Source organism: Desulfosporosinus sp. HMP52 (assembly GCF_000765145.1).
Taxonomy (GTDB): Bacteria; Bacillota; Desulfitobacteriia; order Desulfitobacteriales; family Desulfitobacteriaceae; genus Desulfosporosinus.
Genome location: NZ_JMGA01000029.1, coordinates 1 through 115,343, shown reverse-complemented (window position 1 = coordinate 115,343; position 115,343 = coordinate 1). Strand labels below are relative to the sequence as shown.

The 115,343-nt window shown below is 39.6% G+C and carries 95 protein-coding genes, 1 tRNA gene and 2 other annotated features (1 of these 98 running past the window's edge); of the genes, 72 read left to right on the top strand and 24 right to left on the bottom strand.

Annotated elements, in window-relative coordinates:
• The 5 genes in view from DP73_RS12590 to DP73_RS12570 are tightly spaced (at most 30 nt apart) and all read left to right on the top strand, a layout consistent with a single transcriptional unit that may run on beyond the window.
• On the top strand, window positions 1-22 hold the 3' portion of the coding sequence (locus DP73_RS12590) for an energy-coupling factor ABC transporter permease (protein ID WP_034599934.1). The gene continues 770 nt to the left of window position 1, outside the view; the window shows 22 of its 792 coding nt (coding positions 771-792); its start codon lies off the left edge, out of view; its stop codon occupies window positions 20-22.
• Entirely contained in the window at window positions 19-315 is a 297-nt protein-coding gene (locus tag DP73_RS12585; protein ID WP_034599933.1) for an energy-coupling factor ABC transporter substrate-binding protein, read from the top strand. Before DP73_RS12590 ends, DP73_RS12585 begins: the two co-directional genes overlap by 4 nt.
• Entirely contained in the window at window positions 312-1,082 is a 771-nt protein-coding gene (cbiQ, locus tag DP73_RS12580) for a cobalt ECF transporter T component CbiQ (protein ID WP_034599932.1), read from the top strand. The genes DP73_RS12585 and cbiQ overlap by 4 nt, the downstream gene beginning before the upstream one ends.
• Before the next feature lie 4 nt (window positions 1,083-1,086).
• Window positions 1,087-1,941, top strand: a complete 855-nt coding sequence (locus DP73_RS12575; RefSeq protein ID WP_034599931.1) for an ATP-binding cassette domain-containing protein — start codon at window positions 1,087-1,089, stop codon at window positions 1,939-1,941.
• A gap of 30 nt (window positions 1,942-1,971) precedes the next feature.
• A complete protein-coding gene (locus tag DP73_RS12570; protein ID WP_034599930.1) occupies window positions 1,972-2,703 on the top strand; it encodes a precorrin-6A/cobalt-precorrin-6A reductase in 732 nt (243 codons plus the stop codon).
• Between the two features lie 155 nt (window positions 2,704-2,858).
• Here DP73_RS12570 and DP73_RS12565 read toward each other — a convergent pair whose 3' ends face one another.
• Window positions 2,859-3,716 carry a DUF6544 family protein gene (locus tag DP73_RS12565; RefSeq protein ID WP_034599929.1) on the bottom strand — a complete coding sequence of 286 codons (858 nt, stop codon included), beginning with the start codon at window positions 3,714-3,716 and terminating at the stop codon, window positions 2,859-2,861.
• Between the two features lie 278 nt (window positions 3,717-3,994).
• Here DP73_RS12565 and DP73_RS12560 point away from each other — a divergent pair, with 278 nt between their 5' ends.
• Window positions 3,995-4,510 (top strand): nitroreductase family protein, encoded by a 516-nt coding sequence (locus DP73_RS12560; RefSeq protein ID WP_034599928.1) that lies wholly within the window; start codon window positions 3,995-3,997, stop codon window positions 4,508-4,510.
• A 361-nt stretch (window positions 4,511-4,871) separates the two neighbouring features.
• On the top strand, window positions 4,872-5,846 hold the full coding sequence (locus tag DP73_RS12555) for an MBL fold metallo-hydrolase (protein ID WP_034599927.1): 975 nt from the start codon (window positions 4,872-4,874) through the stop codon (window positions 5,844-5,846).
• Between the two features lie 89 nt (window positions 5,847-5,935).
• On the opposite strand, the gene DP73_RS12550 is transcribed toward DP73_RS12555, so the two are convergent.
• Complete coding sequence (locus tag DP73_RS12550; protein WP_034599924.1) at window positions 5,936-6,853, bottom strand: LysR family transcriptional regulator; 918 nt, start codon at window positions 6,851-6,853, stop codon at window positions 5,936-5,938.
• Window positions 6,854-7,093: 240 nt separating this feature from the next.
• On the opposite strand from DP73_RS12550, the gene DP73_RS12545 reads away from it, so the two are divergent.
• On the top strand, window positions 7,094-8,131 hold the full coding sequence (locus DP73_RS12545; protein ID WP_034599923.1) for a putative sulfate exporter family transporter: 1,038 nt from the start codon (window positions 7,094-7,096) through the stop codon (window positions 8,129-8,131).
• A 14-nt stretch (window positions 8,132-8,145) separates the two neighbouring features.
• On the opposite strand, the gene DP73_RS12540 is transcribed toward DP73_RS12545, so the two are convergent.
• Complete coding sequence (locus tag DP73_RS12540; RefSeq protein ID WP_034599921.1) at window positions 8,146-8,697, bottom strand: hypothetical protein; 552 nt, start codon at window positions 8,695-8,697, stop codon at window positions 8,146-8,148.
• A 440-nt stretch (window positions 8,698-9,137) separates the two neighbouring features.
• Between DP73_RS12540 and DP73_RS12535 the strand changes: the two genes are divergently transcribed.
• From DP73_RS12535 to DP73_RS12515, 5 genes are all read left to right on the top strand, one after another.
• A complete protein-coding gene (locus DP73_RS12535) occupies window positions 9,138-9,779 on the top strand; it encodes a TetR/AcrR family transcriptional regulator (protein WP_034599919.1) in 642 nt (213 codons plus the stop codon).
• A gap of 24 nt (window positions 9,780-9,803) precedes the next feature.
• Window positions 9,804-10,508: an ABC transporter ATP-binding protein gene (locus DP73_RS12530; RefSeq protein WP_034599917.1), complete on the top strand. Its 705-nt coding sequence runs from the start codon at window positions 9,804-9,806 to the stop codon at window positions 10,506-10,508.
• Window positions 10,502-12,880, top strand: a complete 2,379-nt coding sequence (locus DP73_RS12525; RefSeq protein WP_034599915.1) for an ABC transporter permease — start codon at window positions 10,502-10,504, stop codon at window positions 12,878-12,880. Before DP73_RS12530 ends, DP73_RS12525 begins: the two co-directional genes overlap by 7 nt.
• 75 nt (window positions 12,881-12,955) lie before the next feature.
• A complete protein-coding gene (locus tag DP73_RS12520; protein WP_034599912.1) occupies window positions 12,956-14,254 on the top strand; it encodes an HlyD family efflux transporter periplasmic adaptor subunit in 1,299 nt (432 codons plus the stop codon).
• Between the two features lie 262 nt (window positions 14,255-14,516).
• Window positions 14,517-14,853: a binding site (T-box leader), on the top strand.
• 39 nt (window positions 14,854-14,892) lie between these two features.
• Entirely contained in the window at window positions 14,893-16,425 is a 1,533-nt protein-coding gene (locus tag DP73_RS12515) for a 2-isopropylmalate synthase (protein ID WP_034599910.1), read from the top strand.
• Window positions 16,426-16,530: 105 nt separating this feature from the next.
• On the opposite strand, the gene DP73_RS12510 is transcribed toward DP73_RS12515, so the two are convergent.
• Both DP73_RS12510 and DP73_RS12505 read right to left on the bottom strand, forming a co-directional pair.
• A complete protein-coding gene (locus tag DP73_RS12510) occupies window positions 16,531-16,968 on the bottom strand; it encodes a polymer-forming cytoskeletal protein (protein WP_034599908.1) in 438 nt (145 codons plus the stop codon).
• 5 nt (window positions 16,969-16,973) lie between these two features.
• Window positions 16,974-17,882 (bottom strand): M23 family metallopeptidase, encoded by a 909-nt coding sequence (locus DP73_RS12505; RefSeq protein ID WP_034599906.1) that lies wholly within the window; start codon window positions 17,880-17,882, stop codon window positions 16,974-16,976.
• A gap of 443 nt (window positions 17,883-18,325) precedes the next feature.
• On the opposite strand from DP73_RS12505, the gene DP73_RS12500 reads away from it, so the two are divergent.
• The 6 genes from DP73_RS12500 (at window position 18,326) to DP73_RS12475 (ending at window position 25,693) form a co-directional block, all read left to right on the top strand.
• Window positions 18,326-19,306, top strand: a complete 981-nt coding sequence (locus DP73_RS12500; RefSeq protein WP_034599904.1) for a (Fe-S)-binding protein — start codon at window positions 18,326-18,328, stop codon at window positions 19,304-19,306.
• A complete protein-coding gene (locus tag DP73_RS12495) occupies window positions 19,303-20,514 on the top strand; it encodes a lactate utilization protein B (protein ID WP_034599901.1) in 1,212 nt (403 codons plus the stop codon). Before DP73_RS12500 ends, DP73_RS12495 begins: the two co-directional genes overlap by 4 nt.
• 378 nt (window positions 20,515-20,892) lie before the next feature.
• Complete coding sequence (locus DP73_RS12490; RefSeq protein ID WP_034599900.1) at window positions 20,893-22,011, top strand: BMP family ABC transporter substrate-binding protein; 1,119 nt, start codon at window positions 20,893-20,895, stop codon at window positions 22,009-22,011.
• Between the two features lie 139 nt (window positions 22,012-22,150).
• A complete protein-coding gene (locus DP73_RS12485) occupies window positions 22,151-23,698 on the top strand; it encodes an ABC transporter ATP-binding protein (protein ID WP_034599897.1) in 1,548 nt (515 codons plus the stop codon).
• Window positions 23,679-24,764 carry an ABC transporter permease gene (locus tag DP73_RS12480; protein ID WP_034599896.1) on the top strand — a complete coding sequence of 362 codons (1,086 nt, stop codon included), beginning with the start codon at window positions 23,679-23,681 and terminating at the stop codon, window positions 24,762-24,764. Before DP73_RS12485 ends, DP73_RS12480 begins: the two co-directional genes overlap by 20 nt.
• Window positions 24,761-25,693 (top strand): ABC transporter permease, encoded by a 933-nt coding sequence (locus DP73_RS12475; protein ID WP_034599894.1) that lies wholly within the window; start codon window positions 24,761-24,763, stop codon window positions 25,691-25,693. The genes DP73_RS12480 and DP73_RS12475 overlap by 4 nt, the downstream gene beginning before the upstream one ends.
• Before the next feature lie 107 nt (window positions 25,694-25,800).
• Here the strand turns inward: DP73_RS12475 and DP73_RS12470 are convergent, their stop codons facing one another.
• Entirely contained in the window at window positions 25,801-28,026 is a 2,226-nt protein-coding gene (locus DP73_RS12470) for an acetyl-CoA hydrolase/transferase C-terminal domain-containing protein (protein WP_034599893.1), read from the bottom strand.
• Between the two features lie 642 nt (window positions 28,027-28,668).
• Between DP73_RS12470 and DP73_RS12465 the strand changes: the two genes are divergently transcribed.
• The 9 genes from DP73_RS12465 (at window position 28,669) to DP73_RS12425 (ending at window position 40,575) form a co-directional block, all read left to right on the top strand.
• Window positions 28,669-29,787, top strand: coding sequence for an ABC transporter permease (locus DP73_RS12465; RefSeq protein WP_034599891.1), 1,119 nt, complete (start codon window positions 28,669-28,671; stop codon window positions 29,785-29,787).
• On the top strand, window positions 29,772-30,707 hold the full coding sequence (locus DP73_RS12460; protein ID WP_034599889.1) for an ABC transporter permease: 936 nt from the start codon (window positions 29,772-29,774) through the stop codon (window positions 30,705-30,707). Before DP73_RS12465 ends, DP73_RS12460 begins: the two co-directional genes overlap by 16 nt.
• Before the next feature lie 29 nt (window positions 30,708-30,736).
• Window positions 30,737-31,756 carry a BMP family protein gene (locus tag DP73_RS12455; RefSeq protein WP_034599887.1) on the top strand — a complete coding sequence of 340 codons (1,020 nt, stop codon included), beginning with the start codon at window positions 30,737-30,739 and terminating at the stop codon, window positions 31,754-31,756.
• A gap of 12 nt (window positions 31,757-31,768) precedes the next feature.
• On the top strand, window positions 31,769-33,277 hold the full coding sequence (locus DP73_RS12450) for an ABC transporter ATP-binding protein (RefSeq protein WP_034599885.1): 1,509 nt from the start codon (window positions 31,769-31,771) through the stop codon (window positions 33,275-33,277).
• A gap of 549 nt (window positions 33,278-33,826) precedes the next feature.
• On the top strand, window positions 33,827-34,774 hold the full coding sequence (locus DP73_RS12445) for an ABC transporter substrate-binding protein (protein WP_242865751.1): 948 nt from the start codon (window positions 33,827-33,829) through the stop codon (window positions 34,772-34,774).
• Window positions 34,771-36,903: an ATP-binding protein gene (locus tag DP73_RS12440; protein ID WP_034599881.1), complete on the top strand. Its 2,133-nt coding sequence runs from the start codon at window positions 34,771-34,773 to the stop codon at window positions 36,901-36,903. Before DP73_RS12445 ends, DP73_RS12440 begins: the two co-directional genes overlap by 4 nt.
• Before the next feature lie 3 nt (window positions 36,904-36,906).
• Complete coding sequence (locus DP73_RS12435) at window positions 36,907-38,337, top strand: sigma-54 dependent transcriptional regulator (protein WP_034599879.1); 1,431 nt, start codon at window positions 36,907-36,909, stop codon at window positions 38,335-38,337.
• A 488-nt stretch (window positions 38,338-38,825) separates the two neighbouring features.
• Window positions 38,826-39,938, top strand: coding sequence for a putative sulfate exporter family transporter (locus DP73_RS12430; protein ID WP_034599877.1), 1,113 nt, complete (start codon window positions 38,826-38,828; stop codon window positions 39,936-39,938).
• Window positions 39,939-40,116: 178 nt separating this feature from the next.
• Entirely contained in the window at window positions 40,117-40,575 is a 459-nt protein-coding gene (locus DP73_RS12425; RefSeq protein ID WP_034599875.1) for a universal stress protein, read from the top strand.
• A 109-nt stretch (window positions 40,576-40,684) separates the two neighbouring features.
• Here DP73_RS12425 and DP73_RS12420 read toward each other — a convergent pair whose 3' ends face one another.
• Window positions 40,685-42,919 (bottom strand): acetyl-CoA hydrolase/transferase C-terminal domain-containing protein, encoded by a 2,235-nt coding sequence (locus tag DP73_RS12420; RefSeq protein WP_034599874.1) that lies wholly within the window; start codon window positions 42,917-42,919, stop codon window positions 40,685-40,687.
• A 346-nt stretch (window positions 42,920-43,265) separates the two neighbouring features.
• Window positions 43,266-43,769, bottom strand: coding sequence for a hypothetical protein (locus tag DP73_RS12415; protein ID WP_034599872.1), 504 nt, complete (start codon window positions 43,767-43,769; stop codon window positions 43,266-43,268).
• 125 nt (window positions 43,770-43,894) lie between these two features.
• Between DP73_RS12415 and DP73_RS22630 the strand changes: the two genes are divergently transcribed.
• The 14 genes from DP73_RS22630 (at window position 43,895) to DP73_RS12345 (ending at window position 60,415) form a co-directional block, all read left to right on the top strand.
• Window positions 43,895-44,620 carry a peptidoglycan-binding protein gene (locus tag DP73_RS22630; RefSeq protein WP_242865750.1) on the top strand — a complete coding sequence of 242 codons (726 nt, stop codon included), beginning with the start codon at window positions 43,895-43,897 and terminating at the stop codon, window positions 44,618-44,620.
• Window positions 44,621-44,924: 304 nt separating this feature from the next.
• Entirely contained in the window at window positions 44,925-46,061 is a 1,137-nt protein-coding gene (locus tag DP73_RS22080; RefSeq protein WP_052090642.1) for a GGDEF domain-containing protein, read from the top strand.
• A 221-nt stretch (window positions 46,062-46,282) separates the two neighbouring features.
• Window positions 46,283-47,092 carry a methyl-accepting chemotaxis protein gene (locus tag DP73_RS24210; protein ID WP_034599867.1) on the top strand — a complete coding sequence of 270 codons (810 nt, stop codon included), beginning with the start codon at window positions 46,283-46,285 and terminating at the stop codon, window positions 47,090-47,092.
• A 359-nt stretch (window positions 47,093-47,451) separates the two neighbouring features.
• Entirely contained in the window at window positions 47,452-48,513 is a 1,062-nt protein-coding gene (locus DP73_RS12395; protein WP_034599865.1) for an HD-GYP domain-containing protein, read from the top strand.
• Between the two features lie 538 nt (window positions 48,514-49,051).
• The gene (locus tag DP73_RS12390; RefSeq protein ID WP_242865749.1) at window positions 49,052-49,690 is read left to right on the top strand and encodes a TetR/AcrR family transcriptional regulator; all 639 of its coding nucleotides are present in this window, start codon (window positions 49,052-49,054) and stop codon (window positions 49,688-49,690) included.
• Entirely contained in the window at window positions 49,668-50,030 is a 363-nt protein-coding gene (locus DP73_RS12385; protein WP_034599864.1) for a response regulator, read from the top strand. The genes DP73_RS12390 and DP73_RS12385 overlap by 23 nt, the downstream gene beginning before the upstream one ends.
• Before the next feature lie 31 nt (window positions 50,031-50,061).
• Complete coding sequence (locus tag DP73_RS12380; RefSeq protein ID WP_034599863.1) at window positions 50,062-52,134, top strand: chemotaxis protein CheA; 2,073 nt, start codon at window positions 50,062-50,064, stop codon at window positions 52,132-52,134.
• Window positions 52,135-52,167: 33 nt separating this feature from the next.
• Complete coding sequence (locus DP73_RS12375; RefSeq protein ID WP_034599862.1) at window positions 52,168-52,659, top strand: chemotaxis protein CheW; 492 nt, start codon at window positions 52,168-52,170, stop codon at window positions 52,657-52,659.
• Between the two features lie 21 nt (window positions 52,660-52,680).
• Window positions 52,681-54,417, top strand: a complete 1,737-nt coding sequence (locus DP73_RS12370) for a methyl-accepting chemotaxis protein (RefSeq protein WP_034599860.1) — start codon at window positions 52,681-52,683, stop codon at window positions 54,415-54,417.
• A gap of 79 nt (window positions 54,418-54,496) precedes the next feature.
• Window positions 54,497-55,315, top strand: coding sequence for a protein-glutamate O-methyltransferase CheR (locus DP73_RS12365; RefSeq protein WP_034599858.1), 819 nt, complete (start codon window positions 54,497-54,499; stop codon window positions 55,313-55,315).
• Window position 55,316: 1 nt separating this feature from the next.
• Window positions 55,317-56,339: a chemotaxis-specific protein-glutamate methyltransferase CheB gene (gene cheB / locus DP73_RS12360; protein ID WP_034599857.1), complete on the top strand. Its 1,023-nt coding sequence runs from the start codon at window positions 55,317-55,319 to the stop codon at window positions 56,337-56,339.
• A 174-nt stretch (window positions 56,340-56,513) separates the two neighbouring features.
• Window positions 56,514-59,606 (top strand): PAS domain S-box protein, encoded by a 3,093-nt coding sequence (locus DP73_RS12355; RefSeq protein ID WP_052090640.1) that lies wholly within the window; start codon window positions 56,514-56,516, stop codon window positions 59,604-59,606.
• Between the two features lie 24 nt (window positions 59,607-59,630).
• A complete protein-coding gene (locus tag DP73_RS12350; protein WP_034599854.1) occupies window positions 59,631-60,026 on the top strand; it encodes a response regulator in 396 nt (131 codons plus the stop codon).
• Window positions 60,027-60,106: 80 nt separating this feature from the next.
• Window positions 60,107-60,415: a chemotaxis protein CheX gene (locus DP73_RS12345; RefSeq protein WP_081963044.1), complete on the top strand. Its 309-nt coding sequence runs from the start codon at window positions 60,107-60,109 to the stop codon at window positions 60,413-60,415.
• Window positions 60,416-60,546: 131 nt separating this feature from the next.
• Here the strand turns inward: DP73_RS12345 and DP73_RS12340 are convergent, their stop codons facing one another.
• Complete coding sequence (locus DP73_RS12340) at window positions 60,547-61,404, bottom strand: pyridoxamine kinase (RefSeq protein WP_034599853.1); 858 nt, start codon at window positions 61,402-61,404, stop codon at window positions 60,547-60,549.
• Window positions 61,405-61,478: 74 nt separating this feature from the next.
• On the opposite strand from DP73_RS12340, the gene DP73_RS12335 reads away from it, so the two are divergent.
• Both DP73_RS12335 and DP73_RS12330 read left to right on the top strand, forming a co-directional pair.
• Window positions 61,479-62,906 carry a PLP-dependent aminotransferase family protein gene (locus tag DP73_RS12335; RefSeq protein ID WP_348982422.1) on the top strand — a complete coding sequence of 476 codons (1,428 nt, stop codon included), beginning with the start codon at window positions 61,479-61,481 and terminating at the stop codon, window positions 62,904-62,906.
• Between the two features lie 303 nt (window positions 62,907-63,209).
• A complete protein-coding gene (locus DP73_RS12330) occupies window positions 63,210-63,806 on the top strand; it encodes a DUF4352 domain-containing protein (RefSeq protein ID WP_034599850.1) in 597 nt (198 codons plus the stop codon).
• Window positions 63,807-64,087: 281 nt separating this feature from the next.
• Here the strand turns inward: DP73_RS12330 and DP73_RS12325 are convergent, their stop codons facing one another.
• Window positions 64,088-64,663 (bottom strand): flavodoxin family protein, encoded by a 576-nt coding sequence (locus tag DP73_RS12325; protein ID WP_034599848.1) that lies wholly within the window; start codon window positions 64,661-64,663, stop codon window positions 64,088-64,090.
• 159 nt (window positions 64,664-64,822) lie between these two features.
• Between DP73_RS12325 and DP73_RS12320 the strand changes: the two genes are divergently transcribed.
• The 3 genes from DP73_RS12320 to DP73_RS12310 all read left to right on the top strand — a co-directional run bounded on the left by DP73_RS12320 (window position 64,823) and on the right by DP73_RS12310 (window position 67,873).
• A complete protein-coding gene (locus tag DP73_RS12320) occupies window positions 64,823-65,170 on the top strand; it encodes a helix-turn-helix domain-containing protein (RefSeq protein WP_034599847.1) in 348 nt (115 codons plus the stop codon).
• Between the two features lie 114 nt (window positions 65,171-65,284).
• Window positions 65,285-66,589 carry a DUF4163 domain-containing protein gene (locus DP73_RS12315; protein WP_034599845.1) on the top strand — a complete coding sequence of 435 codons (1,305 nt, stop codon included), beginning with the start codon at window positions 65,285-65,287 and terminating at the stop codon, window positions 66,587-66,589.
• A 294-nt stretch (window positions 66,590-66,883) separates the two neighbouring features.
• Window positions 66,884-67,873, top strand: coding sequence for a diguanylate cyclase (locus tag DP73_RS12310; protein WP_034599843.1), 990 nt, complete (start codon window positions 66,884-66,886; stop codon window positions 67,871-67,873).
• 106 nt (window positions 67,874-67,979) lie between these two features.
• On the opposite strand, the gene DP73_RS12305 is transcribed toward DP73_RS12310, so the two are convergent.
• Window positions 67,980-69,716: an ABC transporter ATP-binding protein gene (locus DP73_RS12305; RefSeq protein ID WP_034599842.1), complete on the bottom strand. Its 1,737-nt coding sequence runs from the start codon at window positions 69,714-69,716 to the stop codon at window positions 67,980-67,982.
• A gap of 309 nt (window positions 69,717-70,025) precedes the next feature.
• Between DP73_RS12305 and DP73_RS12300 the strand changes: the two genes are divergently transcribed.
• The 5 genes from DP73_RS12300 (at window position 70,026) to DP73_RS12280 (ending at window position 76,804) form a co-directional block, all read left to right on the top strand.
• Entirely contained in the window at window positions 70,026-70,343 is a 318-nt protein-coding gene (locus DP73_RS12300) for a DUF2680 domain-containing protein (protein WP_034599840.1), read from the top strand.
• A 202-nt stretch (window positions 70,344-70,545) separates the two neighbouring features.
• Window positions 70,546-70,950 (top strand): rhodanese-like domain-containing protein, encoded by a 405-nt coding sequence (locus DP73_RS12295; RefSeq protein WP_348982419.1) that lies wholly within the window; start codon window positions 70,546-70,548, stop codon window positions 70,948-70,950.
• 355 nt (window positions 70,951-71,305) lie between these two features.
• On the top strand, window positions 71,306-72,298 hold the full coding sequence (locus DP73_RS12290; protein WP_052090636.1) for a sugar ABC transporter substrate-binding protein: 993 nt from the start codon (window positions 71,306-71,308) through the stop codon (window positions 72,296-72,298).
• 70 nt (window positions 72,299-72,368) lie between these two features.
• On the top strand, window positions 72,369-75,092 hold the full coding sequence (locus tag DP73_RS12285) for a hybrid sensor histidine kinase/response regulator (RefSeq protein ID WP_034599839.1): 2,724 nt from the start codon (window positions 72,369-72,371) through the stop codon (window positions 75,090-75,092).
• Between the two features lie 32 nt (window positions 75,093-75,124).
• Entirely contained in the window at window positions 75,125-76,804 is a 1,680-nt protein-coding gene (locus DP73_RS12280; RefSeq protein ID WP_034599836.1) for an EAL domain-containing protein, read from the top strand.
• Between the two features lie 5 nt (window positions 76,805-76,809).
• On the opposite strand, the gene DP73_RS12275 is transcribed toward DP73_RS12280, so the two are convergent.
• Both DP73_RS12275 and DP73_RS12270 read right to left on the bottom strand, forming a co-directional pair.
• Window positions 76,810-77,469, bottom strand: a complete 660-nt coding sequence (locus DP73_RS12275; RefSeq protein ID WP_034599834.1) for a response regulator transcription factor — start codon at window positions 77,467-77,469, stop codon at window positions 76,810-76,812.
• Between the two features lie 247 nt (window positions 77,470-77,716).
• Window positions 77,717-78,025: a hypothetical protein gene (locus DP73_RS12270; protein WP_014904338.1), complete on the bottom strand. Its 309-nt coding sequence runs from the start codon at window positions 78,023-78,025 to the stop codon at window positions 77,717-77,719.
• A 287-nt stretch (window positions 78,026-78,312) separates the two neighbouring features.
• Here DP73_RS12270 and DP73_RS12265 point away from each other — a divergent pair, with 287 nt between their 5' ends.
• The 6 genes from DP73_RS12265 to DP73_RS12240 all read left to right on the top strand — a co-directional run bounded on the left by DP73_RS12265 (window position 78,313) and on the right by DP73_RS12240 (window position 85,634).
• Entirely contained in the window at window positions 78,313-79,377 is a 1,065-nt protein-coding gene (locus DP73_RS12265) for a M42 family peptidase (RefSeq protein ID WP_034599833.1), read from the top strand.
• Window positions 79,368-80,420, top strand: coding sequence for a M42 family metallopeptidase (locus DP73_RS12260; protein ID WP_034599831.1), 1,053 nt, complete (start codon window positions 79,368-79,370; stop codon window positions 80,418-80,420). Before DP73_RS12265 ends, DP73_RS12260 begins: the two co-directional genes overlap by 10 nt.
• Entirely contained in the window at window positions 80,421-81,413 is a 993-nt protein-coding gene (locus tag DP73_RS12255) for a M42 family metallopeptidase (RefSeq protein WP_034599830.1), read from the top strand.
• A 276-nt stretch (window positions 81,414-81,689) separates the two neighbouring features.
• Window positions 81,690-82,985, top strand: a complete 1,296-nt coding sequence (locus DP73_RS12250; RefSeq protein WP_034599828.1) for a homocysteine S-methyltransferase family protein — start codon at window positions 81,690-81,692, stop codon at window positions 82,983-82,985.
• A gap of 251 nt (window positions 82,986-83,236) precedes the next feature.
• Window positions 83,237-84,400: a cache domain-containing protein gene (locus tag DP73_RS12245; RefSeq protein WP_034599827.1), complete on the top strand. Its 1,164-nt coding sequence runs from the start codon at window positions 83,237-83,239 to the stop codon at window positions 84,398-84,400.
• A 343-nt stretch (window positions 84,401-84,743) separates the two neighbouring features.
• On the top strand, window positions 84,744-85,634 hold the full coding sequence (locus DP73_RS12240; RefSeq protein WP_034599826.1) for a formate/nitrite transporter family protein: 891 nt from the start codon (window positions 84,744-84,746) through the stop codon (window positions 85,632-85,634).
• Window positions 85,635-85,778: 144 nt separating this feature from the next.
• On the opposite strand, the gene bshB2 is transcribed toward DP73_RS12240, so the two are convergent.
• Window positions 85,779-86,450, bottom strand: a complete 672-nt coding sequence (bshB2, locus tag DP73_RS12235; RefSeq protein WP_034599825.1) for a bacillithiol biosynthesis deacetylase BshB2 — start codon at window positions 86,448-86,450, stop codon at window positions 85,779-85,781.
• Between the two features lie 24 nt (window positions 86,451-86,474).
• Complete coding sequence (locus tag DP73_RS12230) at window positions 86,475-86,825, bottom strand: YojF family protein (protein WP_034599822.1); 351 nt, start codon at window positions 86,823-86,825, stop codon at window positions 86,475-86,477.
• Window positions 86,826-86,997: 172 nt separating this feature from the next.
• Window positions 86,998-87,281, top strand: a binding site (T-box leader).
• 103 nt (window positions 87,282-87,384) lie between these two features.
• Here DP73_RS12230 and DP73_RS12225 point away from each other — a divergent pair.
• From DP73_RS12225 to nifJ, 8 genes are all read left to right on the top strand, one after another.
• Window positions 87,385-88,584 carry an ABC transporter substrate-binding protein gene (locus tag DP73_RS12225; RefSeq protein ID WP_034599820.1) on the top strand — a complete coding sequence of 400 codons (1,200 nt, stop codon included), beginning with the start codon at window positions 87,385-87,387 and terminating at the stop codon, window positions 88,582-88,584.
• A gap of 15 nt (window positions 88,585-88,599) precedes the next feature.
• Complete coding sequence (locus DP73_RS12220) at window positions 88,600-89,475, top strand: branched-chain amino acid ABC transporter permease (RefSeq protein ID WP_034599819.1); 876 nt, start codon at window positions 88,600-88,602, stop codon at window positions 89,473-89,475.
• A 35-nt stretch (window positions 89,476-89,510) separates the two neighbouring features.
• A complete protein-coding gene (locus tag DP73_RS12215) occupies window positions 89,511-90,491 on the top strand; it encodes a branched-chain amino acid ABC transporter permease (RefSeq protein ID WP_034599817.1) in 981 nt (326 codons plus the stop codon).
• 24 nt (window positions 90,492-90,515) lie between these two features.
• Window positions 90,516-91,283: an ABC transporter ATP-binding protein gene (locus DP73_RS12210; protein WP_034599816.1), complete on the top strand. Its 768-nt coding sequence runs from the start codon at window positions 90,516-90,518 to the stop codon at window positions 91,281-91,283.
• A complete protein-coding gene (locus tag DP73_RS12205) occupies window positions 91,276-91,998 on the top strand; it encodes an ABC transporter ATP-binding protein (protein WP_034599813.1) in 723 nt (240 codons plus the stop codon). The genes DP73_RS12210 and DP73_RS12205 overlap by 8 nt, the downstream gene beginning before the upstream one ends.
• A 430-nt stretch (window positions 91,999-92,428) precedes the next feature.
• Window positions 92,429-95,719, top strand: a complete 3,291-nt coding sequence (locus DP73_RS12200) for a carboxyl transferase domain-containing protein (RefSeq protein WP_081963043.1) — start codon at window positions 92,429-92,431, stop codon at window positions 95,717-95,719.
• 197 nt (window positions 95,720-95,916) lie between these two features.
• Window positions 95,917-95,990: transfer RNA gene (locus DP73_RS12195), tRNA-Gly, on the top strand.
• 199 nt (window positions 95,991-96,189) lie between these two features.
• Entirely contained in the window at window positions 96,190-99,717 is a 3,528-nt protein-coding gene (nifJ, locus tag DP73_RS12190; protein WP_034599810.1) for a pyruvate:ferredoxin (flavodoxin) oxidoreductase, read from the top strand.
• A gap of 184 nt (window positions 99,718-99,901) precedes the next feature.
• On the opposite strand, the gene DP73_RS22625 is transcribed toward nifJ, so the two are convergent.
• The 4 genes from DP73_RS22625 to DP73_RS12175 form a co-directional block, all read right to left on the bottom strand.
• The gene (locus DP73_RS22625; protein WP_014904322.1) at window positions 99,902-100,075 is read right to left on the bottom strand and encodes a DUF3787 domain-containing protein; all 174 of its coding nucleotides are present in this window, start codon (window positions 100,073-100,075) and stop codon (window positions 99,902-99,904) included.
• 80 nt (window positions 100,076-100,155) lie between these two features.
• Entirely contained in the window at window positions 100,156-101,622 is a 1,467-nt protein-coding gene (locus tag DP73_RS12185) for a HAMP domain-containing sensor histidine kinase (protein ID WP_034599808.1), read from the bottom strand.
• Window positions 101,612-102,286 (bottom strand): response regulator transcription factor, encoded by a 675-nt coding sequence (locus DP73_RS12180; RefSeq protein WP_034599807.1) that lies wholly within the window; start codon window positions 102,284-102,286, stop codon window positions 101,612-101,614. Before DP73_RS12180 ends, DP73_RS12185 begins: the two co-directional genes overlap by 11 nt.
• Before the next feature lie 32 nt (window positions 102,287-102,318).
• Window positions 102,319-102,864 carry a hypothetical protein gene (locus DP73_RS12175; protein ID WP_034599806.1) on the bottom strand — a complete coding sequence of 182 codons (546 nt, stop codon included), beginning with the start codon at window positions 102,862-102,864 and terminating at the stop codon, window positions 102,319-102,321.
• Window positions 102,865-103,255: 391 nt separating this feature from the next.
• On the opposite strand from DP73_RS12175, the gene queC reads away from it, so the two are divergent.
• Both queC and lysA read left to right on the top strand, forming a co-directional pair.
• Window positions 103,256-103,915, top strand: a complete 660-nt coding sequence (gene queC / locus DP73_RS12170; RefSeq protein ID WP_205623387.1) for a 7-cyano-7-deazaguanine synthase QueC — start codon at window positions 103,256-103,258, stop codon at window positions 103,913-103,915.
• Between the two features lie 284 nt (window positions 103,916-104,199).
• The gene (gene lysA / locus DP73_RS12165; RefSeq protein ID WP_034599803.1) at window positions 104,200-105,459 is read left to right on the top strand and encodes a diaminopimelate decarboxylase; all 1,260 of its coding nucleotides are present in this window, start codon (window positions 104,200-104,202) and stop codon (window positions 105,457-105,459) included.
• 198 nt (window positions 105,460-105,657) lie between these two features.
• Here lysA and DP73_RS12160 read toward each other — a convergent pair whose 3' ends face one another.
• Window positions 105,658-106,059 carry a ferritin family protein gene (locus DP73_RS12160; protein WP_052090634.1) on the bottom strand — a complete coding sequence of 134 codons (402 nt, stop codon included), beginning with the start codon at window positions 106,057-106,059 and terminating at the stop codon, window positions 105,658-105,660.
• Between the two features lie 271 nt (window positions 106,060-106,330).
• Here DP73_RS12160 and DP73_RS12155 point away from each other — a divergent pair, with 271 nt between their 5' ends.
• Genes DP73_RS12155 through DP73_RS12145 form a run of 3 tightly spaced genes read left to right on the top strand, consistent with a single transcriptional unit; the run spans window position 106,331 to window position 111,677 of the window.
• On the top strand, window positions 106,331-110,110 hold the full coding sequence (locus DP73_RS12155; protein ID WP_034599801.1) for a response regulator: 3,780 nt from the start codon (window positions 106,331-106,333) through the stop codon (window positions 110,108-110,110).
• Window positions 110,103-111,179 (top strand): HD domain-containing phosphohydrolase, encoded by a 1,077-nt coding sequence (locus DP73_RS12150; protein ID WP_034599799.1) that lies wholly within the window; start codon window positions 110,103-110,105, stop codon window positions 111,177-111,179. The genes DP73_RS12155 and DP73_RS12150 overlap by 8 nt, the downstream gene beginning before the upstream one ends.
• A gap of 30 nt (window positions 111,180-111,209) precedes the next feature.
• Window positions 111,210-111,677 carry a hypothetical protein gene (locus tag DP73_RS12145; protein ID WP_034599797.1) on the top strand — a complete coding sequence of 156 codons (468 nt, stop codon included), beginning with the start codon at window positions 111,210-111,212 and terminating at the stop codon, window positions 111,675-111,677.
• Here DP73_RS12145 and DP73_RS12140 read toward each other — a convergent pair whose 3' ends face one another.
• Window positions 111,678-111,977 carry a hypothetical protein gene (locus tag DP73_RS12140; protein ID WP_034599794.1) on the bottom strand — a complete coding sequence of 100 codons (300 nt, stop codon included), beginning with the start codon at window positions 111,975-111,977 and terminating at the stop codon, window positions 111,678-111,680. It abuts the gene before it with no gap.
• A 256-nt stretch (window positions 111,978-112,233) separates the two neighbouring features.
• On the opposite strand from DP73_RS12140, the gene fabG reads away from it, so the two are divergent.
• The gene (gene fabG, locus DP73_RS12135; RefSeq protein ID WP_034599793.1) at window positions 112,234-112,977 is read left to right on the top strand and encodes a 3-oxoacyl-ACP reductase FabG; all 744 of its coding nucleotides are present in this window, start codon (window positions 112,234-112,236) and stop codon (window positions 112,975-112,977) included.
• 142 nt (window positions 112,978-113,119) lie between these two features.
• Here fabG and DP73_RS12130 read toward each other — a convergent pair whose 3' ends face one another.
• Genes DP73_RS12130 through DP73_RS12120 form a run of 3 tightly spaced genes read right to left on the bottom strand, consistent with a single transcriptional unit; the run spans window position 113,120 to window position 114,980 of the window.
• Complete coding sequence (locus tag DP73_RS12130) at window positions 113,120-113,920, bottom strand: membrane protein (protein WP_034599792.1); 801 nt, start codon at window positions 113,918-113,920, stop codon at window positions 113,120-113,122.
• On the bottom strand, window positions 113,914-114,612 hold the full coding sequence (locus DP73_RS12125; protein WP_034599791.1) for an ABC transporter ATP-binding protein: 699 nt from the start codon (window positions 114,610-114,612) through the stop codon (window positions 113,914-113,916). The genes DP73_RS12130 and DP73_RS12125 overlap by 7 nt, the downstream gene beginning before the upstream one ends.
• Window positions 114,609-114,980 carry a GntR family transcriptional regulator gene (locus DP73_RS12120; RefSeq protein ID WP_034599789.1) on the bottom strand — a complete coding sequence of 124 codons (372 nt, stop codon included), beginning with the start codon at window positions 114,978-114,980 and terminating at the stop codon, window positions 114,609-114,611. The genes DP73_RS12125 and DP73_RS12120 overlap by 4 nt, the downstream gene beginning before the upstream one ends.
• Window positions 114,981-115,343 lie beyond the last annotated feature (363 nt).

The window sequence follows — 115,343 nt, the reverse complement described above, 5'->3', positions numbered from 1 at the left end:
ACAGGAGGTAAAAGAGGCATGAAACTCTTCAGCAAGAACATGGTAATTCTTCTGTTTGTTGTGTTATTGGCAGTTCTTCCTTTATATATAGCGAGAGGTTCAGAATTTGGTGGAGCAGACGGTCTGGCTTCAGAAGCAATAATGGAACTTAATGCTGATTACACTCCTTGGTTTGAGTCCATATGGGAGCCGCCTAGCGGTGAGATAGAATCCTTATTGTTTGCCTTGCAGGCAGCTATAGGTAGTGGATTTGTCTTCTATTATCTAGGTTACTCCAAAGGTAAACAGATGGCTAATAAGAGGGATCAAGCGTGATAGCTATAGATTCATACGCTTATAACAATAAGCTGACAACTATTCATCCTTTAGAAAAATCTCTTTTTGCAATTCTTACGATGTCTATTTGTCTTATGTCTAAAACGATGATTACCCCTCTATTAGTATTGGCTTTAATGTCAGGAGGAATTATACTAAAAGCGGGCATCCCAGGTCGAATTTTAACTAAGCTTTTAGCAATTCCTCTTTCTTTTCTATTAATTAGCGTTTTGACTATTGCATTTTCCTTCGCTGCCGATCCCTCTGGATTCTGGTTTGCTCATACATTTAATAGCATAACTATTGGAATCCGTTATCCTGATTTGATCACGGCCATTAATCTCTTTCTCAGATCATTAGGAGCAGTGTCCTGTCTTTACTTTTTGGCACTAACGACTCCCCTTACCGAACTTATTACATTACTTCACAAAATGAAAGTACCCGTTATCATTACTGAATTGATGGTACTTATATATCGCTTTATCTTTGTATTTCTCGATACGGCAACTACCATTCGTCGTGCCCAACTTTGCCGGTCTGGATATGTATCCACTAAAAGCTCATTCCGCTCGATGAGCAGGTTGTTTTCCGCACTGTTAGGCAAAGTATTTGTAAAATCTCAAGACCTTTATAACGCTATGGCAGCTCGTTGTTACACTGGAGAGATTAAAGTCCTTACAAAGAAACATCCAGTAAACGTTAAAAACTATTTTCTCATAGCAGGGGTTGAAATTTCTTTAGTTTTATTGAATTTGCTTTGGAGGTAATTTGATGTCAGAGCTTATCCTTGAGGCGGTTGATTTAGAGTATTGTTATCCTGATGGTACAAGTGCCTTGCGCAAAGTAAATTTAGAAGTTCGAAAGGGCGAAAAATTGGCTATTCTTGGCTCCAATGGAGCTGGAAAATCCACTTTATTTATGCATTTTAACGGGATCTATACTCCAAGTGCGGGTGCTATTAAGTTTCAGGGACAGCCTATTTCTTATAAAAAGAAGGCTTTAATTGAATTGCGCAAGAAAGTTGGAATTGTCTTTCAAGACCCAGATAGTCAGTTGTTTTCGGCAAGTGTATTTCAGGACATCTCATTTGGCCCGCTTAATCTAGGACTCTCCGAAGAAGAAGTAATGGAAAGAGTTAGAAAGGCCATGTTAGATACAGAAACCACAGACCTTGAAGAGAAGCCGACCCACTTGTTAAGTTATGGGCAAAAAAAGCGGGTTTCCATCGCAGGAGTATTAGCAATGGAACCGGAAATAATTATTTTTGACGAACCAACTGCAGGAATGGATCCTCGCCATTCGCTAGAGTTTATGCAACTTCTGGACAAACTAAGTTCTGAAGGTAAAACCATTGTATTATCAACACATGATGTTGATTTAGCCTACAGTTGGTCAGATAGGTTAGCGATAATGTATCGAGGAGAAATCTTAGCTCATGGATATCCCGGGGATCTGTTAACTCGCCCGGAGATAGTAAAGCGTGCTGATCTAACAATTCCTTGGCTGATAGAGACACACAGTGAATTAGTCAAAAAGGGGTGGCTGCCTCCCTCTACCCCCTTACCCAAAACTAAGGAAGATTTGTTCCGGAATATCCCATTTAAGAAGGAGCAACAAAGCGCGTAAAGCTTTAAGTACAGCTTCATGGAGGTTACAATGATCTTACTTTTAGGAGAAACAGCTGCAGCCCGTGAGATTAGTGAATGTCTTAACAGCAGAAGGCTGGAGCTAATGAGGATGCAAATGTGGAGTGAAAAAACATGTTTGCATTTGCCATCTTTAATCATAGATGCAAGTCCCCCATCCAGTACTCTAAAGTTTGCGTCATTACGCAATTGGTGTGAACAGAGGGGGGTTCCTTATCTTCGCTTAGAAAGACCCGAGACAATTATTCCTGTTAGTCCTCTAATTTATTCCGTGGCTAATTGGGAAGAGGCGCTATTACAATTGGAGCAGCGAGTTAGTTCTTTGTATCAAGACAATGGTCGGCTTGTTACAATCTTTGTAACGACGGGAAGCCACCAATTAGAAAGTATAGTGAGAAGTTCATTTGCCCGATTTGCCCGAATAGTTGTCAGGGTTTTGCCGGAGGGACGGTTAGTTCAGAAATGTCAGGACATGGGCATACCTCCAAGAAATATTGTTGCAATGCAAGGGCAATTTTCTAAAGAGGTCAATAGAGTCTTTTTTAAATTTTATAACGCTGATATTATTCTGACTCGAGATAGTGGATCAGCGGGTGGTACGGATACGAAAATATCTGCAGCCTTAGAGCTGGGTTTGGAAATAGTTTTGATAAAGAGAAGCACTGCTAATTTGGGATTAACAGTATATAGTGTTCATGAGTTACTAGATTGGGTAGATGCTAATGTTATGAGAGCTACTTAACTTGATAATGCAGGGGCTATTCCACAACTCCAAAAGCATCATACAAACAAAGTGTCATCCTTCTACTTGTCAGTAAAGGAAGAACGCTTTGTTTGCTGTGACCCTTTAAACCAGGGAGACTTATTTAGGAGCCCCAAGGAGCCCTATTCTTTTGATTAAGGTTTGAAGGCTTTAACGTTATAATCGACTTTTTCTAGATTAAACTTAGCGTAACAATAATCACCTTCAGGTAAGTGCCAAATGCCTTCTCCATAGGTTGGGAGTTTAGATCCATTGACTTCTTTATAATCTTTGACAGGGGTGGACCATTGTGCTTTTTGATATGTCTGGCCAATAGTCATGTATCGGTCTTCTGTGACAAAGTTTTTCAACTCACCGTTAGGATTGAAGTAGAGGATTGCGGATACTTTACGTCCGTTATCATTAAAGATAGCTTTGGCTGTCAGGGAATCAATACTTTCCCATTGAATCCTAGGATCAATTAGAGTGGCTGGTGCCCATAAACACATATCATTTAATAAAGTAACTTGTTCACCTATGTCCATTTCCGGGCCTGAAGCATCAGCCACGGTAAATACACCTCCCAGTTTGATCAACATATTCCCTTTGCTTTGCTTATAGGAATCTAATCCTAAAATCGGTATTCTATACATTTTTGCTTTTATATAAAACATTCTTGTAAGGTCATCCATAAAGTTAAATTGTTCGGTATCAATTTTCAGCCAATCTTTTTTGGGGTCTATCTTCATTTGCCCTGTAAAGGAAATTCTGAAATTATAGACTTTTTCCTTACCGATTACACCAACATAGTTCAGGTATCTCTGAACAGATAAAGGTAAATGATTGACGTCATTTTCTGATACTAATGTAGTTTCAAATTCAATTCCATGACTTAAGCCTTCATCGACCTGTAATTTATAGGCTTTTTTTAGGTCTTGAGATTTATAAAGAAGGAGTGTAAGGATCAGAAGTGCTAAGAAAATGAGAACTATAACTAGGTTGTTCTTTTGCATGACTAATACACATACCTTTCTTTGAAGTCTAGGATTTTTGGTAAGGACCCATTTATCATTTGTTTTCTAGAGAGGGATACTTATTTCCTTTTGCAAAAAGGATCTTTGAGAATAATTTTATGGGTATTATAAGCAACAAGTGATCTTAACCCAAATAGGAATTTCTCTAACTTCAGAATTGGAAGACTTGAAAAATCGCTGAAAAAGTATAAGGTGTTATTATACTCAGAAAGACTATTCTTGGTTAATGGGTTTCAATTTGAATGGAGGGAGATATTATGTTAAATCTTCTTTATAGACGCCGAAGTATTCGTAAATACAAACCTAAGAAATTGGATTCTCAAACTATTCAAGTACTTATCAAAGCTGCGCTATTAAGTCCATCATCTCGTGGTTTTCAACCTTGGCAATTTATTGTTGTCGATGATTCTGATGTATTAACTCAGTTAGCGTCCAGCAAGAAAGGCGCTGGATTTCTGAAAGATGCAGCGTTAGGCATTGTGATCCTGGCTGACCCGGCAAAAAGTGATGTCTGGATAGAAGACACTTCAATTGCGGCAACAATTCTGCATCTTACAGCAGAATCATTAGGCTTGGGATCTTGCTGGATCCAAATAAGGGAACGACGGTTTTCGGAATCTGAAACCGCAGAACAGTATGTGCGCAGGATCTTAAGCATCCCAGAAAACCTTAAGGTCGCTTCGATAATTTCGATAGGATACCCTGATGAGACCAAAACCCCTTATGGGGATGAAGACTTGCAATTTGATAAAGTCCATTGGCATAACTATTAATAGAGGTTAGTCTTTTTATGCAAGGGAAAAAATTGACTTTTACCAGTGAGTGTTGGGATAGTTTTCTCTGGTTAGTCAAATGATTAAGACAATAAAGTAGTATTCGTTTGCTTAGAATAATGAAGAAGGGGTTAATTAAGCCCCTTCTTCTTATTCTATACCAAGGTTCACTAAAATGAGGTAGTTGAGTTTTCTGCCAAGATGTGCATCCAATTTCTGTTTATAGAATAAAGAGCAATATATTTGAATAATTCAGAATATTAATTAAAATGACCCGTACAAATGGAAGGGATTCGAAACAGTGTGAAGAATAAGTAGGTAGACTATTCTGTTTTAAGAAAGAGAAAAGAGAAAGAAAGTGATGTTCATGATTTTCGAAGCACTTGGAATTTATAAAGTGAAGTTGCCATTACCATTTCGCTTAAATCACGTTAACTGTTATGCTATTAAAGGAACTCAGGGGTGGTGGTTAATCGATGCCGGGCTTAAACGAGAAGCAACGATAGAAGGATGGACTCAGTTCTTTGAGGAACACGCTATTAAACCCTCTGATATTAAAGGGATTTATCTTACTCATTTTCATCCAGATCATTATGGATGTTCAGGATGGCTTCAGAACTATTCTGGTTCCCCGGTTTATATTGGTGAAATTGATGCAGAGCGGATCAAGCGCTATTGGAAAAGTGAGAACTATATCCTCGATGCCCTTAATGTCTTGTTTAGTGAGAATGGCATGCCTCATAATATACTTAAAGAGACGATAGGTTCTGTCAATAACCTAATTCGTTATACATCCCCTCATGCTGAATTGACAACCTTGAAGTCCGGGCAAGTTGTAACAATAGGAGATTTTGAGTACGAAGTTGTTTTAACTCCGGGGCATACGGATGGCCATATCTGCTTCTACAATGTAACTCACGGCCTGCTATTATCAGGGGATCATCTGCTGCCTGAAATATCATCGAATATTAGCTTATGGCCCCGCTCCGGAGCTGATCCGAATCCCTTAGATAACTTTTTAAAAGCTATTGACAGTATTAGGGCGTTAAATTGTAAAATAGCTTTACCATCACACGGCAAACCTTTCACCAATATTGAAGAGAGGATTAGGCAACTTGAGATCCATCATCAAGAACGGCTGGAAATAATAAAAAATTGCACCGGTAGTGGTTCTACTGCATATGAGGTATGCCTTCAAGTTTTTAGACAAGACCTTAGTTTTCATGAACTGCGTTTTGCAATGGCTGAAACTTTGGCTCATCTAGTATATTTAGCCGAAAAGGGTGAATTAGAGATTAAATTCCAAGATGGAGTCCAAGTTTTTCGAATGGTATAACCTCATAAGGTGTACTGGCACTAAAAGCAGCATCCTCCTTCCACTCTAATAGTGAAAGGAGGATGCTTGCGATTTCGGTTAAATTCCTTTTAGACCGATTGATTATGATCAATTAAAGACGAAATCAGGTCGTGGGAGAGAAGGTTTTCTGTAAAAATATTCATAGCCATAGACATCTCGCTGTTCTTTGGTCTAATTATAGAAAATGAACGAACTAATCGTTTGTCCTTAATCCGAATAGCTGTTAATTCTTTTGTTTTTAATTCTTTGTGTACAATCCAGCTTGAGACCAGGGCAATTCCTAAGCCAGCGATAACTGCTTGTTTTACAGCTTGACTGCTTCCAAAAATATGGGTCTTTTTAACATCGATTTTCCATTCTTTGATTAACTTGTCACTATAATCCCGTGTTCCGGAACCACTTTCTCTTAGAATCCAGACGCGATCTTGGAGATCCTCTGCAGTAACAACGGGGAGTCCAGCCAGGACATGTTGATTTGGCACAACTAAAATGATTTCGTCATCCATTAAAGCTTGGACGTCCAGATCAGCGTGATTAACTTCACCTTCTACTAATCCCAGGTCAAGATGATTGGAGCGGACGGCATTAGTGATTTCTACCGTATTAGCAATAGATGCCTCTATGTCAACATTTGGAAATTGAGCAACAAATTCAGTTAAGGCATAAGGCAAAATGTACTCTCCAATAGTATAGCTGGCCCCAACTTTAAGTGATCCGGTAACCGTGTTGGTTAACTGGTTGATTTCCAGCTTCGCTTTATCATAAAGCAATAAAATTTGCTTAGCTATACCGTAGAGAATCTCACCTGCTTGAGTGAGCTCTAGGTGTTTTGGAGATCGATTAATCAACTTGGAGCCAAGTTCATTTTCTAAATTCCTTATTTGTAAACTTACACTGGGCTGGGACAAATATAGTTCTTCAGCTGCACGGGAAAAATTCTTAAGTTCAGCCACGGTTACAAAGATTTTCAAAGGATCGGCAATCATTGTTTACACCCCTAGTCCAGTTAAATGATTAATTTGGCACTTAAAATTTACTTCAAGATACAGAATGCTCGTCATAATAATACAACAAATACCGACAAACTAAAATATAGTTTACTAATGATAAGCTAAAGGAACCTATATTGCCTCACCACCTGTTATGAATTTATAGTTTACTCATAGGCATTTGCTGTTGATGAGTCGAAAGGTTGATTCGTTGACAAAAATAGGGAGGCAATAAAAATGTGGTTTCAGGCTAAAGTGAACTTAGGTTTTCAGCAAAGTTTAATAATAGAACAGGAAAGGCGAAACCGTTTTGTAATGGGAATTATGTTTACCATGGTTTTTGCCGGTGCTGGAACCTTGCTAGGAAGCCTGCCGGTTATAGATCGAATTGGAGCAATGTTAAGCGCTATCTTGATGGCGGTAATATATCGTAATGTTGTTGGGTATCCGGAGAGTCTGCGAGAAGGAATACAGTTTTCCGCACGTTATCTGATGCGGTTTGCAATTATTCTTTATGGATTTAAGTTGAATATTGATTTGGTGATTCATAAGGGTGGAATTCTGCTTGTCTATGATGCTCTGACAATTATTATGGGGATTAGTGTTACCATGCTATTGGCAAAGTTATTTAAAGCAGACTTGAACCTCTCGTTGCTTTTAGGAATCGGGACGGGAGTTTGTGGTGCCGCGGCAATTGCCGCTGTCTCTCCAATTCTTAAGGCCAACGATGAAGATACTGCAATCGGAGCAGGAATCATTGCTTTGGTTGGAACAGTTTTTGCTTTATCTTATACATTTTTGATGCCCTTTTTGCCCATAAGTTCTGTCACATATGGTATCTGGAGTGGAGTTAGTTTGCATGAGATAGCTCATGTTGCAGCAGCGGCTATGCCTGCTGGTCCGGATGTTATGGCCATAAGTTTACTTGCTAAGCTAGGCAGAGTGTTTCTGCTGATTCCCTTAAGTTTTCTTCTCTCCATGTGGATGAAGCGTAAGGAGGGTGGAAAGAGTCAAAGTGCACCCTTTCCTTGGTTTTTAGTAGGATTTATCATTACAAGTTTGATAGGAACCTATCTTGAGATTCCTGAGAATGTATTAAAAGACATTTCCTCAGCATCATCGTTTCTTTTAGGAGCAGCTATGGTTGGTTTAGGGCTTAATGTTCACCTCTCAAGTTTAAGGACTCGTGCCATGAGACCTCTTTTGGCTATGATCATTGCCTCTATAGTAGTTTCCTCCGTATCCTTTTTTGCCTTAATGTGGCTGAGTGTATAGGTTTACAGGCTACATTAGGATGAACTAGAAAACGAAAAGTGTCTTTTTGCTCGTTTCTGAGGCTTATAAGAATAGAAACTAATTGCATTTTTAGTTTTAGGCATAAACCGGAGTTTGGAAATCAAGTATTGTTCATCTTCATGGTTTAAAGAGCGCCGACTAAGATTATGATTTTTGCCAAATAACTCTTCAAAGATCATTTCTTTACTAAGTGTCAAGCAACGTTTATAGATATAATATCGTTCGCCGTGTGAAAACTGAATATACAGGACATTAGGATTTTGATTATGAATACCAATAATAGTCGTTGTCTCAGACTTATTGATTTTTGACCAGCCATCATAGAGTTCTTGAATTTCCTCAACTGCTTCAGAAAAAGAGTTGGCGGAGATTGAGAACTCCGCTATTTGAGTTTGATTAATGTCAGGAATAGGGTTCGAAAAAAAGTTCTCCCGCTCATAAACTTTTAGCTTTATAACATTTAAAGAGGAATCCCCCAGCGGTACAATTATTAATCCGATGGAACCTAAGTCAATGATTCTATTGGATAACAGTATTTCTTCCAAGCCCTTAGCCCCCTTTCGTTGGATCGTATAATTAGTTATTACCACCTAAAGGTATCTTTAGCCTGAAATTTTAGTTTTAGATATATAATACTTATCAGTAATTTTTGTGGTTAGCACCTTTTTATTGAGAAGGATAGAACTGACATTATATGGATGTATTTTGTGAGTATTTATGGGAGAGGTTTTTTAGAAACCAAAATAGTTTGGGCCTTTTAGATAATTAAATATTGAAATAGAAAAAGAAGAAGGCATCTGATCTGCACCCCAATTGTTAGACATCGTTAACATGGAGGTGCAGTTTTTCTATTGGTCAAGAATGACTGGTAACTATTTATGACCATGCATCGATTTTCATTGACCACTTGGTCAATTTGGTGATATAATCCACTCAAATGTCTAAGCCTTAATAAGGATGTCTTGAAACTAAGGAGAGAATATTTTTGTACGAGAATTTTGAAAATCTTAATGAAGATAAAAAGAAGAAGATTTTAGATGCCTGTATTCTTGAATTTGCCGATAAAGGGTATGACAAAGCCTCTACCAATGCAATTACAAAAGAAGCTGGTATATCCAAAGGAATTTTGTTTCATTATTTTAAAAATAAGAAAGCTTTATTTTATTATGTCTTAGATTACTGTATGCAATCGATGACAGAAGAATTTATAAAATATCCCTTAACAGAGACCAAGGATATCTTCCAAAGGTTTAGTGAACTGGGTGTGATTAAGCTTAAGATAGCTCAGGAATACCCCTATATTGTAAAACTGTTTATGGAAGCACTTGCAAGTCCACCTGAGGAGATGCGTTCCGATATCGAAAAAAAGTATTTAAAAGCTTCTAAAGAATATATTCCAACGTTTTTTAAGGATATCGATTATTCCAAGTTCAGAGGTGGAGTAGAACCATCCAAGGCAATTGAAGTAATCACGCTTTTTATAGGTGCACTTGGGGAAAAGTATCTCAAGGACTATAAGGGTAAGGAACATGAGCTGTTCCAAGACTACGATAAAATTATGGCAGAGTATATGGGATACATGGAAATCTTAAAGTATGGAATGTATAGCTTAGATTCCACGAACTAAGCCATTTTCTAGGAGGTGAGAGAGATGGACATTCTTATGGAAGGAAAAAATCTCCGCAAAAATTATCGTACCGGTGAAGTGGAAATTGAGGTTTTAAAGGGGATTGACTTCCAGCTCTTCTCTGGAGAATTCATTGTAATCCTGGGGCAAAGCGGCTCTGGGAAGACAACCTTACTAAATATTATCGGTGGCATGACCCAGGCCTCAACTGGTGAGCTTTATTACAAGGAACAACCGCTGCATGAGATTGATGACCAACAGCTTACCCTGTATCGACGAAATGAGGTCGGATTTGTCTTTCAAAATTACAACTTAATGCCTAATCTCACAGTCTATGAAAATGTAAGACTAGCTGCAGAAATTGCCGAAAATCCACTCTCAGTACTGGATATTTTACGGGAAGTCGGTCTGGAAAACTGGAAAGATCACTTTCCTGCCCAACTTTCAGGAGGCCAGCAGCAGCGGGTAGCCATCGCACGAGCTATTGTCAAAAACCCAGAGCTTTTGCTCTGCGATGAGCCGACGGGTGCCTTAGATATTCAAACAGGTATTCAGGTTTTAAAAGCCTTACAGAAGTTGAACCTTGATTACCATAAGACGGTTATTATTATTACCCATAATGTAGAAATTGCCAAAATGGCCAATCGGGTTTTTTATTTAAAGGATGGATTACTCGATGATGTTAAAGTCATTGAAAAACCCCTTTGTCCTGAGGAGATAACATGGTAATGCTTAGAAGAAAAGCGATAAGAGATATTAAAGAAAACTTTGGAGTTTATCTTGCCTGCATTATAGTTATCGCCATAGGCTTACTCCTCTATACCTCCATGTCCATTGCCGTGGAAAGTATGGATAAGGCACAGCAGGAGTTTTATTCAGAAACCAACTTCGCCGACGGTTTTATCACTGTAACAGGGTATCCTGAAAATAAAGTAAACTCACTTACCTTGTTACCTGGTATTAATCAAGTCACAGGACGGATTGTCAAAGAAGTTCGTATTATAGACCAACAGAAAGACTCTAATAAGTATTTGAAGATGGTTACTCTCAATAAGAGCAATGCTGCTCAGATTAACCAGATTAAACTTATTGAGGGACGGCTTCCGAGGGAAAACCAACCTGAAATTCTCGTGGATCCCAAATTTTTAGAGGCTAATCATTTGTCCATAGGGGATTCAATTGATCTAAGTATCGATGGAAATCAGGTCTCCCTATATATTACAGGAACTGGGCAAAGTCCTGAGTTCATATACATTATGAGAAATGCCCAAGATCTTTATCCATCGGCTGAAGAATTTGGTATAGCCTATATTTCATTAGATACTCTTAAGGTGCTGGTAAAGGAAAAAGGGCAAGTTAATGATATAGTGTTTACTCTTGAAGAAGGAGTAAGCTTTGATTCTGTAAAGGATAATCTGAAAGCTGAGTTAAAGCCTTATGGTTTTCGAAGTATGGTCCCTCGGAAGGATCAGACAAGTCACTCCATTCTAACCAGCGAAATCAAACAAATCCGCACTACGACAAAAACCCTTCCTGTAGTGTTTTTAGGAGTCGCGGCTATCATTTTGTATACTATGCTGCGACGGCTTATTGAACAGCAACGAGTATCTATTGGGACTCTAAAGGCTTTTGGCTTTACTGATCTGGAGATTGTCATACACTATCTGTCCTATCCCATGGTTATAGGGACTACAGGTGGATTGCTGGGAGGATTATCTGGCATCGCTCTTTCATTTCCCTTAACCACAATGTACCGGGATTTTTTCGCTCTACCTGGTCTCAAAAGCGAGTTTTCATTTAAATACCTCTTTATCAGTCTGGCCCTGGCTTTAGTCTTTAGCATACTCAGTGGAATAAAAGGCAGTCTGGAGATCTTGCGTTTAGAACCAGCCCAAGCCATGAGACCACCAGCGCCAGGGACTGCGCGCAAAACCTTAATCGAGAAATTCAGTTGGTTTTGGCAGACCCTATCCTCTCAAGCCCAGATGGGTATTCGAGACGTGTTTCGTACACCAACCAGGAGTGTTTTTAATGTTGTAGGGATCGCTGTAGTCTATAGCTTAATGACAGTATCGTGGTCTATGCAGAATATGACCGACTTATTGACTGTGGTTCAGTTAGAACAAGTGCAAACCTATGATGTCAAATTACAGCTTAGCGAACCCTCCCCTACTGGGGCTACAAAATATGCCGTTGCCCATGACCCGGGGGTTTCCAGAGTTGAGCCAATCTTGGAAGTGCCTGCTACTTTGAGAAATGGTTGGTTAAAGAAAGAAGTCGCCCTGATGGGTCTAGCTGAAGGGTCGAGACTTTATAATATCCTGGACAAAAACGGACGGCGCTTGGAGGTTCCTGACCACGGAATATTACTTTCCGAACATTTGGCCAAATCCTTGAATGTCAGCGTGGGGGACATTATTTATGTGGAAAGCTCCTTAAGGAGAGAGACCATTAGTCAAAAGGGTGGGAATTTATTGGTCACTGGAGTCGTTCCACAGTATGTTGGGCTTAATGCCTTCATGAAGGATACGGAATTACAACACTTTCTCAGGCAAGGAGAAATCAGTACTGCAATGTTAATTAAAATGGATTCTGCCGAAGTAGGAGCCATGAAAAGCAAATATCAAAATGCCAGCAATGTATCCTCCATCGAATCTCGCAAGGATACAGGGGCAAAGATCGAAAAAATGATGGAGTCTTTTGGTTTTACTGTTTGGCTGTTGGCAATTCTCGGAGGAATTTGTGGATTTGCCCTCATCTATAATTCGAGCATAATCTCTCTCTCGGAACGGAAACGAGAATTAGCTTCCCTTCGCGTGCTGGGAATGACACCTAGAGAGGTGCTTAGGGTAATCACCTCAGAACAATGGACATTATATGTCTTTGGAATCCTGCTTGGTATACCCATGGCCTATGGCTTAAGCATGAGTATGGCTCAGTCTATGAGCAATGACATGTACTCTCTTCCGGCAGATCTTCCGCCCATGGCTTTGCTGGGTGCAGCTGCGGGAACTGCATTTTCTGTTTTAGTAGCTCAAAGCAGAGCTTACTACAAAATTAAATCACTTCCCTATGTAGAAATTCTGGCAACTCGAGACTAAAGTTCGAATTGAACCTGAATGAAAGATAAAGTATGCAAACAGTGTATCTGTGAGTTGAGAGTAGGAGGGGTAAAAGTGGTCATAGAAAAAGCTAAGTTTAATCGAACATCAAATAGGTTTAAATTACCTAAGTTTAAAAATTCCAGATTCTTAATGATTGGGGGACTTGCACTCCTGATTATTATTGCGGTCACCATCTCTAAAGCCATGCCTCTGCAAGTAGACGTAATTACTATGCAGCCCAATGATTTTAGCAAAGGTTTCACTGAGGAGGGGGAAGTTATGGCTGCAAAGGAGTGGCCAATCTTTAACTCGGTTGAAGGAAAACTGGAGTCCCTCAAGGTTGAAAATGGCGACAGCGTTATAAAAGGACAAGTACTATTGGAGATGAGTACTAGTGTTTTGAATTATCAACTGGAAGGATTGAAGGCCCAATTCCAGAGTCTCGAAGGGCAGCGCTTGGAGAAATATAAGAGCCCTGATCAAGCGCAAATCGCCCAACAAACCTTATTCATTCAGCTGGCGGAAAAGGATGTCCAGACTGAGGAAGAAAACTTAGGTCGCCAGAAGGCGCTCTTTGAGGCTGGTTCAATTGCTCGTGTTCAATACGAAGAAGCAGAGAGAGCTTTCGAAAAGGCAAAAAACCTCTTAGATCAGCAGAAATTAGGCTTACAACTGATATATGAGCAACATCAAACTTCTCAAGGGACAGAGCTATATTATAGTAATCAGAAGAAAGCTCTTCAAGCGCAAATTGACCAGTTAGAAGAGAAGATTAGTAAAGCCGTAGTGGTTGCTCAGCAAGACGGGTTTATCAAAGATCTTTCTCTAAAAGAAGGCAACGTTATTCCTCAAGGTCAGCAAATTATGACCGTGTTCACAAATGGGGGGTACAAATTGGAAAGCTATGTCCTGGCTAGTGACGCTCTTGATATTAAAGTGGGAAATCCGGTTCAAGTAATTCAAGAAACCAGTTCGGGTAATAAGTCCTTTGAGGGTACAGTTGATGAGGTGGCTATCTCAGCTGTGGAGAAAATTTCTCCACTCGGACTTAAAGAAAATCGGGTTAAAGTAACTATTCAGGTTGCTGAAAACTCACCGACTGTCGTTTTAGGAAGTAATGTGGATGTCATGTTCACCACCTTAGAAGTTCAAGATCAATTAATGATCCCTAAAACTTCCCTTTTTCCTTATCAAGAAGGAGATGCAGTTTGGATAATTCAGGAGGGTAAGGCAAAAATTCAGCCCGTGAAGAAAGGACTGGAAAATGACAGTCAAGTCACAATATTGGAAGGCTTAACTGAGGGGGATCAAGTTCTCCAGGATCCGAATTTAAAAGAACTGCAAGAAGGAAAGCGTCTTAAATTAGCATAAACCATGTATGACCGATAAAAACCTTTGTGTTAATCTAGAAAAGTATAGGTAATGATACTTACTATGAAGGGCACTAGAATAGCAACCGTTGATAATTATCCCTTGCTATTGTTTGTGAATATATAATATAGAATAATGTTGAATCGTCTTTGGAAAGAACTCTCTCTATCTATATATAAATCAGAGGGTTAAATCAAGGAAAGAAAAAGTCGGGAACACCCTTGACAATCTATAGAAGTAGTGTAAACTGTTATAAACTGTTAAAATGACGATGAGAGGAAATAGTATACTCCTAGTGCCGTTTTAAGAGAGTTGCCGGCTGGTGAAAGGCAACAATGGTATGGGTCTAGAACTCTTCCTTGAGTAGCCGACCGAAATGTTGAAAGTAGGCTCGGACGGAACTTCCACCGTTAAAAGGAAGGGGATATCAGAACCTCGATGTTCGATGTTCTATGCGCGTCGTTCGAAGTGTAAATTATTATTTGGATTCGAACCACGAACTACGAACCACGAACCACGATCAGCTCTCGTATCTGCAGAGAAGACGGCTATTTGCCGTCAACTTGAGTGGTACCGCGAACTAACCCTTCGTCTCAATTAGAGATGAAGGGTTTATTTATTTTTAAGGAGGAATTGTAATGCGTAAATTGTATGTGTTTGATACTACCCTCAGAGATGGGGAGCAATCCTTAGGAATTACTCTTAACGTTAGAGAAAAATTAGAAATAGGGCACCAGTTAGTAAAGCTGGGAGTAGATATTATCGAAGCGGGTTTTCCGGCGTCTTCGCCTGGCGACATGGAGTCAGTTCGTACAATGGCCCAAGAACTTAAAGGAGTAACCATCTGTGGGCTGACTAGGGCAGTAGAAGCGGACATTGACCTTTGCGCCCAAGCTCTGCGCAAAGCGGAATATCCCCGAATCCATACCGGCATAGGGGTATCTCCAGTTCACATGGAAAAGAAATTGAAACTTAACCCAGATCAAGTTGTAGAACAGGCTGTTGCAGCAGTGAAGTACGCCAAAAAATATGTGAGTGATGTTGAATTTTACGCAGAGGATGCCTTTCGAAGTGATCCTATGTTCTTAGCAAGAGTCATCGAAAATGTTATCTCGGCAGGAGCTACCGTCGTTAATATTCCCGATACCGTCGGTTATGCCAGCCCGTGGGAATATGGGGAGCTTATAGGTTATGTGATTAAAAACGTTAAGAATATTGACAAAGCCATCGTGAGTGTTCATTGCCATAATGACTTGGGTATGGCAACGGCCAACTCCTTAGCGGGAATAAAAGCAGGAGCCAGCCAAGTTGAAGGAACAATAAATGGTATTGGCGAGCGGGCAGGGAATACCTCTCTTGAAGAGGTTATTATGGCAATTTACACTCGGAGGGCTGCCTATGGAGTAGAGAGTAAAGTAAATACTCGTGAAATATCCGCCACCAGCAGACTGGTTTCCCGAATAACAGGAGTAACTATTCCTGACCATAAGGCGATTGTAGGAGCCAATGCTTTCAATCATGCCTCGGGTATTCATCAGGATGGGGTTCTTAAGGATCGAGAAACTTATGAGATAATTCAACCGGAAACTATTGGAGTCGCGCAGAATCTAATTAGCCTTACAGCTAGATCGGGGCGGCATGCTCTGCAGCATTGTTTAGAAGAACTGGGTTACCAGGTATCCGGGGCTCAGCTGGATGACGTTTATAAAAGATTTTTACAACTGGCAGACCTTAAGAAAGAAGTGTTTGACCAAGATTTGTTTGTTCTGATGGGAGATTCGGGAGGGGCTCTTAATAGTATTGTCTTGCAGAGTATGTCTATTGCCACTAATGGAATTGAGATGGCTACGGCAACAGTAAGCCTGGAAATTGAAGGGACTATAATGACTGATGCCGCCTGTGGAAATGGCCCGGTAAATGCATTGTTCAATACTATTGACAGGATCACAGGAAATACCGCAATTCTTGAAGACTACACCCTGAAATCCGTAACAAGAAGCAGCGAGGCACTGGGAGAGGCTACAGTTAAGCTGCGTCACGAGGATGGACGTCTTGTAGTTGGAAAGGGTTTTTCGACTGATATCATCGAGGCCAGCGCTAAAGCCTATATTAATGCTCTCGAAAAGAGAGAAATACGCCCCGATTCCAGAGGGAGCGAAGAGGAAGCTTAACAACCCATTGCATGGGGACTACCCCATTAATGAAATGGAGTCATTGACCGCAAAAGGCAGTCGAACCAGAAGTACTGGTCGACTGCCTTTGCATCATATGAAATCTTAAATCTCGGCAAGTGTTGAAACTCGTGTTGTTTCTTTGGCGGAGGAAGACTCTTTGCTGTTTTCATGACTGATTACCGGGGGTGTTGCTTCATCAAGTAGTTGACTCATTCCGGTAAACCGAGCCCCTTGGTCGACTTTAAATTGGCGGGTGCTGATATCTCCAAATAAGCGAGCAGTTGAATTTAACTCTAATAGATCTGTAGTCTTTATGTTTCCGTGTACTTCTCCGGCAATGCTTACTGTATTTGCTTCAATATCAGCTGTCAAGTAGGCGCTGGGGCCGATTACTAAATCACCGGTTGATTGAACAGTTCCCTCGATCTTCCCGTCAATTCTAGCATTCCCATTGATTTTAATTGATCCGATAATTTGGCACTCTGCAGCAATTAGCGTAGTATCGCCACTAGAATGAGAGGGAGAAAGTTTTTTAAACATATGCGTTAAGTCTCCTTTAATGATTCAGTAAAGGTTAATGGATCAACATTCTTTCCATTAACATAAGTACCATAATGAAGATGAGTTCCTGTACTTCGTCCGGAGTTGCCACTGTAAGCTATAATGTCACCCTTTTTTACTTTGTCACCTTCTTTCACCAGCAGCTTGGAGTTATGACCATAAAAGGTTCTGATGCCATGACCGTGATCGATATCTACTCTAAGACCGAAAATGGAATTTCTAGCGGAAAAAGTGACAATTCCGTCAGCTGTGGCTTTAATAGGAGTTCCGTAATTACAGGCAATGTCTATGCCGTTATGGAATTCTTTGGACAAACCACCAAAAGGATTGCAGCGGTATCCATGAGGAGAGGTAATTTCACCTTCTACAGGAAGAATACTTGGTGTATGATCAAATTTATCTTTTTGTACAACGGCTATCTCGTAATAACGCTGTAAGGTATTCAAATGGTTTGTCACAACCTGAGCGTATTGAGTGGGGGTGCCACTGGGGGGAGTAACGATAGCAAGTACTGAGGTTTCAGAGGAAATGCCACGGCTAAGGGATGTTGTTGGAGAGGGCGAATCTAGTTGAAGGATAGAAGATATTTTTTCTTCAAGGTCTGTTATTCGCCTAAGGTCTTCTGTGATTTGAGTGGACTGTGCGCTTAAATTATTGATTGTCTGGTCGCGCTCTTTGATGGTGGACTTGAGCTGAGTGATATGGTCAATTGTGGGCTGAAGATGATTTATATAATGACTTAGGTAAAGGTTCCGAGCAAATAGACCGACCACCACCACCCCTATAAGAAGCATAAAGGCACTCAAATACTGCTTACTCCGTTTTGTGATCTGGAATTGGCGAGTAGTGGAGTGATCCGGTGGGATAAATATTATGGTATATTTACCTTTCATCTCATTCCTCCAGAAAAATAGATTAATATGTCAATTGCTTATGTGTACAATAAACTTCATGACAGTATTTGTCAAGAAATCCAGAGAATTGTTTCTGGGTCTGGGTAACTTTTCTGGATAGTGAGATACGAGGGACTAATCTCCCTCATAAATAAGACATCAATCCATCTCAAATAATTATTTCTTTCTTGGAGCTCAATATTTGTAACTATTATCAAAATAATCTATCAGGTATACATAATACAATTTCACGTAGGGTTACTTTAATAGGAAATTTTTATTATAATAACAAGTATGCAGAGTTATGTTTACTTTGGCTTTGGATGGATAACGAAGGCGCGCTTAGAGAAAATCGATGCGCGCTTTCTGAATGGAGAAAAATGCTCAAATTCCAGAGAAAGAGTATTTGAACCATATTTTAATATGGGAGGACGTGTTAGGTTTTGGAAACAAAAATGCCAATGGTACTTGACGTAATAAGTGAAAATATTATTAAGCATGGTAGCCCCCTGGCTTTGAAGGGCTCGGAAGTCGCTTCTTGGGCCAAGGAATTGAACTTGCCGGTTAAAGGAGATTTGCTTTTTTATACAGGCGGAGAATACCAAATGCTCCCTTTTATTGACTCGTTGGTTAAAACAATCACGCATCTTGACCAGGGCAGTAAGGTTTTTTCAATGATGATGGGTGCCAGGAATATTTTAAATAAGACTGGAATCAGCCCGGAAAAGATGTACGCTTCTGTCCTGGCTAAGGACAAGGACAGATATAATTCTGTCTGTTTTAAAGCGGCAAAGGTACTCAAGGAATTAGGATATGAGTTTTGCTACTCAGGTAGTGAGGAGTTATACAGTGGAGCCTTGCTCTATGAATTAGGGTATTTAAAGGATATGAAAGACTATGCTAAGAGAGTTGTAGAGGTAATTAAGAAAAGTGGTGCGAAAACTATTGTTTGCCTATCTCCTCATGCGGCAGAAGTCTTTAAATTCGTTTATCCAAAACTGATCGAAGGTTTTGATTTTGAAATTCGTACTTATATTGATCTTGTTTGGGAACGACGAGACAAGCTAGCTAAGATTACATCCCCAGAGTCAGTCGTGATTCATGATTCCTGTCGTTTGGCCCGTGAATTAAACATCCACCAAGAATTAAGAGACATTCTGGAAAGTGTGGGTGCCGAGGTCAAAGAAGCTCAGATGAATCGCGAATGGACCTCTTGTTGCGGTGGGCCTATTAAAATTCTGTTTCCGGAGTTATCCCATGTTATCGGCGGACGCCGTGTCAATGAATTGAAGGACAGCGGTTCATCCCATATATTAACGTCTTGTCCCTATTGCCTGTCAGCCCTAGAAGGAGGACGAGCAAAAGGTGATTCCGCAGTAATTGAAGACTTGATTGAATTCCTATATAGGGGGGTTAAAGCATGACCGATTTTAGAAAGGACTTTGTCAAGTATGCCAAGTCCCTTAATGAAGCTAGTGAGGACAAAAACATCCGTACAGCGATATCCAGAGCTGTAAGTTCTTACCGAAATACAGTTTCAGAAACCTTGGAACGTTTTCCCCATACTCCCGCTTTAGCAGAGGAAGTACAAGAGATTAAAACCCGGTCCATGGCGAGCTTAGACACATTATTAGAACAAGCTATGGCTTCGGTGGAACGGAATAAAGGGAAAGCTTTTTATGCTAAAGATCATCAGGCAGCCCTCGAAATAGCCCTGGGTATTATTGGAAAGGGAAAAACTGTCGTCAAAGGAAAAAGCATGTTAGGAGAAGAACTTCACCTACGTGAATATTTAGAGGAAAATGGCAACGAAGTATGGGAGACTGACTTAGGAGAATTTATCCTCCAACTGCGTAAGGAACGTCCAATGCACATTCTTTCTCCTTCGATTCATGTTCCTCGTGAGCAGGTTGCTGAAGTTTTTACCAAGTTTTTTAAGAAGGAAGTTCCGCCTGACATCGCAGAAGAAGTAAAGGTTGTTAGAGAATTCCTGCGTGAAAAGTATTTTACTTCAGACGTTGGTATCAGCGGAGCTAATGTTGTGGCTGCTGACACCGGAGCGATGGTTATTATTGAAAACGAGGGAAATGTTCGTCTGGCGACTGGGGCCCCTCCGGTTCATATAGTCATGGTAGGTGTGGAGAAATTAGTACCAACATTTCAAGATGCAATGAAGGTAGCAGAAGTTACCTGGCGATATGCACAGTATGGAGTGCCGGGCTATGTCAATATTGTCAGCGGTCCCAGTAAAACCGGTGATATTGAAAAAGTTACCACATATGGAGCACATGGCCCGAAGGAGTTCTATGTTATCTTCGTAGATAACGGTCGTAAAGAAATGGCTCAGGAAGAGAAGTTTACTCAAGCTCTACATTGTCTGCGTTGTGGTGGATGTATGTATGAGTGTCCGGTATTCCAAGTGACTGCCGGTCATTTTGGTCACACCTATATGGGAGGCATCGGCACGGTCTGGACGGCTTTCGTATCTGGTGGAATGGAGAAAGCTGCCCCGCTGGTTTATTCCTGTTTGCGCTGTGGTAGATGTGTAGAGCGGTGTCCGATGAGTATCAATGTTCCGGCTATGATTGGCGAGCTTCGTGAGCGTATCGTTTACGGAACTTACGAAGACTAAATAGTTCTAAAAACAAGCATTTGTAGATTAATCTACAAGTGCTTGTTTTTCTATAAAGCAATAAGGAATTATAAACCTGAAGATATATTTTGCGATATTTTTAGATCATTTCATCAAAACGTTAGGTGGAGAAAAAATTACTCTTATTACTTAGTATTTTATTGAAGACAAAGTAAATCTTTCATCTATAAGAAATCATTGTATTTTTTATTTGGAGGTAATATAATAGAACTAGCACTGAGTATTTAGGCAACGAAGCTTTCTAGAGGTGATATCTCTGGGAAGCTTTTCTTGTAACGCAACGGGAGGTGAAACTCAAGAGATATAAAAGATATAAAGTCAATTATTTAGCAGAAAGAAAAAGGAGGAAACATTGAGATGAATTTCAAGAGAAGAAGTGCAATTTTTATCACCTTATTAGTATCATTACTCTTAGTCATTTCTGGCTGTGGGGCTAAGACTCCTACAGCTGCACCAGCACCAGCCGACGCAGGCAAAGAGAAAATCAAGGTAGCTTTTGTCTATGTTGGACCGGTAGGGGATGCTGGTTGGAGCTACGCTCACGACCAAGGCCGTAAATACTTAATTGAAAAAATGCCACAAGTAGAAACCACGATTATCGAATCAGTTCCTGAAGGTGCGGATTCAGAGCGTGTAATTACCCAACTGGCCGAAAAAGGTAACAAAATCATTTTTACAACCAGCTTCGGCTATATGGATCCGACAATTAATGTAGCAAAAAAATACCCTGATGTTACGTTTATGCACAATTCCGGTTATAAAACCGCTGATAACGTTGGAACCTATTTTGGTCGTATGTACCAGGCTCGTTATCTAACAGGAATAGTAGCTGGTAAAACCACTAAAACAAACACCATTGGTTATGTAGCTGCTATGCCGATCCCAGAAGTCATTCGCGGCATTAACGCCTTTACCCAAGGGGTTCGTTCAGTAAATCCTCAGGCTAAAGTCAAAGTTGTTTGGACGAATACCTGGTATGATCCTGCTGCGGAAAAAGATGCGGCTAAAAGTCTTTTGACTAATGGTGCGGATGTTATTGCTCAACACCAAGATACACCTGGACCTATGCAAGCTGCAGAGGAAGCAGGTAAATACGGAATTGGCTATAACATGGATATGTCCAAAATGGCACCTAAAGCAGTTTTGACCTCTGCAGTCTGGAACTGGGGTCCTTACTATGTAAAAACTGTCGAATCCGTTATTAATAAAACTTGGAAAAATGATCAATACTGGGGTGCTATGAGTGAAGGTCTTGTTGATATCGCTCCTTATGGCCCGATGGTAACTGATGATACCAAAAAACTTGTAGCAGATGCTAAAGATAAAATCATATCTGGCAAATGGGATGTCTTCTCAGGGCCGGTTAAGGATCAATCAGGCGCTGTCAAAGTTCCCGAGGGCCAAGTAATGTCTGACAAAGATATGCTTTCGTTTAACTGGTTTGTTGAAGGGGTAGACGGGACAATCCCCAAATAAAATCCGGTTGGCAAAATAGCTTCTTGTAACTTATGAGATTATAACTTCAAGGCACTGTGAGTGCCCTTGAAGTTATAATCTCTAAAAAGATTTCTTCTGAGTATTGCCGGAAATTGTTTGTGAATTGAGGGGGACTAACATGAACCAATCCCTAATCCAATTACGGGGAATCGTGAAAAAATTCCCAGGAGTACTTGCCAATGACAATGTTGACCTGGATATTAACCCTGGAGAAATTCATGCTATATTAGGAGAAAATGGATCGGGGAAAAGCACTTTAATGTCCGTCTTAGCCGGGTTATACAAGCCTGATGCCGGCAAAATTTTAGTTAACGGAGCTGAAGAGAAATTTCGCTCTCCTAGGGATGCCATAGCCTGTGGTATTGGTATGGTTCATCAGCATTTTAAACTAGTTGAGCCATTTACTGTGGCTGAAAATATTACCTTAGGTGAAAAAGAAAATTCCTTTTTTCTTTCCAATAAGGAACTTAAAACCAGAATTAACGAGCTTGGGAAAAAGTATGGGTTAGAGATCAACTTAAATGCTAAGGTATGGCAGCTTTCAGTTGGAGAAAAACAGCGAGTTGAAATCGTTCGCATGCTCTATCGGGGATCTAAAGTGTTGATACTTGATGAGCCAACTGCTGTTCTGACTCCTCAGGAAGCCAATGAGTTGTTCGGAAATTTGCGCAGGATGGCCAGCGCAGGTTGTGCAGTGGTGCTTATAACTCATAAGTTAAATGAAGTTGAGGCGATTGCAGATCGAGTTACAGTGTTGCGACAGGGAAAGTTTGCCGGCGTGTTAGAACGTGACCAGATTAACGCTAAAGAGATGGTTCGTTTGATGGTCGGTAGAGCTGTGGCCTCAAAGTATGATAGAGACTCTTCTCCCGTGGGTGGGGTCGTACTGGAACTGGATAAAGTGAATGCTTTAAATGACATGGGTCTCCCTTGCCTTCGTGAAATGAGTCTTTGTGTACGCGAAGGTGAAATCCTCGGCTTAGCCGGTGTATCAGGCAATGGACAACGGGAAATGGCGGAAGTCATTTCTGGCTTGCGTCGTGTGGAGAGTGGAAAAATCCTCTTAAACGACAGGAATATAAGCAATCTCTCCCCCCGAACAATCATTGACCTAGGGGTTGCTTATGTACCTGAAGATCGCTTAGGCATGGGATTAGTGCCGGATCTAAATGCCTTGGAGAACCTTATTCTAAAAAAATATCATCAGCCTCAGTTCTCTGGGCGGTGGTTATTGAAATCTCAAGCAGTAGTGCGTAACGCTGAAACCTTGGTAAATCAGTACCAAGTTAAGATTTCTAGCTTGCACCAGCCTGTAAAAGTACTGTCAGGTGGAAACCTGCAGAAACTTTTGCTGGCTCGAGAAATATCCAGTTCCCCTAAACTGATGGTAGTAATCTATCCGGCGAGAGGATTAGATATTGGTGCAACAGAATCGGTTCACAAACTATTATTAGAATTAAAGAAACGTAAGACAGCGATCCTACTTATATCAGAGGACCTGGACGAAATATTCAAATTAGCAGACCGGGTTGGGGTAGTATTTGACGGTAAGTTAACAGGAGATTTTCCCGTTGAACAAGCCGACTTGGAAGAGGTAGGGCTTTTGATGACAGGTTCCTGCTCCGCGAGAGAAAGGGTGAATGAGAATGAACCGGCTCACACTTAAACTAGAGAAACGCTTAACTCCATCGCCGGTAATGGTTTTTATCATCCCTTTAATATCCGTGCTGCTGGCTCTGTTATTAGGGGGGATCTTCTTAGTTTTAACCGGGGAAAAACCTCTGGACGTGTACTCTCTAATGTTTGTAGACAGTTTAGGATCGAAATATGGACTTACAGAAACAATGGTTAAGGCCATTCCTCTAATGTTGACCTCCTTAGGTGTTTCACTGGCTTTTAAAATGAAGTTATGGAACATTGGCGCCGAAGGACAGCTTTATATGGGTGCCATGGCTGCCTCTTGGCTGCCTTTGACTATACCCTCTCTTCCAGCCTACATCATGCTTCCGGGAATGCTAATTCTTGGCATGATTGCTGGTGGACTTTGGGCACTTTTAACGGCTATCCCGAGAGCTATATGGAAGGTTAATGAGATCATTACAACGTTAATGTTAAATTACGTAGCAATTCTTTGGGTGGATTATTTAGTATATGGTCCTTGGAAGGATCCCAATGGATCAAATTTCCCTATCTCTGCATCCTTTTCTGAAGCAGCCAGGTTGCCTGGTTTGGGTGATTCTCGTATCCACGCTGGTTTGTTTTTTGCTTTGGTCTTGGCAGTTCTCTTAGCTATTGTTTTTAAGTATTCTCGCTGGGGATATAGCATTAATGTTATTGGCTCAAGTGAACGGGCAGCCCGGTACGCAGGGATGAACATTAAACGTAACATATTACTGGTAATGTTTCTTAGCGGGGCAATTTCAGGGATAGCAGGTATGGCTGAGGTTAGTGGTATTATTGGCAAGCTTCAACATGGAATCAGTCCAGGATATGGCTATACAGCTATTATTGTGGCCTGGTTAAGTAAGCTTAACCCAGTAGCAATTCTAATAGTCTCAGTATTGTTTGGGGCGTTACAGGTAGGAGGATATGCAGTCCAAGTGGAAGGTATTCCAGCTGCCGTAGCTACAATGCTGCAAGGGGCGATACTCTTCTTTGTCCTTGGAGGCGAAATATTTACGAATTATCGGTTAAAACTGATTCGCCAGAAAGGAGAGGAATTAAGCAAGTGAGCATTCAAGAATTCTTGATCCCTTTATTGGCAGCTTCAGTGATTGCTGGTACGCCAATTCTCTATGCTGCACTGGGTGAACTTATTACTGAACGGGCTGGAATCATCAACCTTGGAGTTGAAGGCATTATGCTTGTCGGTGCAGTGTCAGGTTTTATGATGGCAGTAACCTCAGGTAATCCTTGGTATGGTTTGTTAGCATCCATGCTGGCCGGTGGAGCTTTAGCTTTAATTCATGCCTTCCTTACTATAACCCTTAGAGCTAATCAAGTCGTTAGCGGTTTAGCTTTAACAATTTTCGGGACTGGACTCAGCGGGTATTTGGGGAAGGAGTATATTGGTATTCCGGTACCTAAGCCCTTTGAGGTTATCCCTTTAGGTCCATTAGGGGATATACCTTTTATTGGGCCGATTTTATTCCAACATGATGCGTTAGTGTACATTAGTTATATTTTGGTTGTTGCAATCTGGTATTTTATGTTTCATACTCGACCGGGCTTAAATCTCAGAGCACTGGGAGAAAATCCTGCTGCTATGGACGCTCTGGGTTTAAATGTCTTTTATCTAAGATATATCTATGTTGTTGTTGGTGGTGCCTTAGGTGGAATCGGTGGTGCATACTTATCCCTGGCGTATGCCCCTAGTTGGCTGGAAAACATGACAGCGGGAAGAGGATGGATCGCAGTAGCTCTTGTAATATTTGCGTTATGGAATCCTTGGAGAGCTCTCATGGGTGCTTATCTGTTTGGCGGAATCGATGCCCTAGGGTTCCGGTTACAAGTCTTAGGTATTCAAATGTCACCTTTCTTTTTGAAAATGCTGCCCTATCTATTTACAGTCTTAATCCTAGTCTTTGTGGTTGCTCGCCAAAAAGGACGATTGACTGCTCCCGGAGCATTAGGTTTATCCTATGACCGAGAGGAACGGTAATCATACTATGCTAGATTAACAGAAGGTTCAACAACAGAAACACGCCTATGAGGATAGATTTGATAGCTTTCTCATAGACGTGTTTTTTGCTGTTGTTTGGATCTTGGCTATTTTGCTTCTACCCGGTTCGACATTGAAACGGGATGCTGTTCAGAAGATTGAAGTACATTAGCATTTCTTAGGGCAAAGACGACCATTTTTCTCATGAATCTTTCGCTGATGGAAACAGGGCGGGCTAGATTCATTCTATCAATGTAGGGTTGAGCTGAATTAGGAATGGGTTTAAGCAATTCCTTAAGGATTCCCTTAACCAATTTAAATATATTACCTTTTGCTAGTGCCTTCATGCCTTTCATCGCTCCCGCTAGCTTGATATCAAGGGCCGATAACTCCGTGCCAAATGGGAACTGAGGAAAGAGGCCTTGAGCTTGATAAGGTTTTAGCAAAGCTTGTATTTTTTGCGGAGTATTATTTCTGTATTCTGCAGGTATTTCATAATCATGGGGGAGTTTTCCCGCCTTCTTTGCTTTTTCAAGTAACTTGTTCTGAAATCTTGAATCAGCTATGTTAATCATTTCAGCAATAACTTCGCTTTCTGGCTTACTGCGAAGGTCAGCGATCCCATACTCTGTAACTACGATATCTCTCATATGTTTGGGTATTGAACAATGGCCATAATTAAAGACAATATTTGACTTAAGGTTTTTGCCAGATCCTTTTGTGCTTTTTATCATAATTATGACCCGCGCTTTTGGTAAGACGTGACCCATTGCTACAAAATTGTACTGCCCGCCAATTCCGCTAACAACTTGCCCATTTTCCAGTTGATCAGAGGCAATTGCTCCAAAAACACTAGCCACCATCCCAGTATTTATAAAGCGTGCATCTTTACGTTGTAGAGTACGAAGTTCTTCTCCCCCATAAAGCTGGTTGACTTTTTCAACAGCGGACATTGCAAAGAGCTGTCTTTCCTCTTCGCTCATGTTGTTGAGGTCTTTATAAAAGGCTTTAGGTCCTAAAAAGAAGGCTCCCATAATTACTGTGCCTTTGAGCAGTTTTTTGCCTAGTAGTTTTCGAATCTCTAATCGATTTTTTTCCTCATTCATATCTGCCGAATATTTGATGTTCTCATCAATAATTGTATAGTGATCATAGGTGAGGCCCTGTTTAAGGATTCCGAATTCTGTAAGAAACTCAAAGTCTTTGGCTTTAATTTTCTTATGAATTGCCTTGATTTCAATGAGTTGGTCTATAATGTCAAGAGGAATGGAATCGGGATCTAGTTTGCCCTCATTGATAAGTTTCATAAGGGGAATACTTTCGTAGACTTTACGTTTTAAAATCCTTTTTTTGTACATTTGCATAAAGGCATCAACAAACATCTCTGACGAGCCATAGAGGCCCTTTTCAAAGGTACCGATATCACCCCAGTCAGCTATTAACTTTTCATATCGTCTTTTTATACCAGCTTTCTCCAAGATTTCTTGGTAGATAGCATTATGTTCGTTACGCAAAATAAGTCCTGAAACAATTGCATCCCCGAGAGCACCAATTCCTACCTGGATAGTACCGCCATCTTTGATCAAAGGGCTGACATTAATCCCAATCATATGATCACTGAGGGCAACAGAATCCTTGGGAGGGCAGAAAAGCTCATAATCGAAATTTGGACCTTGAAGAATAATATCATAGGCATCTGCCTCAACAACTGCATCGCCATACATGAATGGCAGCTTTTTATTGGCTTCTCCAATGATCACTAATTTATGACCGTTGGCTCGCAGTTCCCTCATTTTACGAACAGTTTCAAGGCAAATGTCCGGGTTACAGGCCATAGAATACATAGTCTTACCATTAATTTCTCTGTAGGATATTAGTTCCCCGAAAACATTTGTGCCAAGAGCTAAAGCATCTCGAACCACGTGTGTATAATGAGAGGATAAATGACGTTGCTGTGCAACAGGATTATTTATGTAGCTGCCAGCCTTAGAGTAAAATTCGAATATTTCGACATTTTTTGGCAAGGTTCCAGCGCGAAAATCCTTCATATACTCAAACTCAGGGACTCCTGCAAAAACCTTGTCCATTATTGGTTGCATTAAGCGCTTTTCAAGTTCTGAACTGCCCTTAGGAATCTCAAGAGAAAGAGCAGTGATAATTTTGAGTTTTAACTCAGGGTCTTTTTTGGCACGCTTGTATAGTTCATTAATAAAGCGTACCGGCTTTCCTAAGGCTAGGGTCATAGAAAAGGTTATATCCTTGCCGACGTAGTTAATAACTTCATCGACACACTTTTCAACATCGTCATAGATCATTCCCGAGTTTTCTTTCATTGAATAGTTCACCTACCATTTCAACAAATTACAGAAAATGAGAGCAGCTCCAGACTATTGCTATTTCATTATGAACATTTTATAAATTAAGACTATTCAAAAACTGATTTCCCCTCCAATCTTAATTAGTCCATGAAGGTTAGAGCGTTCTTCCAAATTAATAACACCAAAAAAAGGAATTTACCTGAATGATAATTCATTCAGGTAAATTCTATCATATACAGCCCATAAATGTAATAACAATAATCTAAATTGTCCATAAATTTTATATATTTTAGATTACTTATAATATTGTATGATTTACCTTGATTGAATGGGTAAGGATAAATTTAGGCATAGTAAGAAATTATTGCAATTTTGTTAAGTAAATAATATAATTGGTAATCATTAGAATAAAAGCTCCATAGAGGTTTATCTCTATGAAGCTTTTTTTGGTTCTATCAGAATTCCTTATGTTATTGGGGTGTACCATAGTTGATGAGTATTTTAGTCCGAGTAGATGGTAAACTTCAATATTCATCTCTCTGACTAGTTCTTTGCAGGTGGAGGTGAATTTGTTCTCATTAGATGGTCATCGCTAAACGAAGGGTAGTAAATTTAAAAGAGCCTTACAATTTCCTGACAGGATGGAGTTGCATATCGTTGAGTTCAAAACACAATGGGGTCTTTAAACAAATTGTTGTCCTACTATTAGCCTTATTTGGAGCACTCTTAGTAGGTGCCTTATTTCTTATCTTAGCTAAGTCAGACCCTATAAAGGCCTATGGAGTAATGTTTTCAGGGCCGCTTGGTGATAAATTTGGGATAACTGAAACTTTAGTAAGGACAGTTCCGCTGCTATTAGTGGGATTAGGTATTGTGATTTCCTTTCGCAGTGGGATTATCAATATTGGAGCTGAGGGTCAAATTTTGGCAGGGGCCATTGGAGCAACGGCGGTCGGGACTTCTTTGTCTAATGTACCTGCAATGATTCTGCTCCCTGTAGTATTTGTGGCAGGCGGAGCGTGTGGTGCAATATGGGGTGGTATTGCCGGTTGGCTTAAAGCTCGTCTATCTGTCAATGAGATACTAAGTACTGTAATGCTTAACCAAATTGCGTTACAGTTATATCTGTTTCTTATAAGGGGGCCATTGATTGATCCAAAAGAGGTTTCCTACGGTACAGGTGTACCACAGACAGCATTAATTCCTGAGCAAATCTGGCTTAGCCGACTTGTACCGGGAACTAGAATTCATACTGGACTTATTTTCGCCCTAGTTTTGGCGGTGCTTGTATATGTTTTTTTGTGGAAAACAAGCCGTGGATATCGATTGCGTGCGGTTGGCGCTGGAGCTGAAGCTGCCAGGTATGCTGGCATAAAAGTAGAATGGTACTTAGTTTTGGCTATGGCCATGGCTGGAGGAATGGCAGGCCTTGCCGGAGTTGTAGAAGTAACAGGTGTACATCATCGTTCTCTAGAAGGTCTCTCTGCAGGGTATGGATTTAGCGGAATTGTTGCTGCACTTTTCGGTCGCCTGCACCCATTAGGTACTATCCCAGCTTCGATATTGTTTGGGGCTTTGCTTGTAGGCGCGGATATGATGCAAAGGGCTGTCAATATTCCTGCCGCTATGATTATGGTCATTCAAGGATTGGTTGTCTTGTTTGTTGTTTCGAGTGATTACTTCTTGAGAAACCCAGATTCTATCGTTAAATTTAAAGCTAAACTTTTGGGACAAAAGTGGATAGGGGAGGTGGGAAGTAAATGGAAGGATTCATGAGTATTGATATTTTTATAATTATACTAGCCACCGGAGTCCGCTTGGCAACCCCTTTTCTTTTAGCAGCCCTAGGTGAAATGTTTGTTCAACGGTCGGGAGTTTATAATCTCGGGGTGGAAGGTATTATGATGATGGGAGCTTTCGCAGGTTTTTTTGCGACGCTCCAACAAGGCAGTCCTCTACTCGGAATCATCGTAAGTTTAGCCATTGGCGCACTGATGGGATTAATAATGGCCTTTGTCAGCGTTACTTTTAAGGCTGAACAAGGAATAAGTGGAATTGGGTTGTATATGTTTGGCTGGGGGCTATCAGGTTTGCTTTTTCGTCTCTATGTAGGAGGGGTAACTTCCATTGATGGACTAAAGCCTATAGCAATCCCTATGTTGAGTGATATACCTCTGATTGGGCAAGTTCTCTTTAATCATAATGTCCTGGTGTATACCGCTTTTCTCCTCGTACCATTGTCTGGAATAGTACTCTATAAGACGAGTTGGGGCTTAAACATTCGTGCAGTAGGCAATAAACCGGAGGCTGCAGATACTTTAGGCGTGAGTGTCGTAAAAATCAGATATCAGTGTTTGATAGTTGGCGGTATGCTGGCTGCGCTGGCTGGAGCCTTCTTAACAATAGGTCAAGCTAATATGTATGCAGACAATATTACTGCAGGCAGAGGTTTTATAGCCATAGCTCTTGTATATTTTGGACGCTGGAGCCCTTGGGGTATTCTGCTTGGTTCTCTTTTGTTTAGTATGGCTGATTCTTTCCAAAGTATGGTTCAAGTTCTGGGAATCAATTTCCCCTACGAGCTGGCAGTTATTCTGCCTTATATGGTAACCATAATTGCCCTAGCAATCTCCTATGGACGCGTCTGGGCTCCTGCTGCACTTGGTAAGCCCTTCGAGCGCGGAACCAGAGGTTGATCATAATAAAATTGAAGGAGGAGAAACGATTGAAAAAGAAGGTATTGTCTCTTATTTTGGCTGCACTTACTATGTTAGCCTTTACAGGTTGTGCTGCCAAGCCAGCTGCTGAAACAGCTCCCCAAAAAACCGATGGAGAAAAAATCCGTATTGCTCTTGTACTACCGGCTACTGTTGATGATATGGCTTGGGGCCAATCTATGGTGGAGGGTTTAAAAGCTGTACAGAAAAGTATGGGTGAAGACAAAGTAGAAGTTGCAATCAGTGAAAAACTCGGTAATGCTGTGGATGCAGGGGCAGCTATCCGTCAGTATGCAACTCAGGGGTACGAAATTATTTTTGCTCATGGTTCTCAGTACCAAAGTGTTTTAAACGATATAGCTAAGGACTTCCCGAAAACAACCTTTGCTTATGGAACCGGTTTTGCGACTCAACCGAATATTTTTGCCTATGATCCCCAAGCGCAAGAAGGAGGCTACCTCTTAGGAATATTAGCAGCAAAAATGACTAAATCCGGAGTTGTAGGAATCGTTGGGCCAGTAGAGTCTGGAGATGCTGTTAAGTATAATTATGGTGTTCAGCAAGGAGTTGCTAAGGGCAAAGCTGATGTTCAAACCCGAATAGCCTATACAGGCTCGTTCAATGACATCGTGGGAGCCGGCAATCTCGCCAAGACTCAGATGAGTGCCGGTGCAGATATTATTACCGGGTCTTCACAGCAAGCTGTAGGAGCTGTCAGAGCTATTGGTGAAACAAAAGGAAACTATTGGCTTTCGACTGACATGGATCAAAGCAGTATTGCTCCTGACCACGTATTAGCTTCTCAAGTTTATCATTGGGAAAAGGTAGTGAACAAAATAATTGACCTGAGAAAGCAAGGTACACTGGGTGGACAACACTTGACACTGACCTTAGCTGATGGAACTATTGAGTTTAAGTATAACGAAAAATTAGCTGATAAAGTTCCAGCTGAAGTAAAAGCTGCTGTAGAAACGGCTAAACAAGAGATCATTAGCGGAAAACTAAAGGTGGAACTACCTAAGAAATAATGGGTGAATTGAATGGTTGAAAAGATTAAACAATTAGAGATGTCTGGAATCACTAAGCGTTTTCCTGGAGTTCTAAGTAACAATAGGGTCAATATCCAATTAGAAGCGGGTGAGGTACTGGCCATTCTTGGTGAAAACGGAGCAGGGAAAACCACTCTGATGAATATCCTCTACGGTCTTTATCAACCTGACGCTGGTGAGATTTTGCTTAACGGTAAACAAGTCAGGATTAATTCCCCAAGTGAGGCTATCGAGCTGGGGATCGGCATGGTGCATCAACATTTTATGTTGGTTCCCACTCTAACCGTATGTGAAAATGTAATTCTAGGGTTATCTAAAAAATTCTTTGTGGATTTAAAAACAGCTGCCAAAAGAATTAAAGAGATTACTGATACTTATGGTTTAGCAATTAATCCTGAAGCCTATGTCTGGCAGTTAAGTGTAGGGGAACAACAGCGTGTAGAGATTATTAAAGCACTTTACCGGGGAGCAAACCTGTTAATTCTTGATGAGCCCACTGCGGTACTTACACCCCAAGAATCCAATGAATTGATCCTTCTGCTAAAGAACATGGCTCAACAGGGAAACTCAATAATCTTGATAAGTCATAAACTTAATGAGGTTATGGCAATAAGTGACAGAGTTACTGTATTGAGAGATGGGGTAGTATGCGCAAATGTCAAAACTCAAGAAACCACTCAAGAAGAGTTAGCCAAGTTGATGGTAGGGAGAGAAATGGCTCCCTGTAGAAGAGAAGGTAACTATTCACCGGGCAAGATTGTCTTAGAGCTTCAGCAGGTTCATGCAAAAGGAGATAAGGGATCTGAGGCTTTGGCAGGAGTATCTCTTCAGATAAGAGAAAACGAAATATTGGGAATAGCCGGAGTCTCTGGAAATGGACAAAAAGAGCTTGCAGAAGTGATTGCAGGTTTAAGGAAACTTAGTTCAGGCAATATTTCTCTGAATGGTAAAGACAGCACTAATATGTCGCCAGCTGAAATCATAGAACAAGGTCTTGGCTATATCCCGGAGGATAGAATTCATGTTGGCACCATTCCGTCCTTTAGCATTTGGGAAAACCTTATTCTAAAGGATCATCACCGGTTGCCTTTTGCCAAGTATTCACTACTTCAAAACCGAAAAATTATGTCTCATAGTTCTTCTCAAGTGGAAAAATACGGCATAAAAACACCGGACTTAGAAACCCCTACAGCAAGACTATCTGGAGGTAATATCCAACGGGTAGTACTAGCTAGGGAAATAACCCGGAACCCAGTTGCCTTAGTAGCTGCTTATCCCACAAGAGGGTTGGATATTGGGGCAACTGAATACTTACACAGCAAACTCTTAGAGGCTCGAAGCAATGGTGTTGGAATCTTGTTGATTTCTGAGGATCTTGAGGAATTGACTAGTATTTGTGATAACATTGCAGTATTGTACGAAGGTAAAATTATGAAGGTGATGCCTGTTGAGGAAGCCGATGAGCGTACTATGGGTCTACTGATGGCTGGTATTGCCTAGGACTCTCAGTTCTACTAGGATTTTTTACGAAAGAAGCAGGTTGAAGTTAGCTCCCTTAGAGTGTTTATTGGGCCTCTAAGGGAGCTGCTTTCAATGCGGGAATGTATAGTGAGAAAAAAGAAGGAAGTTAGTCGTTTAAACTTTCCTTCTTTTTTCATTTTTAAAAAGGATAAGGTAAAACTTATGGGTAGGAATTTTCTTAATAGGAGAAACTTGAAACAGTCTCTTTGAAAATGGTTAGAATTTCAATAAAAGTCAATTATCCTAAGATCGCAAGATAAGTCATGCATTCTTAATCCACTATATCATGTGTATCTCTTTGTTTATAAGGAATAATTTCAAGAAATTTGTTAAGTTTCTTTGATTAATATTGAAATATTTAACATATAAGTCTGTGGTGCTATATTTTCCTACCTCTGGTACAATGAAGGAAGATTTAAACTATTAGGTTTAATCAAAGATAATATTTAAACTGAGATGAGGCCTTGGAATATGGGACGTGTTATTTATTTTATTTATATATTGTACTTGGTCGGAGCGGGTTTTTATATGAGTAAAGTATCAATTGCTGAAGAGAAAGTTGTTAGAATTGGTGTTCTATCTCAGAATGAGGATAGATTGGAGAAGTTTGAGGGGCTTAGGGACGAACTCAGTAACTTAAATTATCAAGAGGGAAAAGATGTTGTTTACGAGGTAATGACGGCACCAAATGACTACGCAGAAATGGATCAACTTGCTGAGAAATTAGTATCCCAGAAATTTGATGTACTAGTTGCTTCTGGAGAGGGAGAGACACGATCTCTGTCAAAAACGGTAGCTAAGCTTAACAATCCCCCGCCGATAATTTTCATGGGAGCACTTTCACCTATAGCAATTGGTTTAGTAGAAAGCGAGGTAATCCCGGGGACAAATGTTACTGGACTTAATAACTATCATTATGAGCTTATTGCTAAAAGGCTTGATCTGCTTAAACGGTTAATACCTCATGTTGAAGAGGTTGCGGTTCTAGGAGATAGGCGTACAAATTTATTTCAAGATTCTCAACAGGGCCTTGCCCAGACTGCTCGGGAGTTAAATATTAGTTATAAAATGTATGATATTTCAATAGAACAAGATATTCCTAGAATCGTTAACGAAATTAGCAAGACAAGCCAAGCTATCCTTATTATGCCGGGATTGTTTTTGGAAACCCATACAAAGGCGATAGCAAGTTATGGGTTAATAAAGGGCGTACCGGTATTTGGAGTTTACCCTAGTGATGCAGAAAAAGGGTGCATTGCTTCTTACGGGACGTCTTATTACAATCAAGGTGCTCAAACCGCACATATGGTACACAAAATCATAATGGGGTATTCTCCTAAGTCTATCCCTGTTGAAACAGCAGAAAAATTAAGTTTTACGGTTAACCTGGAAGTTGCGCAAAAATTAGGGATTTCTCTTGAAGAAGCATATATATATTTTGCGGATAAAGTTATCGGACAAGGAGGCTATCAGTGAAAGCGGGAAAGACGCCTTGGAATCAGCGTATTAAAACGAGAGTTTTAGTTTTTGGGATTTTAATGTCAATCATCCCCATGGTGTTTATTTCCTTGACTACGTTTAATACAGTAAGATACAAATTTAAAGATAGTATTAGAGAACAAAACATACAAAAGTCTATGGTCATAGCCACAAAGCTCCAAGTTTCAATTACAAATATTGTCGAGAGTTTAGCTAATCTTACCGATGTAAACTCCACTGTCCTGATTAAAGGAAAGGATAAAGAACAAGAGGGAATTCTAAATATTGTATTGCGTCAAGAACCCTATTTAGAAGACATTAAGATTTTAGATAAAAATTTAAATACCATAGTTCAAGTTTCTCGGAGGGAAGTTATAGTAGATGGTATTGTTTCAAACGTTGACTACGTAGGGCCGGAAACAATGCCTGAACATTACACTGTAAGTGATGTTTTCTTCTCTAAAGATCAACGACCGCAATTTTTTATCACATTAGGAATAAAGGATACGCAAACTCGTGAACACCTGGGATATCTTCAAGCTAAGGCTGACTTAAAACTAATGATTAATCAATATATAGATACTCGTATAGGGCATAAGGGATATGTCTTTTTTGTCGATGAAGAGGGTTCCTTAATTGGTCATACGGATTTTAGCAGGGTTCTGAGCCAAGAGGATATCAGGGAAAATCCTGCAGTCAATAGTTTTTTGACTGGCGAGAAGCCTCCTAGTGAGTACTCAGGAGATCAAGGAGAGAAAGTCATAGGATCGTTTGCCCGGGTGGATAAACCTAATTGGGGAGTCTTTATCGAGCAGCCTGTTAAAGAAGCATACGAGCCGATTTATGAACTTGCCAGGAATTTGGGGGGAGTTTTATTCCTAACCATTGCGGTGGTGACGATACTAAGTATTGTTTTTGGATTAAAGCTTGTACAGCCCATAGAAGACCTTGAGACCCAAGTCAAAAAGATTAAGGTAACGGGGGACCTACAAGCAGATATTTCCTATTCATCTCAAGATGAAATTGGTAGACTAGCCTACTCGTTTAAGCAACTTATGGCCATGTTAGATGAAAAGAATCAGAACATTAAAGCGGAGAAGGAACTTTTACGAACAGTCGTTGATGGCATTGGGGCAGGAATGGTTTTGTTAAATGTCCACAAACAAATTATATGGTGGAACCCAACCTTTGCTGAATGGTTCGGTGAGATTAATTATTTTAATCTTTCCTGTGAAGACATTGTTCAAAGTGAAGAAGACTTTGATTGTTCATTTCTCCAAAGTGGACGAGTAAACTCCTTCGTTCTTGACGGAGAACGGAAATATCTTAGGCAATTACACTATCAAATCCCAAGTGAGAATAGTGAAGGAGCAGTATACCTAGTTATACTAGAAGACGTCACACAACAGGTTGAAATGGAGTCCAGAGTTATTGAGACGGATAAAATGGCGTCACTAGGGCTTTTAGCATCAGGAATTGCTCACGAAATTAATAACCCATTAGCGATAGTATCAGCCTATAGTGAGGAACTGCTGGATTGCTTAAATGAAGAACCGAATAAAGTAGATATTGACGAAATCAAAGAGAGCTTAAGAATTACGTCAGAGCAAATTGTTCGCTGTAAGCAGATTACAGATGGACTCCTGCAATTTTCACGCAAGCGACAGCATTCCTTTAGCATGATGGATATTGGAGCCGTAAGTTCCCAGGTGATCAAACTTTTAGAATATAAAACAAAGCAAAAATTTATAACTCTTAAAAGGCAGCTGAACCCTGGCTTGTATATTGCAGGTAATGAAAATGAATGGCAACAAGTGGTCTTGAATATTTTATCAAATGCTCTGGACGCTTCACCAACTAATTCCCAAGTCGAAATAGAGAGTTGTCGCATTGATGACAGTATTCACTTTATTGTAAAAGACAATGGTCAGGGTATCCCTCAAAGTCAATTAAAAAATGTCTTTAATCCCTTTTTTACTACCAAACCGGTGGGTCAAGGGACGGGTCTGGGCTTGTTCGTTAGTTATGGAATTATACAGCGAATGAATGGACGTTTAATTATAGAAAGTACTGAAGGTAAAGGGACTACTGTAAGTATTACTTTGCCTGCTTATAAAGGTGGTTAAACATTGATATACAAACATCGAATACTGATCCTTGACGATGAAGCAGAGTTGCGCTCCGTCATTAGCAAACGATTAAGACGAAAAGGGTATGAGGTCTTCGAAGCAGGAACAATTCAAGGGGGCTTAGACCTTTGTAAGGAAAATCTTTTCGACGGGGTTCTTCTAGACTTAAAGCTGCCTGATGGCAATGGACTTGATTTTTTGGAACAAATCAAAGTCCAGCAGCCGGATGTGCAAATCATTATGCTAACCGGACATGGAACCATAGAATCTGCCATTGAGGCGATGAAGTTAGGTGCCTTTGATTATCTGACAAAACCTTGTAATTTAGCAGAACTGGAAATATCCCTTCAAAAAGCCGGTGACCAACGAAAATTGCTTGTTGAAAACAAAGGCCTGCGAGAAGTCCTCAATCGTCAAACCCCGGGGATAGAGATCATAGGAGAAAGCCCTTTAATAAAAGAACTTTTAGCGATTACGAGGAAAGTAGCCCAGAGTGATGAATCTGTTCTTATTAGGGGAGAAAGTGGGAGTGGCAAGGAACTTATCGCTCGTGCAGTTCATCTTTGGAGTAATCGTGCTGACCATGCTTTTATCCCAATAAACTGTGGTGCAATTCCCGAAACTCTCATTGAAAGTGAACTTTTTGGCCATGAAAAAGGTGCATTTACCGGAGCTGGAAGTAAAAAAATAGGTCTTGTCGAAATGGCTGATCAAGGAACTCTATTTTTAGATGAAATCGGAGAAATGCCATTATCTATCCAGGTTAAGCTTTTGCGCTTTTTGGAAACCGGGGAATTTAGGCGTGTGGGAGATAATCGACTGCGCCAAGTTGATGTGCGGATTGTTGCAGCCACTAACCGGGATTTGCAAAATGAAATGAATCAAGAAAGGTTTCGTCAGGATTTGTTTTATCGCTTAAACTCTATCTCTTTAGATGTACCTACTCTTCGCCAACGTAAGAGTGATATACTTCTTCTTGCGGATTATTTTCTAAAGACATCCACAGTAAGTCAGGGAGATGGTTTCGAAGCTGTTTATGTATTATCCGAGAAATCTAAAGAAATGCTGTTAGATTATGACTTCCCCGGTAATATTCGCGAACTCGCACATTTAATAAAACGCGGTCAGATTCTAGCCTCTGGTAGCGTTATTTATCCACAAGATATATGGCCGGAGAAATACAAAGGTACTCTTCAAGAAAGAGCCCCGAGTGAGCAGGAACAAGTATGTGAATCAGAATTTGTGCAATGTTTATCACATATTCAAAAACATAGTTACCCCAATCTTGAAGAGGTAGAAAGACTATATATTCTTTCTACCCTCAAGTTAGTAGAGGGTAATAGAGCGCAAGCAGCTAAGCTTCTTGGTATCAGTGTCAGAAATCTATACCGTAAAATCGAATCCTATGGTAACGACGACATTATGCAGTGACACATTGTCACGGTTTCTTCCGTGACAATGTGTCACCGTGACACTATGTCATGTTTAGGCGATAGGTAATGTTAGTAAATAATCTTTAGATGGCAATCCTATTGATAGGAATATGGAATATTTCTGCTTATAACAATGGCTTTTCGAGCCATTTTTTTCTTTTTAAACAATTTATCCATAGAAAGTACTTATTTATACAGACTGAAAAAGTCCTCTGAAATTGGCTTATTAATCCAAGGTTCAAGCTTTAAAGGGAATTCATACCGGAGGAACAGCCTACAACCTCTATTTCACCTAAGGAATATCCCTAAAAATAGGGATTTAACTATAGGATATTTTAATAAATCCTATGAGATATTGGTATAGGTATTGCAATAGAATCTGGTGACACTAAACAAACCAATTTAAATTGAAGGTAGGTGCTATAAAGTAAAGTTATTTAGACAAAATAAGAAAATAAGTGTCAATTTTTAAAGGAGGTATTTCTTGTGAACGAAAGCACAGCTAGTAAATGGGTTAAAGTTTTACCTGGACTTTTATTTATGTTTGTTATTGCTCTGCTAGCCATGGGGACAAAAACTTTAGGTGGTGAGTGGGCTGGTCTAGAAGGATGGATTAAAACTAACTCCAAATTTTTAGGGGATGTACTGAAAATCAACCACGTTATTATAGTTATTATCATTGGAATGGTGATTCGAAATACTATTGGAATTCCATCCTGGGCTCAGGCAGGGGTAAAAACATCCCGTATATTCATTAAAATGGGTGTTATTCTGCTTGGATCACTTTATAGTCTAGCCGAATTAGCTACGTTAGGTTCAACTTCGATCTTATTAATTGCGACATTCATGTTTTCAACAATTATTTTCACCATGTGGCTCGGTAAGAAATACAATATGCATCCCGGTTCTGCTGCTTGTCTGGCTGCCGGTGCGGGCGTATGTGGTGTATCCGCCATTGTCGCTGTTGCTCCGGCCGTTAAAGCCAGAGGGGAAGATATAGCCTACTCAATTGCCACAATTTTGTCATTTGGAATTGTTTGCCTATTCACTTTCCCAATCCTGGGACATTTAATGGGATTGACCCCTGAGCAGTTCGGAATGTGGGCCGGTACCGGTATCTTAAACTCTGGACAAGTATTAGCAGCGGCCCTTGCCTTTGACCCCGGTACCGCTGATGTGCCTTCTATTAGCTTAAAAGTAGGCGAAATCTATAACTTAACCCGTGTTGTGTTCTTGCCTTTAGTTGTACTGCTAATCACGATTCTTTATGCTCGTATGTCTGATGACAAAACCGTAGGTACAGCAGCTAGTGCAGGAAAGACCTTCTTTAGCAAATTTCCGTTGTTCGTGCTTGGTTTTATCGCCACAGTTACTTTAACTTCCTTTGGTGCTTTTGGTTCTACTCATCCTGTTTCCCCAGATCTAAAAGCATTTCGTGACATTTACAGCTGGTTCTTCTCCATCGGTCTTACCGGCTTAGGTTTGCAAATCTCCTTTGCTGAAATGAGAAAAGCAGGAGGAACTCCATTGGTTATCGGCTCTGTAGCAGGTTTCCTGAAAGCTGCACTTTCCCTAGTCGTTGTTCTATGGCTCTTTTAATGCTAGTTCCCTATTGAGGACTAATACTCTAAAGGAGGTAATGATATGTCAGAGAAAAAAGAAGAAAAACAATTATCGTTATTTAGTAATGATAAACACGAAGATTTAGTAGCTATTTTTGGTGCTGCCCTTGTAATGATCCTGGTTTTAATTCTTTAAGTGAGAAAGAAGGTTTCCGATGAACGGTCAAATTCTATTGATTACTGATGGCTCCCCTTCGGCGGACGCTGCTGGTCAAATGGCAACTGAAATGTCTCTAGCTTTGAAGCTACCTTTAAAGGCGGTCTTCATTTTAGATGAAGGATGGAACAACTTTTTGGGCGATGAATGGATCAATACGTCATCAACGAGGATGAGATTTTTTCATTGGTTTGAAGACGGAATTCATAAACACTCTGAAGAGGTGTTAGCTGAGGTTACAGAAAAGGTCAAAGAACATGGGGGCCAGGTTGAAACCGAGATAAAGATTGGTAAGACAGAAAAAGTCATTGTTGAACTGACCGCTGAACAGGAAACCGCCTTATTAGTTCTGCCTAATCCTCACGCAACCGCTCCGGCTGCTACGGCTGGCCTTAGATTCAACCTTAACTCTTTGTCCAAAAAGGTGAAATGTCCTATTTATATTGGTCCCCAATAATAGAAAAACTTCTGGTGCCTTTCAAAGATTTTTGTTTTTGAAGGCTGAATAGAATTATCACCCTCCCACTTAAAAATGGAAGGGTGATAATTTTTTTTATATGCGAAGATTAAAGTGCGTGATGATCTTTTACCTGATTTGAAGCTGAATTATGATGAAGTGTCAAGGTGTTAAAAACATTATTGTTCCTTAATGAAAAGATAACTAGTTTTCGCATGATTTTTTCTTTCATAGAAGAAGGTCTTTGAAGATTTAGTCTCTCGAGGTAGGGTCTGCTAGATGCAGGAATAGGCATAAAGAACTCTTTTATTAACCCTGTAGCCATCTTTATGCGGTCACCGTTGGCAAGTTTCTTCAAGCCTTTTAGGGCTCCTCCTAAAGCTATCTCAATCTCAGTCAAATCTGTCCCGAATGGGAATGGTTGAAATACTCCTTGGGACTGATATGGTTTGAGCAAAGCAGTGATCTTTTCGGGAGTATTATTTCTGAATTCCTGTGGGATTTCGTAATCCTTGGGGATTTTCCCGGCTTTTTTTGCTTGATCTAAGAGCTTGTTTTGAAATCTAGAATCAGCCACCTTAATTAACTCAGCAATAACTTCTTTTTCTGGTTTGCTTCGAACGTCAGCGATACCATACTCTGTGACAATAATATCTCTTAAATGCTTGGGAACTGAGCAATGGCCGTAGCTGAAAACAATATTGGACTTGAGACTCTTACCTGAACCCTTGGTGCTTTTAATCATCATAATAACTCTAGCATCGGGTAAGGCATGCCCCATTGCGACAAAATTGTATTGCCCTCCGATTCCGCTAATGACCCGGCCGTCTTCAAGTTGATCTGAAGCTATAGCCCCAAGAACAGATGACACCATGCCGGTATTGACAAATCGAGCATCTTTTCGCTGCAGGGCTCTTAATTCTTCCCCTCCATAAAGCTGATTTACCTTATCAACCCCAGACATTCCAAATAGTTTTCTTTCATCTTCACTCATGTCATTTAGGGCTTGGTAGAAGGCCTTTGGCCCAACAAAGAATGCACCAATTATAACTTGACCACCTAATAATTCTTTGCCTAATAGCTTTTTAATTTGATTCCGGCCTTTTTCGTCGTTCATATCTGCAGAGTACGGAGTACCTTGATCAAAAATAGTACCATTTTCATAACTTAGGCCTTGTTTTAAAATGCCAAACTGTGTAAGGAACTTAAAATCTTCTTCAGAGAGCTTAGAGTTAAGCGCTTTAAGCGTAATTAGTTGATCAATAATGTCAGGAGGTATGTGATCTGAAGCGAGCTTACCTTCATTGATCAACTTCATTATTGGTATGCTTTCATAAACTTTTCTTTTTAGAATTTTACTTTTATACATCTGCATAAATGCATCAACAAACATCTCAGATGAACCGTAAAGCCCTTTTTGGAAAACTCCTATACCTCCCCAGTTATCTATCAATTGCCTGTATCGTTGCTTAATTCCCGATTTTTGGAGGACGTCTTGGTATAATTCGTTATGTTCATTACGCATAATGAGTCCTGATACAATCGCGTCTCCAAGAGCCCCAATTCCAACTTGGATGGTTCCGCCATCTTTTATCAGGGTGCTTACATTGATACCAATCATATGATCAGAAAGAGCAACCGGATCTTTTGGCGGACAGAAGAGCTCGTAGTTAAATTGTGATCCTTGCAGAATTATGTCATATGAATCTGCTTCAACAACGGCATCTCCATACATAAAGGGCATGTTTATATTGGCTTCACCAATAATCGCAACTTTTTTGCCCTGGGCTTTTAAATATTTGAAGTCGTTTATAGCAGCAATACAAACATCTGTATTACAACTCATTGAGTACATATCTTTTCCATTAAATTCACGGTGACTAATTAACTGGGCGAAAACATTTGCACCCAAGGCTAAAGCGTCACGATTAGCATGGGTATAATTTGTTGCTAAATGATTTTGCTGAGCTACAGGGCTATTTAAATATCCTCCGGCTTTGCAGAAAAATTCAAATATCTCAACGTTTTTGGGCAGCTTTCCAGCTCTAAAATCCAGGATGAAATCGAATTCTGGTACACCGGCAAAAACTCTATCTGCTAAAGGACCTAAAAATCGCCTTTCTAAATCGGTATGTCCTTTAGGTTTTTCTAGCGTAAGTGCAGTAATGATTTTCAGATTGATCTCGGAGTTCTCCTTTGCCTGCCGATAGAGTTCATTTGTGAATATGACGGGTTTTCCTAGGGCCAGAGGTATACTAAAAATAACGTTTTTCCCAACATAATTAATTACCTCGGTAACACATTTTTTTACGTCATCATAAATTAATCCCTGTTTTTGATACATTATTGTCGCCTGCCATTTCATTTAAAAAATTGGGTTTAAGTAGCCCGAAAGTGAAATTTTCGACGAAAGATATATCTGCGAATAAAGTGGATATATTTATAAGGACTGAAAGAAGGGGAATGAATCCAAATTCATTTAATTGAATATTATCACAAGTTAGATAATAATGTATATAATAATTAATCAAAATAATATAATAAATTTCGAGTATTTAAACATATTGTGGAATTCGACTCTCACCATACCTAGACTCACCTTCACAAAAAAGTAAGCCTAGTATGTATAAGGTACAAGAAGCGAAAACTTTGCAAAAAAGCGACTGTAGACCAGTCGCTTAAAAAATTCCCTACCTTTTTCTAAATCCCATAAATGAGTCCTTAAACATCTCTTCGTTGGCCCCTAAAGTGTTAACATGGTGCATATATTTAAATACATATAGCAAAAGTACGTGTGAAAAAATTGCAAACATAAATGTTTCAGGGATACTCCATCCCGGTAGAGATATACGTCCAAGGGAAACTGCTGTAAGGTTCATAAAGGTTGCCCATAGCGCAAAAAAAATAACGATCCATATCTGATAGCTAGAAAATCTCCATAACAGATAACCGAAAATTGTAGTTACAGCAAACCAACTGATACTGAAGAAAACCGGGATATTATAGATCATAAAAATATCAGCTTCAAAGATCCAGCGTTTCAAAATATTTACTGCAAAGATTTGGACTATCCATGTGTACACAAATCCACCTAAAAAAGAAAACAACATTAGTTTCTTAATATAATAGGGCGGTATAAAAAATAGAACGAGTGACCAATAGGCAACTGCTTGTGTTAGCCAATATAGATCCATGAGTTGAGACACCTCCTGACAATATTATGCTTTAAAAGTAAATTTTTATGATTAATTTTTGGCCTGGAGGACAATTAACATCCCAAGCTAGTTATACATATGCTAGAAAAAAAGGAGGGCTAAACTTGCACAATAAAAACATAGGTGATGGACAATGGAAATGTCCTTTATTAAGAATGGGTTCGACAGGAGCCGATGTAAAAAGGTTACAGACTAAGCTATTGGAGGCGGGATTTTCGCCCGGAAAAATTGACGGTATTTTTGGCTCATTAACCAGATCAGCTGTACTAGCTTTTCAGAAGAGCAGAAATCTTGCTCAAGATGGAATTGTTGGTAAGATGACCTGGACTGCGCTAGGGGTAAATTGTAATTCGCCTACCCCACCGGTAAATCATTGTCCGACTCTTGCACAAGGAAGTACCGGACCGGCTGTTGTAGACCTTCAAAGCCGCCTAAAAGCAAGAGGGTTTTACGCAGGAAACATTGATGGAATCTTTGGCCCTATCACTCGTGCAGGCGTTATAGCCTTTCAACAAAGTGCTGGGCTAGCTCAGGATGGAATTGTCGGCAAAATGACTTGGACTGCACTTGGGGTGAATTGCGGTAGCCCTACACCGCCCCCACCGGTAAACCACTGTCCAACTCTCCAAGAGGGTAGTACCGGCCCGGCAGTTGTGAAACTTCAGGGATTGTTGAAATCGAAAGGGTATTATTCAGGAAATGTCGACGGAATCTTTGGCCCTATTACGAAAGGAGCAGTTCTATATTTTCAGGAGTGTATGGGCTTAGTTCAGGATGGAATTGTAGGTATTAAGACTTGGACTGCTTTAGGTGTTAACTGTTATTATTAAATAGACAAAGAAGTGCCCCCCATTCCCTTCGAGGAGTGGGGGGCATCCCTATGAGCTTCACTCTTTAATTCCCTTAGTAGTTAATCTTTCATCAGAGGAAGAAGTAAATACTTACAACAAGTTCAATCATATCTTCATAGTTAAAAGGGATGTTCAAATCATAAGATATAATAATATGCATAAGATGGAAATTTTGACCAGGTTGTAATGTAATTAACTTAATTGATTTTTTAGGTGTAATGTCAACAATGAAGCATCCTGCACGTTTGGTAATTCCATAAAGAGGGTTGAAAGAAGTGATTTGATGATGGATCCTCAGACACAGGCCATCTCTAAGTTAACAGGAATGTTCTTAGATAAAGATCTCGAAAGACGATTTGAAGATTCCTACTTAAATCGATCTAAAAACCAGCTTCGAAGAATTGCCCAAGGCATTGGAATGCTTTTTTTTATTTTTATATTCTATGATTTTTCTGCTAACAAATCTAATGAAACTCTGGTGATAATTTGCATATGCCGCTTTATATTTCTCTTCTTAGGAATTTTCTTTTATTATCGGCTAGATTTTTTTCTTAAATCTTCCACATTTTTTAAAATTACAGTTTATGAACTTATTTATATAAATCTTTTTTTCATAATTGTCTTTGTGTATGAAACATCCCATTTCTTAATCCAAGCATTTGCAATTAATGTAATTATTTTTGGGGTTTTCTTCCTAATACCGAACATTCTTCATTACAGGATTTTTATTGCGTTGTACACTTTAGCAGGATTCCTAGTTGTAACAATGAGTAAGTATACGCCGGCTTTTACTGAACTGATTGCTATTTACAGCTATTTATTAATTGCAATATTTATAAACACCATTTCAGTGTACAGTCTAGGAAAATATATGCGACTTGACTATGTTTACAAACAATACTTTAAAGAATTATCAACTAAGGATCCTTTAACAAATACATATAATCGCTTGAAATTTAATGAATCCTTAAGCAGTGAGATTGAACTTGCCAAAAGATATGGGAATACTTTTTCACTAATAATGTTCGACATAGATCATTTCAAAAATTTTAATGACAAAAAAGGGCATAGCTTTGGAGATAAGATTCTTGTAGAGGTCTCCAACTTAGTTAAAGAATCGATTAGAGGAGTAGACATCTTCGCTCGATGGGGGGGGGAGGAATTTGTCATATTGCTGCCGCATACTGTTAGCGATGAGGCCACTGCCCTTGCGGAAAGATTGAGAAGGGCTATTTATAAAGAGTCATTAAAAAAGGAAATTCCTCTAACTTGTAGCTTTGGTGTAACATCGTTTTATAATCATGACAATCATGATGTAATCATGGAAAGGGTTGATAGAGCATTATACAAGGCCAAGGGAAGTGGAAGAAATGTTGTTGTTACCGAATTGTACAGTCTTGAACGACAATGTTCTCAATGAGGATATAGGATAATGCTTGCGAAAATGGGATAGGGTATTCTTGAATAGATGTAGATATTTCTAGGGTAGCCAGGGTTTGCTTTATAAAATATGCTCAATATTTGAAGGCTTTTGAGCGTCTGTGTCGAATATAGCAAGTAAAGAATAATGTAAAAAACCCTAAAGGAATAATAAGGAAATTACAAGCGGGAAATTTTGCTCGTGCGGGGGTATTATAAAGAGTGAAAAAATTTGAGGCTTATCAGATTATTGCTTCGGAGATCCAGAAGTTTTTTAACGAAGATGTTGCAGTTACCCTTTTCGATACTGAAAAAATTGTTGCTTATTACCCGGGCAAGACAATTGACACAAAAGCTAAAATTGGCAACCCACCGACCCCAGGTTCTAATGTATTAGAGGCTCTTAATAGTGGACAACGAGTAGTAAGGCGCGTATCGAAAGAACTATTTGGTGTTCCCTTTGTCGGTATTGCTCTTCCAATCTTCGACGACTCAAAGCTCGCTGGTTGTCTGGCCATTGCTTGTTCCCTTGAACTTTATGATAGTCTCTTGGAAACAGGTCAGGAAATACTTGATGCAGTCGTAACAATTTCTTCTTCAGCCCAAAATCTTTCAAGTGCTACGGAAGAATTAGCAGCAACAATACGGAATATGAATGATGAGACTAAACAAGTTAATCTTGAGATGCAGAAAACCAATGAATTAACTCAGGAAATCAAGAAAATTTCTAAACAAAGCAATATCCTGGGAATTAATGCAGCCATCGAGGCTTCCCGAGCTGGGGAACATGGTAGGGGATTTGCAATAGTATCTGAGGAGGTCAGGAAACTCGCGACAGATACAGATTCTTCTACCCACGCAATTGAAAGTAACGTTAAGGAAGTGCAATCTTCTGTTGGGCTTTTAATTGAAGCTATAAAACAGCTTACCGAGGCCACTGAAAGCCACGCCAATGATGTAACGGAAATAGCTAATACTCTAGTGAGAATTGAAAGTATGGCTAAAAAACTTTTAGAATTGGGACGATCCTAAATCAGCTTTATATTATTCGAGTTGAGTTACTTGCATTTATCTCTTGTGTTTAGGGCTTTGGGCAAGAACTAACCATAACCCTCACTCTCACTATAAGTATCTTTTATGGTATTAATAGGAAATAATCAGGCATATCTTCTGTTTGAGGCTTTTCTGTTAGTTTTATCTTAATTGTATAATTTGACTTTTAACTGGTAACCTTTATGCAACGCTACTGATTATCTATTAAAGTATCGGTTTTTATGATCGATACTTTTTGATTTGGTAAGTAGGAGAGTTCTTGTCAAAACTCTTAATGCTCACTATGCAAATATTTAAACATGTCATTTGTGAAAGATAATGAAAGCTGGCGGTGAGCTATGAAAAGAATTAAGATTCTGGTTTCCCAGTGCAATCAGGGGACTGTTCTTGCTGAGGATGTAAAATCTTGTCAGGGTACTACATTGGTGTTTAAAGACTCTGTTTTGAATCAATATATATTAGATGTTCTAATCGCTTATGGCATTATGTATGTATGGATATATACTCTAGACGACTTAGATCAAAGAAATGGGAAAATAACTGAGAATGGAAATCTTACTGATCAAATTGAACCGATTAAGCAAAGTCATGCAGAAGCTGTTCTTGTTGTAAAACAGGTTCTTAAAGAACTTGCCGTGGGTAAAAAAATAAACTATACGAAAATTACTCAAATTTCAAAATCAGTTTACGGAAATATCAACAATCTAAATGTTATCAGGTGTTTAAATAGTATTAAAGATAAAGATGAGTATACCTATACGCATTGTGTTAATGTGGCATTTTATGCAATGCTCATTGCCAAATGGATGAACTTGCCTAAAGACGAGATAAAACAAGTTATTCAGGCAGGGGTGCTACACGATATTGGAAAAGTTCTTATTCCAAATGAGATCCTCAATAAACGGGGAAAGTTATTGGAAACAGAGTTTGAAATTATGAAAAACCATACTTTACTCGGGTACTTTAGCATTAAAGATTTGACTGAAATTAACTCCTCTATTAAAGACGCAGTACTTTCCCATCATGAGAGATCTGATGGTTCAGGTTATCCATACGGTTTACTCAGTAAGGAGATTCCTTTGTCGGCTAAAATTATTGCCATCGCAGACGTTTACGATGCAATGACTCAAGACAGGATCTATAAAAAAGGAGTAAATCCTTTTGAAGCTTTTGAGATGTTTCAGACCATTGGTATGAGTATATTTGACATTCAAGTCTTAAATGTTTTTTTGAAAAATATTTCTTCATATTTTACTGGACTGAAAGTAATTTTGGAAAACGGCGAAAAGGCGGAAATTGTTTATGTTCCACCCTATGAGATAACTAGACCGGTAATTTTAAAAGGCTCGACCTTTGTTGACATTACCAAACCTAATACTAAGATATTGACTTTCGAATAATGATGGGATTTTACATGATTGCGATTACTTAATAGTTCAATGAAGAATTTTATTTCAAAGACTAGCATCTATAAAAATGCTAGTCTTTTTTGTCAGCTTTTTAGATAAGCAATAGGGGCATAAGTACATTTTTCGACATATTAATTGTTATTCCTTGCTTTCTGAGAGGGAAAACCTGAGTGAGATTAATTCTAATATACAATTAATTAAAAAGAAGGGTTGAGGAACATACTTTTCAGAGACAATCCTCCCATTCCGATCATGATTCGGGCAGAAGATGGAGAAATAACAAAAGTAATTAGCTCTTAATACTAGGGGTAGTCTATGATGCCTTGCAACAGTAACGGTAATAAGGAGCCCTTTATAGTTATTTGGAACACTTGTGAATAATTAATGTTTCGGTTTTAAATATCAGTCATATTCTCTAAAAAATAAATATATTTTTATCAAAAAAGCTAGTATTGTGTATAAAAAAGGCGTATTATGTATTTAATAAATCATGGCGAGTAATCAGTTACTTACTGATGGGGGGTTGAGGGTGTCCATATTACTACATACAAAAGAAGGTTTAATTTTATCGACCATTGAGGTTATAAATGAACTGGGGTTGCAAGGACTAACGACGAGAGAAGTGGCAAAAAGGCAAGGAATCTCTGAGTCAACTATTTTTAAGCATTATAGATCAAAGAATGAACTAATTTTGGCAGTGCTTGAATATTTCTCACAGTACGATAACGCTATTCTTGAATCATTAGAACTTAAAGGGTTAAATCCAATAGAAGCCATTTTTTACTTTGTAGAAGCATATGCCACGTACTATGAAAACTACCCTGAAATAACGTCGATTATATTATCGATTGAAGGATTGGTACAAGAGGGTGAGCTAGGTAATGTGGCTAGGAACAAAATTAATAATCGATTCAATACTATTAAATCATTAATTGAGCATGCTAAGCTTCAGAAAGAAATTCCTGGAAATGTCGATACGGAAATATTAGCGGATTTTATTATCGGTCTCGAAAGAGTTGTTGTATTGAGATGGCGCCTTAATAATTACAACTTTGCCTTAAAAGAGCATACTTTAAATGCTTTAAAAATATTGCTAGACAGTTATCGACTTGAAATTAGAGATATAGGTAGAGGAGTTGAGTTAGATGAAGAAACTACTAATCGTTGATGATGCATCTTTTATGCGACTTTCCATTCGAAATATGCTTCAGAAATACGACATAGAAATAGTCGGAGAAGCAGAAAATGGATCTATAGGCCTCGCGATGTATAAAGAATTACGTCCCGATGTCGTAACCATGGATATTACAATGCCTGAAATGTCTGGAATTGAGGCGCTTAAAGCGATTAAGGCTTTTGACCCGCAAGCTAAGGTGATTATGGTCTCAGCCATGGGGCAGGAGGGCATGGTTAAGGAATCAATAATATGCGGAGCCAAAACATTTATTGTCAAACCATTCAAAGAGGAATTCCTCTACCAAACAATTTCTAAGGTGTTAGGGATATGACAAGAAATCCAAATAAAAGGGCGTGAATAACTTGTCAGATCAATATGTTAACGAACCTATGCTTGATTTATTTATCTTTGAGTCAACCCAACTTATTGAACAAATGGAACTTGTGATTATTTCTAATGAGAAGTCCAGTTCTTATTCCTCTGAGGCAATCAACGAAATCTTTAGGATCATGCATACCATCAAAGGCTCTTCAGCAATGATGCTCTATAATAATATTTCAATGTTGGCCCATTCTATGGAGGATTTATTTTTTGTTCTGCGTGAGGACAAGCCCCAAAACGTTAATTATTCAGAGCTGTCAGATTTAGTCCTTGAAGGTATTGATTTCATTAAACTAGAAATCGCCAAAATCAGGAATGGAGACGAAGCAGACGGAGATCCTTCGGAATTAATCGAAAGCCTGAAAGTCTTTTATTCCACAATCAAGGGTCAACATACAAACATCTCACATGGAGCAGATTCTCAAGAAAACAGGCCCATTGAGAATCCACAGTATTACATAAGTAAAGTGAAAACAAACACACCGACCTCCCAAAATATATTCGAGGCCACCCTTTTTTTTGAACCAGACTGTGGAATGGAAAACCTGCGAGCCTTTGGTGTTGTTAACGACCTACAAGAGCTTGTGGAAGAGTTATGTCATATCCCTGAAGATTTAGATCGGGAGGACAGCGCAAGTGTTATTTGTGAACAGGGTTTTACTCTTTTTCTAAAAACTCAGCACTCCTTTGATGAAATTCATAAAGCCCTAGTTCAAACATTCTCGTTAAAGAACCTTCAACTAACTCAAGTCGATAATAGTGACTTGTTTGAAAATCTTCAAAATGAAAGCCATTTAATGGGGGAAAGCTCTCTTAAAGTTCCCACTGTATTAGGTAAAAATACTTTTCCAACAGACCCCGGAGAAAATGAAAACCTTTTAGCAGCAACCCAGCAGAGCATTATAAGTGTGAGTGTGGCAAAGTTAGATCAGTTGATGGATTTAGTCGGAGAAATGGTAATTGCCGAGGCTATGGTAACGCAAAATCCTGATCTCAAAGGCTTGGAACTCAATAACTTTGAAAAGGCCGCGCGACAGCTAAGAAAAATCACGAGTGAATTACAAGACATTGTAATGTCAGTGCGCATGGTGCCCTTAGCCGGGACATTCCAAAAAATGAATCGTACAGTACGGGATATGTGCAAAAAGCTTGACAAGGAAGTTCGGCTCCAGTTAATAGGTCAAGAAACTGAGGTGGACAAAAATATTATTGAACATATCTCAGATCCATTGATGCATCTCATCCGAAATTCTATTGATCACGGCATCGAAATGCCTTCTGAGCGAGAAGCGAAAGGAAAGACCCGTTCAGGAACAATCATCTTGGAAGCAAAAAATGCCGGAGGAGATGTCTTAATCATTATTCGGGATGATGGTGAAGGTTTTAACAAGGATCGGATCTTAGCCAAAGCCCTTGAAAAGGGATTAATTCAAGAATCGGACGATCAAATCCCTGATAAGGAAATCTATAACTTAGTTTTTCTTCCCGGTTTTTCAACCAATGAAACAGTCACGGAGTTTTCTGGCCGTGGAGTTGGAATGGATGTTGTGGTGAAAAATATTGAAGCCGTTGGGGGAGCCATAACAGCAGATAGTGTCCCGGGAGAAGGAACTACTATAATACTGAAAATTCCTTTAACCTTAGCAATCATTGACGGCATGAATATCAAGGTGGGGGATTCGTGCTATACCATACCAACAACCGCGATTAAGGAATCCTTCCGGCCAAAACTGACAGACGTTATAGTCGATCCGGACAATAATGAAATGATGATGGTCAGAGGACAGTGTTTTCCCATCGTACGGTTACACCAAATTTACCATGTACAGACAGAGGTGACGCAGTTTACAGAGGGGATCATCATTATGGTAGAGCAAGACAATAAAACCCTTTGTATCTTTGCCGATGGGTTAGTCGGCCAGCAGCAAGTGGTCGTGAAAGCCCTTCCTGAATATATCCACAACAGGAAAAAAGTCAAGGGACTGGCTGGATGTACCTTATTGGGAGATGGCAGTATCAGTCTTATCTTGGACGTCGGAGGGCTTATGAATTAGATAATCAGCGTAGTTTAGGAAAGGGGAAATAAGATGGCGGATATTGTTGAACAAGAAGCATTGGACATGGTGGAAGATACTCAGAAAGGGAAGTTTCTTACCTTTTGTATGGGCAATGAATACTACGGGATCGAAATCAAATATGTCACTGAAATTATAGGGTTACAACCCATTACCGAAATTCCAGAGATGCCCGAATATATTAAGGGAATCATTAATTTGCGAGGTAAGATTATCCCTGTCATGGATGTGCGTCTGCGTTTCAAAAAGCCCTATAGAGCCTACAATGATAGAACTTGTATCGTAGTCATCGAGATCAGAGCGGTTTCTATCGGTCTTATTGTCGATAGTGTCTCGGAAGTGATAGCAATCTCAGATGAAGAGATCGTAACTCCCCCGAATGTGGCAAGGGAAGGGAACAGATACATTAAAGGGATTGGAAAAGTTGGGAGTGATGTAAAGCTCCTACTGGATTCAGACAGGCTTCTTAACGAAACAGAATTGGAAACGGTCAATGATTTATAAGAATTAGTGAGGTGTTGTAGAATGAAATGGTTTTATAATATGAAAATTGCTGCAAAATTAATATCCGGGTTTGTTTTTGTTGCGCTTATAGCGGCAGTTGTCGGAGTTGTAGGTATCGTAAATCTAAAGACTATCGAAAGGGCCGATACTGAGCTTTATGAGAACATGACGGTGCCAATCTCACAATTAGCGGAGATTTCGACTGAGTTCCAACGGGCTAGAGTCCATAGTCGTGATATTATCATATCAAATGATCCGGTACAGATGAAAAATTACGCTGACGAATTTGCAGCGAGAAAAGCAACCATTGATAAGGATTTAATATCCTTTGAGAAAACAATCTCTTCGGACAGCATGAGGGGCTTGTACGATGATCTGGTGAAAGATAATAATTCATATTTTCAAGAGATGAATAAGGTGGTGGAGCTTGCATTACAAGGGAGAAATGTAGAGGCTCAAGCCCTTATGGTTGCAAACAGCCCTGCTGCTATTGCCAATAAGGAACTCCAGAATGCCATAACAAGCATTATAGAGGCTAAACTACAGGATGCCAAGGCGAAATCCGATAGTAACACTCAGGCGGCCAATACTGCCACAGTCACTATGAGCGTTGTCATAGTCGCAGGGGTACTCATAGCTATTGGTTTAGGATTCTTCATAAGCTCAATCATCAGCAGACCCCTGAAAAAGTTGGTGGAAGTAGCCAACAGCCTTGCAGAAGGGGATCTTAATGTAAGCATCAATGTTACTACCAAAGATGAAGTCGGCATGTTAATGAATTCCTTAAGTAATCTGATTGTATCTTTGAATGAAGTTATGGGTGAAATAAATAATGCGTCATCTCAAGTTGCTTCCGGATCGAGACAGGTTTCTGCCTCCGCCCAGGCACTTTCCCAAGGGTCAACAGAACAAGCGAGCTCTATTGAACAACTGACGGCTTCCATGGAGGAGATTTCTACCCAGACAAGACTAAATGCTACAAATGCTTCCCAGGCTAATGAGTTAGCCTTATCTGCTCAAGAAGAAGCAGTTAAGGGTAATGAGCAAATGAAGGGTATGCTCAAAGCCATGGATGATATTAATGAATCCTCCGGAAATATTTCTAAGATCATCAAAGTTATTGACGAAATCGCCTTTCAAACGAACATACTTGCTCTTAATGCAGCTGTTGAGGCGGCAAGAGCAGGGCAGCATGGCAAAGGCTTTGCTGTTGTAGCGGAAGAAGTACGAAATTTGGCAGCTAGAAGCGCAAACGCAGCAAAAGAGACGACGGCCCTGATTGAAGGCTCCATCAAAAAGGTCGAAGGTGGAACTAAAATCGCTAAAGATACCGCAACAGCGCTCAATCAGATTGTGGAGGGAGTTACAAAAGCAGCAAACCTCGTTGGAGAAATTGCTACAGCATCGAATGAACAAGCTTTAGGAATCAATCAAGTCAACCAAGGGATTATGCAAGTATCCGATGTCGTACAAACGAATTCCGCTACATCTGAAGAAAGTGCCGCAGCTAGTGAGGAACTCTCAAGTCAAGCGGAGCTCTTAAGGGAACAGGTGAATAAGTTTAAACTCAAGAAAAATACCGGATCTTATAATAAAGGGTTTGATGATCTAAATCCTGAAGTTTTACGCATGCTCGAAGATATGAGTCAAAAGAAAAAAGGAAGCTATAGTGATATGAATCAAGGGTATGCTGAGGCGGCTGCAACGGGCAATAAATCAAGAATTTCTTTAAGTGATGGAGAGTTTGGAAAGTACTAGAAAATTATCGGGAGAGCCGCAAGGCTCTCCCCTAATCAAAAAAATATATAATTATAGAAGGGTTTAAGGGGGTGTAATAATGTTAACTATTTCAAATAGAGAGTTTAAGCAACTTGCAGATTATATTAAAGCTAATTATGGGATACATCTTAAGAACGAGAAACAAACCCTTCTAACCGGAAGACTAAGCAATGTTTTGTTAGAAAAAAACTTTGCCTCTTTTGAGGATTATTTTAAGTATATAGTAGCTGATAAATCAGGGGATGCATTGGTAACTCTTATAGATAAAGTAACAACTAATCACACCTTTTTTATGCGTGAAGTGGATCATTTTAATTTTTTCAAGGAAATGGTGCTACCCCAGTTAGCAAATAACTCAAAAACTAAGGATCTTAGGATCTGGAGTGCCGGTTGTTCGAGTGGAGAAGAGCCCTATACCTTAGCAATGATTATTGACCAATTTTTTGGCATGGAGAAAAAATGGTGGGACACAAAAATCTTGGCTACAGATATTTCCAGCAAAGTATTAGATATCGCCCTTACAGGGATTTATAGTAATGATCGAATAGCAACTGTTCCAACGTTTTGGAAACTTAATTATTTTAAAAAATTAGACCATGAAAAATCGGTCCTAATCGAAAAGATTAGGAATGAAGTGATATATCGAAAGTTTAATCTCATGGACAAAACCTTTCCCTTTAAAAAGAAATTTCAAGTGATCTTTTGTCGTAATGTAATGATTTACTTTGATAGTAAAACAAAAATGGAGTTAGTTAAGAAATTCTATGATGCAACTGAGCCAGGAGGGTATCTGTTCATTGGACACTCAGAATCACTGAATCGAAATGAGACAGAGTATAAATATATTATGCCTGCCGTCTATCGAAAGGAACTATAGTATGAGAAAAATCAAAGTACTTATTGTTGATGATTCTTTAATCTTTCGCGAAGTCTTGGCCAGGGGAATTTCTACTGACCCGGTAATTGAGGTAGTGGCAAAGGCCATTGATCCCTTCGATGCAAGAGATAAAATTTTGGAGTTTGAACCCGATGTGATGACTTGTGATATAGAAATGCCTAAAATGAATGGAATTGAATTTATCAAGCGGCTTTTGCCTCAATACCCATTACCTGTTGTCGTTGTAAGCTCTGTTAGTATGGTTGTTTTTGAAGCAATGAAAGCTGGGGCTGTGGATTTTGTAACTAAGCCAAATATCCAATCGGTACAAGATGTCGAAGGATTTATTAATGAACTGATTCAGAAGATAAAAATTGCTGCTAAAGCAAAAATAAAAATGCTTGGAAAGAGCAACACAAGGTTGGTTGAAGAGGGGGTTCCCGGAAAGGGGAAGCTCATAGCCATAGGAGCGTCGACAGGAGGAACGGAGGCGGTTTGCAATATCCTAAAAGTACTGCCTTCTCAATTACCCGGAATTGTTGTTGCTCAACATATTCCTCCGATCTTTTCTAAGCTATTTGCGGATAGACTTAATGCTTCGACTCGGTTTCAGGTTAAGGAAGCTCAGACGGGTGATTATGTGGACCCAGGATGTGTCCTAATTGCCCCTGGCGGACAACATATGAGAATTAAGAAGGCTGGGGCTCGTTATAAAGTTGAATGTTTTATGGGTGAAAAAGTTAATGGGCACAGTCCGTCGATTGATATCCTCTTTGAGTCAGTGGCAAAAGAAGTAGGGGAAGGTGCCATCGGGGTGATTTTAACGGGGATGGGTTATGATGGAGCAAAAGGGTTACTGGCCATGAGAAGAAAAGGATGCAAGACCTTGGGACAGGATGAGAAATCCTCAGTCGTATATGGAATGCCTAAGGTTGCATTTGAGATTGGAGCAGTAGAGCGGCAGGTTCCTCTTGAAACAATGGCTCAAGCACTCGTAAACCTATTGAGGAGACAAAATGGATAGAATAATTGGTTAGGGGAACCTCTAGCAACTCACAAAATATTAATAAAGACCTATGCTTTATCTACTCGCGTGGTGGTAAACTATTTAGTTTGAAATAACAATGAGTGAAGGAACAGGAGATATTAAATTTGTTACCATTCCGTTTAATTCTTAAGGTAGGTGCCGAATTTGAGGATGAACAGTATCAAGACTGAGTCTAACAACTTTGAAATCATTTTTAATAGTAGCCCTATCGGGATGTTTTTACTGAATCACGAATTGTTAATAGAGAAGATTAACGAGTCCGGATTAGAATATTTAGACGCTAATCGTAAGGAAGTTTCGGGTAAAGGGCTTGGTAACGAGATTCATTGTCAAGGGAGTACAGATAATGTTCGGGGATGTGGCTATGGGCGACAATGTCAGTCCTGCAGGTTACGATCGACCATAGAATTAGCTCTTAATAGCGGACAGCCTACCGCTCATCTAGAATACTCCCAAATATTAATTAATAGGGGTATGGAGAGAAAATATTGGTTTAAAGCAAGCATTACTCCTGTTATGATAGACAACAAACGAAAAGTGGTTGTAGCACTAGACAATATCACAGATAGCAAATTAGTAGAGAAGTCTGCTAAAAAGTATCAAATGATTTTACAAAAAGCACGCGACATTATCTTATTTATGAATACAGAAGGGAACATTTTAGAAGCTAATGACGCAGCAGTTCGTGCCTACGGTTATACAAGAGGGGAACTCCTAACGCTAAAAATTTTTGACTTACGTGGAGAGGTTGACTTAGCAGCAGAACAAATGGAATTGGTAGGAGAGGAAGGATTGTTATTCGAAGCTCGCCATATTCGTAAAGATGGCAGCAGCTTTCCCGTAGAAGTCAGTTCCTATGGTGCGTATTTAGATAATCAACGCGTATTGATAAGCATTATTCGGGATATCACTGAACGAAAACAATGGGAAAAATCCTTAATAGAAAGCGAAAACAAGTACCGTAGTCTGTTCGATGTAGCGCAAGATGGAATCTTTCTGCACGAAATCATAGAGGGAGATCCCCTTAGTTCGAGAATCCTTGACGTTAACCCGGTCGCCTGTCAGAGGCTTGGATATACTAAAGATGAGCTGCTAAATCGAGGCATCCTTGATTATAGTAAAGGAAATAAGCACTCCATACGTAATTCCATTCATAAAGTGCTTTCGGAAGGGAAATGTACTCTTGAAAACATTCATCTGACGAAAGATGGGAAGGAAATACCTGTTGAAATCTGTGTTCAATTCCTGGAGCTTGACGGAAAAAAGTGTATGCTATCCTTTGCTAGAGATATATCTGAACGTAAGAAAGCAGAAGCCGAACTCCTTAAAAGCCAAAAAACCCAAAAGCTTTTATATGAACGCTACCGGGCGTTAATTATGAATATGCCCGATAGCTTTGCCTACAATAAAGTAATCTTTGATGCTGACGGGATACCCCAAGATTATGAGATTCTAGAGGTTAACGAAGCTTACGAAAAAATATTTAAAGTGTCTCGAGAGGAAATCACTGGCAAGAAGTACTCGGAACTTTTCTCTGCTGAGGATCCAAGGATCTATAGAAAGAGAATGGATGAATACGGAGAAGTTGCATCATCGGGAATGGAACTTGAACTACCGATATACTATTCCAAGTGGAGTAAACGCTGGTTTTCTGTAAAACTCTATAGTCCTGAGCCGGGCTTTTTTGTTTCCTTGTTGACAGATATGACTGAGCGAATATATGTAGAAAATGAGCTCCACCAAGCTAAGGATAAAGCTGAAGCGGCTAATCAGGCAAAAAGTGAATTCCTGGCGAATATGAGTCATGAAATTCGTACTCCTATTAATGGAATGGTGGGGATGATTGATCTTACTTTATTATCCCCCATAAGCCACGAACAGAGAGAAAACTTAGAACTTGCAAAAGCTTGTGCGGATTCGCTGTTGAAGATTATTAATGATATCCTTGACTTTTCTAAGATTGAAGCTGGGAAGTTAGTTATCGAGGTAATTGGCTTTAACATTAGAGATTTATTGAATTCAACCCTCAAAACGCACTTGCCGTTAGCGAGGAAAAAGCAGTTGGACTTAACTTGCAACTGCTCTCCCGCTATACCTCAAATCTTGCAAGGGGACCCTGACAGATTAAAGCAGATTCTAAATAATCTTATAAACAATGCTTTAAAATTTACTAATAACGGTGGAGTTACTCTTTCAGCCCAGGAAGTGGCTATGACTGAGGAATGGGTTGAGGTTAAATTCTGTATTTCTGATTCGGGTATTGGCATATCGGAAGAAGAACAAGCTAAGCTATTTAAAAACTTTAGTCAAGTTGACAGCTCAATTACGAAAAAATACGGAGGAACGGGTTTGGGCTTGGTGATTTCCAAGCAGCTAATACAAATGATGGGCGGAGCAATAACAGTTGAAAGCCAAAAAGGAAAAGGGAGTAACTTCAGTTTCACTTTAAAATTCAGGCTCTCAGGAGAAGTAATTTATACATCTCAACCATTCTTCAACCCGATCCATACATTAAATCCCTTAAAAATTCTTATTGTGGAGGATGATAAGGTTAATTTGACCGTCTTAGAGCTAATGCTCAAACAAAAAGGACATGTTATCAGAGCCGTTACAAACGGATCTGAAGCCTTATCGTTACATGCCAAGAATCAGTTTGATGTGATTTTTATGGATATACAGATGCCGATAATGGATGGGATAGAAGCAACTGCCAAAATTAGAGAAAGGGAAGGCGAGGGCAGACATACTCCGATTATAGCCCTAACAGCTTTCGCACTAATGGGCGACCGTGAAAAATTTCTTTCTAAAGGCTTCGATGAGTATATTCCCAAACCTATTAAGATGGAGGAATTAGTCCAGGTTTTAGAAGAGGTGGTAAGTAGAAGAAGAGATTTAAATGATGGAAAGGGTGGTGATCCTAATCTCGAGGTTAGAATCAGTGAAACAGGGAAAATAGTAAATATTAAATCTGAGGAGCCAAAGGGGTTTGATAGGCTCACTGTTTTACATGATATTTCTGAGGGAATTAAAACACTTTGGCTTGCCTTAATGGATAAAGATTGTGATATGAAGGTCGTTGAAGGCATTGCCCATAAAATCAAAGATAATTGCAGCCTAATTGATGCGGATGAGCTGAAAGCCCTGGCATTTAAAATAGAATTAGCCTTAAGACGCGAAAATTTAGAACAAGCGATTAAATTAACTTATTTTTTCCAACGAGAATTTGAAATATTAGATGTTTAAATTTATTTAGGGAGGTATAGGGGTATGAAAATTTTAGTAGCCGAAGACGATTTGGCCAGTCGGAAATTTCTCTCGAAGTTTCTTTCTCAATATGGAGAAGTTGATAGGGTAGTCGATGGCATTGAAGCACTTGACGCTTATCTGATGAGCGTTAAGGAAGAAGAACCCTATGACTTAATTTGTCTGGATATAATGATGCCAAAAGTCGATGGAGTTAAGGTATTAAGAGCTATTCGAGATTATGAAAGTAAGCAAGGAGTTGCTACTAAGGAGCGGGTTAAGGTTATTATGACCACAGCTTTAGCAGAAACAAGCTATGTTAATCAGGCTTTTGAAATTGGGTGTGAGGCCTACGCGGCCAAGCCTATTGATACGAATAAAATGCTGGAGGTAATCAAGAAACTTGGGTTGATAGAGTGAATCATATAACATAGTCTTGTGGAAGTCAGCAAAATGTAAAGTTTTGCCTAAGCAGGGGTTTTACATAATGAAGACCGAGTATATTAATCCGTTTATCCTTCACTAAGGCAATTTGTTGTAAAATTGCATCGGCAATGATGGGCGTTTCATCTATAACTGAACTTGATGATATAGCTAAAAGCGCAATCGGTGAACTGTGTAATATGACCCTAGGTTATACTGCTACCCTGTTTTCCAAAGAGAATATAGTAGTGGATATAACCCCTCCAACTATTCTTACTGGGGACAATATTGAACTGAGCATACCTAACACTGTTGTAATGTGTATATCTTTGTTATTTGAGGATGGATCCCAAATAGAGATTAATGTATTGGTAGCTGAAGAGTAGGTTAAGTAAACGACACAAATTATAAATAATATTCGAATCCTAGCTTCCTCCCCGTTTGAGGTAAATATTGTTAAAGAATAAAACCCTTTAAGGCAATCCTTAAAGGGTTTTACATCAGTTGCATCATTCAATTATTCACTGAATAAACCTAATCTTTTGATAAGATCGGGTATAGCTCTTTCAAAACAGACTCCATATCTTTTCTCTAGTTCTGCTTTTTGAGTCAAACTAATACACATTTGAGTATAATCCACAGCTATTTGTGTTGCCTCTGCAAGAGTGAAATTATTCAATAGTGCGGATAATAAGGCACTGCCAAAAACATCCCCCGTACCATGAAAGTAACCTTCAATCTTGTCGTTAAAGGCATAACTAAAATTACCGGTTTCACTATCGTAGGACGCTGCTCCTAATTTGTCACCTTCGAAGGATACCCCCGATAATACAACCTTTTTTGCTCCCAAAGCTGCGAGTTTTTTTAAGGTGGTTTCAATATATTCCTGCGAATAGTTTTCTCCGATGTATTCCTCATCTAAAAGGAAAGCGGCTTCAGTCAAATTGGGGACAATGATATCTGCCTTTGCACATAATTTAGCCATGCCTTTAGCCATTTCCGGTGAATAAATTGAATATAAAACTCCATTGTCCGCCATAACAGGATCAACCATAACTAGTGTATTGTCTGTCCTAAAGGTATCGAAGAGGTCGGCTACTAAATCTATCTGCTCAAATGATCCTAAAAATCCACTGTATAAAGCATCAAACTGTATGTTCAATGATTGCCAATGATCTGAAATAGGTTTGATATCTTCCGTTAAATCTCTATAGGTAAACCCCTCAAACCCACCAGTGTGTGTGGATAGAATTGCTGTAGGCAATACAGAGGTATCAAAACCCGCAGCTGATAGTATGGGTAGTGCAACTGTAAGAGAACATCTTCCAACACAAGAAATATCATGAATTGCAGCGATTCTTTTTTGCTTATTCATAGAATTGATCCTCCTTGACAATTAATAAATTGATTATAGAATAATACTGTTACCTATAAAAGTGTCAGTTTTGAATATATGCATGGCTACAGTTTGGAGGTGCCATAATTATTACCTTACCGTTATGTACTAATAATTCACCTTTATACAAGCAGATCTACGATTGGTTAAAAACTGAAATTCAATGCAAGAAATATAAGCCCAACGACAAGATTCCTTCAAAGAGGAAACTATCAGAGCATCTTTGTGTAAGTATCAATACGATTGATTTAGCATATAGCCAATTAATGGATGAAGGGTATATTTTATCCGTCCCTAAGAAAGGTTATTATGTATCTAATATTGACGTATATCACAACATAAATATCGTTCAGCATGAGGGTACTCTGCTAACGGAACATATAAATGATTTGAAAATTGATTTTTCTCCCAGTGATATTGACCACAAAGCATTTCCATATAAGACATGGAGAAATCTTTTTAAAAGCTGCTTTAATGAATTTGATCATAGCATACTAAAAAGAACGACTGCTCAGGGAAATATGGGTTTGCGCCGAGAACTAGTTTCTTTTTTGCATAGTTCAAGAGGTGTAAACTGTGAGGAAAGACAGATTGTCATTGGCGCCGGAACAGAAAGTTCTTTGCGAACAATAAGTCTAATATTAGGTAATAAAACTCCCATCGCCTTAGAAAATCCAGTTTATCGAAAAGCTTATAGGACATTTGAACATATGGGGCATGAGATTTTACCGATACCAATTGATAATAAAGGAATTGAAATAGAGCACTTAAAGGATATTTCTAATGTAGCAGTTTATGTAACTCCCTCACATCAGTTCCCTCTCGGAGTAAGCATGCCAATAGGCAGGAGGATCGAGCTTTTAAACTTTGCCAATAAAGCAGATGGACGATATATTATCGAAGATGACTATGACAGTGAATTTAGATATATCAGAAAGCCTTTGCCTTCTTTGCAAAGTATAGACCAAAATGGCAAGGTCATATACGTCGGAACATTTTCAACCTCAATTGCACCTTCCATTAGAATGAGTTATATGATCTTACCGTTGATGCTTTTAAAAGTTTATAATAAACTATTCAGCGAGTTTGGTTCTGAAGTATCCATACTTGAACAGAAAATTATTGAAACGTTTATTGCAGAAGGCAGCTACGAAAGACATCTCAATAGAATGCGTAAACTGTATAAGGATAAAAGGGCTCATTTTATTAGAGAACTATCAATCTTTGGAGACCGGATTAAAGTTGTAGGTGAAAGCGCTGGGAATCATTTGCTCATTAATTTAATAACAGAAAATAGTGAAAGACAAATGTGTAGTGCTGCAATCGAAAATGGTGTTAAGGTTTATCCAATTTCAGATTATTTTATTGGCGAAGTAATAAGTAAGTATGAAAATACCTTCTTACTTGGTTTCGGTGCCTTGAGTAAAAATGAGATAGAGGAGGGTGTCAAACTACTATATAAGGCATGGGTGTTAAAGTAAGAGGTTTCACAAATGTGAAACCTCTTTTAAAGTCTTTTCCAAAATAGATCTATAAAAATTGTTTATCATAGAACAGCTCTATAGTTACAATTAAACTGAATAATAAATATTCATAGACAATATTATAATGATTCCTTAATTTAGTGGTAAAAATGAGCGCTAAGGCACTTTTGTCAATAAGTTTTTTTGATAAAGCTATATATTGGATCTATAGACAGTAGAGGGGAGGTGTGCTAATATTCACTTGAAGATATTCCTATCAATTTCCTGTTGACAAAATCATTATTGAGGAGGACGAAGAACATGGGGAAACTTGTAGTAGTTGGTAAGGCGGGAAAGCAGCGTAGGTATTGCTCCCAGGCTCAATATTGTTTACTCGTCCTTCTTGTCCCAATGGTAATTTTTCTACTAGGAGCAGGTGCCTTAACCACCCAAGCTCACACAAATTCTTCGCAATTTTTAACGTCGCAAGCTTCATTGTTGACCCTGCAAGAAGAATATAAGATAGGGGAGACTTTCAAGATAGGTAACCTGCAATATCGAATAAACAGTATACGGACATCAGACGGCAGTAGTGAGGTTAAGTCGCCTAGCTCAGGGAATGTTTTTCTTTTTATAAATCTAACCATTGAAAACCAAAGCCCTAGTGATGTTGAGGTTAGAAGTACAATTGGATTTAAACTGAAAGACTTAAATGGTAATAGTCATGAATCGAGTCTAGGGGCTTTTCTGGCAGCAAAAAGCCGTATTGATGGAACGATTAGATCAAAAGAAGCAGTAACTGGTGAACTGGGATATGAGGTGTCAGAAAAGGCTAAGATGTTCAATTTGATTGTTGTTCCTGATCCACTTAATTCTAAAGCAAAAAGTGCAAGCGTTAGGTTCTCGATAGATAAGTGAATTAAATAAAGGTTTAATATAAAATATTACAATCAAATCCCTTCCTAATCCACTAGGTACATTAGGAGGGTATTTTTGATTGCCTTATGGCACTGTTAAGGGAACAAGCAAATGAGCTGACTGAGGCAATAGCAAGGTTTAAGATTTAATAACTAAAAGATGCCAGAGCGGTCTTGTAATTCGCCCTGACATCTTCTTATAATCAGATCAAGAACCCTCATATTTAATAATGGCAAACGCAGATACTCTGTTAGTGTTTACCTGAAACGAGTTAACTAAAATTAGCGAACCTGTTTTAAGAGTTTGGCCATATTTTGGCCTAAGGTTTGAAAAGTTTGGATGCCTTCATTATCATTTTGGACATCGCCTGGATCTCGTGATAGAGTTAGATTCCAATAGTTTGAACTGCAAATGATCATCTCAGCAATGCCAAAGAAGAAATTGATAGCAGAGTAGGTAAAGGTTGCTCCAGCTCGACGTGCTGCGACAACAGATGTGCCTACTTTTCCTTTTAATAAGGCTCCACCGTTCGATTTCGAAACATAACCACAGCGATCAATAAGAGCTTTTACCTCGGTGCTCACATTGCTGAAGTAAGTTGGGGAACCAATAATAATACCATCGGCTTCTTCGATTTTCTGGATAAATGTATTCATATCGTCATCCTTGCGAGCACAACGATTATCTTTAGTTTCCCTACATTTACCGCAGGCTAAGCAACCAAATACCTTACGGCCTCCCAATTGGATCATTTCGGTTTCTATACCTTCTTTTTCCAGCTCGTCTAAGACTATTTGTATACTTTGTGAGGTATTTCCCTTAACCCTGGGACTTCCGTTAAATGCTATAACTTTCATTGAGAACACTCCTAACTCTTTGACATAAGTAATTGTATGATATTATAATAAACTATATAATACCCATTAACAAGTACGTACCTTTTTGTTATATAGTACCTAATTGGATACCTTAAAAATAATTTACTCAATAATACATTCGGTGAGGTGATTTTAATCATGATTAAGTTTAAAAATAATGAGTATCAGTGTTCAATGGAACTAACCTTGGCTCTTATTGGCGGTAAATGGAAGGCCTTGATACTTTGGCACTTGGGAGAGAAAACTTTAAGATACAGCGAAATAAGAAAAGTAATACCTAATGTTACGCCCAAAATGTTAACACAACAACTTCGGGAACTAGAAGACAGCGGATTGGTTAAGCGGTTAATTTATACTCAGATCCCTCCAAAAGTAGAATATTCTCTGACAAAAGCGGGTTTAAGTCTATTGCCAATACTAGATACTATGTGTAAATGGGGACAAAACTACGCAAATGAATATGAACACAATATGCAAGAATTATAGCTTGCTCAAGAAGAATCGTAGATCTATATTTTGCTCAAGTTGATAGCAGACTTGGGAAAGTGTGGAGTTATGGAAACATGAGCGGCTTAATAAGGTGAGTGAAGGAGTAGATTTATGGGGAAAACAAGAATTTTTCTATTAAAGTCCCTGATAGGCCTATTAATGTTAGGGTTAATGCTTACAGGTTGTGGTACCAAAGAGGCTAACAATCAACCTTCAAGTTCGGGAGATACGTCTCAACAGGATAGAGCAATAACAGCTTTGGTTATCGAGCGTAAGGTCCATACCCAGGCCTATCGAGATGATCAAGACGGTTCGGTGCTGCTTTATTTGAAAATTACTTATCCTGAGATTAGGAACCCGGAGAATAATCCTGGAATTTCAAAAATTAATGAGTACTATAGTAAACAATGTGATAGCATTTTAGGAAATGCCTTAGGGGACGGTTTAGAAATGGCTCGAGCTGACAAGGAAGTCGCCCTAAGTGGTGGATTCGAGTTCCGGCCTCATGCGTATGAACGAAGTACAGAAATTTATTATAATGGTAATGATATACTCTCAGTTGTAAATTTAGTGTATGAAAATACCGGTGGAGCTCATCCCAATTCAAGCTGGCTTTCAGAAACCTTTGATGTTAAAACCGGTGTGAGATTGACCCTTGCCGATATTCTTGGGGGCAGCAGTGAAGAAGCGCTTGAAAAGGTGTACCAAACAGTTCTGGCTAAGATCAAAGAAACCGAAGGAACCGATAATTTTGTCTATCAGGAAAACTATGCCGATAATGTTCGAAGAAGTTATTCGGAAGACGATTTTGTATTGACCAGCAACAGCTTGATGGTTTATTATCAGCCTTACGCTATAGCAGCCTATGCCGCAGGCATTCCTAAATTTGAGCTTCCATATAGCCAGATGAAAACACCGCCTTTAAACATACCTGCACTACCCAATAGCCAACTAGAACGCGATCTCTATAGCCAGATAGGATATTTATTGGAGCGTAATAAGGAAGCATTTTATGAAATCTTTGGCTTATCAATGCTACCGATGGATATTCCCGAAAAACGAGGGGATAATGAGGTCTTGTTTCCCGTAGTAGATAGGCGGTTTGTAAATTATGCTGATTTTGAACAATTTGTGAGAGGCACCTATATTCGGAGTGAAGCGGATTTGCTTTTAGGTAACGGGAAGTATCTAAATATAGAAGGCAAATTGTATGGAAATATAAGTAAGGACGCCAGCCTGGGTTATTATGTAAATTGGAATGACTATAGCTATGTTCTAGAAACAATTAACGAAACATCTGCCAAGCTTACAATTTTTACAACGGATGATTCTCCAGCAGGCAAAAAAAATAAGACTATTACCGTTGGCCTGCAGGAATTAAATGGTGTTTGGCTGTTGGAAAAAGTGGTTGAATAGAAAAATTATTAGGTTGCATACCTAAGATCCAAAATGTTAAATTTGTAACAGCAAGCAAACTAGTAAGAAAAACCTCAGCTCAGATTTAATTCTAAGTGAGGTTTTCTTGTTATTCGTATGGTAATTTGTAGATTTGATTAATCAAGCTATTAATTCAGATAAGAGTGATATTGATCTTTTAAAAACCAAGAACAATTGAAGATCCTTTTTCTGATAAAAATGCATAATTACTTGAAAAAATGCAGGAATTTAAGTTTTTGAGGTAGAAATAAACGCGGTAGGGGGATTGGTAAAATGGCCATAGTTATTGTAGACGATACTGTTTTTAGCTTAGAAGTGACAAAAGCATGGCTTAAGGCTGCGGGATATATGGATATTATTACTGTAAAGTCAGCAAGGGAGCTTTATCGGCTGATCGACGGCCATTCGGAATGGGGAATTGTGGAAGTTGATCTAATTCTAATGGATATTGTTATGCCAGAGATTAATGGAATTGAGGCTTGCCAGAGTGTCAAAAAGCGAGAATGGCTTGTTGACGTACCAGTAATCATGGTAACTTCGAGGACAGACAGAAATGATCTCCAACTGGCATTTTCTGCAGGAGCTATGGATTATATTAAGAAGCCTCTTGATAGTGTTGAATTGTTAGCACGAGTGCGTTCGGCGTTAAAGTTGAAACATGAGACAGCTCGGCGAAAAGCTCGAGAATTGGAGCTGCTTGAGGTTACTCATCAGCTACAAGCGGCTAACGAGAGGTTGCAAAATCTTTCTTTCTTTGATGGGCTGACTGGGATTGCTAATCGAAGGAATTTTGACCAGAGATTACTGCAAGAGAGAAAACGCTCCATGCGGGAGAATAATCCCCTTTCTCTAATTATGCTGGATATCGATTACTTTAAAGCCTTTAATGATACCTATGGTCATTTAAAAGGAGACGATTGTTTAATAACTGTAGCATCTTTGTTGGTAAAGACCTTAAGACGACCCGGTGATTTTCCCGCTCGGTATGGAGGGGAAGAGTTTGGCGTTGTTTTGCCGAACACAGATGATATTGGAGCAGCCGTTATAGCAGAAGAGTTGAGAGCCAGTATCGAAAGAGCGAACATTGAACATATCAGTTCCCCCTGTGCAGATCATGTTACGATAAGTCTGGGGGTTGTGACAAGATTCCAAGGGCATTTAGACAACCCAAATGATTTAATAATGACTGCGGATCGGGCACTTTACTGTTCTAAAAATCAAGGCCGCAATCGAGTAACAATAGATATCCTTAGGAATGATTAATTACAAGGGGGAGTAAGGAAAAAGGGCATCGCAATGCTCTTTTTTACATTTTAAGAATTTTTGGGATGTGCGAGCAACATAGTTCGAGCTTGGAGTAGAAGCTGAGTTATTCTAATCCTTCAAACTGCATATTGTAGTAACGCGCGTAGATACCTGCCTTTTCGATTAACTGCTTGTGACTTCCTCTTTCCTGAATACCTTCATCGGTAACGACCACGATCTCGTCTGAATTCTTTATCGTACTAAGCCTGTGAGCAATAACGATAGTCGTTCGATTTTTTGATAGTTTCTCTAGGGAGTTTTGAATGTATCGTTCACTTTCGTTGTCTAAAGCCGATGTAGCTTCATCTAGGATTAATATCGGGGGATTTTTCAAAAAGACTCTGGCAATTGAGAGCCGTTGTTTTTGCCCGCCGGAGAGCCTAACCCCTCGTTCCCCCACATAACTATCATACCCTTGCTCCAAAGACAAAATAAACTCATGAATATTAGCGTTTTGAGCAGCTTCAATAATTTCCATTTCGGTAGCACCAGCTTTGCCATAGGCAATATTGTCTTTGATTGAGCCGTCAAACATATAGACATCCTGTTGTACTATGCCGATGGCGTTTCGTAAGGAGTCTAAGGTGACATCTCGGATATCTTTTCCATCGATAGTAATTGATCCTGCAGTCACATCATAAAATCTGGGCAGAAGAGAACATAAAGTGGTTTTTCCTCCTCCGGATGGACCGACTAGGGCAATGGTTTTACCGGCCTTTATTCCTAAACTAACATTATCTAAAACGTTGGAATCATCGTTGTAGCGGAAGGAAACATTTTTATAAATAATATCTCCTTTAACATCTGTTAGAGGTTCAGCGGTATCCGAGTCCGAAATATCAGGTAGTGTTTCCATCACTTCGATGAAACGCTTAAAACCCGCGTATCCTTTTTGAAATGATTCCGTATAGTTTATCAAGACATCAATAGGGTTGATGAAAAGGTTGATATATAGAACATATATAGCTAGGTCAGAAACCTTTAATGAACCATCGGCAATAAATATTCCGCCGGAAACAATGATTACCACGTAGAGTAATCCTTCAAAAAATGAATTCCAGGCGTGAAAAGAGCCCATAAGTTTGTAGATTCTATTTTTGGATTCCAAAAACTCATGATTGTGTTTTTGGAATTTTTGCCTTTCTAGGTTTTCATTAGCAAAAGACTTAACCACCCTAACTCCAGCCAGGCTATCTTGAAGGCTGGAATTAACCGCTGCAATTTTGATTCGGCTATCTGAGAAGCTAGGTGCCATCTTGTAATTTTTATAAATAGTGAAAAACACCATAATTATGGTGACTAGTAAGAGAATCAAAGTCATTCTAACATTAATAAGGAGCAAGATACTAAAAGAACCAATAATTTTCAGAGCGGAGATAAAAACGTTCTCTGGCCCATGATGAGCCAACTCAGAGATATCAAATAAATCTACGACTAATTTGGACATCATTTCTCCGGTATTGTTTTTGTCATAATAGGAGAAAGATAAGCGCTGAAATTGACTAAATAGATCTTTTCTCATGTCGGTTTCCATTCTGGCGCCCATGATGTGGCCCCAGGAAATGATGAAATATTGGCAGAAATACTTAATGACGTACATTAACAAGAGGGATATGCCGACAAAACCAATAGCATTTAGAATGACGCCTTTGTCTTGGGTGAATAGGTTCTTGGCGAGATAATTAAGGATTTGAGGAAAGGCCAGGTCAATAATCGAAACAAGAAGGGCACAGAACATATCTGCATAAAATAAGTGCTTATAGGGCCTGTAATAAGTTATGAATTTTTTAAGGATAGACATTGTAATTCACTCTCTTTCAATCGCTAAGAGAAGAAAGCCCGAAGGCATTCAGGCTTTCTCCCTAAAAGGGAAGCGTGCTTAATTTAACAGTTGAAGTATCTTTCTATATACTCAGTACAAATAGTTCATCGTACCTGTATAATGCTAGATTATACAATCTTAGCATACCAGGTTGATTTATCAATAATAAATTGGTCACAAAATGAAAGATGGATAATGAAATTCTATGTTTTCCCACTATAATAATAGCGTTATTGGGCATTATAAGATTGTTTCCGGCAAAATAAAATGAATGGGGAGGTCTGGCAAATGAGAAAATTGGCTGCAAGCGTTTTGGCATTAGTTTTCATGGTTGTAAGTGCCGTTCCTGCCTTCGGGGCTGTTGATCAAGAGAAATTGAAAGAGATTAAAGCTCTGAATCAGCAAATGACCAACATTAAGGCTCAGATCATTGATAAAGAAGTAGAGGCCGGAATATTAGATCAGGCAAAAGCCGAGAAAATCAAGAAATCCATGCAAGAACGCCAAGCAAAGATTGAACAAGATATCGACAAAGGCGAATTCCATGGCTTTGGGCCCCAAAAAGGCTGCTGCCGTAAAAACTCAAATGCTCCAAAGACAGAGTAGGCTTGGAACTCATTCACAATTAACTGATGTCGGATAACACTTGGGGCGAACTCCATTTAAACATTTGGAGTTCGCCTCTTATTGTTTCATTTGACAAAAGAACCTATGGCGCATTAGAATTCCTTTAACAACCCGAGAGAGCATAAGGGATTCTAAACTCCGTTATGTCATAGCTAAGCAGTTCACTTTAGATGGAAAGGATATGATTATGGACCAAGCAATCGTTATTGGAAGTTTATCGGTAGGATTATTAATACTGGCAGTTTATATAAAAAACCGAGGAAATATCAGTCAACTAAGGATCGATCCTCAAGAAGCAAAACGAAGATTAGATAAGGAAAAGGGCATCGTTTTACTTGATGTTCGAAGTCAAGAAGAATATATCGATAGTCACATACCTAAGAGTATCTCGATTCCTTTATCTGTTTTAAGACAGGAAGTGAGTGAAAGATTACCAGACAAACAAACTACAATTTTTGCCTATTGCCGAAGTGGCAATAGGAGTAGAGCTGCTGTTAAGATCTTATTGAAACAGGGCTACACTAATGTTTTTGATCTGGGCGGGATAGTTCGTTGGCCTTTTAGGACGGTTTCCGGAAACAAGTAAAAAGAGAGAAATAAGTAAAAAGACAGATAGGGTGGACGATCCCCGTTATAGGAGAGGTACTAGCTGATTAGGATTTCTAATAAGCGAGAGCAATTGGTCGCGGCTGTGAAAAAATGAACTCTGTTATAAGGACTTGTTTAAAGGAGAAGGCGTTGAAATTCCTTCTCCTTTTTGGTTTCATTAGTATCGTGAAATGTTATTCATTTTGAAAAAGTAATAAGAATGTGCTTTAAGCATTGTAATTAATGCCAATTGACACTGACTTATAAGTAGCAAATTCGATATTATAACTGGGAAAGATTAATTTTATTACGGTCAATTATCATCTTATTTTATAAATCCAAGGAGTGTTTATATGAAGAGAGTTTTAATCTGTGTATTAATTCTTTTTACTCTTATATTTACCGGATGTAGCAAAGAGGTTCAAAATGAAAACCCGGATAATCCCGACAACGATTCGCAGCAAATCGTCAATATCGAGGATGATGAGGATATACCAGATATCGCCTTGGTTATGAAAACCCTAACAAATCCTTTCTTTATTGAGATGGAAAAGGGTGCGCGCTTAGCTCAAAACGAGTTAGGTGTTAATTTAATCGTTAAAACCGGAGCAAAAGAGACTTCAATCGAACAACAGATTGGTATCGTTGAAGAACTTATAAATTCGAAAGTGGATGCCATAGTAATTGCTCCCGGAAGTTCAACAGATTTGATTCCGGTTTTGCAAAAAGCTCAAAAAGCAAATATTGCGATTGTAAATATTGATAACAGGTTAGATCCTAACTTTTTAAGAAAAATGAATTTAACAGACATTCCCTTTATCAGCGTCAACAACGAAGACGGTGCTTATAAGTCCGCTAAATATATCGCTGACCAAATTAATAAACCAACCAAAGTCGCAATACTGGAAGGAATTCGCGGCGCTGATAATTCTGAACAACGTAAGAAAGGGGCTTTGAAAGCCTTTGCAGAAAATCCTAACATTCAAATCGTGGCCATGGAAAGCGCAAATTGGAAAATTGATGAAGCATTCTCTATTACTTCATCAATCTTTGCTAAATATCCAGATATAGGTGCTGTCTTTTGTGCCAATGATATGATGGCCTTAGGAGCAATACAATACCTAGAAAAATCAAATCGCAGCAATGTGCTGGTAGCAGGATTTGATGATTTAAGAGAAGCAGAAAAGGCAATTAGTAAAGGAAGTATGCAAGTTACAATTAATCAACAAGCAGATATTCAGGGGTATAGAGGGGTGAAATATGCCTATGAAATGATAAATGATAAGAAACAGCCCCTGGAAACGCTTATTGATGTTAAGTTAGTGACAAAAGCAACAATTGATTGAGGCTTAACCAGCCTACCTTGCTAACAGAGAATTACAATAGTATTAATGTCATCCCGAAAGGATAATTTGCATGTTCCATAAATCTCTAAGATTGAACATAACCCAAAAACTCTTAATATATCTATTATTAGCCTGTATAGTTCCTTTAGCCTTTTTAGGTTTGATGTCCTATAGTAAGTCAAAATCCATCCTTAAAGAGGAGATCGACAAGACATCAATAAACTTATTGGAAGAGAAGAAACGCTATCTAGAGGTCATCATGGAAGAAGTGGAGGGATTGATTGCCAATCTTTCCAGCATTGAAGATATCAAAGATGTATTGGCGAAGAATGGTGAAGGAATCACTGATTTCGAAAGACTGGCTACTCAAGCCAGAATTGGATATCTACTAAGCAGTTTTACAAATCTTAAAGGGCTTGTTTCAATTGACATATACTCATTGAGTGGAGAGCATTATCATGTCGGAGATACCTTAGATGTTCAAGATATTAACGCAGATTCCAAGAATAAAATACTTAATAAGGCATTATACTCAGAAAGTTCGATCCTATGGCAAGGAATTGAAGATAATCTGAACTTAAAATCTAATAATAAAAAGGTTATTCTGATTGGGAAAGTTCTAAAAAAGATTGACCCCAACACTTTTACTGAAAAGCCGATTGGCTTGCTTTTAATAAATTATGATATTGACGTTTTCTATAATCATTTTACTAGTACATATAAAGACACGGAATATATGATTATTGACAGAGAAAAAAGAATCGTCTATCATCCGGAGAAGTCATCAATTGGAAGTAAACTAGATAGCGAGTTTATATCAAATATTTATAAGAATTCCGGCAGTTTTGTTACGGAAATTAAAGGAGATAACAAACAAGTCATTTATAACACGACTAAGAATGGCTGGACGCTTCTGGCTTTAATATCAGAGAAGAGCATTTCTGAGAAAGTTAAGGATATTCGGAGATATAATATATTGTGCTTAGGGGTTTCATTCATTTTCATGTTCTTATTTGCTTTTGCCATTTCTAAATCATTTGTTGGGCCGATTAGAAAAATAACTAATTCCTTTAAAGAGTTAAAAAAAGGAAGGATAAACCTGGAAACCCGAATTCAGTCAATATCTAACGACGAGATTGGAGAATTATGTCGCTGGTTCAATGAATTTATGATAAGTCTAGAACAAGAAAGAAAAACAGAATTAGAGTTAATGCAGGCCAAGGAAGCTGCTGAAGCAGCAAATATCGCCAAAAGTCAATTTCTTGCCAACATGTCTCATGAAATCAGAACACCAATGAATGGAATTATCGGTTATATAGAACTGCTCTCAACAATGCCGCTAGAAAGAGAACAAGCAAGTTACTTAGCTGAAGTTAAAGCTTCAACTGATTCTCTTCTTTTGCTAATTAATGACATTTTGGATTATTCGAAGATTGATGCCAACAAGTTGTTGATTGATTGTATTCCTTTTAATCTTCATAGTCTTGTGGAAGAGAGCGTATCCCTATTTTCCCCCAAAGCAAATGGCAAGGGTATCGAGTTAGCCTTATTTATCACCGCCGGAGTACCGAGCAGTGTTCAAGGGGATCCCAGTAGATTAAGGCAAGTCTTAAATAATCTCATCGGGAATGCTGTCAAATTCACCGACCAGGGTGAAGTGACAGTAATAGTAACACAGATTAGAGAAAATGCCGAAAGAATCCAATTGCAGATTGAAATTCGCGATACTGGCATTGGCATGTCCGAAAAGACTAAGCAAAACCTATTCCAAGTTTTTACTCAAGCAGATGCTTCTACAACAAGAAAATATGAAGGAACAGGGCTGGGCCTGGCGATATCAAAAAAAATAATCGAACTAATCGGAGGCAGAATTGATGTAGTAAGTGCGCTAGGTAAGGGGAGTACCTTTATAATCGCCCTAGACTTAGAAAAAGCGCAGCTCGAAAACCATGAAGAAAAACCTAGGTTAGATGAGTTGAAAGATCTTTCCATCATGATCATTGATGATAATGATACTAACAGAATGATCTTTCGAGAATACTTGGGTGAAGTGGGATGTCGTGTAAAGAGTGCCAAAGATGGCTTTGAAGGAATAGAAATTCTAAGAAAATTGTCCTCAGAAAATTTACCCCGAATTATTTTGGTCGATTATATGATGCCAGGGATGAGCGGTTATGAATTTGGAAAAAAGGTGTTAAGGGACGAGAGGTATAGGAACACTAAGCTAATTCTGATTACTTCCGCAGCTCAGAAAGGAGATACTAAATTAGCTAAGTCGATAGGATTTGCCGGATGCCTTTTAAAACCTGTCCGCAAGAAGGAGTTAATTGAACTTATTGCTCAGATAGCACTCCTAAAAACCTCTGCTTTGCCAGAAGAGGTTGAAATAAATCCCTCAGTTATTCAAGAGACCCGTGGCGATGACCAACCTTCAATCTTGTTGGTTGAAGATATGTTAGCTAATCAAAGACTAGAGATGACAATCTTGAAAAAACTTGGTTACACTGTCGAACTGGCAACTAACGGGCAACAGGCTGTTGAGATTTGTAATACAAAAAAATATGATCTGATTCTGATGGACTGCCAAATGCCAATAATGGATGGCTATGAAGCAACAATCCAAATTAGAAAAAAAAGTGTCTTTAATAAAAACACAACCATCCTCGCTATGACGGCCTATACGATGGAAGGCGACAGAGAAAAATGTATTAACGCCGGGATGGATGATTATATCAGCAAACCAGTCTCAATGGGAGTTCTTAAAGAGAAGTGTGATGAATATCTGAACGAATAAATGTTATTAGATCTTTAGAGAGGAGGGATATTATGGACAGAAAAAATAGTATTTTAATTGTGGATGATAGTATCTCAGGACAGAAAGTATTGAACGCATTACTGGAGCGAGAGGATTACTATATAGAATTTGCCTCAAACGGCAAGGACGCTCTGAAAAAGGCCTTCGAGATAAAGCCGGATTTAGTGCTCCTTGATGTCATATTGCCAGATATGGATGGATTTGAAGTTTGTAAGAGAATCAGAAACAATCCCTATACATCCTTAATGCCTGTTATTATGGTTACTGCTTTAGAAGATCGAGAATCAAAACTAAAAGGTTTTCAATCAGGCGCAGACGAATTTCTATGTAAACCCCTAGATGCTTTGGAAGTAAAGGCCAGGGTAAGGACTGTCTTAAAACTTGATCGGTTTAGAAGACTGCTCTATGACCATAGCACGGGGTTGCCCAATGACATGCTTTTCATTGACTATATTGATAATATTATGATAAGCCAAGAACAAAGCATGGCCTCCCAATTTGCCATAGTTGCAGTAAAATTAAGCAATTCAATGTTCTTAAACAATTACCTCTCAAAAATAAATGATCGACAAATGCTTAAAGGACTAGTCGAAAAGTTCCAAAATGGGCGAGAAGACGTAAAAATAATATCCTATAATAAAGAAGGCAATTTCACAATCTTGCTTGATAGTGCAGGGCCTGAGGAGGCGGCTAGATTTGCAGATGATCTTGTCAAGGCATTTGCCAATCCAATTGAGTATTTGAATGGGGAGTTACTGCTTTCTTGCAAAATAGGGATTTCTCTATACCCTCAAAATGGTTCCACAGGAAATGAACTTGTTAATAATGCTCGACTAGCTAACGAAGAAAAGAACAAGGAAAAATTTTATATTCGATTTTATGACGAGCAACTTGAAAGAAACTATAAGAATCATGTTGAGATTGCTACAAATTTATTTAAGGCCATTGATAATCGTGAATTTGTTCTGCATTTTCAGCCTCAAGTAAGGGCTGATAATCATAAAATAGTTGGAATGGAAGCACTAATAAGATGGAATAGCAGAGATTATGGTTTTATGTTTCCGGATTTTTTTATTCACCGTGCTGAAGAAAACGGAACCATAATAAATTTAGGCAATTGGGTAATTAAAGACTCTATGAGGTATTTAGCTGATCTAACTCATAATGATAAAATATCAACAAGTGTTTCCGTCAATGTATCAGCACTACAGTTTAACGATCCAAGTTTAGAAGCTAGGATTTCTAACTTTGCTGGTTTATATGATTTAGCTCCTGAAACCATTAAAATAGAAATAACGGAAAGTGCCATAATGGCTAATCCCGATGAAGCCCAAAAGAAAATGTATGCCCTAAAAGAGAAAGGTTTCAAACTATCGATTGATGATTTTGGCACGGGACAAGCTACCTTAGCCTATTTGAAGGATTATCCAATTGACGAAATAAAGATTGACAAAGTATTTGTTCAAAACTGTCTAACTCAGAAAGTCGATTACGAGATTGTCAAACATATTATTGAACTAGCTCATACATTAGATCTCAAAACCGTGGCTGAAGGTGTAGAGGAAGAAAAACATGTGGAGTTACTTGCAAATCTGGGTTGTGATATTATGCAAGGGTATTACTTCAGCAAGCCCGTTAGCGAAAACGAGATGAGCAACCTACTGCTCACGCAACCCTTTGAAAAAAAATAGTACTACTATACTATATGATTTTTTATGGCAAAAACAGCAAGTTGGGTTCTATCTTTAAGTTGAAGCTTTGAGATAATGGTGGTTATGGTATTTTTTACGGTTCCCTCCGCTATGAAAAGGGAAGCGCCTATTTCTTTGTTGTCTTTCCCTTCAACAATCATACGGATGATTTCCACTTCTCTGTCAGATATAGGAACTTCAATATCGTTAATAATCACTTTATTGTTTTGTATTCGCACAGGTTCTTTAGGGTTTTTATTAAAAGTTGCCGGCTTAAAAACATCTCTATGCATTATCTGTAAACCATGGTAAGTGCTTTTAATAGCCAGCATTAATTCTTCCGTACCAACATTTTTTAGAATGTAGCCATTTGCTCCATTACTGATTGCTTCAGACACATCTTCCTCGTCATCAGAAGCAGTAACGATCAGAACCTTTACATGTGGGTAATCAGATTTAATTAATTTAGTTGCTTCCGTTCCATTGCAGACTGGCATAGAAATATCCATTAACACCACATCGGGATTGTACTTGCCGCACAATTCATAGGCTTCTCTTCCATTAGCGGCACAAGCAACAACATTCATTTCCCCGTGGTTTTCAATAATAGTTTTAAAGCTCTCCCGTAAGAGTTTTTGATCATCGGCAATTAATACCTTCAACATAATATAACCTCTTTTTTAATTGGAATATTGCGTACATTATATCATATAATTATAAAGCTTGAGGGATCTAGCCTTTGGCTTAAGATATGGTTTATCAACATACTTGATTCGGCTAACTAAGGCATAAAAAGGAATAAAAGAGTTAAAGGGCTGTCACTTGACAGCCCTTTAATTAAACCATTTTGCGACCAGTGATGTTAGAGTTGAATTGTTTTTGAGATAGCTAGAACTACCAAGATATTATTTATTACTTAGCAGAAACGGCTGAGTGAGATACTTTCTTTTTACTAGGATGGTTTGAAGTTGAGAAGCGACTGTTGCGAAAATAGATTAGAAGATCCGTAAAGACCATTAAAAAATTAAGAAGATATAAATATACGACTGCATCATACTGATTAAACACCTTATGCATAATCCCTGCAACATAGCCGATAAGTATTACAATTAAAAAAGATACACTTTTACCTGCCGTTGATCGAGAGGTATAGGATTTGTAAATGGAAAGGGGCCAAGCTGCACCAAAGCATATTAACATTATAATTTCAAAAATACTCAATTTAGCTTTACCTCGCTTCAATTGTATCTACTTTACTTATTGAGCTAATTATATAACTTTTCACACCGAAATAGATTGCTTTTATTAAAGTTCCAAAATTCGAAATAATAAAAAGTATTTACAGCGGACGATTACCAAGGGCAGTCGGAACATATTAATGCTTCTTACTGCCTTAGTTTATTGTTTTGAAATAGCTGTGTGGAGGTTATTCTGAATAGAAAACCAACGTAATATATAACATTACGTACCTAAGAAACCAGCTTGCAGAGAGAAGGTGAAAGGTTTTAATGAATCCGCAATTGAAGGATGCCAGAGATTTTCTTAGCCTCATATCAATAGCCTCGGGAGTTTCCGGTTATGAGTTTTCGATTGCCTCTTTGGTCAGAGAAGGATTTAAAGAATTTAGTGACGAGGTACTGGGTGATAAAATCGGTAATGTTTACGCTCTGAAAAGAGGGATTAAAGAATCTAATAAAAAAATTATGTTAGCTGCTCATATGGACGAGATAGGCCTGATTGTGAAAAAGATTGATTCCCGCGGTTTTCTTCAATTCACATCCATTGGCGGGATCGACCAACGCACTCTCTTGTCTCAAGAGGTACTGGTTCATGGGAATCGAGCTATTCCTGGTATTATAGCTTCTTTGTCGCCCCATCTATTTGATAAAATGGAATCAAGTCAGGCTGTCAAAATGGACGAAATGGTTATTGATGTTGGGATGCCTCTGGCCAAAATCCAGGAGGTTATCCAAGTGGGAGATATCATCACTATAAAACGCCAAACCTATCCGCTTCTGAATAACCTAATAGCTGGAAAATCCTTAGATGATAGAGCCGGAGTAGTGGCAATGAAGGTTTGTCTGGAAGAGCTGTCTAGGCTTAAGCACTCTCATGATGTAGTTGCAGTAGCAACCACGCAGGAAGAAGTGGGGGCGAGGGGAGCAATCACCAGTGCCTATGCCCTTAATCCGGATCTGGCAGTAATTATAGATGTTACTCATGCCTGTACTCCTGATCTAAAGGGCCAAGTTACAATTGATTTAGGAAAAGGTCCTGCTGTTGCCCTCGGGCCTAATATCCATCCTGGGATCTACGGTCATCTTGTGGACTCAGCTCATTTCCATCGTGTACCTATTCAAATTGAACCAATTCCGGGACATTCAGGAACGGATGCTTGGCCTATTCAAGTGACTCAGGCAGGGATTCCTACCGGGTTGATCTCTATCCCCTTGCGGTATATGCACACTTCAGTAGAAACCCTTAATATTCAGGATGTAATAAATTCTGGCAAACTGTTAGCCTATTCCATCGCCTCCTTACCAGATGATTTGGAGGGAATGTTATGTTATTAAAGAGCCTAAGCGAATTAAATGGTACTTCAGGGGCAGAAAATCTTGTCCGTAATTTCTTACGGCAAACAATAGAACCCTTTGTAGACATTATTAATACTGACAAAATGGGAAATCTGATTGGGATAAAAAATGACTCTCTTTCCGGCCCCAAAGTAATGCTGTCTGCCCATATGGACGAATTGGCTTTAATGATTATCGATATAACCGGAGAAGGATTTCTTAAATTTCGCCCTGTCGGCGGAATAGATGCCCAAATTCTGGTCTCAAAACCTGTACAAATCAACAACTCCTACATGGGAGTCATTGGAGCAAAGGCCATTCATCTCCAAAAACATACAGAAGGGCAAAATCCTTTATCCTGTGACCAACTATATATTGATATCGGAGCAAAATCCAAAGAAGATGCCTCAAGCAAAGTGAAACTTGGAGATTATGCCTATTTCACAACCGTATTTGAGCCCTTCGGAGACGGGCTTTATAAGGGTAAGGCCCTTGAAGGCCGAGTGGGATGTGCCATATTAGCAGAGTTGCTCCAAAACGATTATGATTTTCCCTTGATCGCAGGGTTTACTGTTCAAGAGAAGGTAGGCCTGCGAGGGGCTAAGGTTGCTGCTCATCACTTGGCTCCGGATTTTGCAATAGTACTGGAAGCAATTGTGGCGGACGATATGTCCGATTGTGCCGAAGAGGGTTGGATCACTGAGCTAGGTAAGGGTCCGGTTTGTTCATTCATGGATAGATCCACTCTCTATAGTTCGAAGCTCATCCAATGGGTGACGGGTGTAGCTCGACAGAACGGTATTCCGTTACAGTTTCCCCGCGGAAGTGGCAGCGGAAACGATGCCGGTTCTATACATATCAGCAAAGTTGGAATACCCACCATTAGTTTGAGTGTGCCGTGTCGCTATATCCATTCTTTTGCCTCAGTAATTTCAGAAAAGGATTATCAAGCTTGTTATGACCTTGTTAATGCTCTCCTAAAGGAATTACCAAATATCTTTGAAGGCAGCTCAATTAATTTTGCTAAGGAGGACAAATTTTAAATGGATATGGATTTCAGAATCCTGGAACAGTTAACCCAGATATTTGGCCCTTCCGGTTCAGAAGAGCAGGTTGCTGAATTCATATCTGCTCAGATACGTCCTTATTGTGACGAAGTTACTAATGACACTTTAGGAAATCTCATAGCTGTACGTCATGGTACTGGTAAAAAAATCATGGTTGCTGCTCATATGGATGAAATCGGCTTGATGATTACACATATTGATAAAGAGGGGTTCTTACGTTTTACCCCTCTCGGTGGAGTGCGTACCTCTAACCTAGTTGGACAAAGGGTTAAGTTTAATAGGGGGAGAATGGGGACTATCGGAGTAGAAAAAATAGCTAAACCAAGTGACTTCAAACTAGATAAACTCTTTATTGATATTGGTGCAGTTTCCCAGAATGAGGCCGAACAGATTGTCCGCCTAGGAGAAACGGCAGTGTTTGTAGGAGATTTCGTGGAAGTAGGGTCAAGAATCATGGCTAAAGCTCTTGATGACCGAATTGGTTGTTTTGTGGTTATCGAAGCACTTAAACGTTCTAAGTCTACTAATGAATTAGTATTTGCTTTCACTGCGCAAGAAGAACTCGGAACCAGAGGTGCCAAAACGGCAGCCTATGCTCTTGAACCTGACCTGGCAATAGCTGTCGATGTGACAGCTACCGGAGATACTCCTAAGGCCCACTCCATGTCAGTGAAATTAGGAAGTGGTGTGGGGATTAAAGTCTTCGATCGTTCTTTGATTACCCCTCCTCAAATAAAACGCTGGATGGCTGCGGTGGCAGCAGAAAGGAATATTCCCTTTCAGTGGGAGGTATTAGAGTACGGAGGGACGGATTCCGGAGCTATTCATTTGTCTAGAGGAGGAGTTCCTTCCGGTGTAATTTCAATCCCTACGAGATATGTTCACAGTCCCGCTGAAATGGTTGATTCCAGGGATGTTCAAGCTGCCGTGGATTTACTCGTGAGTTTACTTGAACATCCTCTAGAATGAGGTTGGAAGTGTCAATTTATTCATTGATTGATTGATTGTTTCCTTTCAATTCTTATAAATGAACACCTCCATAAATTGGTTGCTCAGCTTAGCCTGAGTACTTTTTTTGTTAATTAATGATCCTCAATTTAATAAACTAAGGCGAATTTGTTTTTTGCTAAAGGCAAGTATAATTAATAAGTTATTTTTGGGAATTTAAAGTAGAGAATTGCGTAAAAATAAGGTATAGTTTATTAATATTGCTTATTATTTGCATTTTAGTAGGAGGTTTAATTTATGAAGAGTTTTTTAACTTCGATCCAAGAAAGGGTTTTACTATATGATGGGTCTAAAGGTGTCATGCTTCAGAAGAGAGGATTGAAAGGCAATGAAGCGTCAGAATCATGGAATCTATCAAAACCTGATGAGATCAAAAACCTGTATAATCTTTATAAACAAGCAGGATCTGACGTAATCCAAACCAATACGTTTCCTGGTAATAGAGTTACCCTTGATAAGCACGGCATAGGGGATAAGACTTATCAAGTGAACTTTGAAGGGGTTAAATTGGCTAAAGAAGTGGCAGGAGACAACACTTACGTTGCTGCTTCAGTTGGACCAACGGGAATGATTATGGAACCTGCAGGGGAATTAAGTTTTGACAAAGCTTATGATATTTTTAAAGAGCAATTAAAGGCAATCGAGGATGCGGGTGCAGATGTTGTTAATTTTGAAACATTTACAGATTTAAATGAATTAAGAGCAGCTATATTGGCTGCTAAAGAAACAACAAGTCTGCCAATTATTGCTTCGGTAACCTTTAATGATAATAGTAGAACTCTATCGGGCAATTCAGCTGAGGTATGTGCAATAGTCTGTGAAGCATTAAAGGTGGAAGTAGTTGGAGCTAACTGTTCCGGCGGACCTGACAGTTTACTTGAACCTATCAAGAAAATGCATGGGGTCGTTTCCATTCCTCTTTCAGTTAAAGCGAATGCTGGTATGCCAGAATTAGTAGCAGGAGAGGCAGTCTATAAACAAAAACCAGAACAATTTAGTGCTTATACAAAAGAATATGTTGAGCATGGAGTAAGACTTATTGGTGGGTGTTGTGGAACCACCCCGGAATTTATCAGTGCCTTGAGGAAAGAGCTCAATGAGATTAAGGTTCAGGATTTAGAATTGCGTTCGAATTCGATGATTGCATCAGCTTTTAGTTACTTAGAACTTTCTAACAAGGAATTATCTATTGAAAAGCTTTTCATTAATGATGATATGAGAGACATGTTAAGAAAAGGCGATTTTTATAGTTTACTGCAAGCTTATAAAGCGGCAAAGATGGATTGCCTATTCATAGATTTTGGCGATATGAGTGAAACCTTTGACGTATGGGAATTTATTAGCACTATAAGCTACCTCGTTAAGAAGCCCCTCATTATCAAATGTGATTCTATTGAAATAGTTGACAAAATCCTAAGATATTATCCTGGAAGGGTCGGCGTAGTTTTATCGAATACTTCAAATCTATCTCGTGATCAATTTAAACACTATGGTGCTTTAATTCTTAATGACAAATTTGAACCGACTGTCTAGGAAAACTCCAGGCCTATATTAGCCATGCCCTTCCATGCTGTTAAAACGGCTTCGGGAGGGCTCTTTATTGCTGGTATTCACATTTATTACACAAAACTACACTTTAACCTCGGAAACCTCGACTTTTCGATAAAAAAGCAAGCCTTAATTAGGTAATTAAAGAAGGTATTTTAAAGTTATTTGCGAATTAATCTTAAATATCCATATAAGTCTAATAAGTAGCGAAGCACAAACGAAAGAGGTGAATTTGAGTGCGTTCACTCAAACATCAAATGCTCATATTGCTGCTGGGTTCATTGTTTTTACTGGCAGTTTGCTTTCTCACCGTTCTGGGGTGGTATATGAAAGATCGGGTTGTGGCAGCCACAATTATCAAAACCCAGACAGATTTGGCAACATGTGGAGAGATTATTGATAAGACCTATCCTGGTTCGTGGTCAGTGCAAGATGGAAACCTATATAAAGGGGCTACTAAGATCAACCTTAATAACGAATTAGTTGATCATTTGTCTCGTCTAACCGGGGATACAGTGACCTTTTTCTTGGGCGATACAAGGGTAGCAACTACAGTTCTTGGGTCAAACGATGAACGAGTAATAGGGACCAAGGTCTCAGCTAACGTAGCCCGGACGGTATTGGAGGATGGTCAAACTTTTATAGGAGAGGCCAATGTTGTCGGCCAGTGGCACCAATCAGGATATGCACCTTTACGAGCGGAAAATGGCAATATTATTGGGATCTTTTATGTGGGAATTTCCCATGCTTATGAGAAGGAAATAATCACCCGATCGCTAATCACAATGGCGATCCTAGGTTTAGGTTTAACAATCTTAATAGCACTTATAACCTGGTTTTTTATTCAGAAAGTTATCATTAACCCTTTACACAATATCACGCTGGGAACTCGAGATGTGGCAACTGGGCACATTACTGAGAAGGTTAAAGTTTCTAGAGTCAAGGAAATTGAAGAGTTGGAGGATGCCTTTAACCAAATGGTAGAACAGTTTCAAACGTCCATCGAGGAGATTAATAGCAGAGCTGATAGTAATGCGGAAGGGCCGCTAGCCGAAATTGATAATCCAGTAATTGATTCCTCTGAGGACATTGAGACAACCGATCTTTCGCTCTTAACGTCTAACACTAGTGAGCCGGAAGAAGTATCTAAATCTGACATAGCATGGTCTATCAAAGAGGAGGAGTTACCAAAAGGATTAAACGAAACAACTCTTGAGCAGATCATAGAATTTCTACAAGCTAACCGCCGCCCCCTTTCTTCAGAAGAGGTTGCTGAAGGAGTGAAGCTAACCAGGGTAACAGTACGTCGCTATCTCGAGTTCTTAGAAGACCGTGGCCTGTTAATATCCAAGCTTAAATATGGGATTGGCCGACCTGTCAAGTTATTCACACCTATATAAACATTCCATAAAGACTTTTAATCTCCATTTAATAAAAGCTAAGCAGCATGATTTCGGTTTTTAAACCGTGTCATGCTGCTTTTTTCTTCAATTAACAAAAATTTCGAAATATATTAATTATCCACAAAACATTTTATTAATGTTCAAATGGGTGACAGGTTGGGCTAAGAACGATAAAGTTTAACTACGGCATCATAACTGTTGATCTCCAATTTAATTGGTGGAGTAAGAAAGAGTAATTTAAATAATAAGGAGTGAGTATCTAGCTGGCTTTAAAGAAATAAGATTTCTTAAGCAAAAAACTATAACAAGTAGTCAGAAATTATAAGTAGGAGTGATAACTGTGGAGACAAAAAATTATTTGCCACCATCTGAAATAACTAATACTGCTATACAAATAGGAATCAAAAAGGTGGGTATGAAATATTCCAATCAATTCATATTGGCAATTTTAGCGGGTGCTTTCATTGCCTTTGCAGCCGAAGGCTCAAATATGGCGGCTTTTAATTTATTTGCCAAGCCGGAAACCTATGGCTTGGGAAAAGTTCTGGCAGGAGCAATATTTGGAACAGGGCTTATGATGGTTGTTTTGGCAGGCGGAGAATTGTTTACCGGGAACACCTTGATTTTAGGCGGAGTATTAGATGGAAAAGTAAAATTCAAGGATATGATAAAAAATTGGTTTTTCGTTTACTGCGGCAATTTCATTGGAGCAATACTTCTTGCTTATATGATGGTTCATTCTGGATTGTATAACAGTGGTGCTAATGTTTTAGGAGGAGTAACCATCAAAATTGCCGCCTATAAAGTAGGGTTGCCGTTTATGTCGGCATTCTATTTGGGGGTTATGTGTAATATGTTAGTCTGTCTGGCAGTCTGGATGGCCTATGGGGCGAAGGATATGGTCGGTAAAATACTGGCGATTTTCTTCCCGATATGGCTTTTTATCACATCCGGCTTTGAACATAGTATAGCGAACATGTATTATATTCCCGCTGGAATTTTAGCAAAAGCAAATCCGAGCTGGGTGACTGAGTCTCATTTGGGATCCCAAGCGCTAGCGAATTTAAACTGGGGAACCTTTGTAATAAATAACTTGGTTCCGGTTACACTGGGAAACATTGTAGGAGGATCCTTTTTTGTTGCTGGAGTTTATTGGTTCGTATATATAAAAAATGATGTTAAAGCAGAACCTGCTTTAATAAATCAGTCCAGATCTAATGCTGCTAAGTAAACCTGATAGACTGAAAAATCCGGCAGTCTTAATGTGAACTCATCTAGATGAGTTCGTATTAAAACCGCCGGATTTTTGAACATAAGTGTCTTAAGATGAAGTAGAAATACATTGTTATTGTCAATATATGAATGTCAAGAATACTTACGAAAAACGATAGATCCAGAAGGATTCGCGAGTGAGCATATGGTTGTATGAGTTCTTCGAAGACGGATTCTTAAACTGTCCATTAGAGAGGCGGGGAAGAATTACTTGTGATTGTGATCTGTGAGCTCGGATTGCGGCCAGCTTTATCTCAGCAACATCTGAAATGTCGTTAATTATATCTGGTTTTCCAAGCTGATCTTGACAGTCGCGTGCAAAAGCGTGGACATACACGGTAGGACGTTCTTGAGGGGAAAGTCGGGAAACAGCTCGGATGGTCACTTCACCAAGAGCATTGTGATCCGGATGGACAGCATAGCCGGGATAGTGGGTAAGAACCAAAGAGGGCTTGACTTCCAAAATGATTTGCTCAAGCCTGTCTGTCAATAATTCAGGGTCTTCAAACTCTATCGTTTTATCTCGCAATCCAAGTTGAATCAGGCGTTGAATACCAAGGGCCTGGCATGCTGTCTCCAGCTCCGCTTCCCGAACAATGGGCAATGATTCGCGGTTGGCGAAAAGTGGCCGACCCATGTTGCGTCCCATTTGTCCTAAAGTACCGCAGACATAAGTGACAGGTACTCTGGATTTTGTAAATTGAGCTATGGTTCCGCCACAGCCAAACGTTTCGTCGTCTGGGTGCGGGAAAACTACTAGAACATGTTCTTCCAAGAAATATTCCCTCCACACTATAAGTTACAATTCAAAAGGAGACAGGCTGAGTTCTAATGCCACTGCTAAGCGACCCTCTTGATCATGGCCGGCTAGTAAGAGCCGACCTTCCGGATCTATCTCGTAATCCGTTAAGCCTTCGGCGTAGACCCAGCCGATTTCCATTTTCAGACCTACGCGGTATGGGCCTGCCCCTGTGATAATTCCCCGCCCAAAGCGGATAAGACCATTGCGTATATACGCCCCCACGGTCATATTGCTCTCTTGTCTATGAACGGCATAAGCGCCATTGGTTGTCTCAAGGTGAAGGTAAACTTCACGGTTTAGAAAACGATCTAGTTCGGTTTGTACGATAGATTTATTAAGCGGATTCATGGACAATCCCTACCTTAAAAACAATAATTTGTAATTATTATATACTATTTTAAGGTTATTTTCACGGAAGCAGGCGCAAAAGGAGCTTAGCAACATTTCCTTAAATTTTTATTTTTACGTATTGACCTTAATAGAAAAAGCTGGTAAAATACCAACCATATAACCTATATTTTTATTTGTGATGACGGGGTAAAGTAAACGGAACGATCTTTTCAGGGAGGCGGCGTCATAGACTGAAAGCGCTGCTATGGTATCAACCGTTGAAGGTTCACCTCTGAGCTACCAAACTGAAACCTTAGGGAAAGTAGGCTTGGTCGGAGACTTCCACCGTTAAAAGGAAGAGGGTATAAGGAATAGATATTTTATGAATATTATTATTCCCGTACTTAAATGAGGAGGGGTCTTTTTATAGACTCAATCTGGGTGGTACCGCGAAATGCACTTTTCGTCCCTTTAGGGATGAGAAGTGTTTATTTTTTTTATTATTTTATTTTTTGGAGGTGAAAATCTCAGCAGTTATTTGTGAGGCTTAATAACAAAATCGTAAGGAGTGATTTGCATGAAAAACATGTCAAAGGGATTAAAGAGAAGGCTAGGACTTGCGCTTCTATTGGTAATCAGCTTACTAATCAGTGCCTGCAGCCCAACTAAGGAAGCAGACGTAAAGAGTACTACGGCATCGGCAAATGAACCCTATAAGATTGGGGCAGTATTGGATATCAGCGGTAATTCCTCATCCCTAGGAGTACCGGAACGTGACACCCTGCTAATGATGGTTGAGAAGCTCAACTCGGAGGGGGGGATTAACGGACATCCGGTGGATCTGACTATCATGGATAACAAAAGTGACGAAACCGAAAGCGTTCTAGCCGCTAAAACTCTGATTGAAAAAGGATCACTGGCAATACTGGGGGCTAGTTCCAGCGGGACGTCCATGGCCATGATCAAGACTGTGGAAAGTGAAAAAGTTCCTATGATTTCCCTAGCCGCTGCCAGCAGTATCGTTGAGCCAACCAGTGATAGGAAATGGGTGTTTAAAACAGCCCAAAGCGATATTGTCATGATTAATAAGATAATTAGTTATCTTAAGAAAAATGACTTGAACAAAATTGCCTTCTTGTATATGAACAATTCCTATGGGGATAACGGTAAGAAAGCGATCACTGCTGCAGTAAAAGATAGTGGAATTAGTATTGTTGCTGAAGAAAAATTTGATGCCAATGACAAAGACATGACTCCGCAGTTAAGCAAAGTAAAAGCAAGTGAGGCGCAAGTGGTAATCGTTTGGGCTATTCCGCCTTCGGCTTCAATTCTGACTAAAAATTTCAAAGATGTAGGTCTCACTATTCCCTTGATTCACAGTCATGGAGTAGGTAATCAAAAATTTATTGAACTTGCGCAAGGTGCTGCTGATGGAACTCTCCTGCCCATTGGCAAACTATCTGTGGCTCAACAAATCACAGACGCTGATCCTCAGAAAAAAGTTTTGGAAAGTTACATCGCAGATTATGTCAAGAAGTATAATAGCGAGCCGAATTCCTTTGGAGGCTATGCTTGGGACGCCTTTAATTTGCTGGTAAGCGCTCTGGAAAAAGCCGGGCCGGATCGTGAGGCCATTAGAGGAGAATTGGAAAAGACTCAGGGATTTGTCGGTATTTCAGGAGTATTTAATATGTCACCTGAGGATCACAATGGCCTGAAGGAAGATTCTGCAGTATTAGTGAAGGTCGATCAAGGAAAATGGAAGCTTATAGAATAACGGGGTGATTTATTGATGGGAGAACAACTATTACAACTTTTACTAACCGGACTGACCTTAGGCAGCATATACTCCATCATTGCTTTAACCCTGGTTACGACTTTTAATGTTACTGGCATATTAAACTTGGCCCAAGGGGAATTTGTTGTCATAGGTGCCCTGATAGCAGTCAGCCTGCAAGGAACAGGGATGCCAATGGCTGCAGTATTTCTGGTCTCGGTAATTTTAGTGGGTATCCTCGGTGGTTTGTTGGAGCGCCTGACAATTAACAAAGCAAGAGGAGCCAGCAGCCTAGGGATGTTAATTATAACCATTGGTCTCTCTATATCCTTACGCGGTCTGGCGTTGCTTATCTGGGGAACGGATACCTATTCTCTCCCCGCCTTCTCCCAAGGGGGATCAATAATGATTGGTGGAGCAGCTCTAAATCCTCAGAGTATCTGGATTTTTGCTCTTGTTGCAGTTACCTTAGCTGGATTATATGGCTTCTTTGAGCATACTTTTTGGGGTAAAGCTGTAAAAGCTTCCGTATATAACCAAACTGGCGCGAGGCTTCAGGGCATAAACTTAAATACTATCTCCCTGTTAGCTTTCGTATCCGCAGGAGGGTTAGGTGCGGCAGCTGGGGTGAGTATTGGGCCTATTACTATGGTCACCTATGATATGGGGTTTATGCTGGGAGTTAAAGGCTTCGTGGCTGCAGCAATTGGAGGCCTGAGTAATGTCGGTGGAGCAGTTATTGGGGGGATTCTCTTAGGGATTCTGGAGTCCTTTAGCTCCGGGCTCATTTCCTCCGGTTTAAAGGATGCTATATCCATCATCATCCTGCTGGGAGTTCTTCTCATTCGACCTGAGGGAATTATTGGAGCGATTAGAGAGCGAAAAATATAGTTATTAACCATTAGAAGGATTAGAGGTGAGAAACAATGCATTTAAAGAATCATAAGGGCTTAATTCTGTTGCTTTTCCTTCTTGTCATACCTCTGAAGATAGATAGCAATTACCTTTATAGCACATTAGTTGTTATTGCTATCTATTCAATCGTCGTGCAAGGTTTGGGGATTTTGATGGGATATGCAGGCCAGGTATCCTTTGGGCATGCGGCTTTCTTTGGCTTAGGTGGATATACAGCCGCCATTTTAACAACTCGCTTTAACTGGCCCACCCTCATAGCACTCCTGGCAGCAGCAATCTTGCCGGGTATTCTAGCAGCTATAATTGGTCGGCAGACCCTGAAGCTCCGAGAACTATATTTGGCTTTAGCCACACTTGGTTTTGGAATATTAGTTCATATTATTTTCAACGAGGGGGGAGAACTCACCGGTGGCCCTTCAGGAATGAGTGGGATTCCAAACCTTACTATAGGGACTATATCTTTCGACAATGATCAGAAATTCTATTTACTGGTCTGGTTCATGCTATTACTGATATTAATAGGAATCTATAATTTAGTTCATTCACGCACAGGAAGAGCCCTTTGCTCAATTCGAGAAAGTGAGTATGCAGCCGAAAATGCTGGGGTTGACTGTGCCAGGCTCAAGCTTCAGGCGTTCACCTTCAGCGCACTATTAGCCGGACTTGCCGGAGGATTATACGCATTCTATGTTAGCTTTATCAGTCCTTCCCCCTTCAGCTTTCATACCTCAGTGCAATTTGTGCTCATGGTGGTAATCGGAGGTCTGGGCACCTTTTGGGGACCCTTATTAGGAGCAGTTGTGGTGGTTTCCTTGAATGAACTGCTGAGAGAGATTGTACCTTTACTAATACCGGGAGCGGGCGGTGAATATCAAATCATCATCTACGGAATCATTCTCGTAGGTCTCATGATTTTCCAACCTAAAGGTTTAAGCAGTATTGGGCGATACTTCAGACTACCTCTGAAAAAGGAACTAAAGCCTGAAGGGTAAAAAGGAGAAAAGGAGGGCTAGCAAATGCTACTTGAACTAAGCGGGATATCAAAGCATTTTGGTGGGATTGTGGCAGTCAAGGATATAGGGTTTGGAGTAAAAGAAGGAAGTATCCTGGCTCTGATCGGTCCCAACGGGGCAGGAAAAACTACCCTCTTCAATATTATTACTGGGGCTCTTCCACCGGAGGCAGGTTCAGTAACCATCAATGGCCGGGAAATTGTCGGACTAAAACCCTTCGAGATTGCCTCGGCAGGCATCACCAGAACCTTTCAAAACCTGCAACTTTTCGGCAGCATGACGGTCTTGGAAAATGTTATGGCCGGGGCATATCTAAGAAGTAAAAAAGGATTTGTTCGCTCATTTTTATCCTTTCCTGGAACTTGTCGTGAAGAAAAAAAGATCCGGGAAGAATCTCTGATCTTACTTGAAGAAATTGGGCTGGCGGAAACCGCCGGACTGCCGGCTACTCAGTTACCCTTTGGTAAGCAAAGACTTTTAGAAATAGCCAGAGCTCTGGCCTCTAAGCCAGCCCTGGTACTCCTTGATGAACCTGCGGCAGGCTTGAATCCCTCGGAAACAGAGGCCCTGACAGACTATTTAAAAAAACTCAAAACAAAAGGTACAGCCATGATCCTGATAGAACATGATATGCAAACCGTGATGGAAGCCGCGGATAGGATTGTCGTTTTAAATTTTGGTCAAATGATCGCGGAAGGAACACCGGCAGAAATTCAGGCTCACCCTGAAGTGATTAAAGCATATCTCGGAGAGGATGAAAAGATTGCTTAGCATTAAAAACTTAGGTGTTTATCACGGCTATGTTCAGGCCATCAACAATCTCTCTTTAGAAGCCAAGGAGGGGGAATTGCTGGTTATCTTAGGAGCGAATGGGGCAGGCAAAAGTACCCTTCTTGGAACGATAGCAGGGCTGTACCGACCCTCAGCGGGAGAGATTATCTTGAAGAATAACTCCATTACCGGACAAAAACCGAATCAGGTAGTCAAGCAAGGAATTAGCCTTGTGCCGGAAAAAAGAGAAATATTTAGCTCCTTGAGTGTCCTGGATAATCTCATGTTGGGTGCTTTTCATCGTTATAGGAAAGACAAGAGCGAATTGATGAATGATGTGAAAGAAATCATGGAGCTTTTTCCAGCTTTAAAAGGGAGAGAGAGGGATCAGGCAGGCAGTTTAAGCGGTGGTTTGCAGCAAATGTTAGCTATTGGCAGAGGGTTAATGTCCCGTCCGACCCTCCTAATGCTTGATGAACCCTCCATCGGTCTAGCCCCATTAGTCGTTCGAGAGATAATGTCCATTCTGGTTCAATTAAAAAAGAAAGGGGTTACGATTATCCTCGTAGAACAGAATACTAAATCGGCCCTAAAAGTAGCGGACAGTGTCTTAGTAATGGAAAGAGGAGGGATAACCCATAGCGGTAATTCTTCAGATATCATTGCTGACTCCTTGATACAAGAGGCATACTTGGGGAAAGCGCATACTAATTAATTTCACTTTTATCAGAAAAAGCAATAGACAGGGCACTTAATATAGGTGTCCTGTCTATTGCTTTTTCTAAACTATGCGTTTTCTCAACACTAAACTGTATACTAAATGATCCAATCTCAAATAAACTGTTTACTTTATAGACTCACTGTACACTAAAAATCGCTTACTCTAGAGAGCTTGTGTTAATTTTCCTTTCGTAGAGAAAAGACTTTTGTAGATAGAGTTGGATTTATCGTGACGCGGGTTAAGGTTCGCCCATTTAAAATTCTGATACAAGGATTGATGGCATATCACTTGCAATATTAATAAATTCACTCTTTAAATACAAAGTAGACTTGAATTATACAAGTATTTTAAAATCAAACAATTTATGCAATACCACTAAGGGATCACATTGTTAATTTTGGTATCAAAGAAAGGCTGAATGAGAATGAAAAGAATACTCATTGCAAACAGAGGTGAGATTGCAATCAGAATCGCTCGAGCAGCGTCAGATCTTAATATTCCTACAGTAGCGGTGTATTCGGTTGATGACTCTAAATCACTACATATTCGCTCAGCGGATCAAGCCTGTGTTTTAAAAGGTACTGGGGCTGCTGCATACCTTAATCAAGAGCAAATCATCGCTATTGCCAGAGAGACAGGGTGTGATGCTATACATCCCGGGTATGGATTTTTGAGCGAAAACAGTGCCTTTGCAAGTGCATGTGAAAAAGCGGGGATGAAGTTTATTGGTCCACGTCCGGATGTATTGAAATTATTTGGTAATAAAGTTGAAGCCCGGTTATTGGCGGAAAGGTGTGGTATCCCTTTGCTTCCGGGTACTGTTGGGGCAACCAGCCTTGAGGAAGTCAAAGATTTTTTCTTGTCACTTGGGCGAGGTGCCGCCGTCATGATTAAAGCAGTAACAGGCGGAGGAGGACGAGGTATGAGAGCAGTTTACGATCTCTCAGATCTTGGTCCGTCTTATGCCTTATGCCAATCTGAAGCACAAAGAGCATATGGGCTGGGCGAGGTTTATGTTGAGCAGCTTTTACCCAAGGCACGTCATATTGAAGTTCAAGTTATTGGAGACGGAAAAAAGGTCATACATCTGGGTGAACGCGATTGCACAATCCAGCGTTGTAATCAGAAGCTTATTGAGATAGCCCCTTGTCCGACACTTTCCCAAGAACTTCGAGAAAAGATCACCGATGCAGCCCTAAGTTTGGCGAGGGAGGTCGGTTATGATAGTCTTGGAACCTTTGAATTCCTAGTCGATGATAACGCTCCGGACAAAGTCGCATTTGCGTTTATGGAGGCGAATCCCAGACTTCAGGTAGAGCACACTGTAACTGAAGAGATTACAGGAGTTGACCTAGTTAGTTCGCAGATAGAGATAGCAGCCGGCAAATCTCTGGAAGACCTGAACTTGAGTGAAAATGCTGCTCAGCCTCGCTTCTATTCAATGCAGTTGCGCATTAATATGGAAACCATTGATGCTGCCGGTAGTGCTCAGCTAATGGGTGGTAAGATTGAAATCTATGAGGTACCAACAGGACCAGGAATTCGAGTTGACGGTTACGGTTATAGTGGTTATTCGACCAATCCATCATTCGATTCGTTGCTGGCTAAAATAATCATTTCCTCTCGATCCTTCCGTTACGAAGACCTTATTGCCAAAGCCTATCGTGCTCTGAGTGAGTTCCGAATAGAGGGAGTGAAAACAAATATCCCATTTCTGCTCAGTCTTCTACGTAGACCGGAGGTTGCAGAAAATAACTTGCACACTCGCTTTATTGAAGAAAATGCAATTCACCTAATATCTTCGATTCAAGTACAGAAATCAGACTTATTTGGCAAAAATCTAGAATCAGATGAAAATATTGCTGAAGCCCAAAAAGTTCAGGTGATACCGGAAGGAACAGTTCCCATAAGAACCCCCATGATGGGGGTGATCGCCAACATCAACGTGTCTCCGGGAGATTCGCTGGCAATAGGACAGACGATTGCTATTGTTGAGGCGATGAAGATGGAGTATGAAATCAAGGCTCAGAAAAGCGGATACGTAGATACTGTTTGTTTAAACCCCCATGATATCGTCTCAGAAGGAGATGTTATTCTTTTCATCTTAGAAGCAGAGGTCTCAGATGTCACTAAGATAAAGGATAAAGATGTTGATCTTAATATTCATCGTCCTGATCTTGCAGAGGTGGTTCTTCGACATTCCTTTGGGCAGGATGAAAATAGAAGGGAAGAGGTGACACGACGGCATAATAAAGGCATGCGTACCGCCCGTGAGAACATCCAAGACCTATGTGATCCAAACAGCTTTATTGAGTATGGTGCACTCACCGTTGCGGCACAACGGGGGCGGAGAACGCTAGACGAACTGATTAAAAAGACTCCGAGCGATGGACTGGTTGGAGGCTTTGGCACTATAAATGGTTCTCTTTTTGCAGAAGATAAGTCTCGTTGCCTAGTTATGTCCTATGACTACACTGTCCTGGCCGGTACACAGGGAGTGATGAATCACAAAAAGATGGATCGTCTGCTCAAGGTTGCCCATGAATGGCAATTGCCTACTGTCTTATTCGCTGAAGGCGGAGGAGGAAGGCCTGGTGACGTGGATGCTAACCTGGTAACTAGTCTGGATATCACAACATTTAGTAGGTTCGCCGGTTTAAGTGGTAAGGCTCCCTTAGTAGGGATTGTTGCAGGATATTGTTTTGCAGGGAATGCTGCTTTGCTCGGCTGCTGTGATGTAATAATTGCTACTGAGAATTCAAACATTGGGATGGGTGGACCGGCTATGATCGAAGGTGGAGGACTTGGAGTCGTAAAGCCTGAGGAGATTGGTCCTATCGATGTGCAGACGAGAAACGGGGTAGTTGATATATCGGTTACTAATGAAATGGAGGCAGTAGCCGTAGCAAAAAAATATCTTTCATTTTTTCAGGGCTCTATTGCCCAGTGGGAGGCAGCAGACCAGCGCTTACTACGCCAATTAATTCCAGAAAATCGGCTGCGTGTTTACGACGTAAGGGGAATAATCAATGTTCTTGCCGACACAGGGTCTGTACTGGAATTGAGGCCACAGTTCGGTCAGAGTATAATCACTGCCCTTATAAGAATAGATGGCAAGGCCTTTGGCCTGATTGCCAATAATCCCGAGCACGGTGCAGGAGCTATTAAAGCTCAGGATGCAGATAAAGCAGCTCGCTTTTTGCAGCTTTGCAATGCTCATGGTCTCCCGATCTTATCTTTAGTAGATACCCCAGGATTCATGGTGGGCCCGGTTATAGAAAGTGAGGCTCAGGTGCGGCATGTATGTCGCATGTTTGTGATAGGATCACATTTGAATGTACCCTTCTTTACCGTCGTAATGCGGAAAGGGTATGGACTTGGAGCAATGGCCATGTCCGCTGGTAGCTTTCAAGATTCCTTCTTTACAGCTTCTTGGCCTTCCGGAGAATTTGGAGCAATGGGAATCGAAGGAGCCGTTAAGCATGCCTACAGAAAGGAACTTGAGTCTATTAAAAACCCAAAAGAGCGTGAGGCTGCCTACCAACAGTATATTCAAGAGTCTTATGAGAAAGGAAATGCAATTAATGTAGCTTCTTATCTGGAAATTGATTCAGTAATTGATCCGGCAGATACACGTAGATGGGTCATGAGGGGACTAAAATCAATTCCTCCTAATCATAAGAAGAAGGTTCAGTTGTATATAGATACTTGGTAATATAAAGACCTCATGTAAGATAATACCTCGTGGCATTAAAGGAACTAACATCCTCGTATCAAGCACTAAATGGAGCACAAATTCGTCGAGATATGTTAACTGAGGTAACTTAGGAATATCATCTCAGTTTAAAAAAATATTTTTTTGGGTCTTCTTTAAAAGTAAGTGATATGGTATAATAAGTGTCGAACAGTTTTGCGGGTGTAGCTCAATGGTAGAGCACTAGCCTTCCAAGCTAGCTACGTGAGTTCGATTCTCATCACCCGCTCCATTAAGCTATGATACTTTATTTTTAGATATAGATACTAACGCCGTGTTGCGGAGGGTTTGCCTCCACTACACGGCGTTTCTTTTTGTTAATTGATTTTAATCAATTTGTATTTTTTTAAGAAAATATGTATGAGAGTTGACCATTGACAAATACTAATTTAAGCCTATGATCAAAAAAGCATTTTGAGGAGGTTCTTTGTGTGGCTAAGAAAATGAAGACAATGGATGGAAATCAGGCTGCTGCAGAGGCATCGTATGCCCTGACTGAAGTTGCAACCATCTTCCCGATCACCCCATCTTCGCCTATGGCTGAAGGAGTTGACGAATGGGCGGCTCATGGCAAAAAAAATATCTTTGACCAACCGGTAAGAGTAGTTGAGATGCAATCTGAGTCTGGGGCCTCAGCCGCCTTGCACGGTTCTCTTCAAGCCGGGGCTTTGACAACAACTTATACCGCTTCTCAAGGCTTACTGCTTATGATTCCAGAAATGTATAAAATGGCAGGAAATCTCGTTCCGGCAGTTTTTCACGTCAGCGCCAGAGCTTTAGCAGCTCATGCCTTATCCATTTTCGGAGATCATCAAGATATTAATGCTGCTCGCCAAACCGGGTTTACAATGATCTGTTCAAATAATGTTCAAGAAGCAATGGATTTAGGGTTTGTTGCCCATCTCGCGGCCATTAAATCGCGAGTTCCGGTCTTACACTTTTTTGATGGTTTCAGAACTTCTCACGAAGTACAAAAAATTGAGACCACAAGTTATGACGAAATTGCTAAACTTGTCGACTTCGAAAAGATCCAAGAATTTAGAGATCGGGCTTTGAATCCCAACCACCCTGTGCTTAGAGGTACCGCCCAAAATCCGGATATTTATTTCCAAGGACGGGAAGTATCTAACCCTTTCTTTGAGGCTGTTCCGGATATTGTCGAAGACTATTTTAAAGAGATTAAGAAAATAACCGGACGGGAATATCATCCCTTCCAATACTATGGTGACCCGGAAGCAGAGAATATTCTCGTCGCCATGGGTTCGGTTTGTAATACGATTGAAGAAACCATCGACTTCTTGGCTCAAAGAGGGGAGAAGGTAGGTTTAATTAAGGTACATTTATATCGCCCATTCTCTAAAAAGTACTTCTTCGATGTCCTGCCAAAATCAGTTAAAAAGATAGCCGTTTTAGATCGGACTAAGGAACCGGGTTCTACAGGTGAACCGCTCTACCTGGATTTGTTACAGATTTTTAACCATGAAACTACAAAACCATTAATTATCGGAGGTCGCTACGGCTTAGGATCTAGGGATACAACTCCTTCGCAGATCCTCGCTGCATATCAAAATCTGAAGAAGGCTCAGCCTAAAGATCGATTTACCATCGGTATTATCGATGATGTGAGCCATACCTCCTTACCGATCGAGGAGACCATTGATGCATCACCGGAGGGAACAATTCGTTGTAAATTCTGGGGACTGGGCTCTGATGGTACTGTTGGCGCGAATAAAAGCGCCATAAAAATTATTGGAGACAATACTGAACTGAATGTCCAAGGATACTTCGAATATGATAGTAAAAAGTCCGGTGGCACAACAATTTCGCACCTCCGTTTTGGCAAGGAGCTAATCAAATCATCATATCTGGTGTTTGATGCAGATTATATTGCTTGCCATAATAAGTCATTTATCTATCACTACGATATTTTAAAAGGATTAAAAAAAGGTGGAACCTTTGTCTTAAACTGTCCTTGGGAAGCTAAAGAATTAGAGGATCACCTGCCGGCTTATTTAAAGCGCTATATTGCCAAAAATAATATTAGTTTTTACACCATCGACGCCATAGCTATTGCGCGGGATATTGGACTTGGCGGACGCATCAACATGGTTATGCAGGCTGCATTCTTTAAATTGGCAAAAGTAATTCCTGTTGAGGAAGCAATTCAATACCTGAAAGACTCAATCGAGAAGGTCTATGGCAAAAAAGGCTCTAATATTGTTGAAATGAACTATAAGGCTGTCGATCGTGGAATTGAAGCCTTACATAAGGTAGAAGTTCCTGCTTCTTGGGCAGAGGTTCCTGATGAAGATATGCCCATTAAGGATGAACCGGATTTTGTTAAAAACATCCAAAGGCCTATGGCCCGCCATGAAGGTGAAGACTTGCCAACCAGTGCCTTTGTCGGAATAGAAGACGGTACTTTCCCCTTAAGTACAACACGTTACGAAAAACGCGGTATTGCAGTCTATATACCGGAATGGCAAATTGACAAGTGTATTCAGTGCAACCAGTGCGCTTATATCTGTCCCCATGCCACAATTCGCCCCTTCCTATTGGATGATAGTGAACTTGAAAAAGCACCGGATACCTTTAAAACTAAAAAGCCGATTGGCAAAGGACTCGATGGCTACCACTATCGAATTCAGGTTGCGCCTTTGGACTGTACCGGTTGCGGTAACTGTGCTGATATTTGCCCGGCCCCTGGCAAAGCCATCATTATGAAACCTGCTGATCATGAGATCGAAATGGAATCGGAAAACTGGGAATATGCCATTAAGAATGTAACTGAGAAACGCCATCTTATGGATGTTAAAACTCTAAAAGGAAGTCAATTCGCCCGGCCGCTGCTTGAGTTCCATGGAGCTTGCCCTGGCTGTGGAGAGACACCTTATGCCAGACTTATAACCCAGTTATACGGTGATAGAATGTTAATCGCCAATGCAACAGGGTGTTCTTCGATCTGGGGGGGGAGTGCACCATCTGTTCCGTATACGGTCAACGCGGAAGGAAAAGGACCTGCCTGGATGAATCCTCTCTTTGAAGATAATGCCGAGTTTGGCTATGGTATGTATTTAGGATCTAAGCAAATTAGAGCTAAGCTTGCGCATTTAATGCAACAAGGGTTAGAAAGTTCTCTCAGTGAAAAACTGAAAGAGGCCTTTAAGGAATGGCTTGATAACATGGAGGATGGAGAGGGATCGAAGAGAGCCTCTGCACATGTACTAGAGGCCATGAAAAATGAGGATGTCGCCGGTAATCCAATTCTCTCAGAAATCAAAGAAAAGAAAGATTATCTAATCAAACCCTCTGTCTGGATTTTCGGAGGAGATGGTTTTGCCTACGATATTGGCTATAATGGCCTGGATCATGTCATTGCTAGCGGGGATGATATCAATATCTTCATTATGGATACCGAGGTATACTCCAATACAGGTGGGCAATCCTCCAAAGCAACTCAAACTGCAGCCATTGCCAAATTCGCCGCAGCAGGTAAAAAAGTCCGTAAAAAAGACTTGGGTCTTATGGCGACGACCTATGGCTATGTCTATGTGGCTCAAATTGCTATGGGAGCTAATATGAATCAGACAATTAAAGCAATCGCTGAAGCGGAAAGCTATCCGGGACCGTCTATCATCATTGCTTATGCATCTTGTGTGAACCACGGAATTAAATCCGGAATGGGTACAAGCATCTTTGAGCAGAAGAAAGCGGTTGAATCAGGTTACTGGCATCTCTGGCGCTTTGACCCCCGGCTTAAAGGTCAAGGTAAGAACCCCTTTGTTCTGGATTCTAAAGAACCTACAGCTTCTTTCCAAGATTTTATAAAAGGGGAAATTCGTTATTCCTCGCTCATGAATGTGTTCCCAGATGTCGCTCAAGAGATGTTCGATGTGGCTGAAGGGCATGCTAAAGAAAAATATCAGACCTTAAAGCGTTTTGCAGAAATGCAGTATTGATCTAAAACCTCCTAAATATAGAAGGCATGTCGGAACAAGCCGGCATGCCTTTTTTTGGCGAGCGTGTAAGAGGGACGGTCCTTTTAACACAAAGTAATGTGTTAAAAGGACCGTCCCTCTTACACGCCAAATGACTCCCGATTATAAGTCGGGAGTCATTTTGGTCAGATTCTTCTTTCAGTTGTTAGGACAAGGAATTTGAATCAACCCATTCTTTAGCATTATGGACAGATTCTTCGCTGGGGATAGGGACATTGGATTCAGGTTTGGTTTTTTCGATATGCCCGCGCCAAGCAGCTGTGTCGTGTCTTTCAATAGGGTTTGCCAAGAACTTTTCCTTTGATTTATTTTCAGCCATTACAATACCTCCTTTAAGATTCATCTTATTATTCCCAATTTTTTATTCTCTAATTGTGATTAATCATTCTTCTAGGATTTTTATAGATTCTCTTCAGCAATGGGGAGTACTATAGAAATCTTAGTACCGATATCTTGTCTGCTCAGAACCTCCATGTGCCCGCCATGACGCTCTGTTATCCACTTGGCAATAGATAAGCCCAGTCCGGTTCCGCCGGTAGCTCTGGCTCGGGATTCGTCAGCCCGAAAGAACCTGTCAAAGATTTTCGGAACGGCATCCGAAGCAATACCAATTCCTTCATCTTGAACAGTTAGTCGAGCAAAGCCACCTGCTCCGGAAACCGAAACAGTAATCCGGTTTCCGGGAGGAGTATACTTAATAGCATTGTCAATCAAGATTCGCATCGCTTGTTTGATGAGGCCTTTATCTGCCTTAATAAAAACTGATGTAACACTGGAATTATATTCGTGTCCGCTGTCGATCATCTGGGTTTCGCGCAGTACTTCTAAAGCAAGAAGGGACAGCTCAAAATGATCTATTTGCAAAGCCATGGTGTTGTTGTCCCCTCGTGCCAGAAACAAGAGCTGTTCCACTAATCCCTTCATATTCGAAGTTTCTGCTTTAATGGCATCAATAGATTCCTGGAGAGCCTTTTCATCATTCTTTCCCCAGCGATCTAGCAGATTGGCATACCCCTGAATAACAGAAATGGGCGTTCTAAGTTCGTGAGAGGCATCAGATACAAAGCGAACTTGAGAACGATAGGATGCGTTGATTCTATCCAGCATATCGTTAATAGCTCCGGCGAGAGTCTTTAATTCACTCTGGGTATCGTTTACTGAGATTCTCGTATCCAGTCGGCTAACATTAATATCATCTAGTTTGCCTGCCAGAACTGCTAACTGTTGAGGAGTAAAAGTATCGTCTGTATTGAGGTTTTGTGCAGTTTCAGCTAATTCTTCTATAGGTCTGAGAGCCCTGCGGATGGTTCCTGCCCCTGAAGAAATGCTGACAAGCAGCATCAAAATCTCCAGAATCAGTAGTAAAACAAATATCCCTAAAAATATTATTAGGGTTTCTTTAAGGCTGATGGAAATAAGATAAGTGCGTCCGTCAGCATCGATTGTCACATTATAGAGAATACCCTCTGAGTGCCGCCAAGAGTCCATGCTTTCTGATTCTGGGATGTGCACACTTCTTGAGCCGGTGATAACGTCGTCGGGGAGAATTTTTTGAATGAAATTAGGAATTCTAAACCCTTCCTGTTCTTCTGTCAGGAGTGACACGCTGTAGCCTTGGACTTTAAGCCAGCTTTCGGTATCTTCAGTGGGAAGTCCGCTATGATTGAGCAATTGGGCAGCATTGGTGACAGTCATCTCGGTGCGCACAATTACTGCTGCCACCGACGCAAAGCAGAGAAATACATTAATTGTTAGGAATATAACAACTAAACGTAGAAAAAGTCTAATATTAAGCTTCCATACTAAGGAAAATCGTATTTTATTACCAATACCGTTAGTAGAAGTGCTCGACGGTTCATTTTTCATCTTTGATCACATATCCCACTCCTCTTACAGTATGAATTAACTTCGTATCAAACACCTCGTCAATTTTTCCACGCAGAAAACGAACGTAAACATCAACAGCATTGGTTTCTCCGGAAAAATCAAAGCCCCATACATTTTCAAGCAATGTTTCCCGAGAAATAACTAACCCTTTATTTTTCAAGAGATAGTGCAGGAGATCAAATTCACGTTTGGTTAAATCAATAGGTATGCCCATCATGGTAACTGTGCGGCGGCCAGTGTCTAATTGTAGACCGGAGGCAGACAACACCAATTCCTCAGGTATGCTTTTTCTAAGAGCTGTACGGATGCGGGCAAGAAGCTCCTCAATAGCAAAAGGTTTGGTGATATAATCACTTGCCCCGCTGTCTAGACCGGATACTTTATCCATGACACTGTCTCTGGCAGTTAGCATGATAATTGGAACTGAGGAAGTGCGGCGAATTCTACGCAGCACTTCCATGCCGCTTAGCTGAGGCAGCATAACATCAAGTAAAATGAGGTCGAACTCGCCGGTTTCAGCGAGTTCAAGCCCTGTTCGGCCATCGAAGGCCTTTTTTGTAGTATATCCCTCATAACCAAGCTCAAGCTCGACAAATCGGGCAATTTTTTCTTCATCCTCGATAATTAATATTTTCGAACTCATCAAAGCCCCGCCATTTCTCGTAGATTCTTTGACTATTTATTCATTGACTTTTTAAGATTCTCGGCAGCGTTTGCAGCACTATTCATCACCTGGTTGACTGTTCTTCCCTTAAAGTCCGGTCCGTGGAAGCGATAGCGAAAACCAAAGAAAAACCCAATTATCATAAGTGGAATAGTAATCCAGAAAGCGAATATCAGGAGTAAAGCAAGGACAGTGACGGGTAAAACTGCTTTGCTTTCCCCGCCCATTAGTACTTCTAAGGAATTAGCATTACCTCTCTGAATTAAGTTCAAACAAAATTGCCAAATCCCTTTCACAGTAGCCATAAAAGTCTTTCCGCTTTGATTAGTTTTATGCTTATCCCAGGAAGCGTCTTTGCAGGCTACAGCGCTAATATCTATTGTTTTATGACTGCTATAGTAACCTCCTCCAGTAGGCGGAGTTAGTTTTCCCAGTTTCTCTAAATAGATAATGGCCTCAAGCAAATCTCCGTTTGAAGCATCCAGAGCAGATTTAGCCTCATCGTAACTTATATTTCCCATTGAGCGTAGTTTTTCCACTTGTTCTAGGGTAGTCATTAATTTGTTCCTCCTAATGTTTTTTTGTTAAGTCAGATGACTATGAATTAATAATAACCAAAAAAACTTCAAGAAGAATTTGCTAATTATTAAAATATCATTAAAAAAATTCTATCCCATAATCCTTTTCGTTTCAATAGAAAAGAGCACTCTTTGGGACGCTGATTTATGCTATAATTATACGAATTAAATCGGAAGAGGTAGAGATAAATCCCATCTGAGACTAACTTCAGTGATCATTCAAACTGATTCCTCGGTTCTTTAGAGGTTCGTTAAATTTGGGATGAGAATGTAATAGAACAGTAATATATTATTGACAATAAGGATAGAATCTCTACTGATGCCGGTAGAATTAAGAGGAATTATTTAGGTTAGCATGGAGGGGAATCTATTGAATCAGTCAGCATTGGTCGTATTCAGTGGTGGACAAGATAGTACTACTTGCCTTTTTTGGGCAATGAAAACCTTTAAAAGAGTGGAAGCAGTCACCTTCAACTATAATCAAAGACATAAGAGTGAGATTGATTGTGCGAGGAAAATAGCTGAGGAGTTTAATATACCGCATATGGTAATAGATATGAGTTTACTTAACCAGCTGGCTCCGAATGCACTAACCAGAACTGAGTTGGAAATTAAGACCGGCGAAGACGGGCAGCCACCTACTACATTTGTGGACGGACGCAACTTATTGTTCCTTTCATTTGCAGCGGTTGTGGCAAAGCAAAAAGGTATTAAACATATTGTTACAGGCGTTTGTGAGACTGATTTTAGTGGTTACCCTGATTGTCGTGATATCTTTATAAAATCCTTGAATGTTACATTAAACTTAGCAATGGATTATTCCTTTGTCATAGATACGCCGTTGATGTGGATTGATAAGGCTGAGACTTGGGAATTGGCTGATCAATTAGGACACCTAGAATACGTGCAGAAGAATACATTAACTTGTTATAACGGGATTATGGGAGAAGGGTGTGGCGAGTGCCCTGCTTGTATGTTGCGAAATGCCGGACTGAAGAAATATTTAGATAAAAAAGAGCAGTCAAGTTGAGGCAGTCTCTTATTGTTAATGGTTTTTGCCTATTTAAGGCGTAAATGTTCTCGAAGGGTATTTTTGGTCATTGATTCTTTGGTTCTTGGGCTTTACAATTTGGCGATTGGCACCTTATAATTGGTGTTTAAGAAGTTATTTAGGATTCTTTGCGGAGTTCAATTTTCTCACGGATCTACTAAATGCTATAATAAAAGTATCTAAAAAAAATCCATGGATTCGTCTGCGCTCTTGAACAACTGTTTTTTATTCTGGGCATACATTGAAGTAGGAGGAGAACATTAGTGGCAGAAAAAAGCTTACCTTTTAACACGCAACAGTTAGAAACAATCATCGGAGAATACGGTTCCCCGTTTCATATTTATGACGAAGGGGCCATTCGAAAAAATGCCCGTAAATTGATAGATGCCTTCAGCTGGGCTCCGGAGTTCAAAGAGTACTTTGCGGTAAAAGCAACACCTAACCCTTATATCCTTAAAGTTTTAAGGGAGGAAGGGTTTGGAGCGGATTGCAGTTCCTTGGCAGAGCTTATATTAGCCGAAAAGGCTAGAATTTTTGATGAAAATATTATGTTTACATCCAATAATACACCTTTGAACGAGTATAATAAGGCCCTAGAATTAGGCGCAATTATAAATCTCGATGATTTCTCTCATATTGATTACTTAGACAAAAATGTGGGCTTACCAAAAATCTTATCATTTCGCTATAATCCCGGTCGACTTCGGGACGGTGGAAATGCGATTATCGGGAAGCCTGCTGATGCTAAATATGGCTTAACCAAGGATCAAATTTTTGAAGCATATCGTGTTGCCCAAGAAAAAGGGGTTGAACGCTTTGGGATCCACACGATGATTATATCTAACGAATTAGATGCTAAGTATTTTATTGAGACTGCCACAATGATGTTTAAGCTTATTGGAGAAATAAACGAGAAGTTAGGGATTAAAATAGAATTTGTTAATCTTGGCGGGGGTATTGGAATCCCTTATCGTCCAGAGCAAGAACCAGTAAACCTGGATGTTGTTAGTCAAGGGATTAAAAAGGCTTATGACAAATATATTATTGAAAAAGGATTAGATCCTTTAAAGATCGCTATGGAAAGCGGACGGATGATCTTGGGCCCTTATGGTTATTTAGTAACAAAGGTATTGCATAAGAAGGAAATCTACAAAAACTACGTAGGCGTAGATGCCTGTATGGCAAACTTAATGCGACCTGCTCTCTATGGCGCTTATCATCATATAACTGTTATGGGAAAAGAGGATTGGCCCTGTGACTATATTTACGATGTAACAGGGGGGCTTTGTGAGAACAACGACAAATTTGCCATAGACAGAGCTTTGCCCAGAATGGATGTTGATGATATCGTGGTTATTCATGATGCAGGTGCACATGGTCATGCTATGGGATTTAACTATAATGGTAAACTTCGCTCGGCTGAGTTACTTCTCAAGGAAGATGGCAGTGTCGAACTGATTCGACGGGCGGAGACCCTTGAGGATCTTTTTGCAACGTTGGATTTTGCAGGACTTGAAGATTAATAAGGTGGTCGCTCCCTTAAGACGATGGAGACTAAGTTAATCAGAAGCTAAAAACAAGATGGTTAAGCACATACGCTTAACCATCTTGTTTGTTAAATAATAGAGTTTTTCGGAGCTAGAAGTATTATGTTTAAATCTAGACCCTAAGTAAGCTAGATACATTTTATGAAACAACACGGGTGCAGTCTAATGTTTAATCTACATTTTTTTTAATAAATTTGCATGTATTGCTTCGTCACGAATGATATCTCCAATACTTGGGAAGTCAGAGACCAGTTGGGAATACCCCTCTACGGCCTTGAGTTCTCCTTTTTCTAGCAATTTAAGCGTAAATCGAGACCCTAGAATTTTGTACAGGTTAGTAACTACTATAGCCTTAAAATTTCTGGCCTGCAAAGTTTCATTGGTATATTTCTTTAGGATACTTGCATGTTTCCCTTCATCTGCGGCAATTCTCAGAAAGGTTTTTTTACTGGTTTTGTCGTCTACGGCTTCAGCCAATCTGCGATATACTATTACGGCATCCAGCTCTCCTTGCTGAGCTTTTATGAGCTGCACTCTCTTTTTTGCTGGGATTTCAGTGGACAGTGGGGTTTGCATTTTCAAAACTCTCCCTTTTAAATCATATAGAAAAAGCTCGGTTTGATATTAGTGCAAGCAAATATATATTAGTAATTATAATATAAATTTTATCAAGAACAAATATGCTTGTCAATTAATATTGATAATAATAAACTTAGTTTTTAAATACTAAATTAAGACTAAGGCTAAGACGGTTTTGATGAGGTTAGGTTCTGATAATTAGCAGGAATAGATGCTTTATTTGTCGAAAAGATAAGAAAACTTAAGGGAAGAAAAGAGATGTCGGTTTTTGAAAAGGAATTTTGTCAATAAATCTTTTAAACACAAATTAAGAGCTACCTATACAATGCTAATGTTTATTGTTCTAGTTTTATTATGTACTTTTTTATATTATCAAGTAGACAACATCATTAAACCCTTGATAAGTCATATCGGGTTACAGGTTGTTGATGGGGAAGCCCGATATCTTGGCGAAGGGTTTAATAACCAGGCAAATATGTTAGAGCAGCTTGCTAGTACAGAAACCTTTAAAAAAGGTCAATACCCAAGTGTTAAAAAAGAAATTGATAAGCAAATGAATCGAAATAATTTATGGTCAGCTATGAAATACAGGTGGGTAACTGGTGAAGAGTATGCCTCTAATCCCGATAATCTTAAGGATGCTGATTTTGCAAAGCAATTGTTAGCCGGGGATCAATTGACCTTGATCTCTAAACCGGTTTTTGATGAAAATGACGCAGAATATGTTACTTATATTGGGACAAAGGTAATGGATGAAGATGGTAATCTTAAGGGATCAATCATCATTAATATTCCCATCAAAAGATTAATGGGGTCATTTGTTGAAGAGAAAATGAGCAAATTTACTGAAATGTGGATTTTTGACTCAAACGGCAAAGCTATTATTAATCCTAATTTAGAAAAACCTTCGCCGTCTATTGAAAACTTTAAAGATCTAGTAACTTTACACTCTTCAGGAGAATTAAAAATTATCCAAGAAGATAGAGTCAATTATCTTATTTACGCTAAAATACCTAATTCTGAGGGTTTATATTTAGCAATTGGAATAGAACACAGTGAATCCTTAGAGGCAATGAGATTTTTATTATTCTTAATTATTGCCGGGGCAGTGGGGGCATGTCTCTTTATTTTCATTGCGGCTAATAAAATGACAACTGTAATGACAAAACCTTTGACTCGTATGGTGGAAATCATTCAACACTCTGACGGTACGAATCTTATTGAAATCCCCTATGACCTAAAAGCCAGCAAAGATGAAATCGGGATACTTGCCAATACCATTGATGAAATGGCTAGGAATATTCGTAACAATGTCCAGACCCTTAACAACGAAATTAAAGAACGACAGCGTGCTGAAGCTGAGTTAATACGTTTGAATGTGGAACTGGAGTGTCGGGTAAAAGACCGCACGCTAGCTTTGACAGAGGTCACTAATAATTTGGCTATTTCGGAAGATAGATTTAGAATTGCCATGGAAGCCTCACATATAGGGCTCTATGATTCAAATTGCAACAATAATGTTTTGGTGGTTAATGGAATATTTCTGAACTTAATCAATGCACCTGGGTATCAGCAGGGCCTCATCAAGGAGAGTGATTGGGTTCAGTTTAAAGGACAATTAGAGGATTATGTTTACGATAAAGATCTTTCCAATTTTACCCCGTTTCGGGAAGAGAACTTACCAATGATAGGCGAAGACTTTTATACTGAGGTGCGCTTAAAAGCAGACCCGAATATCTGGTTTTCCTTTATAGGACAAGTCATTGAACGAGATGGGGCGGGAAACGTACAAAGGTTCATAGGAGTGCTTCAAAATATCACAGAAAGAAAAAGGATAGAAGTAGAGCTAAAGGCTGCTATGGAAGAAGCCGAAGAAGCTAGTCAGGCAAAAAGTCAATTCCTTGCCAATATGAGTCATGAAATTAGAACACCCATGAATGCTATTATGGGACTGACCCATTTATTAAGACAATCGGATTTAAAGGACACTCAGAAGAGTTATGTTTTAAAGACTGAAGAAGCATCAAAAGCACTGCTGCGAATCATCAATGATATTTTAGATTTCTCAAAAATTGAGGCCGGGAAACTAGAAATAGAAATGATCCAGTTTAATTTAGATAAAGTTCTGGAGAATATATCAAATCTATATACAATTTCTGCAACTAATAAAGGGATAGATATAAATTTTGACAGAGGAGAAGCAGTACCGGAGGAGTTGATTGGTGATCCATTTCGCTTAGAACAAATTTTGTCAAATTTAATTACGAATGCTATAAAATTTACAGATCAGGGAGAGGTCAATGTTTCTGTTAGAGTTTTCGAAGAAACAGAGGACAAAGTTAAGCTGCATTTTAGGGTAGCGGATACAGGGATTGGAATTAAAGAGGAGCATATAGGAAAATTATTCTCAGCATTTACCCAGGCAGATGGCTCGACAACCAGAAAATATGGCGGGACCGGGCTTGGTTTAACCATTTCAAAACAATTAGTCGAACTAATGAATGGGGAGATTTGGGTCGAAAGTGTCTATGGAGAAGGTGCCAGCTTTGAAGTTCTTCTCCAATTTAAGAAGGACTCGGCTCTAATAAAACCTAACTTTGCAGACTATCCTGATTTACGAGGAAAAAAAGTACTAGTTGTCGATCACAATAAAACCTCACTTGTAATTCTTGAAAGAATGCTTTGCTCTTTCTCCTTAGAGGTAACAGCCCTGAATAATCCATTTGAAGCCATTGAACTGATGCATCAGATAGACTTTGATTTGCTTGTCTTAGATTATAATCTGCCTGATTTGTCGGGAATAGAGATGTATAAGAGGTTAGTAGCAAATACCGAAATTACTTTGCCGAAAACAATTTTTGTAAGTGCCGCCGGAAGAGAAAGCTATTATACTCAAGCAAATCAATTGGGAATCAAATATTTCTTGGTAAAGCCTATTAATCAATCTCTTATGTTTGATGCAGTCATGAATGCTTTAAAAGGGAGAGCCTGGAGTCAGGCGGGTAGGATACACAATGAAGAGGTTCGATCAAAGTTTCGAGAGGAACTGACAGGCAAACGACTGTTGCTAGTTGAAGATAACGAAATTAATCAACTAGTTGCGAAGGATATTCTAGAGCAAGCCGGTATCCATGTCAGCATTGCCGATAATGGTCAGGAAGCTATTAAATATGTTCATGCGAATAGATATGATGCTGTTTTAATGGATGTACAAATGCCTATTATGGATGGATATAGAGCCACAGAGATTCTAAGGGAAAGCTATTCAAGCGAGGAATTGCCTATTATAGCTATGACGGCCAATGCCCTTAGAGGGGATCGGGAAAAAAGCATCGAAGCAGGAATGAATGATTACATTTCCAAGCCTATCGAGCCTATATTATTGTTTGAAACCCTTGAAAAATGGTTGGTAAGTAAGACTACCAAAAGCCTTGGAACCCATGCTAATCAAAGGATGGAAATATTAGATTATGAAAGAACTCTGAGTCGACTGGGTAATAAACAGGAATTCTATTCCGGTTTATTAAAGAAATACTCGGATAGCTACAGCCACCTAGCCGAAGATCTTACGGCAATGAGGATGAATCATCAATATGAAGATGCGAAGCGATTGATTCACAGTCTTAAAAGTGTTAGCGGAAATATTGGGGCAATTAAGCTCAGTACTTTTATCATTCAATTAGAAGAAGACTATGAGTCCTACAAGGAACAAGATTTGGCGCAAAAGCTTGATGAACTATCTAAATTAAACTTAGAACTAACTGAGACTATTAACAAGATCCTTTCAATCAAGGATCCTAAGCAAAATCTGCTAAGTTCCCATTTTGATCTTGGCGATGCCTTATCAAAACTAGCCGAGGCTTTGGAAAAAGCTCGAGCTAAAGAAATAAAAGATATCATAAGTGAGCTTGGTTCTAATCCTCAAGAATTACCCTTTAGTACACAAATAAACGAAATAAAAAAACTAGTTAATCGCTACCGTTATAAAGAGGCTAAGGTTATGGTTAAAGAATTACTGAACCTGATCAAGGAGCAGAGCCATGAGTAAACAAAAGACTATCATGATAGTTGATGATACGGAAATGAATATTGATATTCTGGTTGAAGCACTCCAAGATGATTACGAATTGATTATTGCCATTAACGGGGTAGAGGCCATGGAACTCCTGGAAGGGCAGAAACCAGATTTAATTCTTCTTGATATTATGATGCCTGAGATGGATGGGTATGAAGTTTTACGGACAATTAAGAAGTCCCATGACTGGGAGAATATACCTGTTATTTTACTCTCTGCAATTACCGACAGTGATTCAAAGACCAAAGGATTTTCCTTAGGAGCAGTGGATTATGTTACTAAGCCCTTTGAAATTGTAGAAGTAAAAGCACGAGTTAGAACCCAACTAAAAATTGAAGAGGCCCGACTTTTCTTGGAAAATCAGAATCAGTATTTAGAAGAAAAGGTTAAGGAGAGAACGAAACTCCTGGAAAGAACAAACTCTGCCGCTATATACTGTCTTGCTGCAGTAGCAGAGACTAGGGATCCGGAAACTGGAGAACATATCAAAAGAACTCAAGGATACATCAAAGAATTGGCTTTAGAACTGCAAGGTATGGACAAATACAAAGGGATTCTAACCAACGACTATATTGAACTCTTATATCAATCAGCCCCCTTACATGATATTGGTAAAGTGGGGGTTCGGGACAGCATTCTCTTGAAACCAGGACGCTTAACTGAGGAAGAATTCGAAGAGATGAAGAAACACACAATTTATGGCGGGGAGTCACTAATGGTTGGAATCAAAGAATTAGGTGAGGATTCCTTCCTAACCCTAGCCAAAGAAATTGCGCTAACACACCATGAAAAATGGGACGGATCTGGATATCCTAGGGGCTTAGCCGGAATGGAAATTCCGATTTCAGGTAGACTAATGGCGGTCAGTGATGTGTATGATGCCTTGATAAGTAAGAGAGTCTATAAAAATGCCTTTACCCATGATGAAGCGAAAGAGATTATTCTGGAGGGCAGAGGAACACATTTTGATCCGGATATTGTAGATGCTTTTATAAGCAAAGAAGCAAAATTCATTGAGATCATGGAGAAATATTTGTCTTAAGGGAATAACATAAGGTGGATGAGTTAAAATATGGGATACAACGTAGCAGACATCATTGAAAAAGCAATCAATATTGCAGTTCGCCGAAGAGCTGTTTATGAAAAGATAGGTCAGGATAAGGCGGAAATCTTATCAATTAAAATATTGACTAAGGTTTTAAACAAAGAGGTTAATAAGACAATAGAGTATTACGAGACTTTATTAAACTTAGTCAATGATAGGGATTTTGAAGAAATAGATTTTTCAATTTATGATAAGATTTCTTTCTTGATAAATGACTTTAATAATCGTATTAATACTGAGAATGTAAAGAATGCACGAGAGTTATTGAACTTTTCCTTGGAAATGGAAAAAGCGGTATATTCCTTGTTCCTGGATATTCAAGGAAGATTTGTAAAGACCGGTGATGATGTTCGCACAAATACCTATCGAATACTAACAGATATGATTGAAAATAAAGCTAAGCATATTGAAATGTTGGAGCAACTTCGAGAGTAATTAATTACTGATTTTTAAGAGAGCTGCAGCTTGTATGGCGTTAGTAAGCATTTCTCTCCAAGATTGAAATTGAGTAGTCTTGGCTATATGGGCATCAATTTCCTGATCAGGAATAGAATCATAATCTTCTTCAGAATTAATCACGAATCCACCGGAGGCTAGTAATTCTTCGATTGATTTAAATTCCGTATACTGTCTCATAAATTCCGCTGGAAATAGGTCATTGAATGCAGTACCTGCTAAAACATCGGCTTTCTTTTGTAGATTGGATTCATTTTCTAAATCACTATAGTATTCCATAATAGCACCTCTCTTTTAAGTAGTAGTTAAGTTATGTTTCATCAAAACCTGATTCAAAGATTTGAGTAGATGTAGTATTCACCAATTTGACATTCATTAACAGGGAATATAGCAATGAGAGCCAGTCTGATAGGACTTCGGCTCTTTTATTTTTTCAAGTAATCTTTGCTCTAGTAAGACAACTAGGAAGGAATATTCAAAATAATGTGGAAAATTTAAATAGATCTTATTAAATAAGTTGGAGGAGGAAGAAAAGTTGGCCAAGTTAGAAAATAAAGTAGCAGTTGTCACAGGAGCGGCCCAAGGTATTGGTGCCGCTATCCTAAAGCGACTGCTGGAAGATGGTGCTGCTTCAGTAGTGGCCATCGACATTAACCAAGAGCAATTGGATCAAACTGCAAAAGAGTTAGATGCCAGTAGTGAGAAAGTCATTCCTATGAAATGTAATATCGCGGATAGGAATGAGGTAACTGATGTATTCAAGAAGATATATGAGAAACTAGGCAAAGTTGACATATTGATCAATAATGCAGGAATCACTAGAGATTCAATGTTTCATAAAATGCCCCAGGATCAATGGGATGCAGTCATATCTGTAAATCTCACCAGTGTATACAATTGTTGTCAGGCAGTGGTTGATAAAATGCGTAAACAGGAATATGGCAAGATAATAAACCTTTCCTCAACATCCGCCTGGGGTAATGTTGGACAGACAAACTATAGCGCATCAAAGGCAGGCCTGCTAGGCTTTACAAAATCTCTTGCTAAGGAACTTGCTGGTAAAAATATAACGGTTAATGCTATAGCTCCGGGATTCATTGACACAGAGATGACCAGAAGTATGCCAGAGGCGGCAAAATCAATGGCCCTTATGTTAATTCCGGCAGCCAGAGCGGGAAATCCAGCAGAAGTCGCTTCTGTAGTATCCTTCTTGGCTTCAGATGACTCGAGCTTTGTTACCGGTGAGTGTATCAAAGTTTGTGGGGGATTTTTAATGTAATCGACAGCTATTAATAAAAAAAACATGGTCAGGATTGTTGGGAAAAATCCTGACCATGTTCGTATAGGGATATATTCGTTAATTTAAGGGCGAATTCCTAATTCTATGGGTTCAACATAAGTTCAGGGATGCAGAGTCTAGACTATTCCAAATTCAGTCGCTTACTTAAAATGAAATTGGTTATTGCAAAGTAGGCTGAGCAGAGAAGAGCGTTGAAAATGATTCCGCCAGCCATTGCCAGATGAGCGATTCGCTGCATGCCAATAATATCATTGGCTGAGATATGAAGATTGGATAAATAAGTGGCTCCCGGGAACATGCCGAGAATTGTGAAAAAGATCTGGGTAAGGGTACTCAGGACAATGAAAGCTCCAAAGGTTGCTAACATTTTATGTCGATTGAAGAGGTGTCCGAGAGCGATTGAGGCATAGGTAATTAAAATGCCTGAAGCTAAGCTAATAAGAAGCATTATTATAATCTCAAAAGACCAAATATAGACTGATGAACCCAATTCTTGAATAGCACGTTGATAAAGTGCCGTAAATTCTGCTAAAAGATTTGTGAGATCTCCTTTTTTAAGAGCGATAACCAAACTCGAAATAAAGGCCGTAATTATACTGGCTACTATCCATAGCATTGACACCAGAAGTTTACTGACAATGTGCTGCCAGGGCTTTACAGGGAGTGTAAGCATTAAATAGCCTTCGTCAGAAAGCAGATTTTTGTAAAAACGCTGAATCATCATGATGAGGGTCATTACAAACATTCCTACCATAATAATGCCATAGATGACGATGCTTATCACTGCGGGGGTATCCCATGCTTCCGGACCGATTGAGGATAAGAACCTGGTGATAGTTGCAAAAATTAGCAGAGCAAGAAATAGGGGTAAGAATATTCTTCCGGTGGCCTTAACTTCATACTTCATAAGCTTGCCTAACATTTGAACACCTCCCTGAATAAACTGTCCACAGATTTCCCTTTTTCGTCTCGAATATCATCCACAGAAGAGGTCAAAACTACTTGCCCTTGATTTATAAAAATCACATAATCCAAGATATTTTCTATATCTGAAATCAGGTGGGTGGAGATAATCACTGTTGCTTTTTCATTGTAATTGCGAAGTATTGTTTGAAGAATATAATCTCTGGCAGCCGGATCAACTCCGCCTATAGGTTCATCCAATAGATAGAGTTCTGCTTCGCGGCTCATAACCAGAATTAACTGCACTTTTTCCTTCGTACCTTTGGACATGGTTTTTAGCCTGTCTTCAGGATTGATCTTGAGACTTTTTAACATATCGTAAGCCTTCTCAGGGTTGAAATTTTCATAGAAATCGGAGAACATCTCAATGAGTTGGTTTACACGCATCCAATCATTCAAATAAGTCCTTTCCGGAAGGTAGGATACGATTTTCTTAGTATCTACCCCCGGTTTCTTGCCTCCAATGAGAATTGTACCATTAGTAGGGGTTAAGAGTTCATTGGCAAGTTTGATGAGGGTGCTTTTTCCGCTGCCGTTTGGTCCCAGAAGCCCAACAATCTGCCCGCGTTCTACCTTTAAATTAACCTCAGATAATGCTTCTTTCTTGCCAAATTGTTTCGTTAGACCGCTGCATTCTAAAATCGCACTCATTTCTTCATCTCCTTTACCATGTTATCGATAATAGTTAAGATCTCCTTTTGTTCGAAACCCATCAACTGCATTTTTTCTAAGAAGTCCGAGATTTGCTCTTGAGCCAATTTAGTTTTCGCTTTCTCAATCATCCGTGCATCCTCCGTAATCGATCGACCGCTTGTGCGGTGAGTAATAATGAGGCCATCGTCCTCCATCTTCGCTAAAGCCCTTTGCATGGTATTGGGATTTACTGCGGCTTCTTGAGCCATATCCCGTACTGAAGGCAGTTTAGACCCCGGGGGGTATACACCGGAAAATATCATTAGCTCAATTTGTTCAATCAACTGGGTGTAAATAGGTCTGTCATTTTTTAATTCCCAGGGCATTAATATCACCTCTGTATTATTGTATTAACCTCTTAATACAATAATACATATTCAAATTATTGTCAAGGATTTTTGCCATTTTTTTGAATCAAAATTAATTAGTATTAGGATAAGAACTAAGCTGAAGCTCTAACGACGACAAAGCCTCTTGGCTATTGGCAATTTAGAATAAGATAAAGGGCAGTCTCAAAATAGAATATCATTCTATTTTGAGACTGCCCTTTGGAAAAAATATTTAGGGAGACTTGTGGACTTCTTGAGAGGATTTAGTCAATTAAATCTTCGTGCCGACTCGTTCACCCAGCAACACATAACTCTCATATCCGAGCTTTGTTTGTTCAACTATGTCTTCGTCAATTTTTA

Excerpts from the sequence above, each read along its gene's own strand:
- DP73_RS12585 (WP_034599933.1), top strand. The coding sequence starts at position 19 with ATGAAACTCTTCAGCAAGAACATGGTAATTCTTCTGTTTGTTGTGTTA.
- DP73_RS12575 (WP_034599931.1), top strand. The coding sequence starts at position 1,087 with ATGTCAGAGCTTATCCTTGAGGCGGTTGATTTAGAGTATTGTTATCCT.
- DP73_RS12570 (WP_034599930.1), top strand. The coding sequence starts at position 1,972 with ATGATCTTACTTTTAGGAGAAACAGCTGCAGCCCGTGAGATTAGTGAA.
- DP73_RS12565 (WP_034599929.1), bottom strand. The coding sequence starts at position 3,716 with ATGCAAAAGAACAACCTAGTTATAGTTCTCATTTTCTTAGCACTTCTG.
- DP73_RS12560 (WP_034599928.1), top strand. The coding sequence starts at position 3,995 with ATGTTAAATCTTCTTTATAGACGCCGAAGTATTCGTAAATACAAACCT.
- DP73_RS12555 (WP_034599927.1), top strand. The coding sequence starts at position 4,872 with ATGTTCATGATTTTCGAAGCACTTGGAATTTATAAAGTGAAGTTGCCA.
- DP73_RS12550 (WP_034599924.1), bottom strand. The coding sequence starts at position 6,853 with ATGATTGCCGATCCTTTGAAAATCTTTGTAACCGTGGCTGAACTTAAG.
- DP73_RS12545 (WP_034599923.1), top strand. The coding sequence starts at position 7,094 with ATGTGGTTTCAGGCTAAAGTGAACTTAGGTTTTCAGCAAAGTTTAATA.
- DP73_RS12530 (WP_034599917.1), top strand. The coding sequence starts at position 9,804 with ATGGACATTCTTATGGAAGGAAAAAATCTCCGCAAAAATTATCGTACC.
- DP73_RS12525 (WP_034599915.1), top strand. The coding sequence starts at position 10,502 with ATGGTAATGCTTAGAAGAAAAGCGATAAGAGATATTAAAGAAAACTTT.
- DP73_RS12515 (WP_034599910.1), top strand. The coding sequence starts at position 14,893 with ATGCGTAAATTGTATGTGTTTGATACTACCCTCAGAGATGGGGAGCAA.
- DP73_RS12510 (WP_034599908.1), bottom strand. The coding sequence starts at position 16,968 with ATGTTTAAAAAACTTTCTCCCTCTCATTCTAGTGGCGATACTACGCTA.
- DP73_RS12505 (WP_034599906.1), bottom strand. The coding sequence starts at position 17,882 with ATGAAAGGTAAATATACCATAATATTTATCCCACCGGATCACTCCACT.
- DP73_RS12495 (WP_034599901.1), top strand. The coding sequence starts at position 19,303 with ATGACCGATTTTAGAAAGGACTTTGTCAAGTATGCCAAGTCCCTTAAT.
- DP73_RS12490 (WP_034599900.1), top strand. The coding sequence starts at position 20,893 with ATGAATTTCAAGAGAAGAAGTGCAATTTTTATCACCTTATTAGTATCA.
- DP73_RS12485 (WP_034599897.1), top strand. The coding sequence starts at position 22,151 with ATGAACCAATCCCTAATCCAATTACGGGGAATCGTGAAAAAATTCCCA.
- DP73_RS12480 (WP_034599896.1), top strand. The coding sequence starts at position 23,679 with ATGAACCGGCTCACACTTAAACTAGAGAAACGCTTAACTCCATCGCCG.
- DP73_RS12470 (WP_034599893.1), bottom strand. The coding sequence starts at position 28,026 with ATGAAAGAAAACTCGGGAATGATCTATGACGATGTTGAAAAGTGTGTC.
- DP73_RS12460 (WP_034599889.1), top strand. The coding sequence starts at position 29,772 with ATGGAAGGATTCATGAGTATTGATATTTTTATAATTATACTAGCCACC.
- DP73_RS12450 (WP_034599885.1), top strand. The coding sequence starts at position 31,769 with ATGGTTGAAAAGATTAAACAATTAGAGATGTCTGGAATCACTAAGCGT.
- DP73_RS12445 (WP_242865751.1), top strand. The coding sequence starts at position 33,827 with ATGAGTAAAGTATCAATTGCTGAAGAGAAAGTTGTTAGAATTGGTGTT.
- DP73_RS12425 (WP_034599875.1), top strand. The coding sequence starts at position 40,117 with ATGAACGGTCAAATTCTATTGATTACTGATGGCTCCCCTTCGGCGGAC.
- DP73_RS12420 (WP_034599874.1), bottom strand. The coding sequence starts at position 42,919 with ATGTATCAAAAACAGGGATTAATTTATGATGACGTAAAAAAATGTGTT.
- DP73_RS12415 (WP_034599872.1), bottom strand. The coding sequence starts at position 43,769 with ATGGATCTATATTGGCTAACACAAGCAGTTGCCTATTGGTCACTCGTT.
- DP73_RS22080 (WP_052090642.1), top strand. The coding sequence starts at position 44,925 with ATGATGGATCCTCAGACACAGGCCATCTCTAAGTTAACAGGAATGTTC.
- DP73_RS12395 (WP_034599865.1), top strand. The coding sequence starts at position 47,452 with ATGAAAAGAATTAAGATTCTGGTTTCCCAGTGCAATCAGGGGACTGTT.
- DP73_RS12385 (WP_034599864.1), top strand. The coding sequence starts at position 49,668 with ATGAAGAAACTACTAATCGTTGATGATGCATCTTTTATGCGACTTTCC.
- DP73_RS12375 (WP_034599862.1), top strand. The coding sequence starts at position 52,168 with ATGGCGGATATTGTTGAACAAGAAGCATTGGACATGGTGGAAGATACT.
- DP73_RS12370 (WP_034599860.1), top strand. The coding sequence starts at position 52,681 with ATGAAATGGTTTTATAATATGAAAATTGCTGCAAAATTAATATCCGGG.
- DP73_RS12365 (WP_034599858.1), top strand. The coding sequence starts at position 54,497 with ATGTTAACTATTTCAAATAGAGAGTTTAAGCAACTTGCAGATTATATT.
- cheB (WP_034599857.1), top strand. The coding sequence starts at position 55,317 with ATGAGAAAAATCAAAGTACTTATTGTTGATGATTCTTTAATCTTTCGC.
- DP73_RS12355 (WP_052090640.1), top strand. The coding sequence starts at position 56,514 with ATGAACAGTATCAAGACTGAGTCTAACAACTTTGAAATCATTTTTAAT.
- DP73_RS12350 (WP_034599854.1), top strand. The coding sequence starts at position 59,631 with ATGAAAATTTTAGTAGCCGAAGACGATTTGGCCAGTCGGAAATTTCTC.
- DP73_RS12340 (WP_034599853.1), bottom strand. The coding sequence starts at position 61,404 with ATGAATAAGCAAAAAAGAATCGCTGCAATTCATGATATTTCTTGTGTT.
- DP73_RS12330 (WP_034599850.1), top strand. The coding sequence starts at position 63,210 with ATGGGGAAACTTGTAGTAGTTGGTAAGGCGGGAAAGCAGCGTAGGTAT.
- DP73_RS12325 (WP_034599848.1), bottom strand. The coding sequence starts at position 64,663 with ATGAAAGTTATAGCATTTAACGGAAGTCCCAGGGTTAAGGGAAATACC.
- DP73_RS12320 (WP_034599847.1), top strand. The coding sequence starts at position 64,823 with ATGATTAAGTTTAAAAATAATGAGTATCAGTGTTCAATGGAACTAACC.
- DP73_RS12315 (WP_034599845.1), top strand. The coding sequence starts at position 65,285 with ATGGGGAAAACAAGAATTTTTCTATTAAAGTCCCTGATAGGCCTATTA.
- DP73_RS12310 (WP_034599843.1), top strand. The coding sequence starts at position 66,884 with ATGGCCATAGTTATTGTAGACGATACTGTTTTTAGCTTAGAAGTGACA.
- DP73_RS12305 (WP_034599842.1), bottom strand. The coding sequence starts at position 69,716 with ATGTCTATCCTTAAAAAATTCATAACTTATTACAGGCCCTATAAGCAC.
- DP73_RS12300 (WP_034599840.1), top strand. The coding sequence starts at position 70,026 with ATGAGAAAATTGGCTGCAAGCGTTTTGGCATTAGTTTTCATGGTTGTA.
- DP73_RS12295 (WP_348982419.1), top strand. The coding sequence starts at position 70,546 with ATGATTATGGACCAAGCAATCGTTATTGGAAGTTTATCGGTAGGATTA.
- DP73_RS12290 (WP_052090636.1), top strand. The coding sequence starts at position 71,306 with ATGAAGAGAGTTTTAATCTGTGTATTAATTCTTTTTACTCTTATATTT.
- DP73_RS12285 (WP_034599839.1), top strand. The coding sequence starts at position 72,369 with ATGTTCCATAAATCTCTAAGATTGAACATAACCCAAAAACTCTTAATA.
- DP73_RS12280 (WP_034599836.1), top strand. The coding sequence starts at position 75,125 with ATGGACAGAAAAAATAGTATTTTAATTGTGGATGATAGTATCTCAGGA.
- DP73_RS12275 (WP_034599834.1), bottom strand. The coding sequence starts at position 77,469 with ATGTTGAAGGTATTAATTGCCGATGATCAAAAACTCTTACGGGAGAGC.
- DP73_RS12265 (WP_034599833.1), top strand. The coding sequence starts at position 78,313 with ATGAATCCGCAATTGAAGGATGCCAGAGATTTTCTTAGCCTCATATCA.
- DP73_RS12260 (WP_034599831.1), top strand. The coding sequence starts at position 79,368 with ATGTTATTAAAGAGCCTAAGCGAATTAAATGGTACTTCAGGGGCAGAA.
- DP73_RS12255 (WP_034599830.1), top strand. The coding sequence starts at position 80,421 with ATGGATATGGATTTCAGAATCCTGGAACAGTTAACCCAGATATTTGGC.
- DP73_RS12250 (WP_034599828.1), top strand. The coding sequence starts at position 81,690 with ATGAAGAGTTTTTTAACTTCGATCCAAGAAAGGGTTTTACTATATGAT.
- DP73_RS12230 (WP_034599822.1), bottom strand. The coding sequence starts at position 86,825 with ATGAATCCGCTTAATAAATCTATCGTACAAACCGAACTAGATCGTTTT.
- DP73_RS12225 (WP_034599820.1), top strand. The coding sequence starts at position 87,385 with ATGAAAAACATGTCAAAGGGATTAAAGAGAAGGCTAGGACTTGCGCTT.
- DP73_RS12220 (WP_034599819.1), top strand. The coding sequence starts at position 88,600 with ATGGGAGAACAACTATTACAACTTTTACTAACCGGACTGACCTTAGGC.
- DP73_RS12215 (WP_034599817.1), top strand. The coding sequence starts at position 89,511 with ATGCATTTAAAGAATCATAAGGGCTTAATTCTGTTGCTTTTCCTTCTT.
- DP73_RS12210 (WP_034599816.1), top strand. The coding sequence starts at position 90,516 with ATGCTACTTGAACTAAGCGGGATATCAAAGCATTTTGGTGGGATTGTG.
- DP73_RS12200 (WP_081963043.1), top strand. The coding sequence starts at position 92,429 with ATGAAAAGAATACTCATTGCAAACAGAGGTGAGATTGCAATCAGAATC.
- DP73_RS22625 (WP_014904322.1), bottom strand. The coding sequence starts at position 100,075 with ATGGCTGAAAATAAATCAAAGGAAAAGTTCTTGGCAAACCCTATTGAA.
- DP73_RS12185 (WP_034599808.1), bottom strand. The coding sequence starts at position 101,622 with ATGAAAAATGAACCGTCGAGCACTTCTACTAACGGTATTGGTAATAAA.
- DP73_RS12180 (WP_034599807.1), bottom strand. The coding sequence starts at position 102,286 with ATGAGTTCGAAAATATTAATTATCGAGGATGAAGAAAAAATTGCCCGA.
- DP73_RS12175 (WP_034599806.1), bottom strand. The coding sequence starts at position 102,864 with ATGACTACCCTAGAACAAGTGGAAAAACTACGCTCAATGGGAAATATA.
- DP73_RS12160 (WP_052090634.1), bottom strand. The coding sequence starts at position 106,059 with ATGCAAACCCCACTGTCCACTGAAATCCCAGCAAAAAAGAGAGTGCAG.
- DP73_RS12150 (WP_034599799.1), top strand. The coding sequence starts at position 110,103 with ATGAGTAAACAAAAGACTATCATGATAGTTGATGATACGGAAATGAAT.
- DP73_RS12145 (WP_034599797.1), top strand. The coding sequence starts at position 111,210 with ATGGGATACAACGTAGCAGACATCATTGAAAAAGCAATCAATATTGCA.
- DP73_RS12140 (WP_034599794.1), bottom strand. The coding sequence starts at position 111,977 with ATGGAATACTATAGTGATTTAGAAAATGAATCCAATCTACAAAAGAAA.
- DP73_RS12130 (WP_034599792.1), bottom strand. The coding sequence starts at position 113,920 with ATGTTAGGCAAGCTTATGAAGTATGAAGTTAAGGCCACCGGAAGAATA.
- DP73_RS12125 (WP_034599791.1), bottom strand. The coding sequence starts at position 114,612 with ATGAGTGCGATTTTAGAATGCAGCGGTCTAACGAAACAATTTGGCAAG.
- DP73_RS12120 (WP_034599789.1), bottom strand. The coding sequence starts at position 114,980 with ATGCCCTGGGAATTAAAAAATGACAGACCTATTTACACCCAGTTGATT.